This is a genomic window from Phenylobacterium sp., assembly GCF_035539035.1.
Classification (GTDB): Bacteria; Pseudomonadota; Alphaproteobacteria; order Caulobacterales; family Caulobacteraceae; genus Phenylobacterium.
In genome coordinates this window covers 55,243-167,010 of sequence record NZ_DATLJI010000010.1, presented here as the reverse complement: position 1 = coordinate 167,010, position 111,768 = coordinate 55,243, and the positions used below count along the sequence as shown (strand labels likewise).

The window sequence follows — 111,768 nt, the reverse complement described above, 5'->3', positions numbered from 1 at the left end:
TGCGGCAGGTCCACCTTCACCGAGACGGTGGCGGCTGGGATCGCCACCATGAAGATGATCAGCAGGACCAGCATCACGTCGACGAAGGGCGTGACGTTGATCTCGGCGTTCTGGGGAATGGCGAAGGCGCCTCCCGGGGCGCTCAGGCGTGCGGCCATGGCGTGGTCCTCCTGAGCGGAAGGAGACCGCCGAACTGCGAACTACGCAAGTAAAATATTACAGGCGTACATTGTAAGTCGACGCCCACGAAAAAGCCCCGCCCGGTGTCCCGGACGGGGCTCTCGAAACCTTTGGCCGAAGAGCTAGATCTCTTCGTTGATCAGGGCGACCTGGTAGAAGCCGTTGCCCTGCAGGGTGTTCATCACCGCCATGAAGTCGCCGTAGCGGACCGTCCGGTCGGCGCGGATGTAGACCCGCTGCTCGGTCGGGGCCGTGGTCGGGTCCTCCACGCGGAGCACCGCGGCCAGGTCCGACGGCAGGCCGTCGAGGCTGGTCGGGCGGTCGGCGATGTAGAGGGCGCCGCCCTGCTGGATGTTCACCAGCACCGGCTCCTTCACGACCGTGCCCGGGGGCGGCGGGATCGCCGGCGGCAGGTCGAGCTTGATCGACACTGTCGCGGCCGGGATCGACACCATGAAGATGATGAGGAGCACCAGCATCACGTCCACGAAGGGCGTGACGTTGATGTCGCTGTTCTGGCCGAGGTCGAAACGGCTGCCGCCCCCACCGCCCAGCTTTGCGCCCATGCGTATTATCCTTCCCTGGGGCGCGTCTTGGCGCCCGTCTTAGAGTCCGGTGACCTTTGGCAAGGCGTTATCGGATTGTAAAGCCCGAAGCGGAGAACCGCGTTCACCGCGCGGGATGGGCCTTCCGCGCGGGCTCCGGGCGCTCTAGGTGAGGGCGCCATGAGCATCTACGCCTTCGACGCCTACGTCACCGCCGCCCTGTTCGACAAGGCCGGCCGCGCCGTCTTCGCCCTGGGCGACGGCGCGGTGCGGTTCGGGGACGGGGCGACCGTCCAGGCCCACGACGGCGCGGCCCTGTGCGCGGCGGTCCACCCGTCGGGGGTGGGCCTGGTCACCGGCGGCGACGACGGCCGGCTGGTCTGGTCGACGCCGGAGGGCGCCGAGGAGTTGGCCAAGGTCCCCGGCCGCTGGATCGAGTCCGTCGCCGCCAGCGCCGAGTCGAAGCTCGTCGCCTTCGCCGCCGGCCGCGAGCTGCACGTGCGCGACGTCGCCGACCCGGCCTTCGCCCGCGCCTTCCAGCACGAGAAGTCGGTCTCGGCGCTCGCCTTCGACCCGAAGGGCCGCCGCATCGCCTGCGCCACCTACGGCGGCGCCTGGCTGTGGTACGCCCGCATCGCCGACCAGAAGCCCACGGTGCTGAAGTGGGCCGGCAGCCACGTGGCCTGCGCCTTCTCGCCGGACGGCAAGTTCCTGATCTCGTCCATGCAGGACAACCAGCTCCACGGCTGGCGCGTCGCCGACGAGAAGAACATGCGCATGGGCGGCTACCCGGCCAAGGTGAAGAGCCTGTCCTTCCTGGCCAGGGGCGCGCTGATGGCCACCTCCGGCGCCAACGGCGTGGTGGTCTGGCCGTTCGCCGGCTCCACCGGGCCGATGGGCAAGCAGGCGGCGGAAGTCGGCTACGAGGAGAGCGCGCTCTCCACCGTCGTCGCCGGCCAGCCCTCCGGCCAGTGGGTCGCCTGGGGCCTGGACGACGGCCGGGTGAAGGCCTGCGACCTCGCCGGCCAGAAGGTCGTGAACCTCAAGGCGGAGAAGGGCTCGCCCATCACCGCGCTCGCCATCACGCCCGACGCCAAGCGCGTCGCCTGGGGCGACGAGGACGGAAACGCCGGGGTGGCGGAGGTCGTCTAGCGCCCGCGCGCCGCGCTCCACAGCAGCCACAGGCCGAAGAACACCAGCCCCTGGCCCAGCGCCGAGAGCAGGCCGGTGAGCGCCAGGCCCAGCTGGAACATCAACCGCTCCAGCGCCGGGTCGGTGCTGTTGGTCATGTAGACCAGGGCGGTGAGGAGGAGGGAGCCGGCAAGCGCCAGGACCACGCCCAGCGCCGCCCGGGCCGGATTGGGATGCTCGGACATGCCCTTCTCCTATCACTGCCGCCTGACGCCGCCTTGATCCCGCGCAAGGTGGGGCCGGCGGGCCCGCCCGTGCGTTTGGCGAAGATGCAGCCTTGCCCGCGGTCGCGCCAGACCGGCCTAATCCCCCGCCCGCCGTCCGCCCGGGCGCCGGCCTGACCGTGGGCGAGGCGATCCATCCCCACGGCGTGAGCTTCGCGGAGGCCGCCCGGACCTGGGCGCGGATCGCCGCGCTCAGCTTCGGCGGTCCCGCGGGCCAGATCGCCATGATGCATCGCATCCTGGTCGACGAGAAACGCTGGATCGGCGAGCGCCGGTTCCTGCACGCGCTCAACTACTGCATGCTGCTGCCGGGGCCCGAGGCCCAGCAGCTGGCCATCTACATCGGCTGGCTGATGCACGGCCTGGCCGGCGGCGTGGTCGCCGGGGTGCTGTTCGTCCTGCCGGGCTTCCTGGCGATCATGGGCCTGAGCGTCCTCTACGCCCTGTTCGGCGGCCTGACCGTGGTGGCGGCCCTGTTCTTCGGCCTCAAGGCCGCCGTGCTGGCGATCGTCGTCCAGGCGGTGATCCGGGTCGGCCGGCGGGCGATCCGCAACCCGGCCATGCTGGCCGTGGCCGCCGCCGCCTTCGTCGCCATCTTCGCCTTCGACGCCCCGTTCCCGCTGATCATCCTGGCCGCCGCGGCGATCGGGTTCGCCGGCGCGCGCGCGGGCCTGGCCGCCTTCTCGGCCGGCGGCGGCCATGCGGCGGGCGGCGGCCCGGCCCTGGCCGACGCCGACAGCCTGCTGGGGGAGGAGACGCCGGCCCACGCCCGCCCCGGCTGGCGCTGGTCGGTAAGGGTCTCGGCGGTCCTGCTCGCCCTGTGGCTGGGCCCCGTGGCGGTCCTGCTCCTGTGGCTGGGCCCGGGCCACGTGTTCAGCGACATCGCCGTCTTCTTCTCCAAGATGGCGGTGGTCACCTTCGGCGGCGCCTATGCGGTGCTGGCCTACGTCGCCCAGGAGGCGGTGGGGACCTACGGCTGGCTCGCTCCCGGCGAGATGCTGGACGGCCTGGGCCTGGCCGAGACCACGCCCGGCCCGCTGATCATCGTCACCCAGTTCGTGGGTTTCATGGGCGCCTTCCGCGATCCCGGCCAACTCACGCCGCTCGCCGCCGGCGTGCTCGGCGGGGCGCTGACCACCTGGGTCACCTTCACCCCCTGCTTCCTGTGGATCTTCCTGGGCGCGCCGTTCGTGGAGCGCCTGCGCGACGCCCGCGCCCTCAACGGCGCGCTCGCCGCCATCACCGCCGCCGTCGTGGGGGTGATCCTCAACCTCGCCATCTGGTTCGGCCTGCACGTCTGGTTCGGCCGGGTGGCGGAGACCCGGCTGGGCCCCGTCCGGCTGGACGTCCCGGAGCTGGCCACCCTCGACCCCGCCGCCGTGCTGATCAGCGTGGCCGCCGCCTTCGCCCTGTTCCGCACGAAGCTCGGCGTGATCCCCGTGCTGGCGATCAGCGCGGCCCTGGGCGTCGCCTGGCGCCTGCTGGCGGGCTAGTCGAATCCCTGCAGCTCGCCCCAGGTCTCGAACGGGTCGCGGGCGGCCTTGAGCGTGTTGATCGGGTGGTCCGCGTCCCGGTAGCCCAGCGCCATGCCGGAGAACACCATGTGGTCGTCCGGCAGGCCCACCTGCTCGGCCACGGTCTTCGGATAGCGCGCCCAGTATTCCTGGGCGCAGGTGTCCAGCCCGCGCTCGGTCGCCAGCAGCATCACCGTCTGCATGTACATGCCGAGGTCCGCCCACTGCGGGGGCCCCAGCTTGCGGTCCAGGCAGAAGAAGATCCCGACCGGCGCCCCGAAGAGCTCGCCGTTCCTGGCCAGCTGCCGCAGCCTGGCCGGCTTGTCCTCGCGCGGGATGCCGATGGTCGCGTAGAGGTCCTCGCCGTTCTGGAACCGGCGCGTGCGGAACGGGTCCCACAGGTTCGGCGGATAGACGTCGTACTCCGGCTCCTCGCCGAACGGGTTGGCCGCCACCTTGGCCTTCAGCTCGTCCAGGGCCGCGCCGGCCAGCGCATAGACCCGCCAGGGCTGCAGGTTGCCGCCGCTCGGCGCCTTCGCCGCCCGCTCGAGGATCTCGCGCACCACCGCGCCGGGCACCGGATCGGGCCGGAACGCCCGCACCGACATGCGCTTCTCCACGGCCTGCGAGACGTTCATGGCTTCCTTAACCCGGCTTGACGAGGATCGTCGGGCCCGTCTCCTAGCACAGGCTCCGCAACGTCATGGCAAGGACGAGACCCCGTTGAGACGCCTCCTGAGCGCCGTCCTGATCCTCGTCCTCGTGGTCGGCTGGATCGGCCCCGTGCTGACCGTCGCCCTCTACCGGGTCGTGCCCCCGCCGATCACCTTCCTGATGGTCCAGCGGGTGGTCGAGGGCCGCGGCTTCTCCCGCACCTGGGTCCCGCTGGAGGACATCTCGCCCACCCTCGTGCGCGCCGTCATCGCCGCCGAGGACGCCCGCTTCTGCCGCCACATGGGCTTCGACCTCGAGGCCATCGAGAAGGCCATCGAGTACAACGCCCGGGGCAAGAAGGTCCGCGGCGGCTCCACCATCAGCCAGCAGACCGCCAAGAACGTCTTCCTCTGGCCGCGCCGCGACTGGGTCCGCAAGGGCCTGGAGACCTACTTCACCGTCCTGATCGAGCTCGGCTGGGGCAAGCGGCGGATCATGGAGGTCTATCTGAACTCCATCGAGTGGGGCCCCGGCGTCTACGGCGCGGAGGCCGCCGCGCGGAAGAACTTCGGCGTCTCGGCCAAGGACCTCACCCCCGCCCAGGCCGCCCGCCTCGCCGCCATCGTGCCCAAGCCGCTCTCCTGGCGCGCGGCCAGGCCCGGCCCCTACGTCCAGCGCCGCTCCGGCGCCATCAACCGCAACGCCCGCGCCGTCCGCCGCGAGGGCCTCACCGACTGCGTGCTCTAGCGCGCCTCAGTCCTGCTCGTAGATGATCAGGCCGAGGCCCCAGCGCCGCGCGCTGGCCATGGCGGTGGCGAAGTCCGCCGGCACCGCGGCCTCGTCGGTGACCTCGCCGGCCCTGAGCGCCTGGACGTCCGTCCACGCCCGCTCGGCCAGCGCCGCCAGGGCCGCGGCCTGCGCCCCCGCCTCGTCCTGCGCCTGCACGAAGGCCAGCACGGTCAGCCGCGTCGGATCCCCCGGCTCGTAGCCCTCCAGCGTCACCACGAAGATCGCCAATCCGTCCGTCTCCGCGCCGGTTTCCACTGAAGGTTGATCCAGGTCAAAGCTCAACCGTGGCCCTTACCCTCCGTTAACGATCGGAGGGACGCCCGATGAGAACATTTTCCTGCTTCACGCACGACAGCCGCCACCAAACGCCGACCCTGGCCTTCGTGTTCGCCGCCGACGACGCAAAGGCCCGCGAACTCGCCCGCCGCGAGCTGCTGGACACCCCCGGCGGCGTCGAGGTGGAGATCGTCGAGGACGGCCGCACCCTGGCGGTCCTGCGCCTCAACGCCTAGAGCCGGCGCCGGTCCTCGCGGCCCAGCACCGACGCCACGCTGACGCACAGCAGCACCTGGCCGGCGAAGTAGAGGCTCCAGACGCCGAAGCCGACCCACGCCTGGCCGGCCAGCGGTCCGATGCGCGCGAAGATCAGCAGGTCGGAGACCACGAACATCAGCGCGCCGGCCGCCGTCAGGCGCCGCGGGAAGCGGCTCAGCCAGGCCGCCCCGGCCATCAGCGCCCCGCCCGCCGCATAGACGCCGATGCCGACGGCCGCCGCCCGGTCGTCCGGCAGGGCCCAGGCCGCCGCCGCCACCGCCGGGACCAGCAGCCCGGCGAACGCCCAGTCGCCGGGCCTCAGCCCCGTCCGCCGGTTCTTCAGGTAGAGCCACACCGCCAGCAGGTGCCCGGCCAGGAAGGCCACGCCCCCGGCGGTCATGTCCTCCCCGTCCAGCAGCACGTCGCCGAGGAACCCCAGCCCCATCACCGCGGTCAGCAGCCAGCCGTCGAAGCTCCGCGCCCGGAGCGCCGCATAGACGGTGAGGAAGCCCACCCCCGTGCCCTTCCAGGCGATCGACCAGGCCCTGGGCAGGTCCATCTCCCACGAGGCCACATAGCTCACCCCGCCCACCAGGGCCGCCCCGAGCGCCCACGCCGCCAGCCTGCGCCGGTCCATCGCCTTCCTCCCCCGAAGATCCGTTTGCGCGCTCTATAGCAGAGCTTCCGCCGCGCGCGCCGCCCGCCGCGCGCCGCCTGCGCGCGCCTCACCCCTCCGTCTCCACCGCCGCGTCGGGGTCGTCCATGGACAGCACCGGCCGCCCGCGCGCCCGCTGGGCGTAGGCCCTGGCCTCCCCCTCGCTCACCGGCTTGCGCCACGGGCCGTACACCGCCCTGACCGGCAGGCCGCTCTCCGGGTCGGGGCAGGTCGCCACCACCCGCTGCGCCCCGTCCTCGCGCACCTGCAGGCTGAACGCGCGCACCGCCATGTCCATCCGCGGCCGGGGCATGTCCGGCTCCACCGTCCGGGTCCGGAACCGCTGCGGCCACAGCGTCCCCACCATCCAGCGCAGGTGCTCCAGCGTCACCTTCGCGGCGAAGGCGGTCTTCGGCGTCACCGCCCGCGCCCGGTCCCAGCCCTCGTCGCACAGCCGCTCGGCCTGCACCTCGCGCGCCGCCCGCAGCATCTCGGCGAACTCGGAATACCCCCGCCGCCAGCGGTGCACCGTCGACAGCGACGGCAGCGCCGGGTCGGCGCAGATGGCGCTCAGCGTCTGGCCCTCGCCCAGCCGCTCGCAGATCTCCACCGCCGCCACGGGATCGTAGCCGGCCAGCTGCCGCGCCCGCCCGCTGGTCTCCCCCGCCCGCCGGGCCGCCGCCAGGCTGGCGGCGAACCGGGCGTTGGCCCGGGTCCAGCGCCACAGGCTCCCCCGGTGCGGCATCCCCGCCTCCTCGCAGATCGCCGACAGGCTCTCCCCCGCCGCCACCCGGGCGCAGATCCTGCGCCCCAGCCGGGCGGAATAGGCTTTCGGCGCACGCCTGCGCCCCGCCGCCGGCGCGCAGGCCGGCGGACGCGTCTCGTCGTCCATGGGGGAAGTCCTCGGGGGAAGTCTTGGGGGGGGAAGTTCTTGCGGATGTCGGGAAAGGCGCTGGCGGCGAGGGCGCCCGCACCTCCGGGCGCGGCCCGGCCGCAAGCCGACACGCTGCCGAAATCCTCCCGCAATCCCCGCGCAAAGTCAAGAACAAACGCAGAACAGTTCCGCGCCGGCCCGCCCCCGCGCGTCCGACGAAAGCCGCACCCCCGCCGCCGATCCGCTTGCGCGGACGGGAACTCCGCCGGCCTCGCCCGGTTGGCGGCTGGATCGGACGAGGAGGAGGTCGGACGTGTCTCCTGCGGATCGTCAACGCCTTCGCGTGTCCGGCGCGGAGCTCGCCTATGTCACCGCGGGCGAGCCGTCCAAGCCGGCGGCGCTGCTCCTGCACGGCTTTCCCGGCTCGGCGGACTATTTCCGCCACCTCGCGCCCGAGCTGTCGAAGGCCGCCTACCTGATCGCGCCGGACCTGCCCGGGTTCGGCGCGTCGGATGTCCTGCCGGCGCCCTCGTTCGCGGCCTTCGCCCGGGCGGTCGCGGAGCTCCTGGACCGGCTCGCGGTCGGGCCGCGCTACATCTACCTCCACGATTTCGGCGCGCCCGTGGGGTTCGACATCGCCATGCAGGCGCCCGACCAGGTGCTGGGCCTGATCGTCCAGAACGCCAACGCCCACCGCGCCGGGCTCGGGCCGCCGTGGGACCCGGTGATCGACTACTGGACGCATCCGAACCCGGACAACGAGGCGGCCGCCACCGCGCACCTGACGTTCGAGGGCGTGCGCAACGGCTACCTGGGCGGGATGCCGCCCGACGTGGCGGCGCGGATCCCCGCCGCCGAGACCTGGGAGGCGGACTGGCGGGTGATGCAGGCGCCCGGCCGGATGGAGACCCAGCGGGCGCTCGTCAGGGACTACGGGAACCACGTGGCCCGCTTCGCGGAGATCGCCGGATACCTCGCCCGCTGGCAGCCGCCCGCCCTGATGGTGTGGGCGCGCCACGACCCCTTCTTCGATCTCGCGGAAGTCCTGTCGTGGATGCAGGCGCTGCCCCGGATGGAAGCCCACGTTCTCGACGCCGGCCACAAGCTGCTCGAGACCCACGCCGCCGAGGCCTCGTCCCTCATGCTCGACTTCATCCGCCGCACCCAGGCCGCCGCGCGCCCCTCAAGGTGAGGCGCCGCCTCGCCCCGCCCACGGGCCCTTCCAGGGCCTGCGCAGAACCTGCGTCTGTGGCGCTACTGGCAGATCGCCGCGCAGTTCGTCCGCGGGGGCATCAGGGGGGCGCCGGTCGCGCACACCTGGGTGTCCGTCCCGCCCTGGGTTCCCCATTCCTGGGGGTTCTGGGGCCGGCAGCCGCCCACGTCGAGCGGCGTCAGCATCAGTTCGTCGGTGCCGTACCGGCAGACGAGCGGCCCGCCCGACGGGATCAGCCCGTTCGTCAGCGTCACCCTCGCCGGCGGGCGCCGGGCGATCACGCCCCACGACGGGGGCGCGGCCCCGCTGACGTCCAGCGTGGTAGGGCAGGCCACGACCTTGCCCGCGCTCGCCCCCGGGCCAGGCGGGCGGCCGGGGCCGGGCTGGCCGCTGGCCACCGGCGCCAGCGCCATCCAGAGCACGGCGCCCAGCCCTGCGCCCGCCATCAGCTTCGACCTCATTCCATCCCTCCCCCGAGAACGTGCATCCGTCCTCTGATCTACAGCACAGCTCCCCGGAGTCACGCCGCGCATCGCATCTCCTCCCCCGCGTCATCCCGGAAGCCGCGCAGCGGCTATCCGGGACCCATCAACGCCGCGCTCGCCGAAGACCCTCCACCGCCGCCCCCCCGCCAAGGCGCGGCGCTCATGGATCCCGGTCTTCGGCCCCGCCGAAACCGGGATGACACCGGAGGAGAGGCGAGGGGGCCGCGCATTCTCCCCCCGGAGAATGCCACCCGCCCTTAACGCCCATGGTCAGATGCGAGCCTGCGGGCTCCGGTCAGTCAAGGACCGGGCCTGCGGCCCGGCCGCCCCGCGGCGGCCCTCCGGGCCGTCCTTGAGAGACCGGATCCCGCAGGCATCCTCGCCGCCATGGACCTTAAGCGCCAGAGCGCGCCGCTGCGCTCCTCTCCCACGCCGCAGGCGGTGGGAGAGGCTGGGTGAGGGCGGCTCCGCGCCGGACGCCCCGCCGACGTTGGACCCGCGCGCACCGAACCCACCGGAGCGCGCCGCCACCCTCCTGCGCCGCCCTCACCAACCTCTCCCTCCCGAGCTCCGCTCGGCGGGAGAGGAGCAGGCTAGCCCACCCCCTCCGCTCATCCCGGCGAAAGCCGGGACCCAAGCTGAGTCTCCGAGTTGACGAGGTCAGAATAGGGACCAACCGACAGGCGCTCGGCCGAACTGGTTCGCCGAAGGATCTCCCCGCTTGGTCCCCACCCACAATGAAAAAGCGGCCAGAGCCAGCAGGGCGAAAATCGCTGCCGGACCGTAGACCGCAGTGGGCGGCCTCAACATGGCGAGGCCGATCAGCAGCATTAGCGTCGCCGTCACCGCTCCGACGGCCCAAAGCCCCCGCCGACCCAGGTCGTGCAGTCGTGCTGCGTGGAGAAGCAGCCACGGAGCGACGAAACCTCCGTTCAATAGCCAAGCATAGCTCGACCCCAGGAGCGCCAGGGCGGCGGCCAAGATGCCGAGACCGATCCAAAACCAGCGTCGGTTGAGGCGCAGCTTTAGGATTCTGCTGACCAAAGCGGAGGCGGGCGAAGTCCCGTGCGGCTCAGGTTCGACCACTGCTCACTTCCTCCCCCTGAGCGCATTCTCCCCCGGAGAATGCCACTCGCCCTTAAGCCCCATGGTCAGATGCGAGCCTGCGGGCTCCGGTCAGTCAAGGACCGGGCCTCCGGCCCGGCCGCGGAGCGGCGGCCCTACGGGCCGTCCTTGAGAGACCGGATCCCGCAGGCATCCTCGCCGCCATGGACCTTAAGCGCGACCCCGCGCCCCAGCTCCTCCCCCGTTCACGCGGGAGGGGGACCGCCCCCGGGTCGGGCGTAGCCCGCCCGAGGATGAACTCCGCGGTCGAGGGGGCGCTGCCGCCACCCCAACCTCCTCTCCCAGCCGCGGAGCGGCGTGGGAGAGGCCGGGTGAGGGCGGCTCGGCGCTCGCCTCAACCCCGACCTTGGACCCGCGCCCACCCGATCCCACCGGAGCGCGCCGCCACCCTCCTGCGCCGCCCTCACCCAACCTCTCCCTCCCGAGCTCCGCTCGGCGGGAGAGGAGCAGGCCAGCCCAACCCCCTCCGCTCATCCCGGCGAAAGCCGGGACCCAAGCCGAGCTTCGGATGAGCGCCTGCCACAGCAGGATATCCCGGACGCCAGCTCTGGGTGGCGCCTCGGCCCCCGCTGTGGGAGGCTCCCGCCATGCGCCTCCGGAGCATATCTCGCAGCTTCATTCCCGCCTTCGCGGCGGCATGTCTGTTGTTCGCGTGTGCGCGAGAACAGCCCGAAAGCCTGCGAACGGTCGCGGCGATCGAGGTGCCTCTCCGCACCAGCGCCGACAGGGCCGATCTCATCGCCATGCTGGGGAGGCATGCCCGCGCCGGGGGGCTGCACGTGGACGACGGGAGCGAACGCTGGGCCGAATTCAGAAAGGGCGCGCGTCCTGACGAGCCGCCCTTCGTGAAAGACGTGCTCACCAAGACGATCTACATCAGCGTCTGGCGCGGCTCCGAAGACGACGACCCGGAGGTGTTCGTAGACGACGGCGGTCACCAGGGGCGACCCTGGCTGAGGTTCCTGGCGGGCAAGCATCCCGAACTGGCGACGCGGGTCCGCACGGGCCTGCTGTCCGACATCAGGCGCCGGTGGCCAGAGGCGAGGGAGGTGCCCGTGATGCCGCGTGGCGGCTTGCCGCTGAGCGACGATCTGCTGTGGACGGGGACCGCCTACATCGCGAAACCCGAGCGGCTCAGCGCCTATGCCGCGCGGGCGGGTGAAGTTCGTCGTTCATCTGCCACGACGGCGCATTCTCCCCCGGAGAATGCCTCCCGCCCTTAAGGCCCATGGTCAGATGCGAGCCCGCAGGCAAACTGCCCGCCATGGACTTAAGCGCCAAGCGCGGTCCTGCGCCGCAAAAGCCGAGGAGGAGGACAGGGCCCGGAGGACCGCTAAGCGCCAGGAGCGGACTTTACCGTACGGCTCAGAAGCAGACGTTCAGAGGCGTCATCCAGCTAACGACGCCCGCCTGCGGACGACGCTTTACTTAGCGCGCGGAGGCCCATGCCCATCTTCCTTGAAGTAGCCATACCGCTCGGGATCCGCCAGCACAGCGTCAGCCGTGGAGAACGCTAGATCGCCCATATCGACACGCTGAAGGATCTTGATCATGCGGTCCCGGTCACACGCCCGCACCGCCTCGTCCCAATCTTCGAACAAGTTTGCTTCAGCCAAGCGCTCATTGACCGTCATAGCTGCAAACTTCGACATGCGCTGCTCCGCGCTCCCGCCCACATCAGCATGAAGCACAATTCGGCGTAGCCAAAGATGCCGCGCAGCCGAGATGCGCCACAATCACCCCTCCCTCCGCCCACGCCACTGCGCGCCGCTCCGCCACCGCCCACCCCTCCCCCATTGACTCCGCACTCCCATCCCCTCAAACCGCCGCAACACAGCAAAAACACGCCCCCAGGGAGGCTTTCATGCGCGTTGGTGTGCCCCGCGAGATCAAGCCGGACGAATACCGTGTCGGCCTGACGCCGACCGCGGTCCGCGAATATGTCTCCCACGGCCACGAGGTGGTGGTGGAGCAGGGCGCCGGCGCCGGGGCCGGCTATGCCGACGAGGCCTACGCCCGGGCGGGCGCGACCATCCTGCCCACCGCCGAGGCGGTGTTCGCCGAGGCCGAGCTGATCGTGAAGGTGAAGGAGCCGCAGGCCGTCGAGTGGGCGAGGCTCACCGACAAGCACATCCTCTTCACCTACCTGCACCTGGCGCCCGACCCGGCCCAGGCCGAGGGCCTGCTGGCCTCGGGCTGCGCGGCCATCGCCTACGAGACGGTGACCGACGCGGCCGGCGGCCTGCCGCTGCTCGCGCCCATGTCCGAGGTGGCCGGCCGCATCGCCGTCTTCTCGGCCGGCGAGACCCTGCTCAAGCACAACGGCGGCATGGGCCTCCTGATCTCCGGCGTGCCCGGCGTGCCGCCGGCCCGCGTGGCCGTGCTGGGCGGCGGCGTGGTCGGCATGAACGCTGCGCGCATGGCCGCCGGCCTCGGCGCCGAGGTGGTGATCCTCGAGCGCTCGATCCCGCGCATGCGCCAGCTCGACGACATGTTCCAGGGCCGCATCCTCACCCGCTACTCCACCCAGGACGCGGTGGAGGAGGAGGTGCTGCGCGCCGACGTGGTGATCGGCGCGGTGCTGACCGCCGGCGCCAGCGCGCCCAAGCTGGTGCGCCGCGAGCACCTGTCGCGGATGAAGCCGGGCTCGGTGCTGGTGGACGTCTCCATCGACCAGGGCGGCTGCTTCGAGACCAGCCGGCCGACCACCCACAACGACCCGACCTACACGGTCGACGGCGTGGTCCACTACTGCGTGGCGAACATGCCGGGGGCGGCGCCGCGCACCTCCTCGGAGGCGCTGGTCCACGCCACCCTGCCGTTCGGCCTGCAGCTCGCCGACCAGGGGCTGGACGCGCTGAAGAAGAACGCCCACCTGGCCAAGGGCCTGAACGTGCTGAAGGGCCAGCTCACCCACCCCGCCGTCGCCGACGCGCTGGGCAAGGGCTTCAAGGACCCCTACGGGGCGTGGAAGTAGCCTACCTCCCCCATCGCGGCAGCGATGGCGGGGGAGGTGCTCGCGCCGCCGGAGTAGACACACGCCCGCAACATTGGTCACCGTTCCTTCCGCCGAACGAAATCAGGGAAGGAGCCGCTCCATGTGCGACGACGACATTCACCCCGGCCTGGTGACCGATCCCACCGTCTCGCGGCGCGGGCTCGGCCTGTGGACCGTGGCCGCCGCGGGGCTCGCCGCCGCCTCCGCCGCCGGGGCCCAGGCCAAGGTCGTGGAGAAGGACGTGCAGGTGAAGACGCCCGACGGCGTCTCGGACTCCGTCCTCTTCCACCCCGAGGGCAAGGGGACCTGGCCGGCCGTGCTCCTGTGGCCAGACATCATGGGGCTGCGTCCCGTGAAGCGGCAGATGGGCCGCCGGCTCGCGTCGCAGGGCTATGTCGTCCTGGTGGTGAACCCGTTCTACCGCTCGCACACCGCGCCGGTGATGCCGGGCGAGATCAACTTCGGCGATCCGGAGACCCGCAAGACCCTGATGGGCTATCGCGCGGCGATGACCAACGAGGGGATCGACAAGGACAGCGTCGCCTACGTGGCCTTCCTCGACGCCCAGAAGCAGACCAACAGGAAGGCCAAGGTGGGCGTGCAGGGCTACTGCATGGGCGGGCCGCTGTCGTTCCGGACCGCCGCGGCCGTTCCCGGGCGGATCGGGGCGGTGGGCAGCTTCCACGGCGGGGGCCTGGTCACCGACCAGCCGTCCAGCCCGCACCTGCTGATCCCGAAGACCAACGCCGAGTATCTCGTGGCCGTGGCGAAGAACGACGACGCCCGCGCGCCGAACGACAAGGAGGTGCTGAAGAAGGCCTTCGCCGACGCCGGCAAGAAGGCCACCGTGGAGGTCTATCCGGCCGACCACGGCTGGTGCGTGCCGGGCTCGCAGGTCTACGACCAGGCCGCCGCCGAGAAGGCCTGGGCCGAGCTCTCGGCCATGTACAAGCGGGCGCTCGTCTAGGCTTGCCCTGTTCCGCGAGCTGAGCCAGTAATCCGCGCGTGAAGGCGGTCCCCCGTCGACAGGGGGCCAAGAGGGAACAGGGGTGCAGGGCCGGTCTCGGCCCGAATCCCCGGCTGTGCCCGCAACTGTGAGCGGCGAGGCCCGCGTCCGTTCCTCAGTATACGGAGGAAGCCACTGGGAAACCGGGAAGGCGAGGACGCGGCGCCCCTGACCCGCAAGCCAGGAGACCTGCCGTCTTCCGTCGCTCGTCCGTGGCCCGGGTCCAGGCCAACGGCGCGGGAAGGCGCGAGCCCTCCGTCGCAGCGACATCGCTGAAACGACGGAGGCGCCTGATGCGCAAGACCCTGCTTTCCACCACCGCCGCGGCCGTGGCCGCCCTTTCCACCCCCGCCCTGGCCGAGGACGCGGCGGTCGACGAGGTCGTCGTCACCGCCACCCGCCTGCCCACCGACGTGGACCTGGTCACGGGGGCCCGCGTCGTCGACCGGGCCGAGCTGGAGGCCCGCCAGACCGCCTTCGCCGCCGAGGTTCTGGCCACCCTGCCGGGCGTCGCCATCGCCCGCACCGGCGCCTTCGGCGGCGTCGGCGCGATCCGCATCCGCGGGGCGGGCCCCGACAAGACCCTCGTGCTGATCGACGGCGTCCCGGCCGGCGACCCCGCCGATCCGAATGGCGCCTACGACCCCGCCTCGCTGCAGACAGCCGACCTGGAGCGCATCGAGGTGCTGTCCGGCCCGCAGAGCTCGCTCTGGGGCTCCGAGGCGATCGGCGGCGTCGTGGCCCTGAGCACGCGGGAACTCTCCGGCTGGCGGCTGGAAGCCGAAGGCGGCAGCCTCGACACCGCCCGCGCCTTCGCCTCCGCCGGGGTCTCGGAGGACGGCTACGCCCTGAACGGCTCCGTCAGCGGGTTCCGCACCGACGGGGTCTCCAAGGCCGCCGGCGGCGCCGAGGACGACGGTTTCGAGACCTTCACCGCCAACCTCGGCGGCCGGGTGAAGCTCTCGGAGACCGCCAGCCTCGATGGCCGGATCCGCTACACCGACAGCGACATCGACATCGACGGCTTCCCGCCGCCGGCCTTCGAGCTGGGCGACACTCCCCATCGCAACACCAGCCGCGCCTGGTCCGGCTTCGTTCGGGGGCGTTTCGCAGCCCTGGGCCTGGACCACACGCTCAGCCTGTCGGCCTACGACCTCACCCGCGAGAACCTGACCGACTTCCCGGCCCGCTTCGAGGCGGATCGCCAGGTGCTGCGCTGGACGGCCGAGCGCGCGGGCCTGGTGGTGGGCGCCGAGCGGCAGGCCACGGAGGCCGACCTCTCCGGCCGGATCACCGAGGACCTGTCGGTCACCTCCGCCTTCGTGGTGGTGCGCCGCGAACTCGCGCCGGTCACCTTCACCGCCAGCCTGCGCCACGACGAGCCGGACCGGTTCAAGGGGAAGACCACCGGCCGGCTCTCCGCGGCCTGGGCGCTCGGCGGCGGCTTCACCCTGACGGGCTCGGCGGGCCAGGGCTTCAAGATCCCGACCATCAGCCAGTTCGCCTGCGACTTCTGCTTCGCCCCGCCCGTGCCGCTCGTCCCCGAGAAGGCGGCCGGCTACGACCTGCGCCTGGGCTGGCGCGGGGCGCGGGCCAGCGCCGCGCTCACCGCCTACCGGCTCGATGTGAAGGACCAGATCGCCTACCAGGGCCTGCGCTATGTCAACATCGCCCGCACGCGCTCCACCGGGCTGGAGGCCGAGGTCGACGCTCAGGTCACCGAGGCGCTGCGGGTGCGGCTGGCCTACGCCCGCACCGACGCGGTGGACCGCACGACGGACACGAGCCTGATCCGCGTGCCCGACCATGCGGGCGCCGCCAGCCTGATCTGGACCGAAGGCCGGCTTTCCGGCGCGCTCACTGTGCGGGCGGAATCCAGCCAGACGGACACCGCGCGCGACGGCTTCAGCCGGGTGACCCGCAAGGGCTTCGCCGTGGCCGACCTCGCCGGCGCCTTAGAGCTGACCGAGCAACTGACGCTCACCGCCCGGGTGGAGAACCTGGCCGACGAGCGCTACGCGGAGAGCTTCGGCTACGGCGAGCCGGGCCGGGCGGTCTACGTCGGGTTCCGGCTCAGGAACTAGGGGCGACCGCGCCCACGGCGGGGCGCTCGGCCCCCTCGGCCTCGCTGAGGGCGCCGAGCTCGCCCCGCGCGCGGGCGCGGCGGCCGTAGACCAGCTCGAACAGCGGCGTGGCCATGAAGGTGGTCACGATCGCCATCAGCACCAGCATGGAGAACAGCCCCGGCCCGATCAGCCCGCGTTGCAGGGCGATGTTGACCAGGATCAGCTCCATCATGCCGCGGGCGTTCATCAGGGCGCCGATGGCCATGGCGGTGGGGTTGTCCTGCCCGGTGAGCCGGGCGGCGGCCCAGCAGGCGACGCCCTTGGCGATGATCGATCCCCCCAGGACCGCGACGGTGACGCCGAGCAGGCCCACGCTGTCGACCATGGTCAGCTGGGTGTTCAGGCCCGAGTAGGTGAAGAACAGCGGCAGCAGCACCACGACCGCGAACGGCTCCAGCATCCGCTTCAGCTCCGCCGCCAGCCGACCGCGCGGCATCACCGCGCCCAGAACGAAGCCGCCGAACACCGCGTGCAGGCCCGCGTAGTCCATGGCGAAGGCGCTGGCCATGAAGGTGATCATCACCACGCTCAGCACGCCGGGCGTCAGCCGCCCCTCGCGCTCGACGATCCGGCCCAGCGGCGCGAGCAGCCGCGGACCCAGGGTGGTCATCATGGCGACAAAGGCCACGCCGCCGACGATGGCCTTCACGGCCACCGTGGCGCCGTCGCCGACCGTGGCCAGCACGACGGCCAGCACGCACCAGGCGGCGGCGTCGCCCATGGCGCCCGCGGCCAGCGACAGGGACCCCAGGGGCGTGCCGGTCACCCCGCGCTCGTTGAGGATCCGGGCCAGCATAGGGAAGGCGGTGATCGAGATCGCCGCGCCGATGAACAGCCAGGCCTGCACGCCATCGACCCCGTCGCCGAACAGGCCGAGGTCCATGAGCCAGGGCGCGATCAGGGCGGCCACCAGGAACGGCGCCACCATGCCGGACACCGACACGGCCGCGGCGCTCGCAGCGTTCGCCCGGAAATGGTCGCGGCGGAAATCCAGCCCGACCAGGAACATGTAGAGGCCGATGCCCAGCTGGGCGCCCACGTAGAGGACGTCCCGCGACTCCTTGGGGAAGACGGCGGCCTGCAGGTCGGGAGCGAGGAGGCCGAACAGCGAGGGGCCGAGGATCACGCCGGCGACCATCTCGCCCATCACCTGCGGCTGGCCGAGGGAGCGGTGGCCGATCCAGCCGACCACGCGGCAGGCGGCGAGGATCACCGCCATCTGCAGGAAGAACGCTACGCTGAGCTGCGCCGTGGTCATGATGTTCCGCCCCTGGCCGCCCGTCTGCGCGCGCGGTCCGTTTCGGCAGCAAAACACGGGCTTTTCAGCCCCGCAACGATTTTGTTAGCGCTATCAGATCGCCATGAGGCGCAGTTCCGAGCGGTTGGGCGCGGAAATTGCGGCGGAAGGCTCTAGGCGGCGGCCCAGGCGCGGGGGTCGAGGGCCACGGGGTCGTTGATCGCCATCTCGTCCCAGTCCAGGTCCGGCGGCGGGCTCATGGCGGCGGCGACGACAGCGCTCATCTCGGCGGCCGAGGCCACGCCCACCAGCACGGTGGCCGCTTCCGGGCGCGACAGCGCGAAGCCCAGCGCCGCCTGCAGCGGGTCGGAGCGGCCTTCGGCGATCAGGCGGCGGGCGCGGGAGATGCGGCCGGCGGCGGCCTTCAGGTGGCTGGGCGCGCGGTCGGGGGGCAGGAACAGCAAGCCGTTCAGGAAGATCGAGCGCAGCTGCACCTCGACGCCCATTTCGGCCAGGGTGGCGAGGGTCCCGTCGATCAGCAGGCGCTGGTCGAGGAGGGAGGTCGGCGCCTGCACCACGTCGGGCTTGAAGCGCTTGGTCAGCCCCACCGGGTCGTCGGAGGCGTAGACCGAGACGCCGATCTTGCGGCACACGCCGGCGTCCTTCAGCGCCCTCAGCCGGTCCCACAGGAGCGGCCCGTTCGGCGAGAAGAGGTCGGTGGCGGACGGCGCCAGGATGGTGTCCACGCGGTCGCAGCCCAGCCGCTGCATCTGGGCGCGCAGCTCGGCCTCGGCCAGATCCGGGCCGCGGTCGGGGCGCACCGTGGTGATGGTCAGCTTGAAGGGATTGGGCTTGGGCGTGATCTGGCCGATGGTCATCTCGGCCGACGGCGGGCAACGGCCCACCTCGAGCACCCCGATCCCGGACCGCGCCGCGATGGCCAGGATGTCGCGCGCTTCGGCGTCCCGCGGCCGGCCGCGGAAGGCCGGCTGGTCGAGGCCGAACTGGCCCGACCCGAGGCCGAGCTTGGTGATCGGAGACATCATGGAGGCGTAAGGCTTGGTAAGGTCCCTTTGAGCCGCCATGTTGCACCCGAGATGCTTACGAAGCCGTCTACACAACCTTGCCCAGGGGTTAAGGCGTGAGCCGCGAGCCCCTGCCGGAATGGCCGGTGTTCGGCCTGGCCGAGGACGTGCGCCCTGCGCTGCGCCGAGCCCGTGACGCGGGCCGCCCGGTGGCGCTCGCCACCCTGATCGCCGTGGAGGGCGGCGGCCCCCGGCCCGTGGGGACCCAGATGGTCTTCGCCGAGGGCTTCGTCGCCGGCTACTTCTCGGGCGGCTGCGTGGAAAGCGACGTCGCCGACCACGCCCAGGCCTGCCTGGCGGACGGGGCGCCGCGCACCCTGGTCTACGGCGAAGGCAGCCCCTGGCCGGACATCCGCCTGCTCTGCGGCGCGCGCATCGAAATCTTCGTGGAGCGGGTCGCGGCGGACGACCCCGCACTGGCCGCCCTGCTGGCCGCTGCGGCCGAGCGGCGGCCGGTCACCTGGGTGAGCGACGGCTACGCGCGCGCCTGCGCGGCCGAGCTGGAGCCCTGGCCGGAGGCCGCCGTGGTCCGCGACCACGACCCCGCGCCGCGCTTGGCGGTGGTGGGGGGCGACCCCACGGCGCTGGCCATCGCCGAGCTGGGCGCCCGCGCCGGTTTCGAGACGACCCTGGTCCGGCCGAAGGGGCCGGAGACGCCGCCGCCGATCGCCGGGGTTTCCTATTCGCGGGACGAGCCGGCCGAGGCGCTCGAGGCGCTGGGCCTGGATCCGTGGACATCAGTGGCGGTGGCCACCCACGATCTGGAGACCGACCAGGCGGCGCTGCGAGCGGCGCTGCCGTCGCCGGCGGCTTACGTGGGGCTGCTGGGCGCCCGCGCCCGCCTGCCGGAGCGGCTGGCCCGGCTGCGCGCGGCGGGGATCGCCGAGGGCGCCATCGCCCGGCTGCATGCCCCCATCGGCCTCGACATCGGCGGCAAGGCGCCCTTCGAGGTCGCCGTCTCGGTGATCGGCGAGATCATGGCGCTGCGCTATGCGCGGGCCAGCGGCAGCACCTCGACGGCCTCGCCCGCGGCTGCGGCCGCGGCGCCCGGCGGACGGCGCAGCAGCGCGTCGGCCACGGCGAACACGCTCACCAGCGAAGAATCCTGATCGCGGAAGGGCCGCACCGTGACGGTCCCGTCGGCATAGGCCAGCTTCGCCCGCATCCAGTGCTCCCTGGGGCCATTGGCGGGAAGGGCCTCCTCGAGCCGCGCGGCGATCATCGCGGGCTCGGCCGGAGCGCCCTGGTAGCGGGCGAGGATCGGCTTCAGGAACAGCTCGGCGCAGACGAAGGCCGACGCCGGGTTGCCCGGGAGCCCGAGCATGCGCCGTCCGTCGCCCAGGACGCCGAAGAAGGTCGGCTTGCCCGGCCGGATCGCCACGCTCTCCACCTTCATCTCCAGGCCGAGCGCCAGCCCTGCGGCCCGCACGAGGTCGTGGTCGCCCACCGAGGCCCCGCCCAGGGTCACGACGAGGTCGGCGTCGGCGCTCCGCAGGGCCTCGATCACCGCGTCCAGTTCGTCGGCCACGGGCTTGCCGCGCGTCGCATCCGCCCCCCAGCCGGCGATCATGGCGGTCAGCGCCGGCGAGCCGGAATCGTAGATCTGGAAACGGCCGGGCTCGGCCGGCGCCTCGACGATCTCCTCGCCGGTGGAGAGCACCGTCACCCGCGGCCGGCCGTGGACCGACAGCTCCGCCCGGCCGGCGGAGGCGGCGAGCGACAGCCGCCAGGGGTCGATCCGCACGCCGGGGGCCAGCAGCGCCTCGCCGGCGCGGAAGTCGCCGCCTGCCGGACGCACGTGGCGGCCCGGCTCGGCGGCGGGGACCCGCACCACATTGCCGTCGCGCTCGGCGTCCTCCTGGATCACCACCGCGTCGCAGCCCTCCGGGACGGCGGCGCCGGTGAAGATCCGCACGGCCTCGCCTTCGCCCACCGGGGCGTCGTAGCCGTGCCCCGCCGCGCTCTCGCCGACGATGCGCAGCGGCGCAGGGCAGTCGCAGGCCCGCACCGCCCAGCCGTCCATGGCGGAGGCGGCGAACGGCGGCTGGTCGCGCACAGCGCGCACCTCCTCGGCCAGCACCCGGCCGACGGCGCGGGCGATGGGGACGACCTCGGGGCGCAGCGGCTCAATCTCGGCGAGCATCCGCGCCCGGGCGTCTTCGACGGCAAGCAGGCGTCGTGTGGTCATGGGCTCCATCAACATGAAGCCTGCGGCCGGTTCAACCGCTCGTCTCAGGCCGGCTGCGGTTCGGACAGCGCCGTCTTCACGTGTGCGGCCAGGAAGTCGGTGAAGGCGCGCACGTGCGGCTGAGTCTTCAGATCCTCCCGGACAATCAGCCACAGCTCGGCGCGCAGTTCCGGCGGCGGCGGGAAGCAGCGCATCAGCTCCGGCTCGGCGTCGCCGATCACCACGGGCAGGGCGCCTAGCCCGAGCCCCGCCTTGAGGTTCCAGACCAGGTTGACGAGGCTGTTGCTGCGGCAGCGGATCGGCGCGTCCGGCGCGGAGGCCTGCAGCCAGCGCCAGCCGGGCAGGACGGACATCCGGCCCTCCATGCCGACGATGTCGTGGCCGGGGATCTGCGCCCGGTTGGCCGGCGCGCCGCGCTCCGAGGCGTAGGCGCGACTGCAGTAGATGGTCCAGTCGGTGTCCGGCAGGCGGCGGGCGACGATGCCCGCGCCCTCCGGCGCGATGCCGGCCCGGAGCGCCACGTCGGCCTCGCCGCGGGCGACGTCCAGCCTCGCGTCGCTCGCCACCACCTCCACCGAGATGCCGGGATGCCGTTCGCGGAAGGCGAGTAGGCACGGCGTCACCAGCCGGTTGGCCAGGGTCTCGCTGGCGGTCACCCGCACGGAGCCGGCCAGCTCCCGGGTCTGGGCGGCCAGGGCGGTGCGCAGCGCCTCGGCCTCGGCCTCCATCCGTTCGGCGGCCTCCACCGCGCGGCGGCCGGCGGCGGTCAGGGTCTGACCGGTGCGCCGGCGCTCGAACAGCGGCGCGCCCAGACGCGCCTCGATGGCGTCCAGCCGGCGCAGCACGGTGGTCTGGTTCACGCCCATGAGCTCGGCGCCGCGCAGGGCCGAGCCCGCGCGCGCGACGGCCAGCACATAGCGCAGGTCGTTCCAGTCCATGCCCCATACTGCATAGCTGCAGCACAGCTGTGCAATACCGGCGATTGGCGAACGTGGGTCGACGCGGCTATTCCCCGCGCCTTCCCGGCGGGGGCCGGGGCTTTCACCCACGTCGCGGCGCGCCGCGGCACGGGCCCAGTCAACAATCGAACGTAGCTGAATGGAGAGCCTGATGAAGCTCGCGTCCAAGGCCGTGCTCGGCCTGTCACTCGCCGCCGCGGCCGTCGCCGCCGTCGCCGTCGCCCAACCCGCGCCGGAAAAGGAGCCCACCCTGGAGGAGGTCCGCGAGGCCACCGCCCGCTATCGCGACGTGAACGTCGCCCTCGCCGAGGGCTATATCCGCGACCCCTTCGACATGTGCGACACCGCCGACATGATGGGCCGTCCCGCCGCCCTCGGCGCCATGGGCGTGCACTACTTCCGCCCGGACCTGGTGGGCGTCACCGCCCCGCCGAACCCGCGGGTGGACGGGAACGGCCTGCACACCGACTTCCGCAAGCCCTCGATCCTGATCTACGAGCCGCAGGCCGACGGCTCGATGGCGCTGGTGGCGGTCGAGAACCTGGTGTTCCAGAAGGCCTGGCACGCCGCCGGCCACAAGGGTCCGCCGACGTTCCGGGGCGTGAAGTGGGACGCCATGGCCGACGATCCGAGGACCCCGATCGACGAGGCCCACATGTTCCAGCCGCACTACGACCGCCACGTCTGGGTGCACCGCGAGAACCCGAACGGCGTCTTCGCCCAGTTCAACCCCAACGTCAGCTGCAAGCACCACAAGGGCGCGGCCGGCCACACCACCCACGCCGCGCGGTGATCGGGGGGGCCTAGGCCCGCCAGTCGCCGGACTTGCCGCCGGTCTTCTCGACCAGGCGGACGGTCTCGATGACCATGCCCTTCTCGGCGGCCTTGAGCATGTCGTAGAGGGTCAGCAGGGCCACCGAGGCGGCGGTCAGCGCCTCCATCTCCACGCCGGTCTGGCCGGTGGTCTTCACCCGTGCGGTGACGGAGAGCCCGCCCTCGGCGGGCTCCACCCGCACCTCGGCCTTGGTGATGGCCAGCGGGTGGCACATGGGGATCAGGTCCGAGGTCCGCTTGGCGGCCATGACGCCGGCGACCTCGGCCACGGCGCGGACGTCGCCCTTCTTCCCCTCGCCGGACAGGGCCAGCCCCAGGGTCTCCGCGGTCATCCGCAGGAAGCCCTCGGCGACGGCTTCGCGGGTCGTGGACGCCTTCTCCGAGACGTCCACCATCCGCGCCCGGCCGGTGTCGTCGATGTGGGTGAGCTTGCTCACTGCTCCAGCAGCCGGGGCATCAGCTCGACCATGTTGCAGGGCCCGTGGCGGCTGTCGAGCTGGGCGGCGATGACCTTGTCCCAGCCGTCGCGCACCGCGCCGTTGGAGCCCGGCAGGCAGAAGACGAAGCAGCCGCGCACGATGCCGGCCAGCGCCCGCGACTGCAGGGTGGACAGGCCCACCGACTGGTAGCTGATCAGGTGAAAGACGACGGAGAAGCCGTCGAGCTCCTTGTCGAACAGCGGCCGCACCGCCTCGGGCGTCACGTCCCGGCCGGTGATGCCGGTGCCGCCGGTGGTGACGATGGCCTCGACGCCGGCGTCCACCCAGGCGTTCACCTGGCGGCGGATCTCGTCCACGTCGTCGCGCACGATCGCCTTGCCGACCAGCTCGTGGCCGGCGCCGGTCACCCGCTCGGCCAGCAGATGGCCGGAGGTGTCGCTCTCCTCGTCGCGGGTGTCGGAGATGGTCAGGACCGCGATCCGCACGGCCTTGAAGGGACGGTTGGCGTCGATGCGTCCGCCGGGGGACAGCACGGGGGCGTTCATGGTCAGGTCTCCTGCTCCCAGCGCGCGACGTCGGCGTGATCTTCCGCGCGCGGCTCGATCCAGCGGGCGCCGCCGGGGCCGTGCTCCTTCTTCCAGAAGGGGGCGCGGCTCTTCAAGTAGTCCATGAGGAAGTCGCACGCCTCGAAGGCCTGGCGGCGGTGGCGCGAGGCGGTGGCCACGAAGACGATCGGCTCGCCCGGCGCGATCTTCCCCACCCGGTGCAGGATACGCAGGTCCTGCAGGCCGAAGCGGGTCCGCGCCTCGTCGGCGATCTTGCCGATCTCGTGTTCGGTGAAGCCCGGATAGGCCTCCAGCTCCAGGATGTCGGTGGCGCCTTCCTCGGCGCGGGCCAGGCCGGTGAAGGTGGCCACGGCGCCGACCTCGGCCCGGCCCCTGGCGAATTCGGAGAGCAGCTCGCCCGGCTCGAAGGGCTGGTCGGAGAGGGTGATCATCCGCCGCTCATCGGCGGCAGGAAGGCGACCTCGGCGCCGGGGCCGAGCGGCCGGTCGCCACGCACGATGGCCTGGTCCAGCGCCACCTGCACGCCGGGCCCGCCGAGCGCCTCCCCGAGCCGGGCGTCTTCTTCCGAGAGCCGCGCCCTCAGCGCCGCGATGGAGGCCGCATCGATCTCCCGCTCGCGCCAGCCCGCGAGGTCGCTCAGGCGCCCGAACAGCAGCACCTTCGCCACGCTCAGCCCCCCGTGGTGGACATGTGGCGGGCCACCGCCGGGGCCGCGGCGCGGGCGATCTTGAAGTCGTGGCCCTTCGGCTTGCCGTCCACCGCCAGGCGGATGGCGTCCACGAGGTCGGCGTCGGAGCCGCCGGCGCGGAGCACCGCCCGCAGGTCGGTGGCGTCGTCCTGCCCCAGGCAGGTGTGCAGGGTGCCGGTGCAGGTCAGCCGCACGCGGTTGCAGGATTCGCAGAAGTTGTGGCTCAGCGGGGTGATGAAGCCGAGCCGGCCGCCGGTCTCCGCGACTTCGGCGTAGCGCGCAGGACCGCCGGTGGAGAGCGGGATGTCGGTCAGCGTCCAGAAGCTCTCCAGCTCGGCGCGGACCTGCCTCAGCGAGAGATACTGGTCGGTGCGGTCGGCCTCGACCTCGCCCAGCGGCATGGTCTCGATCAGGGTCATGTCGCAGCCCCGACCGTGCGCCCAGCGGATCAGCTCCGGGAGCTCGGCGGCGTTGTCGTCCTTCAGCGCCACGGCGTTGATCTTCACCTTGAGCCCCGCCGCCTGGGCGGCCTCGATCCCCGCCATGACCTTGGCGAGGTCGCCGCCGCGGGTCAGCCGCCGGAACAGGTCGGGCTTCAGGGTGTCGAGCGAGACGTTGATCCGCCGCACGCCCGCCTCGGCCAGCCGGCCGGCGAACTGGGTGAGCTGGGTGCCGTTGGTGGTGAGCGTCAGCTCCTCCAGCGCCCCGGTCTTCAGGTGCCGGCCCAGGCCGGCGATCAGGTCCATCACGCCCTTGCGCACCAGGGGCTCGCCGCCGGTGATCCTGAGCTTCCGTGTCCCCAGGCCCACGAAGGCCGAGGCGATGCGGTCCAGCTCCTCCAGGGTCAGCACCTCGGCCTTCGGCAGGAAGGTCATGTGCTCGGCCATGCAGTAGACGCAGCGCAGGTCGCATCGATCCGTCACGGAGACGCGCAAATAGGTGACGGTGCGGCCGAAACCGTCCGTCAGGCCTTCGGGGCCTTGCCGGGATGTGGCGTCGTAGGGCGTCATGCGGCTCCAAAGATAGAGGGGAACGACGGTTGGCGACAGGGGCAGGACCGACGCAGGCGTTCGAGGCGGTGGTGCTGGCGGCCGGCGTGGGCTCGCGCTTCGGCGGCGGCAAGCTGCTCGCGCCCTATATGGCCGGCGTCCTGCTGGACGGGGCGCTGGCCGCCGCCTTCGCCGCGCCGGCGCGGAGCGTGACGGTGGTGACGGGGGCGGAGGAGGAGGCCGTGGCCCGCGCCGCGATCCGGCTCGCCGACCGCTTCGGCCAGCACGACCGCCTGCGCATGGTCCACGCCGCCGACTATGCGCTGGGCATGGCGCATTCCCTGCGCATGGGGATCGCCGGCCTGCCGGGCGAGACGCTCGGCGCCTTCGTCTTCCTGGGCGACATGCCCCGGGTGCCGCGCGACATCCTGCAGCCGATGGCCGAGGCGGTGCAGGCGGGCGCCCTGGCCGCCGCCCCGGTGTTCCAGGGCCGCCGCGGCAATCCGGTGCTGCTGGCCGCCGAGCTCTTCCCGCAGGTCCTGGCTCTGACCGGCGACGCCGGCGCCCGCCAGGTGCTCGCCGACCTCGGGGATCGTCTGGCCCTGGTGGAGGCCCCCGACGACGGCGTCCTGTTCGACGTCGACCGGGCGGAGGACCTGCCGGGCTAGACCGTCTTCACGAACGGCAGGGCCGTGGTCGGCTGGCCGTTCATCGCCAGGAGCGCGTTGGCCACGGCGGCGGCGATCACCGGGGTGCCGGGCTCGCCCACGCCGCTCGGCGGATTGGGCGAGGGCACGATGTGGGTCTCGACCGTCGGCGCCTCGGAATTGCGCAGCACCCGGTAGCCGTCGAAGTTGCCCTGCTCGACGCGGCCGTCCTTCAGGGTGATCGCCCCGTAGAGCGCCGCCGACAGGCCATAGCAGGTGCCGCCCTCCATCTGCGCCGCCACCTGATTGGGCGAGATGGCGATGCCGCAGTCGATGGCGGTGACCACCCGGCCGACCCGAGGCTCGCCGTCCACCATCTGCACCTCGGCCACCTGGGCGACCACCGAGCCGAAGCTCTCGTGCACGGCGACGCCGCGGGTCCAGCCGGCCGGGGGAGGCGTGGTCCAGCCGGCCTTCTCGGCGGCCAGGTTCAGGGCGGCCAGGTGCCGGTTGGCGCCGGCCTTCACATAGAGCGCCCGGCGGTATTCCACCGGGTCCTTGCCGGCCTTGCGGGCCAGCTGGTCGATGGTGTGCTCCATGACGAAGGCGGTGTGGGTCGCGCCCACCGAACGCCACCACAGCACCGGGACGCCGACGTCCGGGGTGATCAGCTGGGCGTCCACCACGGGCGTGGCCCTCAGATAGGGCGAGCCCTTGGTCCCTTCGACCGCCGTCTCGTCCAGCTTGGGCTCGCCCATGGGGGAGCCCTTCATGATCGACTGGGTGACGACCCGGTGTCGCCAGGTGGCCGGATAGCCGTCGGCATCCGTGGTGATCCGCACGGCGTGGTGAACGATCGGCCGGTAGTAGCCGGCCTGCATGTCGTCCTCGCGGGTCCAGACCAGCTTCACCGGCCGGCCCTTGCCGACCTTCTTGGCGATGTGCACCGCCTCGACCACATAGTCGGACTGGAAGGTGGTGCGCCGCCCGAAGGAGCCGCCGGCGAACAGGGTCTCCACCTCGATCGCACCCGGGACATTGAGCACGATCTTCGCCGCGTTCATCTGGTCCAGCGTCGGCGACTGCGAGCCGTGGATCAGCTTGCAGCGGTTGCCGTTGACGATGGCCACGCAGTCCATCGGCTCCATGGCCGCGTGCGCCAGGTAGGGGAAGTCGTAGGTGGTCTCGAGCGCCGCGGTCCCGCCCGCCGCCCGGGCCGCGTCGCCCTTGGTGTCGAAGGCCGCCCAGGTGGTCTTCTCCGGCGTCGTCCTGCCCGCGGCGATGTCGCGGAACAGGGCGGTGATCTCCTCCGAGCCGCGCTTCTCGGCCTTGGCCTCGTCCCAGGTGACCTTCAGGGCGTCGCGGCCCTGGCGGGCGGCCCAGGTGTTGTTCGCCACCACCGCCACGCCGGACGGGATCTGGAAGACGTCGACCACGCCCGGGACCTTGCGCGCCGCCGCGCCGTCGAAGGACGACACCTTGGCCCCGAACCGGGGCGGGTGCGCCACCATGGCCACCAGCATGTTCTCCAGGCGCACGTCGGAGGTGAACCTCGCCGTCCCGTCGCTCTTGGCCTGGGAGTCCTTGCGCCGCACCCGGTCGGTGCCGATCAGGGTGAAGGTCTTGGGGGCCTTCAGGGCCGGGCTCTGCGGCGGCGCCACCTTGGCGGCGTCCTCCAGAAGCTCGCCGAAGCCCGCCTGGCGGTTCGAGGCGGCGTGGCGGACGACGCCGTCCTGCACCGTCACCTCGGCCACCGGCGCGTTCCAGCGGTTGGCGGCGGCCTGGACGAGCATCGCCCGCGCCGAGGCGCCGGCGGTGCGCAGCTGGGTCCAGGAGTTCGGGATCGCCGAGGACCCGCCGGTCCCCTGCACGCCCATCATGGAGTTGGCGTAGACCTTGGCGTTGGCCGGCGCCTGCTCGACCCGCACCTTCGCCCAGTCCGCGCCCAGCTCCTCGGCGACGATGGCCGCGAGCCCGGCATGGTTGCCCTGGCCGAACTCGATGTGCTTGGAGACCACCGTCACCCAGCCGTCCGGGGCGATCTTCACGAAGGGGCCGAAGGCGCCGAAGTCCTTCTTGGCGCCGATGCTCATGAGGTCGGCGGGCGAGCAACCGACGACCAGGGCGCCGCCGGTGAGCGCCGCGCCGACCGTCAGCGCGTCGCGCCGGGTGATGTCCTTCAGGGGCTTGTTCATGGCGTCCTCAGGCCTTGGGCGGCGGCACGGCGAGCGGGGCGGGGGTGACGGCCACCGGCGGCGGCGCGGGCCGGCCCATGCCGGCGGCGTCCTTGATGGCGGCGCGGATGCGCTGATAGGTCCCGCAGCGGCAGATGTTCCCGTCCATGGCCGCGTCGATATCGTCGTCCGACGGCTGCGGCGTCGCGGTCAGCAGGGCGACCGCGCTCATGATCTGGCCCGACTGGCAGTAGCCGCACTGCGGTACGTCGTGGCGCACCCAGGCCTGCTGCAGCGGGTGCTGGCCGCCCAGGCTCTCGATGGTGGTGATCTTGGCGCCCGTGAAGGCGGAGATCGGCGCCGAGCACGAGCGCACCGGCTGGCCGTCGGCCAGGACCGTGCAGGCGCCGCACTGGGCCACGCCGCAGCCGTACTTGGTCCCGGTCAGCCCCAGTTCATCGCGCAGCACCCACAGAAGGGGCGTATCCGGCGCGGCCTGCACCTGCACGGCCCGTCCGTTCACATCGAGCGTGGTCGCCATGGAGTCCCCTCTGACGCATCTGGATCAGGCATCCTATCGCCGTTCAGACACCACGGTAAGCCGCCCGCCTTGCGTGTCCGGGCCGATCCGCTAGCTATGCCCCGGACACGCGCCGCACATCCTTTCAGGAGAGACCGTTTGCTTCGTCCCGTCCTCGCCGTCGCCGCCCTTTCGCTCGCCGCCGGTCCCGCCCTCGCCGCCGATGGCGAGCAGCTGTTCAACATGCAGTGCAAGATGTGCCATGGCGGAACCCCGATGGGCCCGCCGCTGACCGGCGTCGCCGGCGGGAAGATCGCCGCCAAGGAGGGCTTCGCCTATTCCGAGGCCCTGAAGGCCAAGGGCGGGACCTGGACCGATGCGAACCTCGACGCCTTCCTCAAGGCGCCCACCCAGTTCGCGCCCGGCACCAAGATGATGATCTCCGTCCCCGCCGACGACAGCCGCCAGGCCCTGATCGCCTACCTCAAGACCCTGAAGTAGCGGCATGGACGCCTTCCCCGCGTTCTTCCCGCTCGCCGGCCGCACGGTGGTCATCGCCGGGGAGGGCGAAGGTGCGGAAGCCAAGGCCCGGCTGTTCGAGGGCTCGCCCGCCGTCGTACGGCGGCTGATCGCCCAGGACGCGCTGACCCCGCTCTCCTACCAGGGGGCGGCGCTGGCCTTCATCGCCAGCCCGGACGATGCGTTCGCGGAGGCCGCCGCCGCCGCCGCACGCAAGGCCCATGTGCCGGTGAACGTGGTCGACCGGCCGGCGCTCTGCGACTTCACCACCCCCGCCGTCATCGACCGGGGCGAGGTGGTGGCCGCGGTGGGCACCGGCGGCGCCTCGCCGATGCTCGCCACCCTGCTGCGCCACGACATCGAGGCCCGGGTGCCGGAAGGCGCCGGACGGGTGGCGGCCCTGTTCCGCAACCTGCAGGACGAGGTGCGCCGGGCGCTGCCCGAGCCGCACCGGCGCCGCGCCTTCCTGCGCGCGGCCCTGACGGGCCCGGCCGCCCAGGCGGCGTTGTCCGGCGACATGGAGGCCGCCGCGCGGCGCCTGCGCGAGGCGCTGGAGGAGGACGCCCCGAGCTTCGGCGTGGTCCAGGTGCTGGATGCCCGCGGACCTGCCGAGCACCTCAGCCTGAAGGCCAGCCGCGCCCTGGCCGCCGCCGACGTCTTGGTCTGCGATCCGGGCGTGGACCCCAACGTCGTCTCGCTGGCCCGCCGGGACGCCGAGCGCATGGCGCCCGAGACGCTCACGCCGGAGCGGCTGCGCGCCTTCGTGGAGGACGGGATGCGGGTCGTGCGCCTGCACGCCGGCCACGTCCCGACCGACGATCTCGCCGCTGCCGGCGTCACCATCGAGTTGCTGCCGATTGTTCAGGAATAATACCCGGGCGATATTGACGAGGAATAATATCCGGGTAAAAGGCGCGCTTCGCCCGGAGCTGCGCCATGCGTCATCTGATCCCGTCCGAGAAGCTCGCCGCCGTGGAGGAGGCGCTCCTGCAGGCGTTCGGAACCGCGGCCCCCGACGCCCCGCCGCGGCCGATGATCGGAGGCATGTCGGGCGCCCGGCTGTTCCGGATCCGGGTCGGCGGTATCCCATATATCCTGCGGCTTGAGCCGGAGCGCGCGCCGCCGTTCGGGGATCCGGTCCGGGCGCACGCCTGCATGCGGATCGCCGCGGAGGCCTGCCTGGCGCCGCCGGTCCGATACGCCGACGCGGCCACCGGCGTCGTGATCATGGACCTGATCGCCGAGCAGCCGCTGACCGAGTACCGCGGTGACCTGATGGTCGAGCTCGGGCAGTCGGCGCGCCTGCTGCACGAGACGAAGGCCTTCCCGCCCCTCGTGGACTACCTGGCGGGCATGGACGTCCTGCTGGGCTGGTTCCGCGTCGCGGGCCTCGTCACGCCCGAGGCCGACGAGTTGTTCGAGCGCTTCGCGGCCTTCCGGGACCGATACGCCACGCCCGAGGCCGATCTCGTCTCCAGCCACAACGACCTCAACGCCAGGAACGTGCTCTACGACGGCCGCCGGCTGTGGCTGATCGACTGGGACGCGGCCTTCCTGGCCGACCGCTATGTGGACCTGGCCGGCCTCGCCAACTGGTTCGGCGCTGGGGCCGAGGACACCGAGCGCCTGCTCGCCACCTATTTCCGCGCCTCGCCGACGGAGGCGCAGAGAGCCCGGCTGTGGCTGATGCGGCAGGTGAACCACCTGTTCTACGGGGTGATGTTCGCCCTCAGCGGCGCGGAACTCCGCCGGCCCGCCGACATCGCCGGCGCGCGGGGACTCGCCGAACTGCGCGCCGACCTCGCCGGGGGCCGGCTCGACCTGCACCGCGCGGGGGTGCGCCTCGAGTTCGGCGCGGCCCTGCTGGCGGAGGCCCTCGCCGGCTTCCGGAGCGCCGGCTTCGGGGCGCAGCTCGCCCGCGCGGCCTAGGCCGCTGCGCGACCCCTACTGGTCGAGGGGACGGCCGCGCGTCTCCGGCAGCAGGAACAGGCAGGTCACCACGCTGATCGCCGTGAAGGCGAACGGGTACCAGAGCCCGGAGTAGATGTTCCCCACGGCCGCTACGATGGCGAAGGCGGTGAAGGGCACGAAGCCGCCCACCCAGCCGGTGCCGATATGGTAGGGCAGCGACAGGGCCGTGTAGCGGATCCGCGTCGGGAAGAGCTCCACGAGGCAGGCCGCGATCGGGCCGTAGAGGGCGGTGGCCGCGACCACGAAGATCATCAGCACCCCAAAGGCGGCCACCAGGTTCATCCGCTCTGGGTCGGCCTTGTCGGGGTATCCGGCCTGCGCCAGGCCCTGCTTGATGCGCCGTTCCACCGAGGCCTTCAGCGCCTTCGCGACCTCCGGCGGCTGGCCGGTGGCGTCGGCCGAGGGGATGACGTTGTTCCCGACCCGCACCTGCGCCGGCGCCCCGGCCACGCCCGCCTGGTTCGAGTAGGAGACGCCGGCGTTGGCGAGCGTGCTCTTGGCGATGTCGCAGGAGGTGACGAACTGCGCCTTGCCCACCGGGTCGAACTGCAGGCTGCAATCGGCGGGGTCGGCCACCACCACGACCGGCGTGCGCGCCTCGGCCTCGGCGAGCGCCGGGTTCAGGGTCTGGGACAGCATGTGGAAACCGGGGAAGTAGGCCACCAGCATCAGGGTCATGCCGAACAGCATCACCGCCTTGCGGCCGAGCTTGTCCGACAGCCAGCCGAAGAAGACGTAGAGCAGGGCGCTGGCCGCCGTGGCGCTGAGCATCAGGATGTTGATGGTCTCGGGCGCCACCTTCAGGAACCGCTCCATGAAGGTCTGGGCGTAGAAGAAGGCGGTGTACCAGACGGCCCCTTGCGCGAACATGATCGCCACCAGCGCCAGGAGCACGATCTTCAGGTTCCGCCACTCGCCGAAGGACTCCTTGAAGGGCGCCTTCGAGTGCTCGCCCTCCGCCTTCATCTTGGCGAAGGCCGGGCTCTCCGACAGCTTCAGCCGCATCCAGATGGAGATCGCCAGCAGGCCGGCGGAGAACAGGAAGGGGATGCGCCAGCCCCAGGCGTCGAAGGCGTCGGGCCCGAACAGCTCGCCGACCGCCAGCCGGGTGACGAGGATCACCACCAGGGCCCCGAACAGGCCCAGCGCCGCGGAGGTCTGCACCCAGCTCGTGGAGCGCCCCCGCGCGTTGGTCGGCGCGTGCTCGGCGACGTAGATCGCGGCGCCGCCGTACTCCCCGCCCAGCGCGAAGCCCTGGATGATCCGCATCAGCACGAGCAGGCCCGGACCCAGCAGGCCCACCTGGGCGTAGGTCGGCAGGAGGCCGATGGCGAAGGTCGCCCCGCCCATCAGGGCCACGGTCACCAGGAAGGCGCCCTTGCGGCCCACGCGGTCGCCGATCCGCCCGAACACCAGCGCGCCCAGCGGCCGGAACAGGAAACCCGCGCCGAACAGGGCCAGCGCCGCCACATAGCCGGCCGTCTCGTTGAGACCTGAGAAGAAGGTCCTGGAGATCACCTGGATGAGGCTGCCGAAGACGAAGAAGTCGTACCACTCGAAGGCGGTGCCGGCCGCGGAGGCGGCCACCACCGTCGTCAGCGAGGTCTCCTTCTTCTGGCCCTCGGTCTCTCCTGCGGCGAGCTCCGCCATGCTGTTCTCCCCCCGGTTTGGCGCAAGCTGTAGCACCGCTCGCCGAACGCTTGGAAGGCGGGGCGAGAGAATGGCGCGCGGCGGCGAACCAGCGCAGGCTGGCGCCGTTTGGGGAGGGGCATCCCGGAGACCGCATTGCAGGACATGACCGACGTGGCCGGGGGCGAGCTGAAGTACGTCCCGGCTCCCCCCGCGCCGCCGCCTCCGCCTCCGGAGGAGCCGAACTCGCTCTGGCGGCGCCGGCCGATCCAGGTTGCGCTCGCGGCGGTCGGGCTCCTGCTGCTGGTGTTCCTCTGGCTGAGCTGGGCGCTGCCGGTCGGGCGCGCGCTGGAGCCGCTGGAGAACCCGACGCTGGTGCTGGTCACCGCCGACGGCAAGCCGTTCGCCCGCCGGGGCTCCTACAAGGAGGCGCCCGTCGAGGTTGAGAGGCTGCCCGAGCACGTGCCCCAGGCCTTCGTCGCCATCGAGGACCGGCGCTTCTATTCCCACCTGGGCCTCGACCTGCGCTCCATCGCCCGCGCCGCGGTGACCAATGCGGAGGAGGGCGAGATCCGCCAGGGCGGCTCCACCATCACCCAGCAGCTCGCCAAGAACGCCTTCCTCAACAACCGCCAGACCTTCCGCCGCAAGGCGCAGGAGGCGCTGATCGCCCTCTACCTGGAGGCCAGGCTGTCGAAGGAGGAGATCCTCTCCCGCTACCTCTCCTCGGTCTATTTCGGCGACGGGGTGTTCGGCCTGCGCGCCGCGGCCCGGCACTTCTTCAACAAGACGCCAGAGCAGCTCACCGTCGGGGAGGCCGCCATGCTGGCCGGCGTCGTGAAGGCCCCCTCGCGCCTCGCCCCCACCGAGGACTTCCGCGCCTCCCAGCAGCGCCAGCGGGTGGTGCTCGCCGCCATGGTCGACCAGGGCATGATCACGCCCGCCCAGGCCCGGCAGGCCCGTCGCGTGCGCCTGCGCGAGGGCCGCAGCAGCCTGCCGGTGGGCTCCTACTTCGCCGACTGGATCTCGGCCGAGACCAAGCGGGTCTTCGACCGCGCCTACGGCGAGGTCCAGGTCCAGACCACCCTCGACTCTGTCCTGCAGGCCCAAGCCCAGCGCGCCGTGCGCCGGGCGCTCGCCGGCGCCCGCGGCCAGCGCGCCACCCAGGCGGCCCTCGTGGCGATGCGCACCGACGGGCGGGTCGTGGCCATGGTCGGCGGCCGCGACTACCAGGAGAGCCAGTTCAACCGCGCCACCCAGGCGATGCGCCAGCCGGGTTCGGCCTTCAAGCTGTTCGTCTACCTCGCCGCGCTCCGCCGCGGCATGACGCCGGACAGCGCCATCCTCGACGCGCCGCTGAAGCTCGGCGACTGGACTCCGGAGAACCACGAGGGCGAGTACGCCGGCCGGATGGTGCCGCTGCGCGACGCCTTCGCCCGCTCCTCCAACGTGGCCGCCGTCCGGCTGTCCGAGCAGGTGGGCCGCCAGAACGTGATCCGCGCCGCCCGCGACCTGGGGGTCCGCGCCGACATCCCCAACGACCCGACCATCGCGCTCGGCACCCCGCAGATGTCGCTGCTGGAGCTGACCTCCGCCTACGCCGCCGTGGCGGCCGGGCGCACGCCGGTGATCCCTCGCGGCCTGGCGGCGGAGCCAGTCTACGGCCCCTTCGGCCGACCGCCGCGGCCGCGCGCGCTCGACGCCCGCGAGCGCGACGCCCTGCTCCTGATGCTGCGCGAGGTGGTCACCCGCGGCACCGGGACGGCGGCCAGCCTGCGCGTGCCCGTCTACGGCAAGACCGGCACCAGCCAGGACTATCGCGACGCCTGGTTCGTGGGCTTCACCGGCGACCTGGTGGTGGGGGTGTGGGTCGGCAACGACGACAACTCGCCGATGCGGGGCGTCACCGGCGGCACGATCCCGGCGCGGATCTTCCGCGACTTCACGGGCTTCGCGGCCTCACGGCAGGACTTCCGCGAGCCGCTGCGGGCCGAGCCCAGCCAGGAGACGGTGGACCTGGAGGCGATCGACCCCGAGCCGCTGGAGCTGCCGCCGATCGAGGGCGAGACCCTGGACCCCATCGGCGAGCTCCCGCCCGCGCCCGAGGGGGCGTCGCCGCCCGTGCTCGCGCCGCCCGAGGAGCTGGACGTCCCGCCGCCGGACGAACCCGCGCCGGAGGAGCCTCCGCCGGAAACGCCCTAGGGGTGTCAGGCCACGGCCGAGGCGGCGGGGTCGCCCGCCTCCGGCTCGGCGCTGAGCCGGGCGATCTCGGCGATCAGGGCGGCCGGCGAGATGGGCTTGCCCACCACGCCGTCCATGCCGGCGTCGAGGTAGGTCTGCCGCTGGTGCGACAGCACATTGGCGGTCAGCGCGACCACCGGCGTCTGGGCCGCCGGACCGCCCAGGGCGCGGATGCGGCGCACCGCCTCCAGCCCGTCGATGCCGGGCATCTGCACGTCCATCAGGATCAGGTCGAAGCCGCCGCGCTCGGCCGCCTCGACGCCGAGGTAGCCGTCGGGCGCGGTCTCCACCGAAGCGCCCAGGTGCTCCAGCATCTTGGTGGCGATCATCCGGTTGGTGGCGTTGTCCTCGACCACCAGGATGCGCAGGCCCTCCAGCACCGGCTGCACGGCCTCGGCCTCGGGGGCGCGGACCTCGGCGGCCTCGGCGGCCACCTCCAGCCAGAAGGTGGAGCCCTCGCCCTCGACCGAGGTGAAGCCCACGTCGCCGCCCATCATCTCGGCCAGCCGCTTGGTGATGGCGAGGCCCAGGCCCGTGCCGCCGAACTTGCGGGTGGTGGAGGCGTCGCCCTGGTCGAAGCGCTGGAATATGCGCGGCTGGGCTTCGGCGGGGATGCCCACGCCGGTGTCGCACACCTCCAGCCGCAGCCGGCCGGGCGCGGGCGCGGCGCAGCGCACGGTGACGCCCCCGCGCTCGGTGAACTTCACGGCGTTGCCCACGAGGTTGAACAGCGCCTGGCGCAGGCGGACCGGGTCGGAGACCACCCAGCCCATGGCGGGATCGCTCTCCACGCTCAGCGTCAGCCCCTTGGCCTGGGCCTGCGGCCTCAAGAGCCGGGCCACCCCGTCCACAAGGGCCGCGGGGTCCATGGGCTCGCAGGCCAGCTCCAGCCGGCCGGCCTCGATCTTCGAGAAGTCCAGCACGTCGTTGAGGAGCTCGGCCAGCATGTGGCCGCAGTTCAGCGCCTCCGCGAGCATGGTGCGGCCGTCCTCGCTGAGGTTCTCGTGCCGCAGGAGCTGAAGGACGCCCATCACGCCGTTCATCGGGGTGCGGATCTCGTGGCTCATGTTGGCCAGGAAGGCGGCCTTGGCCTCGCCGGCCGCTTCCGCCGCCCGCTGCGCCTCGATCAGGGCCAGCTCCTGGCGCTTGCGGGCGTCGAAGTCATGGACCAGGCCGACCGCCTTCAGCCAGCGGCCGCCGCGACCGACCTTCAGGTGATGCACCACGCGGACCCAGCGCTCCTCGCCGTCCTCGCGGACGATGCGCGCCTCGAAGGCCTCGCCGGAGCCTTTCTTGCCGGAGTGCAGGGCGCGGAAGGATTCCCGCACATGGTCCAGGTCCTCGGGGTGGAACCCCGGATAGCGGAGCTGGGTCGCCTCCTCGTAGGTGGAGCGGCGGCCCTTGCCCGTGAGCTTCTTGAATTCCGGCGAGCACCAGAAGGTCTTGTTGACGTGGTCGATCTCGTAGACGCCGGCCTCGGCGGCTTCGAGGGCGAGCTTCAGGCGCTTGGCGTTCTCCAGCGCGTCGCGGCGGGCGTGGCGCATGCGCTGCTCGCCCAGGCGGGCGGCGTCGCGGGCCTCGGCCAGTTCGGTGATGTCCTGCGACAGGCCCTTGAGCGCGTGCATCCCGCCGTGCCGCGGCTCGGTGTGGAAGGTGACGCGGACGGTGATCCAGCGGTCCTTCAGCCTCAGGCGGTGCTCGAACTGGGCCGGCACGCCGTCGCGGACGCCGCGGTTCATGATCGCCTGGATCTCCTCCCGCTCGTCCGGGTGCAGGCGCGCGGCGAACGCTTCGGGCGTCTCGTACTCGTCGGCCGTGAAGCCGGTCAGCGCCACCAGCTCGTCCGACCAGTGGCTGCGGCCCTCGTGCGGCTCGTAGGTCCAGACCCCGATCCCGGCCGAGGCGCCCAGCAGCTTGCGGGTGCGGCGAGCCTCCTCCAGCTCCGCCTGCCGCGCGCGGTCGGCGGTGGCGTCGCGCATGGTCACGATCAGCGACCCGTCCGGCATCTTCTGGCTGCGCGACCCCATCCAGACCCAGGCGCCGTCCTTTCGCCGCAGCCGTACCTGGCTCTCGCGGACGTCGCCGGGGGCCATGGCGCGCACGCGGTTGCGCACGTCGGGCAGGTCGTCGGGATGCATGAACTCGCCGACGAAGCGGCCGAGCACCTCGTGCTCCGGCCAGCCGAGCACGCGCTCCCACGCCGGGTTCACCAGCTTCAGCACGCCGCCCGGCGCGGCCACATGCATGAGATCGCCGCTGTTCTCGAACAGCCAGCGGATCATCTCATCCTTGTCGGCGGCGCCTGTCGCGCTCTGTCCGGCCATGCGTTTCCCTCAATCGGGGAAGTCTACGCTTAGCCTGGTAAACGTATCGTTTGGGCGGGGTGCGGCTTTTTAGAAGGCGTTTTCCCCGGTGATCGCCCGGCCCAGGATCAGGGCGTGGACGTCGTGGGCGCCCTCGTAGGTGTTCACCGTCTCCAGGTTCGCCGCGTGCCGCATCACGTGGTACTCGCCCGAGATCCCGTTGCCGCCGTGCATGTCGCGCGCGACCCGGGCGATATCCAGCGCCTTGCCGCAGTTGTTGCGCTTCAGCATGGAGATCGCCTCCGGGACCCAGGCTCCCTCGTCGATCAGCCGGCCGAGCGCCAGGGCGCCCTCGAAGCCCAGCGCGATCTCGGTGGACATGTCGGCCAGCTTCTTCTGGACCAGCTGACGCGAGGCCAGGGTGCGGCCGAACAGGCTGCGGCTGGAGACGTAGTCGCGCGCGGCGTGGAAGCAGAACTCCGCCGCGCCCATGGCGCCCCAGGCGATGCCGTAGCGGGCCTTGTTCAGGCACGAGAACGGCCCGCGCAGGCCGGACACGCCGGGCAGCATCATGTCCTCGGGCACGAAGACGTCGTTCAGCGCGATCTCGCCGGTGACGGAGGCCCGCAGCGACAGCTTGTTGAGGATCTTCGGCGTCTCGAAGCCGTCGGCGCCCCGCTCCACCAGGAAGCCGCGGATCACCCCGTCCAGCTTCGCCCACACCAGGGCCACGTCGCTGATCGGCGAGTTGGTGATCCACATCTTCGCGCCGTTGAGCACGTAGCCGCCGTCCACCTTCTTCGCCACGGTGCGCATGGAGGCGGGGTCGGAGCCGCCGTCGGGCTCGGTCAGGCCGAAACAGCCGATGATCTCGCCCTTCGCCATGCCGGGCAGGAGCTTGCGCTTCTGCTCCTCCGAGCCGAAGGCGTAGATCGGGTACATGACCAGCGAGCTCTGCACGCTCATCGCCGAGCGGTAGCCGCTGTCGATCGCCTCGATCTCGCGGGCGATCAGGCCGTAGGCCACGTGGTTCACCCCGGCGCAGCCGTAGTCCTCGGGCAGCGTCGGCCCGAGGAAGCCCAGCTCGCCCATCTCGGTCATGATCTCGCGGTCGAACCGCTCGTCGGCGAAGGCCGAGACGACGCGGGGCAGCAGCTTCTCGCGGGCGTAGGCGCGGGCCGCCTCCCACACCATCCGCTCCTCTTCCGAGAGGCGCGAGGCCATGTCCAGGGGATCGTCCCAGCGGTAGGTCTTCTGCGGCGCGGCGTCGAGCGGCATGGCGGGGTCCTCCTGGCTGTCGGCGGGCCTTATGACGCCATTTCGGCCGCGGGGGTAGGCCCGGACGTACCTAGAGTTCGGACCACATCCTGAGCAGGTTGTGATAGGCACCGGTGAGCGAGACGATCGCCGGGTCGGCCTGGCCGGCGCCCTGCGCCAGCTTCTGGATCGCCAGGTCCATGTCGAACAGCAGGGTGCGCCGGGCGTCCTCGCGCACCAGGCTCTGGATCCAGAAGAAGCTGCCCACCCGCTCTCCGCGGGTCACGGGCTCGACGCGGTGCAGGCTGGAGGCCGGATAGAGGATCAGGTCGCCGGCCGGCAGCTTCACCTCGTGCAGGCCGAAGGTGTCCTCGATCACCAGCTCGCCGCCGTCGTAGTCCTCGGGTTCGGCGAGGAACAGGGTGGCCGACAGGTCGGTGCGGATGCGGACGCCCGTGTCCCGGTGGAAGCGGAGCGCGTTGTCGATGTGGTCGCCGAAAGCCTGGCCGCCGCCATAGCGGTTGAACAGCGGCGGATAGACGGTGTGCGGCAGGGCCGCCGACATGAACAGCGGGTTGCGGGTCAGCGCCTCGCGGATGAAGGCGCCGGCTTCCCGGGCCGCGGACGAGTCCTCGGGCAGCTGCAGGTTCACCTTGGCCAGCGCGGACTGCGATCCCGACGTGGCGTTGCCGTCCGCCCATTCGGCGGAGTCGATCCGCGCCCGCACCTGGGCCACCTCGGCCTTGGTCAGCACGCCTGGGACTTGCAGCAGCATGACGGGGTCATCCTAGACGAAAGGGCGCCCTGCCCGCGAGCACGGGCAGGGCGCGAGCGCCGCCGGTTCCTCGGGGGAGGATCAGAACCGGTAGCTGGCGGTAAGGGTGGCGTTGCGGCGGTCGCCCGGGGTCGCCCAGCCGTTGTTGCGCCCCCGGATGTAGTAGACCTCGTCGAACAGGTTGTTGACGTTGAGCCGCAGCTCCGTGCGCTCCGTCGGGCTCCAGGCCACCGTCAGCCGATGGACCCAGTAGGGCTCAGTGCGCACCAGCGGGATGGTGGTCCGGGCCGGCGGGTTCGACCCGGTGATCTGGCCGTGCTGGGTCAGGTAGTACCGGCCCTGGTAGGTCACGCCATAGCCCACCTGTACGTCGCGCGGCAGGTCGTAGGTGGTGAACAGGCTGAAGGCGTGGTCCGGCACGTTGGCCAGCGGATCGCCCTTCGTGAAGTCCAGGCCCTGGCCGGCGCTGAACCGGGAGGCGCCCTGGAGCACCTCGCTCTCCAGCCAGGTGTAGTTGGCGAACAGCGCCCAGGCCTCGGTGATCTGGCCCGACGCGCCGAGCGTCACGCCCTGGACGCGCGCGCTGCCGTCCAGCTGCTGGTCCGGTATCGCCGGGTCGCCGGAGGGCACGCGATAGTTGGTGCGGTCGTTCCGGAACAGGGCGGCGGTGAGCGACAGACGGCCCCACAGGTCCCACTTGCCGCCCACCTCGAGGTTCTCGGCCTCCTCCGGGTCCACGTCGCAGGTGGCGGCGTTGCAGGCGCCCGAGCCGTTCACCGTCGCCTGGCTGGGCGTCTGGGAGTTGCCGTAGGCGACGTAGAGGCTGGCGTTCGGGATCGGCTTGAACACCAGGCCCACGCGGTAGGTGAGGAGGTTCTCCTCGTTGCGGAAGGTCGGGCCCGGCGTCACCTGGCCGAGCGTGGCGGCGGCGGTGGACCAGGTGTCCGTGCGGTTCTCGCCCTCGTTGTGCTCGTAGCGGACGCCGAGGTTGAGGGCCCAGCGGTCCCCGAACTCGATGTTGTCGAAGACGTAGACCGCCTGGTTCTGGCGCTGGCCGTCCTGCGCGCTGGCCTGGATGAAGTTGTAGGGGCCGGTCCAGGTGTTCGCCGGCTCGGCGATGTTCATCGGCGGCAGCACGACGGTCGAGCCGTTCGGGTTGCGCAGCACGTTGCCGGTGTCGAGGTGGAAGTCCTCGGCGAAGAAGGCCGCCCCCGCGACCAGGGTGTGGCGCGTGGCGCCCAGGTCGAAGGCCCAGGTGAAGTCGGTCTGGTTGTGCAGCAGGGTGTTCTCGGTGTCGCGCAGGTTCCCGCGCGGGCCGCTCGGCTGGTAGAAGCCGGGCGCCGGGTCGGTTCCCGCGCAGGGGGCGAAGCCGGTCAGGTTCACGCCCGTGGTCGACTGGCTCCAGGCCACCGGCTTCAGGCCGTCGGCCAGGCACCAGACGCCCTGCGGCGGGTCGACGATGGTGAGCTGGGTGACCTTCTGCCAGCGGGTCAGGTTGCGGACCTGCAGGCCGTTGCCGAAGTCGTGATCGAGGATGCCGGTGAGCATGTCGACGACCTGCTCCTGGGTGTCGACGTTGGCGTAGCCGTAGTAGTTGGCCGGATCGACGCCGCGTAGCGGCCGGCCGTTGAAGAACGGCACGCCATACTGCGGGACGTTGGTGTCCTCCTGGTGGACGTAGAGCGCGGTGAACTGGGTGGGCCCGCCCAGGCCGATGGTCGCCGAAGGCGCGATCCCCCAGCGTTCGAACTCCTCCACGTCGCGGCCCGGCGCCTCGTTCCGGTGCGCCATGGCGTTGAGCCGCACCGAGACGCCGTCGGAGACGCGGCGGTTGGCGTCCACCGTGCCGCGCAGGTAGCCGTCCGTCCCCACGCCGCCGGTGACGATGGCGAAGTCGCGGCCGTTCGGGCGCTTGGAGACGATGTTGATCGTGCCCCCCACCGAACCCGCGCCGGAGTAGACGGAATTCGCCCCGTTGGTGACCTCGATCTGCTCGATGTTGAACGGATCGGAGCGGCTGTACTGGGCGCTGTCGCGCACGCCGTCGACGGTGATGTCGTTGTTGGCCGAGTAGCCGCGCAGGTTGATGGAATCCCCGAACCCGCCGCCGCCCTCGCCGGCCCCGAAGGTGATGCCGGGCACGGTCGAGAGGATGTCGCGCAGCGAAAGCAGGTTCTGCGCCTCGATCACCCCGCGGGGCACGACCGTCACGGTCTGCGGGTTGTTGAGCGGCTCGGCCGTGGCCTTGACGTTCTCCGGAGCGTCACGCCGGCCACGGACCTCGACGCCCGAGACCGTGGGGGCGAACTGGTCGTCGGCCGTGGCGATCGCCGCCTCGTCCGCGTGCGCCGCGCCGCCCAAGGACAGCCCCGCCACGCCCGCCACGGCGGCGCAGGTCAACGCCCGCTTCCTGCGTGCGGTCACGCCGCTCCGAACTCGTTCCATGTTCCCCCGGTCCCACGTCTGAACGCTGCAAATGCGAGTCGTTCTTAGTTGGGGCGCATGAACTTGGCAATGCGAGTCATTCGCAATTTTGCGGGGATCAGGCTTCGGCCAGCCGGCGGGTCTGGGCGACACGGCGGCCGCGGCGGCGCAGCCACATGATCACGCCCGTGACACCCAGCAGGGCCGGGGCGATGCCGCCCAGGAAGATGATGGTCTGCCAGACGATCCCGGTGTCCGCGCCGTCGTGGATCTTCCGCATCCAGCGCGACAGCGGATCGGGCCCGCCCTCGCCGCCGGGACCGCGCGCGGCCTTCACCTGGCCGGTGGCGTCGACCACCTGCACGGTGGCCGGCTGCTTGGCGCCTGGGGTCTTCAGCTGCACGCGCCAGGCCGGCTCCTGGCCGCGGGTCGGCACGCTGACGCTGACCACCTGCGCGCCCGGCTTGCTGGCCGCCGCGACCGCCACCGCCTGCTCGAGGCTGGTCTGCGTCTGCGGCACGGGCGGGGCGAAGCGGCCGGGCCCGCCGCCGCCAGGGCCGCCCGGCCGCTGCGGCTGGGCGACGCCGAACAGCGCCCGACTGGTCTGCGGGAAGGAGATGTAGACGCCCGTGAGCGACAGCACGGCCAGCGGGATGCAGACCCAGAAGCCCACCATGTGGTGCAGGTTGAACAGGGTGGAGGGGCCCCGCCGCCAGCGCAGGCCCTTGGTGAAGCCGCCGTGCCTCGGCCACCACAGCCAAAGCCCCGTCACGCAGCTCACGAACATCGCCCAGCCCAGCCAGCCCACCACCTTGCGGCCGATCTGCGGGATCATCAGGCTGCCGTGCAGGCGGTGCAGCACCTGGGTGACGCTCTTGGCCGTCTCTCCCGTCGCCAGCACCTTGCCGGTGGGCGGGTCGATCCAGGCGTTCAGGGTGCGCGGCCGGCCGCCGGGGCCCGCCGGGCCATCCAGCCGGCCCACCGCCACCACCGGATCGCCGGGCTCCTGCGGCAGGCGCACCTGGGTCAGCCGGGCCTTGCCGGCGAAGGCGGCCTCCGCCGCGCGGGCGTAATCGGCCGGCGAAAGCCGCGCCTCGGGCCCGCTCACCGCATACCGGTCGGCGTAGAGCATCCGGTCGAGCGCGTCGTGCCAGACCAGCGCCGAGCCGGTCACGCTGAGCGGGATCAGGGCCGCCAGCAGGCCCACCCCGATCCACAGGTGCACGTCCAGCCACAGGCGGCGGAGGCGTGCGTTCAGCGTGCGCGTCATCGGTGGATCCCCAAGCTCGGCTTCGGCCGTTCGTCGAGTGCTAATGCGAGCTATTCTCAAAAACAAGACGCGTCGCGAATCGGCGCAGCCTGCTGGCGAGGGCGGCAACCAAGGTCCGCCTTCGGTGTTCCTCAGAACGAGGCCGGTTTAGAGCCTGGGGAAATCGCCATGCCGACGAGCGGCGCCTTGGACGTCCTGAAGCCCTTCGCCTGGCTGGCGGCGATCGCCTTCCTCGTGGGCTTCCTCAGCTATCTCGTGCTCGGCCAGCCCGCCCAGGCGGTGGCCCAGGACCACGAGCCATGGTCGGCGGCGGTCTCCGGCCCGTCGTCGGACGAGTGGAACATCATCAAGCACATCTAGGGGCCTAGCCCCCGCGGGCGACGAACCAGCCGTTCCGGAAGCCCTCGCTGGCCTTGCCATAGAGGAAGGGCTCGCCCTCGGGCGTGGTCAGCCGCCCGCCGGCCGCCGCCAGCACCGCATGGCCCGCGGCGATGTCCCATTCCATGGTCGGCCCGTGGCGCGGATAGATGTCGGCCGCGCCCTCGGCGATCCGGCAGAGCTTGACCGAGGAATCCATCGCCTCGCGCTTGTCGAAGCCGTAGCGGTCGGCCAGCGCCTGGATGGTCTCTTCCTTCATGGTGTGGCTGATCAGGCAGACCGCCTCGCCGGGAGGCCAGGGCCGCACGCGCACCGGCTGGGCGGTCCCGCCCTGGATCCGCTTCATCGCCCGCCCGCCGGCGGTGTACCAGGCCTCGCCCGTCGGCGGCGCGACCACCGCGCCGGCCACCGGCCGCCCGTCCTCGATCAGCCCGATGTTGACGGTGAAGTGGGTGTCGCCGCGCACGAAGGCCTTGGTGCCGTCCAGCGGGTCCACCAGGAAGAAGCGCGGGCCGATCGCGTCCGGCGTGCCGAACTCGCTGGCGTCCTCCTCGGAGATCACCGGCACCCCGGGGAAGCGCCGGGCCAGCTGCTCCAGGATCAGCGCCTCGCCGCGCCGGTCGGCCTCGGTCACCGGGCTCTCGTCCGCCTTGTGGACCACCGTCAGGCCCGACCGCCACAGGGGCAGGATCAGGGCGGCGGCGGCCTCGCAGATCTCGGCGAGCGCCTCGCCCACCTCGTTTGACGTCTCGCTCACCGGCCATCCCTCGGATCGTCGCCCACGAATTCCAGCCTCACCACCGCGGCGTCGATCACCTGCTTGCCGGCGTGCTCGAAGTTCACCGTCACCTTCCGTCCCGCCACCGACTGCACCTGGCCCAGGCCCCAGTCGTCGTGGACCGGATGCCGCACCAGGACGCCCGGTTCCAGGAAAGGATCGGAAAACGGCCCCATGGCGGGCTCTCTTATGGGGGGCGGACCGTTTTCCAAAGGCTCAAATCACCGCAAGGTCCCCCGCCATGAGCGAGACCCCGGATTCCCCCGCCGCCGCCCCGGCGCCCGTGCGCACGGCCGAGCTGACCGCCTACATCGCCGCGCGGATGTGCCACGACTTCATCAGCCCGGCGTCGGCCATCGTCTCGGGGCTCGATCTCCTGGAGGACCCCTCGGCGCAGGACATGCGCGAGGAGGCGATGAACCTGATCGCCAGCTCGGCCCGCAAGCTCGCCGACCTGCTCTCCTTCACGCGCGTGGCCTTCGGGGCCTCGGCCTCGGCCGAGACCTTCGACGTGCGCGAGCTGGAGAAGCTGGCCCGCGGCGTGTTCGGCCACATGCGCGCCGAGCTCGACTGGGCCGTGGAGGCGCCGGCGGTGAACAAGCCCGCGGCCCGGGCCCTGCTGAACCTCGCCCAGATGGCCGGCGCGGCCCTGCCGACCGGCGGCGTGGCCCGTGTCCGCGCCGTGCAGGAAGGCGCGTCCATCGCCATCGCCGTCGAGGCGGTGGGTCCCCGCGCCCGCCTGCGGCCGGAGGTGCTGGCCGGCCTGCAGGGCGCGTCGCTCGGCGAGGGCCTGCACGGCCACTGGGCCCAGGCCTACTACGTCCACCTCTTCCTCGCCGACGCCGGCGGCCGCGTGTTCGTGGACGTCACCGAGGAGCAGGTGACCTTCGCCGCCACCGTCCCGAGCTGAGCCTCACGCTCCCTTAACCCTGTCGCGCGAAAAGGGGAGCGGAAGGGAAGGGCCGACGGACCTTGAAGACCTGCCTCGTCGTCGACGACAGCCGCGTGATCCGCAAGGTCGCGCGCCGCATCCTTGAGGAGCTCGGGTTCGAGGTCGCGGAGGCGGCCGACGGCGCCGAGGCGCTCGCGTGGTGCCGCGTGGTCATGCCCGACGCCATCCTCGTGGACTGGCAGATGCCGGTCATGGGCGGCATGGACTTCCTGCGCCGCCTGCGCCTCGAGCCCGGCGGCCAGGCCCCCCGCGTCGTCTTCTGCTCGGTGGAGAACGACATCGACCGCATCCGCGAGGCGATCGACAGCGGCGCCGACGAATACATCATGAAGCCCTTCGACGGGGAGATCATGGCCTTCAAGCTGGCCGCCGCGGGCGTGGTCGCATGACCCCCGGCGAGCGCGCCCTTGTGGCCCGGCTGTGCGCCGATCGCGCCGGCCTCGCCGTCGATCCCGAGAAGGACTACCTGATCGAGAGCCGCCTCGGCCCGGTCGCCCGCCGCGAGGGCTTCGGCTCGGTGGCGGAGCTGCTGCAGGCCGTGCGTGACCGCGAGGAGGAGCGCCTGGTCTGGGCGGTGGTCGAGGCCATGACCCTGCCGGAGACGGCCTTCTTCCGGGATCCCGCGGTCTTCGCCCTCCTGCGCGACCAGGTGCTGCCGAAGCTGGCGCGGCGCCGCGACGGCGAGCCGATCCGCGTCTGGAGCGCCGCCTGCGGGTCCGGCCAGGAGATCTACTCCCTGGCCATGATGCTGGCGGACGCGCCGATCGCCGGCGCCCGCGTGGAGCTCTTCGCCTCCGACGTCTCCGAGCGGCTGCTGGAGAAGGCCCAGAGCGGCCTCTACACCCAGTTCGAGGTGCAGCGCGGCCTGTCGGCCCGGCTTCTGGTGCGGCACTTCGAGAAGCACGAGGAGGCCTTCGTCCTCTCCCCGCGCATCCGGCAGATGGTGCGCTGGCGGCGCGTGAACCTGATGGAGGACCTGGCCCGGCTGGGCCAGTTCGACGTGGTGCTCTGCCGCCACGTTCTGGGCTCGCTCACCGGGCCGGCCCGCGGCCGGGTGCTGGCCGGACTCGCCGCGGCGGTGCGCGAGGGCGGCTGCCTGGTGCTGGGCGCCGACGACGCCGTCGACCCGGCCGGCTTCAGCCCCGTGGCGGGCCTGCCCGGCGTCTACGCCGCCTCGGCCGACGCCCGCGCCGCGGCCTAGACAGCAGAAAGCCCCGCCGCCCGCGGGCGACGGGGCTCTCCGTCTTCAGGTCGGAACGACCTCTAGTTCTTGGCGTCTTCCGCCGCGCCGGTGACGGCCTCGCCGGCCGCCTCCACGTCCCGGCCGGCGCCGGAGACGGTGTTACAGGCCGCGACGAACATGCTGGCGGCGATGGCCGCCATCACAACGATCTTGCGCATTTGGATTATCTCCCGGGGAGTCACTAACTCTGCGTCGGCCAAACGACCTAGGCCGCAGCCTGGTTCCCCGTGGTGGCCGGCGAAGGGGTCTCGGCTCCGAGAGTCGGGAAGATCAGCCGGGCGGTGATCCCGCCCTGCGGGTTGCGCACCAGCTCGGCGCGGCCGCGTAGCTGGCGGGCGAAGGCGGTCATCAGGGTGCGGCCCACGCCCGAGGCCACCAGGGCGTCGTCGGGAGCCTCGCCGTCGTCGGAGATCTCCAGCTCGGCCTCGGGCCCGCGGACCGTGAAGTGCAGCGAGAGCGTGCCGCCGCGCGCGGCGAAGGCGTGCTTCTGGGCGTTGGTGATCGCCTCCACCGCGAAGAGCGCGAGCGGCGCCAGCCGGTCCGGGTCGATGACCAGGGCGTCGACCTTCAGCTCGGTGCGCACCGGCGGGCCGTGCAGCATCTCGCCGGCCACCAGCTGGGCGGTCAGCTCCTCCAGGAAGGGCCGCAGGTCGACCCGCTTCAGGTCCGGCCCCTGGTAGAGGGCGCGGTAGATGAGGGCGAGCGCGGTGATCCGCTGGCGCGTGTCGCTCATCGCCGCGCGCGCGGCCGGGTCGGTCAGGGCACGCTGCTGCATGTTCAGCAGGGACGAGATGACCTGCAGGTTGTTCTTCACCCGGTGGTGGATCTCGCGCATCAGCGCGTCCTTCTGGGCGAGCGAGTCCCGGAGCGAGGCATCGCGGCCGACGATGGCGTCAGCCATGTCCTCCAGCGTCTCGGCCAGCTCGCGGATCTCCGGCGGCATCTGCTCGGCCTGCACGGGCCGGACGCTCAGCCGGCCGCGTGCATAGAGGGCCGCGATCCGCTGCAGATAGGCGATCCAGCGCACCACCACCCGCTCCGTCACCGCGGTCACCGCGGTCAGGGCCAGCACGAAGGTCAGCAGCGGGAAGAGGATTCCGGTCAGCGGGTTGAGCCGGGCCCAGGAGAGCAGGCCGGGCGAGCGGGCCGAGAGGACGACGAACACCTCCTGCCCGACGACCGGCGCGGCCGAGTAGATCCGCCGCTCGCCCTGGGTGTCGTCACCGTACCAGACCACGGAGCCGGCGGCCCTGGCGCGGCTGCGCCAGTCGCGGGGCAGGCCGGACAGGGCCCGGGGATTGGTGGCGCTGATCGTGCGCCCGGTCTGGTCGATCAGAGCCACCTCCGCGCCCTGCGGCAGGGTCGGGTCCTGGACGGAGGGCTGCAGGCTCCGCAGCGAGATGAGGGCGGCGAAGGCGCCGTCGAATCCGCCGTCCGGCCGGGTCGCGCGGATCGCCGCGATCACCGCCGGCTCGGCCGCTGCGCCGGGCGCGGGCGTGATCACCAGGGCGTCGCCGGCGGCGAGCCGCTGGAACCAGGCGCGTCCGGCGCGCTGCGGGTCGTTGGGCACCCCGCGAGCCGCGCAGGCCACCCGACCGTTCGGCCCGAAGCGGATCAGGTTCAGGTAGCCCGGGATGCGTCGGGCGGCCTGCTCCAGCCGCTGGGCGCACTGGAACCCGACGGAGCCGGGGGCCAGCGTCTGCAGCAGGATCTCGCCCGCCTCCATCCGCGCGCGGGCGGAGGCGGCGCTGCGCTGGGCGGCGAACCCGAGGTTCTCCCGGAGCGCGTCGCCCTCGCGGCTGTAGGCGATCGCCGCCTGCACGATGCCCAGCAGCAGGACGGGCAGCAGGGCGGCCGCGAGGGCCGCCGTCAAGCGGACCCGGATCGTACTCAGCGATCCCCAAGGCAGGCCCGTCATGGCCCGAAATCCCGTCCTCACCGGACGGTGCTTAGCCGCTCCGCATCGGCCAGGATAGACCGCATGGCGTCGCCCGCGGCCGCCCCGTCACGCTCGTAGGCGCCATCCTCGAGGATGGCGTGGAGCGCGCGCCGGGCGCGGCTGACGCGGCTCTTCACCGTGCCGACCGCGCAGTTGCAGATCTCGGCGGCTTCCTCGTAGGCGAAGCCGCCGGCGCCCACCAGGATCAGCGCTTCGCGCTGCTCGGGCGGGAGCATGGCCAGACCCTGGCGCAGCTCGTCGAGCGCCACCGGGGCTTCGGGATCGTCCACCGCCACCAGGGTCCGCTCGGCGGCCTCCTGGTCGAGCTGGCTCTGGCGCCAGGAGCGGCGCTTCTCGGAATAGAACTGGTTGCGCAGGATCATGAAGGTCCAGGCCTTCATGTTCGTGCCCATCTGGAAGCTCGCCCGGGCGTCCCACGCCTTCATCATGGCGTCCTGCGCCAGGTCGTCGGCCGCGGCCGGGTCGCCGCAGAGGGTGCGGGCGAAGGCGCGCAGGTGCGGGATCAGCTGCACGAGCTCGCGCTTGAACGCCTCGTCCTCGGCGCCCGTGCGGGCGGGCTTCGCCGGCTTCTGGATGTCGCCGCCGTCCATCAGCCGTTCTCCGAACGACTGTCGGCGCGTCGCAGGATCTCCAGGAATTCGTCGGGCACGTCTTCGTTGACGATCTCGTCAAACATCTGACGCAGGCGGACGCCGATCGCCTGCTGACGCAGGCGGGCTTCATCCAGTGCTGCGGACGACTTTCGCCGTTCTTCTGATGGGCGTTGTTCGATCATGGCATCGGCGCTCCGCTCGCGCGGCGGCCGCCCCCTCTTTGCATCCTCGTCGCCGCTCAACGTCCGACTCCGCCGCAGGTTCCACGATCCCACGGAACAAGATGCGGAAAACAGCGCGGCTTGGGAACCGGTTCCCATCAGTGGCGTTTTTGCACCATGATGGGGCTGCGGTCGGGGGAGAGCCCTCCGATCGCGGCTGCCACGCTCCGATGTCTACCACGGGAGGGGTCCCCCTTGAGTCTTCTTGCCCGCCTGGCGCCGCACCTGCCGTACGTGCGCCGATACGCCCGCGCCCTCACCGGAGATCAGACGACGGGCGACCACTACGTGCGCGTGGCGCTGGAGGCCCTGGCCGCTGGCGAGCGCGTGCTCGAAGCCAATCTGACGCCGCGCGTCGCGCTCTATCACGTGTTCCACGCCATCTGGTGCACCTCCGGCGCCCAGCTTGAGGGCCCGGCCGAGGACGACGCCGGCGCCGACGACACCACGCGCCGCCTGATGCGCATCGCCCCGCGCTCGCGGCAGGCCTTCCTGCTCACCGCCCTGGAAGGCTTCACGCCTTCGGAAGCGGCCCAGATCCTGGGCACCGACTTCGCCGAGGTGGAGAAGCTGATCGCCGAGGCTCAGGCCGAGATCGACGCCGAGCTGGCCACCGATGTCCTGATCATCGAGGACGAGCCGGTCATCGCCGCCGACATCGAGGCGCTGGTCAAGGAACTCGGCCATACGGTGGTCGACATCGCCGCGACGCGCACCGAGGCCGTCGACGCGGTCACCCGCAAGACCCCGGGCCTCGTGCTGGCCGACATCCAGCTGGCCGACGGCTCGTCGGGCATCGATGCGGTGAAGGACATCCTGGCCCGCTACGACGTGCCGGTGATCTTCATCACCGCCTTCCCGGAACGCCTGCTGACCGGCGAGCGTCCGGAGCCCACCTTCCTGATCACCAAGCCCTTCCAGCCGGAGACGGTGAAGGCGGCGATCGGGCAGGCGCTGTTCTTCCATCCGCGCAAGGCCTCCAAGCAGGCCGCCTGAGCGGTTCCAGAGATAAAAGACGGTGGGGTTCAGGGGCGTCGCTTGCGGCGCCCCTTTCCTTTTGCGCCCGGCGTCCGGCGCAAGAAAAACGGCCGCCGGTGAGGGCGGCCGTTCTGTACCCAGAAGGACTGGAAGCCTACTGGCCGACCGGCGCCGGCGGCGGCTCGCCCTGAGCGCTGCCCGGCTGGGTGGCCTGCGGCGGCGGGGTGTTGATGGCCGCGGGCTCGGGGGCGTTGAAGGCGCGAGCGTCGGCCGCCTCGCGGGCGTTGTTCGGTTCGGTGGACGCCAGGTCCCCGGACTTCCAGGTCCAGGCGGCGAAGAGGCCGAGCGCCGCGAGGATGGTGCCGAACAGCAGCACCCAGACCACATGGCGGCCGAAACGCCCTTGGCGGGCCCGGGTGGCGCCGAGCGTGGTTCGGTTTGAATAGCGCGTGGAAAGCGCCATGGCGGAGCTCCTTACTCAGACGGGAAATAGCTGGACGGACCGATGTAGGCCCTGGCGGGCTCCAGGTCGGTCCGGGCGGTGAGGGATCCGATCACGCCGCTGGCCAGGGCCAGCCCCAGTACGGCGCAGACGACCATCAGCCGGCGGCGAGTCACCTGTTGCCGGTGGCTGGGCGTCTTCATCAGGGTGAAGCCGCCCCGCGTCGCGAACGAATTGCGCATGGTCGAGCGTTCCCTCGCGGACCCGGCGGGCCCGTTTCCGCCCGCCAAGGGCCTAACGCACCGGCCAAGCCGCCGTTCCCCCTCCCGGTGCGGAACGGTGAAGCTGCGAGGAAAGCCTTGCAATTTCAAAGCCTGTGGATGAAATTGCCCGGGGAGAGCCGCCGCGCCCCGCGCGGCCCGGCCGCGTGCGCAGATTTTTCCAAATTTTTTTCGAAACCGCCGGAACGGGTTTCCGGGATGTGTGTTTCTAGGTGTGCGGAGGCGGCGACGCCCCCCCCGACTTGAGACTGGCGATCATGCCAGTCTGCCGTCTCCGCACCCCTTTTCTCGATGATGCACACTTCAGGCGGGTCCCAAGGGACCCGCCCTTTCTTTGTGCCGTCGGCCGGCGTGCGGACGAGCGCCGCGACCCCTGCGGGGACCGCGGACCTCCCGGCTAGTCCCGGCTCATGTGCAGCACGACATCGGCGCGCCGGCGCAGCGGGGTGGTGCTGCCGTCGGCGGTGGCCGAGCCGGTCTCGCCGGCCGCCGCCACGCGGAATTCCGCGGCGGGCAGGCCGGCCGCGGCCAGGGCCGCCGTCACCGACTGGGCGCGCCGCTTGGAGAGCTCGAGGTTGGCCTCGCTCGCGCCGGCCGCGTCCGACAGGCCGGTGACCTCGACGCTGCTCACGGTGCAGCCGCGGGCCTCCTCGGACGCCTGCCGGATCACCGCGCGGCCCTCGGCGGTCAGCTCGGCCGCGCCCGGCTCGAAATAGATCTGCACCGCCTGGTCGGCGCAGCGGTTGGGAATGCGCACGAAGCGCTCGCGCGCCCGGTCGATCGTGGCGCAGGCCGCCAGGCCCGCCGTCAGGGCCGCCACCGCAGCCATCCTCGCCATCGTCATGTCGTCAGCCCTCCCGTTGGCATTTCTGCCGCCGCTCATCATGCACGACAAAGGGCGGCCGGATAACCGACCGCCCTTGCCGTCTCGAAGGTCCGCGACGCCCTAGTAGCGGGGCGTGCCGTCGGACCAGTAGTAACGGCCGGTCGCGGGGTCGTAGTAGTAATAACGCCCCGCCCGTTCGTCGTAATATTGCTGGCGGTTGGCCGGAGCCGCGCCGCAGCCGCCGTCATCGCGGCAACCCTTCACCGCGCCCGCGACCGCGCCGACGCCGGCGCCAACAGCGGCGCCCGTGCCGACGCCCACGTCGCCGGAGACCGCACCGATGGCCGCGCCCGCGAGCGCGCCCAGCGCGGCGCCGCCGGCCGCATTACCTTCCACATTGCCGGTGCTCGTGCAGGCAGCGGCCAGTACGCCGGCCCCGGCGAGGGCGATCAATGGCTTGAGCATGTCTTGGGCTCTCCTTGCTTGTCCCCTACGGCCCCTAACGCACCTTCAAGCGTAGCAGTTCCGCCGGAACCCGTCCCCTGTGGAGGTCGTTAGGCGCGGCAGGACACCCTTTAGGAGCCTCACCCATGGTTGGCGAACGCCGAGACGCGCAGGCCGACGACCTCAGGGCCGACCTGCGGGAAGCCTACGAACGGGGTCGTCGCGACGAGCGGGCGACGCGCAAGCGCCACCCCGTGCTGATGACCTTCACCTTCATCGCCGCGGCCGTGGGCCTGGCGCTGATGGCGCTCGCCGCCTTCAACGGCTCCTTCACGCGGGCCGGGGACGTGGTCGACCAGAACCTGTCCGTCGCCGCCAACCGGGCCGAGCCCGCGGTGCGCGACGCCGCCTCGGACGCCGGCCAGGCCTTGCGCGACGCGGGCCAGTCGGCGAAGACCGAAGCCGCCGAACCGGCCGACACGGCCAGCTGACGAACTGAAGCCAGGGAGGAGGGGGGCGTGACGCGCATCCGCCGCGTCGAGGCCATCGCCAACGTCGCCTCCGGCAGCGTCAGCGAGGATGCTCCGCAGGAGATCGAGAAGATCTTCGCCGACTTCGGCGTGGATGCGCACGTGTGCGCCCCGCCGCCCGACGAACTCACCGACTGCCTCCGCGCCGCCGTCGACGCCGCGCCGGACCTGATCGTCGTCCTCGCGGGCGATGGCACCGCGCGCGCCGCCGCCGAGATGTGCGGCCCCAAGGGCCCGATGATCGCGCCCCTGCCGGGCGGCACCATGAACATGCTGCCCCACGCCATCTATGGCGCGCGGCCCTGGCAGGACGCGCTGTCCATCGCGCTCGCCCAGGGCGAAGAGCGGATGCTGGGCGGCGGGGAGGTCGAGGGGCGGTTCTTCCTGGTGGCCGCCATCCTCGGTTCGCCGGCCCTGTGGGCGCCGGCCCGCGAGGCCGCCCGCTTCGGCCAGAAGAAGCTCGCCCTCCTGCGCGCCCGCCGCGCCATGCGCCGCGCCTTCTCGGGACGGCTGCGCTACATCATCGACGGCGGCGCGCGGGAGAAGGCCGAGGCCCTGACCTTCATGTGCCCCCTGGCCTCCCGCGCCCTGGCCGAGGACGAGCAGGTGCTCGAGGCGGCCGCTCTGGACGTGAAGGGGGCGCTGGACGCCTTCCGGCTGGGCTTCCATGCGCTGACCGGCGACTGGCGCGATGATCCGAACGTGGTCACCGAGCGCTGCCATCTCGCCCGCGTCTGGGCCGCCCACGGCATCCCCGCCATCCTCGACGGCGAGTCCGTGCGCCTGAAGTCCCTGGCCGAGGTGCGCTACCAGCCGGAGCTCGTCCGCGTGCTGGCGATCCCCAAGGACGTCTGAGCCGTGACGATCCGCTTCGCCCATCTCTCGGACATCCACTTCGGCGGCGAGAACCAGGCCGCCGTGGCCGCTGCGGCCGACCACGTGAACAATGGCCAGTTCGACCTGGTGATCGTCTCGGGCGACCTCACCCGCTACGGCGAGAAGCCGGAGTTCGAGGCCGCGGCCGAGTGGCTGGCGTCGCTCAAGGGGCCGAAGCTGGTCACCCCCGGCAACCACGACGCGCCCTACATCGCCGTGGCCGAGCGGATCTTCACGCCGTTCCACCGCTTCGAGCAGGCGATCGGCCCGGCCCGGGCCCAGAGCCACCTCGGCGGCGGCTTCGCCGTGCGCGGCGTCAACACCGCCCGCGGCGCCCAGCCCCGGCTCAACTGGTCGAAGGGGCAGATCGCCGCCGGCCAGGTGCGCGAGGCCACGGCCTGGTTCCGGCGGGCGCCGGCGGAGTGCTTCCGCATCCTCGTCTGCCACCATCCGCTGATGGAGATGATCGGCGGCCCGATGACCGCCCGCGTCTGGGGCGGGCCGGCGGCGGCGCGCGCCTTCGCCGAGGCGCGGGTGGACCTGGTGCTCTCCGGGCACATCCATGCGCCCTTCACCTGGCCCTATCCGTTCGGCGACGGGAAGACCTATGCGGTGGGCGCCGGCACCCTCTCGATCCGCGAGCGCGGCGTCCCGCCGGGTTTCAATGTGGTGGAAATAGAAGGGGCGGCGATCCGTGTCGCCGCCCTGGGTTGGGGGGGCTCGCACTACGAGCCCTATCGGACCTGGTCGCTCGACCGGCGACCGGTCTGAAGGTGGTTAGGGTACGCCTCGTCCGCGTACGAAGTGCATGACGATCGACACCAGGAAGAGCACCAGGAAGACGTAGAACAGGATCTTCGCGATCCCCATCGCGGCGCCTGCGACAGAAGTGAAGCCAAGCACCGCGGCGATCAGCGCGACCACCAGGAAAGTCAGAGCCCATCCGAGCATTGCCGTTCTCCTTCCGCGCCTTGCCGCGCGACTTAGGGGCCTGAGCGAAACAGCTCGCTCAGTTGAACGGCCGCGCAGCGCAGCTGTTCCACGGTGTCGCTTGGAAGCGCCTAGCGGCGGCGGTCGGTGGGCTTGGCGGAGGCGGCGCGGCCGGCGATGGCGGCGCTCAGGATCGTGGTGACGATCTTCGGGTTGCGGGCCAGCAGGATCGCCGCGCCGACGGTCGCGCCCGCAGCCACGATCGGCCGTTCGCGCGCCAGCTCGATCAGCCGGCCGGCCATGCCCGCCTGCTCGGGCGGCTGCGGCTTCGGCTTGGCCTTGCGGGTGATCGCGAAGGCGACGATCAGGGCGAAGATGGCGAACACCCCCGCAACGATGGCCGCCGCCCCGGCGGCGCCCACGTACAGCTTGGCGAAGGCGTAGAGCGCGAACGAGGCCGCGACCACGCACACGACCGCCGCCGCCGCGATGGCGGCGACGGCGGCCAGCAGTGTCAGCGCACGCTTGAAGTTCAACGGCGGCCGGAGGAGAGCAGCAGGCCGATCAGCACGCCGACGCCGAGCGCGGCGCCGGTGGCGGCGAGCGGACGTTCCTTGACGCGCTCGCTCACATACTGCTGGGCCACGTCGAGCTGCTGGCCGGCGGTGTCGGCGTAGGTGCGGCTCTGGGCGCGCAGTTGCTCCAGGCCTTCCTGCACGACCTGTTCGATCTTGGCGCGGGCCTCGGCGAAGGTGCGTTGCGCTTCGGCGGCCAGGCGCTTGCTGCTGTCGCCGCCTGCGCCGTTCGTGGCGCTGGTGTCATCGGCGTAGTCAACGGCGTTCGCGGGCATGTCGATGTCTCCGAAGAAGGACCCCGGGCGAGCGCGGGGAAGCGCTAACGTGAACGCCGGACATGCTAGCCGGTTCCGCCTTGCGGGGCAAAGGCGGAGCTTTTGTCGTGTCACCCGCGCAGCAAACGCTTGTGGGAAACGCACGGTTCCTGTCGCGCGGCGCCGCGGGCGGCCCTATGCTCGCCAGACGCGCATAGCCCAAGGGATCGACGTCAGAGTGAACCGCGACCGTCTGGAACTCGCGTTGGAGGCCGCAGGCCTGGGCGAATTCGAGTGGGACCTCGCCCGCGACGTCTTCCTGGTCTCGGAGCGCATGGCCGCCATCGTCGGCCAGCCGGCCGGCGAGATGGCCGCCGAGGGCGGCGAGGCCCTGGACCGCTACGTCCACCCGGACGACCTGGAGGCCTTCCGCGCCGATCGCGCCCGCAACATCGAAGCCGGCGGTCCCTACGAGGCGGAGTTCCGGCAGATTCGCGGCGACGACGGCCGCGTCGTCTGGATCCGGCTGGCGGGGGTGGTCACCAAGACGGACGCCGGCGAGCCGAGCCGGGTCACGGGCATCGTGCAGGACGTCAGCGAACGCAAGCTGGAGGAAGAGCAGCGCCAGACCTTGATGGCCGAGCTCGACCACCGGGTGAAGAACGTTCTGGCCGCCGTCCAGGCGCTGGCCCAGCAGACGGCCAAGCGCACCACCTCGCTGGAAAGCTTCCTCTCCAACTTCGGCGGCCGGCTGAAGGCCATGGGCTCCGCCAACGAGTTGCTGACCGCCGCCCGCTGGCGCGGCGCCGCCATCGACCACCTGGTGGCCGCGGAGCTGGGCGCGCTCGCGCCCGGCCAGACGAGCTGGGACGGGCCGGAGCTGTTCCTCACGCCGCGCGCCGCCAACGCCCTGTCGCTCGCCGTGCACGAGCTGGCGACCAATGCGGTGAAGTTCGGCGCGCTTTCGGTGGATACCGGCCACGTGGACGTCCGCTGGTCGCGCCTGGCGAGCGGCGGCTTCGAGCTGCACTGGACCGAAAGCGGCGGCCCGCGGGTCTTCGCCCCGGCCCGCCAGGGCTTCGGCACCACGCTGCTCGAACAGGTCACCGGGCGCGAGCTGAACGGGGACACGGTGGTGGAATACCGCCCCGCCGGCGTCCACGCGCGCCTGCGGGCCGGCGCTCAGGCGGTGGCTCCGCGCCCCGAAACCGTGCCGGAGGCGCCCGTCGCCCGCAGCGTCGAGACCGTGATGGCCTCGAACGGCCCGACCAACCTCCGGGGCTCGCGGGTGCTGATCGTCGAGGACGCCGTCCTGCTGGCGCTGGAGCTGGAGACCGGCCTGTCGGAGGCCGGCGCCGAGGTGATCGGCCCCGCCTATGAGCTGGAGGAGGCGATGGCCCTTCTCGACCGGCCGATCGACGCGGCCGTGCTCGACGCCAACCTCAACGGCCGCTCGGTGACCCCGGTGGCCGAGGCCCTGGCCCGTCGGAAGGTCCCCTTCGTGTTCGCCACCGGCTACGGTGAGAACGGCGGCGCGCCGGGGGGCTTCGACGCCCCGGTCATCCGCAAGCCGTACGACGTGACCCAGGTGGCCGCCGCGGTGGCCGAACTCCTGCGGTCAAGCTGACGCACCCCCTGAGACAAGGCGCCGCCTCGTCAATTGATAAGCTAAGCTTTAAGTCAAGGGCTTGGGGGACCTGCGGAAGCCGCAGGGGCCGGACCGGCGGCCTAGGGACATCGCCCGGAAACAAGCGACCCGACCTCCAGCTCCAAGCGAAGCGCGTCAGATGACGCCCTTCGCCCTGAGCGACGCCAGGCGTTCGTCCGAACAGCCGGCCCGCTCGCGCAGCACCGCCTCCGTATGCTCGCCCAGCGCCGGCCCCGGCCAGCGCACCCGCCCCGGCGTCGCAGAGAGCTTGGGGAAGGCGTTCTGCATCTTGATCCTGCCGAACACGGGATGCTCCGTCTCCACGATGGCCTCGCGGGCGGCGAACTGCGGGTCCTCCAGCATGTCCGGCGCGCGGAACACGCGGCTCGCCGGGATGCCCTTTTCCTCCAGGAGCTTCAGGAGGTCGGAGAGCGCCCAGCCGCTGGTCCAGCCGGCGATGATCGCGTCCAGCTCCGCCTGGTTCTTTCCCCGGCTGGCGTGGTCCACGAACTTCGGGTCGGTCTTCAGCTCGGGCCGCCCCATGGCCTCGGTCAGCCGGGCGTAGACGTTGTCGCCGTTGCCGCCGATCAGGATCATCTCGCCGTTGGCGCACGGATAGGCGTTCGACGGCGCGATCCCGGGCAGGATCGAGCCCGAGCGCTCGCGGACGTATCCGGTCAGGTCGTATTCGGTGACCAGGTTCTCCATCACCGCCAGCACGCTCTCGTAGAGCGCCGCATCGATCACCTGGCCCTGGCCGGTGCGCTCGCGGTGGTGCAGGGCCATCATGATCCCCATCACCGCATGCATGGCCGCCAGGCTGTCGCCGATGGAGATGCCCGCCCGCGCCGGCGGCCGGTCGGGCTCGCCGGTGACATAGCGCAGGCCCCCCATGGCCTCGCCGATCAGCCCGTAGCCCGCTCGTTGCGAATAGGGGCCCGTCTGGCCGAAGCCGGACACCCGCGCCATCACCAGCTTCGGGTTCTCGGCCGCGAGGCTCTCGTAGGACAGGCCCCACTTCTCCATGGCGCCCGGGCGGAAGTTCTCGATCACCACGTCAGCGCCGCGGATCAGCTCGCGGGCCAGCGCCTGGCCCTCCGGCGTGCGCAGGTCGAGGCCGACGGACTTCTTGTTGCGCCCGATCACCGGCCACCAGGGCGACAGGCCCTTGGGCAGGCTGCGGCCCCACTGGCGCATCGGGTCGCCGGTCTTCGGGTCCTCGATCTTGATCACCTCCGCGCCGAAGTCGCCGAGGATCTGGCCGCAGAAGGGGCCGGCGATCAGTGTGCCCATCTCGATGACGACGAGATCGGCCAGCGGGCCTGGGGCGGCGGGGGATGCGGACATGGGCTCTCGGAACGGCTGCGGTCGGCGGGGGTTGAGGTGACGCGACCAAGGTGGAGCCGCGCGCGCATGGCCTTGTCAATCTTGACCCTACGATACCTAAGTATTTCCGCCCTGGCGCTCGCCGCCTGCTCGGGCGAGACGAACGCGCGCGCCCGCGCCATGGCCGAGGCGGAGGCCGCCAAGGCCGAGGTCCGCGACGTGGTGACCGTCGCCCCGCCGGCCCCGATCCCCTCCGCCCAGGACTTCGTCGCCCGCGCCGCGGCGAGCGACGCCTTCGAGGTCGCCAGCGGCCGGCTGGCGCAGGCCAGCGCCCGCAACAGCGACGTCCGCGCCTTCGCCGCCATGCTGGTCGCCGACCACACCACCTCTTCGCAGAAACTCGCCAAGGCGGTGGCCGAGTCCGGCCATGCCCTCGCCGCGCCCGCGCCCGCCGCCGACCTCGGCCAGCTTCCGTCTGCGCCGCAGGAGCAGTTCGACCGCCGCTTCATGGAGGCCCAGGTGCGCGCCCACGAGGAGGCGCTGGCGCGGCTGCAGGCCTATGCCGAGGACGGCGACGTTCCCTCGCTCAAGGCCTTCGCGGCGGAGGCGGCCGGGGTGGTGCGCCAGCACCTGCAGCACGCGCGCGGCCTGCTGGAGCAGCTCCGCTAGGCGCCTTCCCAACCGCATGCCCGAGGGTTAAGCGCTAAGGTCATGAGCGCCTACGTCCTCGATCCGCCCGCCGTCCCGACCGTGCCCGTGGAGGGCGAGGCCGCGGCCTTCCCGGTCCGCCGCATCCTCTGCGTCGGGCGCAACTACGCCGCCCACCGGCGCGAGATGGGCGGCGACGACCGCGACCCGCCGTTCTTCTTCGCCAAGCCCGCCGACGCCGTCGTCCCGCCCGGGACCGACCCGGCCTATCCGCAGCGCACCGGCAACCTGCACCACGAGATCGAGCTGGTGGTGGCGATCGGCAGGGGCGGGTCGGACGCGCCGCCCGACCAGGCGCTGGACCTGATCTACGGCTATGCGGTGGGCGTCGACCTCACCCGCCGCGACCTGCAGGCCGCCGCCCGCGACAAGGGCCAGCCGTGGGACAGCGCCAAGGGGTTCGACGCGTCGGCCCCGATCTCCGCCATCCGCAGGTGGCAGGGCCCGCCGCCGCAGGGCCGCATCGCGCTCTCCGTCAACGGCCAGGTGCGCCAGGACGCCACCGTCGCCGACATGATCTGGAACGTCCCGGAGATCGTCTCCGAGGCCTCCAAGCTCTGGAAGCTCGCGCCGGGCGACCTGATCTACACCGGCACGCCGGAAGGCGTCGGCCCGCTGGTCCGCGGCGACCGCGTCCAGGGCGAGGTGGAGGGCGTCGGCCAGCTCGCCTTCCAGGTGGTCTGATGCCGCTTGTCCTGCACAGCTACTGGAGGGCCACCGCCCCCTACCGGGTCCGCATCGGGCTGAACCTCAAGGGGCTGGCCTACGACTACGCCCCCGTGCACCTGGTGAAGGGCGTGCAGCACTCCGACGAGTACCGGGCGCTCAACGCCCAGGAACTGGTCCCGAGCCTCGTCACCGAGGACGGCCATACGCTCACCCAGAGCCTCGCCATCCTGGAGTGGCTGGAGGAGGTCCATCCGGTCCCGCCGCTGCTGCCCGCCGACGCCCATGACCGCGCGGTGGTGCGCGCCATGGCCGGCATCGTCGCCTGCGACATCCACCCGCTGAACAACCTGCGCATCCAGCAGCAGCTCACCGCCCTCGGCGTCGACGACGCCGGCCGCGAGGCCTGGTCGCAGCGCTGGATCAACGACGGCTTCCGGGCGCTCGAGCCCATGGTCGCCCGCCACGGCCAGGGCTTCGCCTTCGGGGCTGCGCCCACGCTCGCCGACTGCTGCCTGATCCCGCAGGTCTATTCCGCCCACCGCTACGGCGTGGCGCTGGATCCCTACCCGGCCATCGCCGCCGCCGCCGCCCGGGCCGCCGAACACCCGGCCTTCGCCGCCGCCCATCCCGACCGCCAGCCCGACGCCACGCCGGCGTGATCGCCCGCGGGGTTGCCGCCGAACGCCGCTCGGCTTAAGGCGCGCCCATGCTCTCGGATCTCAAGGCCAACAATCGTCGCTGGGCGGAACGCAAGGTCTCCGCCGACCCCGGCTTCTTCAAGCGCCTGGAAGGCCAGCAGGCGCCGGAATACCTCTGGATCGGCTGCTCCGACAGCCGCGTGCCGGCCAACGAGATCGTCGATCTCGATCCGGGCGAGCTGTTCGTCCACCGCAACGTGGCCAATCTCGCCCCGCCGCAGGACGCCAACTACCTCTCGGTGCTGCAGTTCGCCGTCGACGTCATCAAGGTGAAGCACATCCTGGTGGTCGGCCACTACGGCTGCGGGGGCGTCGCCGCGGCCGTCGACGGCCAGCGCCGGGGTCTCGTGGACCACTGGCTGCACCCGATCCGCGAGGTGCACCACGACCACAAGCACGAGCTGGAGCAGCTCGGCGACGAGCGCGCCCGCTGGGACCGGCTGGTGGAGCTCAACGTGATCCGCCAGGTGCGAAACGTCGCCTCCGACGTCTTCATCCAGGACGCCTGGGCCCGCGGCCAGCCGCTGTCGGTGCACGGATGGGTCTATTCCATCTCAAACGGACTTGTGACCGACCTCGACGTCACCACCGCCAGCATCGAAGACCTGCAACGGCTCGGCTGACCCTTGACGCGGGCGCGGGGGGAGGCTTCCCATCCGCGCCACCTGCGGCGCCCGCCAGACGGCGCCGGTGAAACGCTCAAGGATAAGCGATGAGATCCAAGCTGTTGGCGGCCTCCGCGGTCGCCCTCCTTCTCGGCTCCGGCCCCGCCGTGGCCCAGCGGCCGGCCGCTGCGCCCACCGCGGCGGAGGCCAAGGCCTTCGTCGAGAACGCCGAAGCCCAGCTCGAGAAGGCCAACGCCTTCGCCGCGCGCGCCGCCTGGGTGCGCGCCAACTTCATCACCGCCGACACCCAATGGCTGGAGGCCAAGGCCGGCGCCGAGCAGAACGAGCTCGCCACCCGGCTCGCCATGGAGGCCGCCCGCTTCAACGGCGTGCAGGCCGACCCGGTCACCGCCCGCAAGCTGAAGCTGCTCAAGCTCTACCTCGTCTCGCCGGCTCCGAACCGTCCGGGCGCGGCCGAGGAGCTGTCGAACCTGCTGACCAAGCTGGATTCCACCTATTCCACCGGCAAGTTCGAGTTCCAGGGCAAGCAGATCACCCTGAACGACGCCGAAGACGTGCTCGCCACCTCCCGCAACCCGGCGGAGCTGCGCCAGGTGTGGGAAGGCTGGCACTCCATCTCCCCGGTCATGAAGCCGGACTACGCCCGCTTCGTCGCCCTCTCCAACGAGGGCGCGGTGGGCCTGGGCTACAAGGACACCGGCGCGCTCTGGCGGTCCAACTACGACATGGAGCCCGACGCCTTCGCCGGCGAGACCGACCGCCTGTGGAAGCAGGTCGAGCCCTTCTACAAGAACCTGCACTGCTACGTCCGCGCCCGGCTCAACGAGCAGTACGGCGACGCCGTGCAGGCGCGCTCGGGCCCGATCCGCGCCGACCTCCTGGGCAACATGTGGGCCCAGCAGTGGGGCAAGATCTACGACGTGGTCCAGCCGAAGGGCATCACCTCCAGCTACAGCCTCGACAAGCTGCTGGTGGAGAAGGGCTACACGCCCGTGAAGATGGTCAAGACCGGCGAGGCCTTCTACTCGTCGCTCGGCTTCGAGCCCCTGCCGCAGACCTTCTGGGAACGCTCGCTGATCACCCGGCCGCAGGACCGGGAAGTCGTCTGCCACGCCTCGGCCTGGGACATCGACGACAAGGACGACATCCGCATCAAGATGTGCACCAAGGTGAATGCGGAGGACTTCTCCACCATCCACCACGAGCTCGGGCACAACTACTACCAGCGCGCCTACAAGGACCAGCCGGTGCTGTTCCGCGGCTCGGCCAACGACGGCTTCCACGAGGCGATCGGCGACTTCGCCGCCCTGTCGGCCTCGACGCCCACCTACCTCAACCAGATCGGCCTGCTGGAGAAGGTGCCGGGCACGGAGGAGGACATCCCGTTCCTCCTGAAGATGGCGCTCGACAAGATCGCCTTCCTGCCGTTCGGCCTGATGGTCGACCGCTGGCGCTGGCAGGTGTTCTCCGGCGAGGTGACGCCGGAGGAGTACAACGACGCCTGGTGGAAGCTGCGCCTGCAGTACCAGGGCCTGGTCCCGCCGGGCCAGCGTCCGGCCGACGCCTTCGATCCGGGGGCGAAGTACCACGTGCCGGGGAACACGCCGTACACCCGCTACTTCCTGGCCCACATCTACCAGTTCCAGTTCCACCGGGCGGCCTGCAAGCAGTCCGGCTGGAAGGGGCCGCTGCACCGCTGCTCGGTCTACGGGCAGGAGGCGATGGGCAAGCGCTTCAACGCCATGATGGAGCTCGGGCAGTCGCAGCCCTGGCCCGAGACGCTGAAGACCTTCACCGGCGAGACCCGCACCGACGCCAGCGCCGTGGCGGACTATTTCCAGCCGCTCAACGTGTGGCTGACCAAGCAGAACCGCGGCGAGAAGTGCGGCTGGTGATCTAGCCTGCGGGAAGGGCGGCGGATGCGTCGTCCTTCCCGTTTCTTCATGCTGAACAGGGATTTACCGTCCCTCTAGCCCCATTCCTTTACGCTGTTCGCGCCATCCTTCCGGCGTATGTGGCCAAAGGATCGGGGCTCCCGATGAACATCAAGGCTCGTGACCGCCTGACGGGCGTGCTCGCCCGGCTGAAGGCGGGCGCGCATGACGAACGCGGCGTGGCGGCGGTGATCTTCGCGCTCGCCATCGCCGTGCTCATCCCCATGGGGCTCGGCGTGTTCGACGTCTACATGGCCACCGAGCAGCGCGGGAAGCTGCAGGACGCGCTCGACGCCGCGGCCCTCTACGCCGCCCGCTCCAACGCCCAGACCAGCGCCGACATCGACGCGGTCGGGGACAAGGCGCTGGCCGCCAACCTGCAGCTGATCAACGGCGCGGTCCTGGAATCCTCCAGCTTCAGCCTGTCCGGCACCAAGGTCGTGGCCCAGGCCTCCGTGCGCCTGCAGGCGCTCGCCCCGGCGCTCTGGGAGCACGATCCGGTCAGCGTCGACACCGAGGTGCAGCGAGCGATCGATCGGCTCGAGATCGCGCTGGTGCTCGACAACACCGGCTCCATGGTCATGAACAACTCGCCGAAGCTGGCGACGCTGAAGACCGAGGCCAAGAAGCTGGTCGACAAGCTCGCCCAGGCCGCCGCCATGAGCGCCGAGCCGGAGCCGATCAAGATCGCCCTGGTGCCGTTCTCCAACACGGTGCGCGTGCAGGGGACCACCAGTCTCGCCAACTGGAACGCGGCCAGCCACACGGGCCCCGGCGTGCCCGCCTGGATCGACCCGCGCGCCGCCCAGCACTGGGCGAACGCCACCAACAACGACATCTTCGACGTGCAGACCGACCGGCTGACGATGATGCAGAACATCGGCCAGTCCTGGGCCGGCTGCGTGGAATCCCGCCGCCAGCCGTTCGACATCAGCGAGCAGGCGCCCGACGCCTCGACCCCGGCGTCGATGTTCGTGCCCTACTTCTGGGCGGACGAGCGGGACGTCTCGGGCACGGCCAAGGTCAACGACTACCTGACCGACGGCGGCTCCAGCACCTACTGGAAGGACCGCGAGCGGCGCTCGGCCAAGTACGCCGTGGGCGCCACCTGGCGGCGGACCGGCAATTTCACCACCGACCTCGGGATGACCTACACCCACGGCCCGAACGCCGGCTGCACCCTGCAGCCGATGATCCGGCTGACCACCAACACCGCGACCATCAAGACCGCCATCGACAACATGACGGCCATCGGCGAGACCAACATCCCGCTGGGGATGATGTGGGGCTGGCATGCGCTGACGCCGAACGCCCCGCTGGCCGACGGCTCGCCCTACGGCACGCCGCACCTGCGCAAGATCGTCATCCTGATGACCGACGGCGAGAACACCCTGTTCGACTCCAATACGGAGAACGACTCCTACTACGGCGGTCTGGGCTTCATCTGGCAGGGCATGCTGAACGGCGTCACCGGCGCGTCCAGCACGTCCACGCGCACCACCGCCATGAACAACCGGCTGTCGGCGCTCTGCACGGCCATGAAGGCCCGCAAGATCGAGGTCTATACGGTGCGGGTGGAGGTCTCGAGCGGCTCGTCCAGCCTGCTGCAGAACTGCGCCTCGGCGCCCGACAAGTTCTTCGATGTGGCCAACGTCAACCAGCTCGGCGCGGCCTTCGACGCCATCGCCGCGGCGATCACCAACCTGCGGATCACCAAATAGGGGATCTCCCCGTTCGCGGGGAGGTGGCCTGCGCGGGCCGGGGGTTGCGGCGTCTTCCCCAGACGTCGCGACCCCCACTCGCGCCCGCGGGTCCTAGGCCAGCTTGATCTCGCGCAGCCGCTCCTGGAGGTACGCGTCGGCGGTGATCGGCGTCGGGTAGCGGTCCGGGTGGGCGGCGTCCACGCAGTTGGGCAGGGTGCGGATCAGGTAGTCCGAATTGAAGTGCAGGAAGAACGGCGTGGAGTAGCGCGGGAAGCCGCGCCGCTCCGGCGCCGGGTTCACCACCCGATGGGTCGTGGACGGCAGGCGGTGGTTGGTCAGCCGCTGCAGCATGTCGCCGATGTTGCAGACCAGCGCGCCCGGCGGCGGGTTGATGGCGATCCAGCGCCCGTCGTGGTCCTTCACCTCCAGCCCGGCCTCTTCGGCGCCCAGCAGCAGGGTGATGACGTTGATGTCCTCGTGCGCGCCGGCGCGGATGTGCGGCCCGTCCTGCGGCACCGGCGGATAGTGCAGCAGGCGCAGGATCGAATTGCCCAGGTCCACCTTGTCGTCGAAGAAGTGGCGGTCGAGGCCCAGGTAGACGCTGATCGCCTCCAGCACCTTCAGGCCCATGGCGTCCAGCGCCTGGTAGAGCCAGGTCACCTTCTCGCGGAACTCCGGCAGTTCGGCGTCCGGCCAGACGTTGTCCGGCATGTGGTCGCGGAACGGATGGCCCGGCGGCAGGTCGCGGCCGACGTGCCAGAATTCCTTCAGGTCGTAGTGGGTGTGGCCCTTGGCGGTCTCGATGCCGAAGGGCGTGTAGCCGCGCTGGCCGGCGACCGGCAGCTTGTACTTCAGCTTCACCTCTTCGGGCAGGGCGAAGAAGGCCTTCATCTGCTCCAGCGCCGCGTCGATCCGCGCCTGGTCCAGGCCATGGTCGGAGATCACCGCGAAGCCCCAGCGGGCGTAGCTGTCGCCCAGCGTCTGGGTGAAGCGGTCGAAGTCCTGGGAGAAGAGCGCGTAGGAAACGGGCTCGATACGGTCCTGGAGGGCAGGGGCTTGGCTCATGGGCCGCCTTCTACACCCGCCCGCCGCCGGCCTCCACCCGGCGCGGCGTTTAGCCGGGCCCCCGCGGCCTCCTCCGCCTCGTCCTCGTCGTCGTCCGGGATGCGCGCCATCTCGGCGCGGATCAGCTTCTCGAAGGTCTCGCGGGAGGCGCGCGTGGCCATGATGTAGCGCTCCTCCTCGCCGTAGGCCGGCTGCAGCTTCTTGAAGAGCGCCTGGTCGTGCTCGCGGAAGACCACGGCGGCCTTCAGCGCGCGGCGCTCGCCGATGCCCAGGTGCACCAGCGCCCGGCGGCCGAAGTTCAGCGCGCTCTCGTACATCTCCCGCTCGACGCCGTCGGCGCCGGCGGCGAGCAGCTCGTAGGCGTGCGGCCGGTCGTACGCGCGGGCCAGCACCGACAGGTGGGGGAAGTTCTCCTTAGCCAGCTCCACCAGCTCCTTGGCCTTGTCCCGGTCGTCGATGGCGATGACCAGCAGCCGGGCCTTGTCGGCGCCGGCGGTGCGCAGCAGGTCCAGCCGGCTCGCGTCGCCGTAGTGCACCCGCCAGCCGAAGCGGCGGACCAGGTCGATGGACTCGATGGAGTTGTCCAGCAGCACCACGTTGAAGCCGTTGGCCATCAGGAGGCGGGTGGCGATCTGGCCGAACCGGCCGAAGCCGGCGACGATCGCGTCGGGGTCGCCCTCGTCGAACGGCAGGTGCTCGGGCTCGGGCCGGGCCGTCGGGCGGTTCAGCAGCAGCCGCTCGTAGGCGGCGAAGACCAGCGGCGTCGCCGCCATGGACACCGCCACCACCGCCGTCAGCAGGCGCGACAGCTCCTGGCCCAGCACGCCCGCGCCGACCGCGAAGCCCAGCAGGACGAAGGCGAATTCCCCGGTCTGGGCGAGGATGACACCGGTGGTGAGCGCCGTGCGATGCGGCACGCGGAACACCCGCGCCACGCCGTACATGGCCAGCGTGTTGATCGCCATCAGGCCCACCACCAGCGCCAGGATCAGCAGCGGCTGGGACGCCACCAGCGCCAGGTCCAGCCCCGCGCCGACGGTGATGAAGAACAGGCCGAGCAGCAGGCCGCGGAACGGCTCGATGTCGGTCTCGAGCTCGCGGCGGAACTCGCTCTCCGCCAGCACCACGCCGGCCAGGAAGGCGCCGAGCGCCGGCGACAGGCCGACCAGCTCCATCAGCGCCGCCACCGCCACCACCAGCAGCAGGGCCGAGGCGGTGAAGATCTCCCGCAGCCTGGCGGCGGCGATGAACCGGAAGAGCGGCAGGGTCAGGTAGCGGCCGACGATCACCACGACGGCCACCGCCGCGATTACCGCCAGCGGCCGGACCCAGGTGGGCAGACCCTCCAGCAGCATTCCCCCGTGCCCGCCGCCCTCCGCCGCCCCGCCATGGGCCGCGCCCGTGGCCAGCAGCGGCAGCAGGGCGAACATCGGGATCACCGCCAGGTCCTGGAACAGCAGGACGCCGAAGCTAGCCTCGCCCACCGGCCCCTGCCGCAGGCCGCGCTCCTCCAGGCTCTGCAGCACGATGGCGGTCGACGACATGGCCAGGATGGCGCCGGCGGCGAGCGCCACCCGCCAGTCCAGGCCCAGGGCGTAGGCGCCGGCTCCGAGCAGCAGGGCGGTGGCGACCATCTGGCCCGCGCCCAGGCCGAAGATGTTGGTCCGCATCCGCCACAGGAGCGCCGGGCGCACCTCCAGGCCGATCAGGAACAGCAGGATGACGACGCCGAACTCGGCGAAGCGCATGACGTCCTCGGACTCGCCCACCAGGTCGAGCGCGAACGGTCCCACCACCACGCCGGCCAGCAGGTAGCCCAGCACCGAGCCCAGCCCCAGTCGCTTGGCGATCGGCACCGAGATCACGCCCGCCGTCAGATAGACGAGCGCCTGGATCAGCAGCGGCTGGCCGTTCATCGGCGGGGGGCCCGGGCAGGGGTGCGCATGGCGCGCAATGGAGCCTGCAACGGCGCCGTGTGCACGCGGTTTTTTCAGGCCGGCGGGGGGCGCCTGTGGCCGCGTTTCATCATGCGGTGAATTTCTGCGCGCGAGCGGTTCTCAATCCGGCCTCCGCAGCGTAAAGGGCAGGCATGGCGAACAAGGTGCAGACAACCGCGAAGGACGCCCTGTCGGGCCTTCTCTTCGACGGCATGACCATCATGGCGGGCGGCTTCGGCCTCTGCGGGATCCCGGAGAACCTGATCGCGGCGATCCGCGAGACGGGGGTGAAGGACCTGACCGTCGTCTCCAACAACTGCGGCGTGGACGACTTCGGCCTCGGCGTGCTGCTGGCCGGCGGGCAGATCCGCAAGATGATCTCGTCCTACGTGGGCGAGAACAAGCGGTTCGCCGAGCTCTACCTCTCCGGCAAGCTGGAGCTGGAGTTCAATCCGCAGGGCACGCTGGCCGAGCGCATCCGGGCCGGCGGGGCGGGGATCCCGGCCTTCTTCACCCGGACCGGCGTCGGCACGCTGGTGGCCGAGGGCAAGGAAGTCCGCGTCTTCGGCAGTGAGGAATATGTGATGGAGCGCGGCCTCACGGCCGACCTCTCCATCGTCAAGGCCTGGAAGGGCGACGCCGAGGGCAACCTCGTTTACCGGAAGACCGCGCGGAACTTCAATCCGATGATGGCCACCGCCGGCAAGGTGACCGTCGCCGAGGTCGAGGAACTGGTGGAGGTGGGGTCCATCGATCCCGACCACATCCACACGCCGGGCATCTATGTGGACCGCATCCTGAAGGGCCCGCGCTTCGAGAAGCGCATCGAGCAGCTGACCGTGCGCACCCGCGAGACCGAGGGCGCCGGCGCCGGAGAGGAAGTCTAGGATGGCCTGGAACCGCGACCAGATGGCGGCCCGCGCGGCGAGCGAGCTGCGCGACGGCTTCTACGTGAACCTCGGCATCGGCATCCCGACCCTGGTGGCCAACTATATTCCGGCCGGCATGAGCGTGACCCTGCAGTCCGAGAACGGCATGCTTGGCATGGGCCCGTTCCCCTACGAGGGCGAGGCCGACCCCGACCTGATCAACGCCGGCAAGCAGACGATCACGGCTTTGCCGTCCTCGTCCTACTTCAGCTCCGCCGACAGCTTCGCCATGATCCGGGGCGGCCACATCGACCTCTCGATCCTGGGCGCCATGCAGGTGGCCGCCAACGGCGACCTCGCCAACTGGATGGTGCCGGGCAAGATGGTGAAGGGCATGGGCGGGGCCATGGACCTGGTCGCCGGCGTCAAGCGCGTCGTCGTGGTCATGGAGCACGTGGAGAAGTCGGGGGCGCCCAAGCTGGTCAACGCCTGCTCCCTGCCGCTCACCGGCAAGGGCGTGGTGGACCTGGTGGTCACAGACCTGGGCGTGTTCGACGTCGCCCGCGGCAAGGCCCCGCTCACCCTCCTCGAACTTGCCCCGGGGGTGACGGTGGAGGAGGTGAAGGCCAAGACCGAAGCCGCCTTCGAGGTGGCGGCGAAGGCGGCCGCCTAGCTCGCATCCGCGGCTCCGGCGCCTACGTATCCTCGTGACCTGACCCCTCGCGAGTGACAGACTTTCCGTCCATGAAGACGCCCCTCTTCGCGGCCATCGCCGCCTCGACCCTCGCCCTGGCTTCGGCCGCGCCGGCCCAGTCCAACCTGAAGACCGCGGTGTTCGCCGGCGGCTGCTTCTGGTCGGTGGAGAAGTTCTTCGAGGCCGCGCCCGGCGTGGTCGGAGCCGTCTCGGGCTATTCCGGCGGCGCCTCCAAGAACCCGACCTACGAGGCCCACCAGGGCCACATGGAGGCGGTGAAGGTCACCTACGACCCGGCCAAGACCAGCTACGCCAAGCTGGTGGACCACTTCTTCCACAACATCGACCCGACCGATCCCAACGGCCAGATCTGCGACAAGGGCCCGTCCTACCGGACCGCCGTCTTCGTCTCGAGCCCGCAGGAGCGGCAGGCGGCCGAGGCCATCAAGGCCCAGGTCCAGAAGCAGCTCGGCGCGACCGTCGCCACCCGCGTCGTGCCCGCGGCCACCTTCTGGCCGGCCGAGGCCTACCACCAGGACTTCGCCAAGAAGAACCCGCGCCGCTACGACGCCTACCGCATCGGCTGCGGCCGGGACCGTCACCTCAAGGTGGTGTGGGGCGGCCGGTAGCCGGATCCCGCGGCCGGGGCGCGAAGCCCTCGCCGACGAACATCTCCAACCGGCGCTTGCGCTCGCGGTCCAGCCGCACGTTCGCGATCTCCCCGCCGGAGACCCGGGCGAAGTCGCCCGCCATTTCGGCCCGCCAGTTCCCCTCCAGCGCCACCGCCAGCACGCGCCGGCCCTCCGCGGGGGTGAGCGGGGCGCTGGTCTCGGCCTGGTTCTGCGGGGTGTCGGCCAGCAGCCAGGCGCGCAGCGGCGGGGCGGCCGGATCGGCGAACCACTCGCGGCCGTAGTAGCGCATGGCGTAGTAGAGGAAGCGGCTGTTGACGGCGATGGCGGTGAGCCCCGCCGGCTCCTCCACCGCCGCCCGCTCCAGCACCAGCCGGGTGGCCTCGTCCCAGCCCTTGGCGCGCTTGAAGCTGTTGGCCGCGCCCATCCGTTCGGCCAGCGCCGGCGAGACGGTGAAGGCCAGGAACAGGGCCGCGAGGCCCGCCTGCAGCACCAGCGCCGCCGTCAGCCAGCCCTTCGCCCGCCACCGCATCAGCCAGGCGGCCACCACGATCGCCCCGGGCAGGTAGGCCGCCCCCGACCAGTTGGCGTTGGCCCGGCTGACGAAGGCCTGCCCAGTGACGATCAGCAGCGGCGGCAGGGTGAAGCAGAGCAGCAGCAGGTCGGCCGGCTGCAGCCGCCGGCGCCGCACCGCCAGGACCACGCCCACGATCAGGGCCGCGAACGGGATCGGCCCGAACACCCCGAACTGGGTGAGGATGAACTCCCCGAGCTCGGCGAAGTTGAACAGCTTGCGCCCGCCCCAGGCGGCGTTGGCGGCGGTGTGCTGCACGGTGGCGAAGCCGTGCTGGGCGTTCCAGACGAGGTTCGGCGCCATGACGACGGCGAAGGCCAGGACCGCGAGCCCCGCCGCGGCCGGCGACCACGCTCGCCGCGCCTCCCGCGACAGGACGAGGTGAAGCGCGATCCCGATCGCTCCGTATACGGCCGCATACTTGGACAGGAACGCCAGCCCCAGGGTCGCGCCGACGCCCGCGGCGAGCGCCAGCCGCCGTCGCCCCTGCGCGTCCTGCAGCGCAACGTAGGCCAGGATCGTCAGTCCAAGGAAGAATAACAGGGGCGCGTCGGTGGCGATCACCGCCGCCGACAGCTGGATGGCCGGCGCGAGGGCGTAGAGCGCCGTCGCCGCCAGAGCGACTCGACTGTCATAAAGCCGCCGGGCGATGGCGTAGACCACCAGCGCCGCCGCGCCCTGGAACAGCGGCGCCCCCAGCCGGACCCAGGCCTCCGCGTCGCCGCCCAGGGCCGTGGTGGCCCAGATGGTCCAGGCGATCATCGGCGGCTTGGAGTAGTAGCCGAAGTCGAGCGTGCGCGACCAAAGCCAGTACTGGGCCTCGTCGGGATAGAGCTCGAGCGGCGTGGCGAAGAGAGCCACGAGCCGCGCGGCGGTCAGGCCGGCGACCAGCATGACCGCGGCCCGCCAGTCCCCGCCGGGCGCTCCCGTCCGTGCGTCTTCGGCCATCGGCTCCTCGTTCGCGCGCCCGCTGCGCAAGGGGCGTGTGTATAGCGTCGGCGCCACGGTTTCGAGCGACTTGCGCGACGCGTTGTCACCGTAACAAAAGCGTCACCCACGGCCGCCGATTCCGCGCTATAGGGCCGAATTAAGACTCAAAGGGGCCGTCGTGGGGCGACGGACCTGATGGTTGGGAAAAGGGGATACTTCATGAACATCGCTCAACGCCTCGCGTGCGGCGCGGCTGTAGTGGCGCTTGCCTCGGCCGCCTCCACCGCCGTCTACGCCCAGGCGACCACCGGCGCCGTCCGCGGTCAGATCACCGACGACCAGGGCGCGCCCGTCGCCAACGCCACCGTCACCGTCACCCACGTGCCGACCGGCTCCAGCTCGACGTCGGTGACCGACGCCAGCGGCTTCTACTCGGTCCGCGGCCTGCGTCCGGGCGGTCCCTACCGCGTGCGCGCCACGGCCCCCAACTACGACGCCGGCACGTCCAACGTCGCCGCCATCGGCGTGGGCGAGCCCGCCAACGTCGACGTGCTGCTCTATTCCACCGGTGCGGAAGTCTCCGAGGTGGTCGTCACCGCCGCCGCCGCGGTCTCCAACCAGGGCGGCCCCAGCTCCAACTTCACCGCCAACGACATCGACAACCTGCCGTCGATCAGCCGCGACCTGAAGGACGTCGCGCGGATCGACCCGTTCGCCTCGATCGACCCGACCAACCAGGACGCCCTGTCCTTCGCCGGCGCCAACACCCGCTTCAACCAGCTGACCGTCGACGGCGTGCGCCAGAACGACGACTTCGGGTTGAACAACAACGGCTACCCGACCCAGCGCTCGCCGATCTCGCTGGACGCCATCGCGGCGGTGAACGTCTCGGTCGCGCCCTACAGCGTGATCAACAACGGCTTCACCGGCGGCCAGATCAACGCCGTCACCAAGTCGGGCGGCAACACCTTCTCGGGCACGGCCTTCTACGAGTACACCGACCAGGACCTGCGCGGTGACTCCATCGAGGGCGTGAAGTTCGGCGCGCCTTTCGAGAACAAGGTCTACGGCGCCACGCTCGGCGGCCCGATCATCCGCGACAAGCTGTTCTTCTTCGGCTCCTACGAGAAGTTCGAGGGCGTCCTCGGCTTCGACGAGGGTCCGGCCGGCTCCGGCGCGGCGATCGAGATCCCGCGCATCACCCAGCAGGCGCTCGACACCTTCCGCGCCGACACCCAGCGCATCTACGGCTACGACCCCGGCGGCCCGGTGACCGGCGCCTTCCCGGTGGAAGACGAGAAGTGGCTCGGCAAGCTCGACTGGAACATCACCGACAACCACCGCGCCTCGTTCACCTACCAGAACACCAAGGGCAACTCGCTCAACGGCTCGGTGTCCGACACCTTCGCCCAGGGCAACAGCACGACCCAGCCGGCCATCGGCCTGGAGTCGCGCCAGTACAACAAGACCGAGGAACTGATCGCCTACCAGGTGCAGGTGAACTCGGACTGGACCGACGACTTCTCCACCGAGCTGCGCTGGTCGTCCAAGGAGACCGACACCACCCAGATCCCGCTGGGCGGCCTGAGCGTCGGTGAGACCACGGTCCGCATCGCGGCGACCGACACCCTGGCCGGCATCCTGCCGGGCGGCGGCACGCCGGAAATCCGCTTCGGCGCGGACATCAACCGTCACGACAACTATCTGAACGTGAAGGTCGACACGCTCGAGGCGATCGCCCGCTACCGCTACGGCGCGCACGACTTCCTGTTCGGCGCCCGCACCGAGAAGAACGACATCTTCAACGTGTTCGTGGCCCGCTCGCTCGGCAGCTACACCTTCAACAGCTACGCCGACTATCTGGCCCGCCGCGCCTCGGCCTTCTCGCTGACGGGCGGCATCGACCCGTCCTCGGGTCAGATCCCGGCCACCCTGGGCACCGCCCGCGCCGGCGCCGCCGACTTCGGCTTCCGTCTGTCGTCGCTGTACGCCGAGGACCGCCTGCAGATCCTCGACAACCTCGATGTGACCGCGGGCTTCCGCTACGACTGGTACTCGACGAACGACGCGCCGATCCTGAACACGGCCTTTGTGTCGCGTCAGGGCTTCGCCAACACCAAGAGCCTCGACGGCGAGTCGGTGTTCCTGCCCCGCGTGTCGTTCAACTACGACCCGACCGACCGCCTGAACATCTCGGGCGGCTTCGGCCGGTTCTCGGCCACCGGCCTGAACGTCTGGATCTCGAACTCCTTCTCGAACACCGGCGTCAGCCAGACCAACGCGGTCTGCCCGGCGGCGCCCTTCACCAACGTCAGCCTCACGGCGGCGCCGGCGGGCTGCACCTTCACGCCCCGCGGCGGCGACGTGAACGCGCTCTCGCCCGCGTTCCAGATCCCGACCACCTGGAAGGCCAACCTCTCCGTCGGCTACGAGTTCGACTTCGGCCGCTTCGGCCTGGGCGACGGCTGGCTGGCGCAGGTCGACCTGCTGAAGTCGTTCAACGAGAACGCCCTCTACTGGTACGACGCCCGCGCCATCCAGACCGGCGTGGCCCCGGACGGCCGTCCGGTCTACGGCCGCACCACGGTCGGCGACCTGACGGGCAACCAGGGCGACTTCCTGCTGCGCAACATCGACAAGGGCGGCTCGGACTCGGTGGCCTTCACCGCGGCCAAGGACTGGCGTGAAGGCTGGTTCGACGGCCTCAGCTTCCGCTACACCTACACCTACACGGAAGCCGAAGACGCCAACCCGATGACCAGCTCGATCGCCTCGTCGAGCTTCACCCGCTTCGGCAGCTCGGACCCGCAGCGTCCGCCGGCGGCGACCTCCGACTACGAGGTCCGTCATCGCCACGCGCTGAACCTGTCCTATGCCAAGAAGTTCTTCGGCGACAACGAGACCTCGTTCACGATGTTCGCCCAGCACCGCTCGGGCCTGCCGTTCAGCTACACCTTCGCCAACAGCCGGACCGGCAACTTCGACAACGACTTCGGCTACTACGCCTCGAGCTACTCGGGCCGCCAGGCGACCTCGAACGCGCTGCTCTACGTGCCGACCGCCAACGACCCGCGGGTCGTCTACGGCGCCGGCTTCGATGTGGCGCGCTTCCAGACCTTCCTGGAGAACTCGGGCCTCTCGAAGTACGCCGGCGAGATCGCGCCGCGGAACGCCTTCCGTCAGGCGGACGTGACCACCATCGACTTCCGGATCAGCCAGGAGCTGCCGGCCTTCTTCCCGAACGGGGCGAAGCTCGAGGTGTTCATGGACGTCGAGAACCTCGGCAACCTGCTGAACGACGACTGGGGCGTGCTCGAGCAGTACGACTTCTCGCGGATGGTCCCGGTGGTGAACGTCAGCTGCATCGCGGCCGGCTCCACGGCGGCCGTCGGCTGCGGCGTGCCGGGCGCCCGCTACCTCTACACCGGCACCGCCGCGGGCAACGCGTTCCAGGAGCCGGTCCGCGCCTTCCGCCGCGACCAGTCGCTGTGGCAGGTGAAGTTCGGCGCCAAGTACAAGTTCTGAGCCTTACGGCCCGGACTGCACTGAGATGAGGGCGGCTGCAGCGATGCAGCCGCCCTTCTTCTTTGGCCCGCGGAATGTCGCGGATGCTTGACGCGGGGGGCGCCGGGGGCCATCTGCGCCCGGCTTCGTTTCGAGAGGGCTGGATGAGCTTCACCGTACCTGCCGAGTGGGCGCCCCACCGGGCCATGTGGCTGGGCTTCCCGAGCCATGCGGACCTCTGGGAGACCGACCTCGACGCCGCGCAAGCTGAGGTGGCCGACCTGGCCCGAGCGCTCGCGGGCCCGGGGGGCGAGACCGTGCGCCTGATGACCGGCCACCCGGACGGCGAGGCCGCCGCGCGGCGGATGCTGGGCGGCGTGGCCAATATCGAGATCGTGCCCGGCCGCTTCGGCGACATCTGGCTGCGCGACACGGGCCCGATCTTCGCCTCCGACGGCCGTGCGCTCGGCTTCCGCTTCAACGGCTGGGGCGGCAAGTACGACCTCGAGCACGACGACACGGTCGCCGCCCAGATCGCCCAGGCGTCGGGCGCCGAGCTCGTGGCGCACGACTTCATCCTGGAGGGCGGCGCCGTCGACCACGACGGCGAGGGCACGGTGCTGACCACCGGCCAGTGCGTGCTGAACGTCAACCGCAACGCCGGCTGGGACGACGCCAAGGCCGAGGCGGCCTTCGCCAAGGCCCTCGGCGCGAAGAAGGTGATCTGGCTGGGCGAGGGCCTGCAGAACGACCACACCGACGGCCACGTGGACAATCTGGCCCGCTTCGTCGCGCCGGGCGTCGTCGCCGTCCCTGTCGCCTGGGGCAAGGGCGACCCGAACGCGGACGCCTACGACGACGCCGCGCGGCGTCTCGCCGACGCCACCGACGCGGCGGGCCGCAAGATCAAGGTCGTTCGCATCCCCTCGCCGGGCTTCGTCGAGGGCGACGACGGCCGCGCCATCCCGGCCAGCCACATGAACTTCCTGATCGCCAACAAGGCGGTGATCGTGCCCATCTACGAGCAGCGTCCCGGCGAACTCGCCGTCCAGGCGCTGGAGACCCTGTTCCCCGACCGCCAGGTGATCGGCCTGCCGTCCATGGCCATCCTCACCGGCGGCGGCTCCTTCCACTGCATCACCCAGCAGGAGCCCGCCCGATGACGCGCAAGATGACCGTGGCCGCCATCCAGACGTCCTACGGCGACGACCTGCAGGCCAACATCAGGAAGACCGCCGACTTCATCCGTGAGGCGGCGGGCAAGGGCGCGCAGGTGATCCTGCCGTCCGAGCTGTTCCAGGGCCCCTACTTCTGCGTCGCCCAGGAGGAGCGCTGGTTCGCCACCGCCAAGCCCTGGCGCGAGCACCCCTGCGTCACCGAGCTCGCGCCGCTGGCCAAGGAGCTGGGCGTCGTGCTGCCGATCTCGATCTACGAGCGCGAGGGGCCGCACTACTTCAACAGCCTCGTCATGGTGGACGCGGACGGCTCGCCCATGGGCGTCTACCGCAAGAGCCACATCCCCGACGGCCCGGGCTACATGGAGAAGTACTACTTCCGCCCCGGCGACACCGGCTTCAAGGTCTGGGACACGAGGTTCGGCCGCGTCGGCGTCGGCATCTGCTGGGACCAGTGGTACCCGGAGTGCGCGCGGGCCATGACGCTGATGGGCGCGGAGGTCCTGCTCTATCCCACCGCCATTGGCTCGGAGCCGCACGACCCGACCCTGGACACCGCCGCCCCCTGGCGTCGCGCCATGCAGGGCCACGCGGTCTCCAACGTCATCCCCGTGGTGGGGGCCAACCGCACGGGCTTCGAGCCCTGGGCGAACTATCCCAATGGCGGCCAGCAGTTCTACGGCTCGTCCTTCATCGCCGACCACCGGGGCGACCTGGTGGCCGCCTTCGGCCGCGAGGACGAGGGGGCGCTGGTCGCCGAGTTCGACCTCGACTTCCTGGCCACCCACCGCGCCGCCTGGGGCTTCTTCCGCGACCGGCGCACCGATCTCTACGGCGCGCTGGCCAACGCGCGGCCCGCCTGAGGGCTGAGGGGGTGATCGAGACCGAACGGCTCATCCTGCGGCCCTTCCGCATCGAGGAGGACCGCGAGCCGTTCGGGGCGCTCAACGCCGACCGCCGCGTCGCCGACTGGCTGGGCGGGCCGCTCACCCGCCAGCAGAGCGACGGCCTGATCGACCGCATCAACGGCCACATCGTCGAGCACGGCTTCGGCTTCTGGGCCGCCGAGCTGAAGGCGGAACGGCGGCTGGTGGGCGCCATCGGGCTGCAGGTGGTGCGGGCCGAGGCCCTGCCGCTGGGCCCGGCCATCGAGGCCGGCTGGCGGCTGGCCTACGACGCCTGGGGACAGGGGCTGGTGACCGAAGGCGCGTCCGCCGCGGTGGCCTGGGCCTTCGCTCGCCTGCCGATCCCGGAGGTCGTCGCCTTCACCGGCGCCACCAACCTGCGCTCCCAGGCCGTGATGCGCCGCATCGGCATGACCCCCGACCCTGCGCGCGACTTCGACCATCCCCGGCTCGCGCAGGACCACCCGCTCCGCCGCCACGTCGTCTACGCGATCGCGCGGCCCTAGCCGTCAGGCCTCGCACCCCGCGGCCACCGGCGCGGCGGCGATCTCCCCCCGGGCCCTGGCCATGTCGGCGTTGAACGCCGGCTCGGCGTGCAGGCGCGCCACCATGCCCGAGGCGAGCGTGCGGCCCGCCTCGATGTCGCTCATGTAGTGGACGCCGCAGATCGCCCGGCTCTCGCCCATCTCGCGGCCGGCCACCAGCAGGCGGTCGGCGCGCTCGGGGGCGAGCTCGGTGAGCAGCAGCCCCCAGGTCCAGCCGACCATGGCGTGGCCGGACGGATAGGAGGCGTTGGTCTTCATCCACTCGGCGCGGGCGATGCAGATCGGCTTGTCGTTCCCGACCGCCGGCCGCGGCCGGCCGTAGTGGTTCTTCGGCACGTTGCCCACGTCGCGGACGTCCAGCTCGATGCGGTGCAGGATGCGCCAGGCGGTGGGCGTGCGGGCCTCGCTGAGCTCCTTGCCGAGCGCGCAGGAGAAGCGCTTCAGGGCGCCGCCCTGCCAGATCTCGTTGTCCTCGATCGCCGCCTTCCAGCGCGGCGTGCCCTCCAGCGCGCGGGTCTCGTCGTACATCGCCCGCTCCGCCCGGCCCTGGGCGGAGTCCGGCGCGGCCGGCGCCGGCAGGATCGCCTTCCCGTCCAGGGCGTCCTTCGGCAGGTAGCCGGTGAGCTTGGTCGGGACCGGCCCCGCCCGCGCCGCATCCACGGCGACGGGCGGAGACGGCGCGCCGGTGGCGCAGGCGACGAGCGCGACGAGCGCCGCGCAGAGGGTCAGGTTGCGGATCAACGAAGCTTCCTAGGCGCGAAGGACGGTCTTGCCGTTCTTGATGACCGTGGCGTTCCGCTCCTTAACCCGCGCCTCGAAGGAAATCACGGTCCCGTCGCGCCAGAGATCCACGGTGATGGTGTCCCCGGGGAAGACGGGCGCGGAGAACCTCGCCTGGTGGCTGAGGATCTGGTTGGGGTCGTAGCCGGTGATCGCCTGCAGCACGGCCCGGCAGGTGATCCCGTAGGTGCACAGGCCGTGCAGGATCGGCACGGGGAAGCCCGCGCGCTTGGCCACGTCGGGGTCGGAGTGCAGCGGGTTGCGGTCGCCGTTCAGGCGGTAGAGCAGGGCCTGGTCGGGCCTAGTGTCGATGTCCACCGAGAGGTCGGGCTTGCGGGACGGGACCTGGTGCGGCTCGGGCGCGCCCTCGGCCGGGCCGCCGAAGCCGCCGTCGCCGCGGGCGAAGGTGGAGCCGGTGAGGGTGGCCACCTTTTCGCCGTTCTCGTCCTTCCAGACGGTCTCGTTGACGATCACCGCGCCCTTGTCCTTGCCCTTGTCGTAGGCGCCGACCGTGCGGCTCTCGGCGGTGAAGGTGCCGGAGACGGGGAGGGGCTGGTGCAGTTCGACCTTCTGCTCGCCGTGCACCACCATCAGGAAGTTGATCTCGCTGACCCGGCGGCCCTCCGGCACCTGCGGCGGGGAGCGGCCCTGCCGGCCGCCGGCGGCGGCCAGGACGGTGGCGGCGGTGGGCACCACCTTCAGGTTCTTCTCGTAGGTGAAATCGAGCTCGCGGGCGTCCAGGGGGTCGCGGCCCATGCCGATGCCGAGGGCATACAGCATCACGTCCTTGTCGCCGTAGCTGAAGGTCCTGGGCTCGGTCTTCTGCTCCAGGATGTCCGGGTAATAGATCGGCATGAAATATCCCTCCCTTATCAATGGGCGGATTGAAGACCCGCGGACGCGCCTCCGCAAGCGCCGCGCAGCCCAGGCATTTGCCGCTCGGTTATCGATGGGCTAGAAGCGGCGACCTCGTGCGCGCGGGGCTCCGCTGCGTCCAAAGAATTCGAAGGCTTCCATGACCACCACGACCCAGCCCGGCCTCGGCCAGATCACCGGCAACGTCCTCTTCTATTCCCAGCCCGAGCCGCTGACGCCCGAGCTGCACGGCAAGCTCGGCGTGAAGCGCATGGACGGTCCGTTCAGCTTCGCCCGCGTGGGCCACGCCATCCCGCTGACCGTGGGCGAGTTCCCGCTGGCCGCCGTGACGGGCCCGATCATCTTCGTCGGCGACGAGAAGCTGCCGATCGCGGTCATGGGCCTGAACGCCGGCGAGAACATGTTCGTCCGCGACAACGGCATGTTCGAACCGGGCGTCTATATCCCGGCCTACGTCCGCCGCTATCCGTTCGTGTTCGCCAACGACCAGGCGAACAACCAGATGGTGCTCTGCGTCGACCGCAAGGCCGAGTTCATCGTCGAAGGCGGCGACATGCCCTTCTTCGAGAACGGCCAGCCCAGCGAGTACACCAAGAACTGCATCGAGTTCTGCAACAACTTCGAGATCGAGCGGCAGCGCACCCTGTCCTTCGTGCAGATCCTGAAGGACCTCGACCTGTTCGAGCAGAAGACCGCCAACTTCACGCCGATGAACCCGGACGGCACGCCCGGCGAGCCGCAGAAGATCGCCGACTACTTCGGCGTCTCCGAGGACAAGCTCAACAAGCTGCCCACCGACAAGCTGGTCGAGCTGCGCGACAACGGCGCCCTGTCCCAGATCTACGCCCACATGCTGTCGCTGGTCGGCTGGGACCGCCTGATCGCGCTCGCCATGGCGCGCGCCCCGCAGGAGCCGGTCGCGGCCAACGCCTAACCAGGAAGAGCCCTTCTCCCCTTGCGGGAGAAGGTGGCCTGCGGAGCAGGCCGGACGAGGGGGTCTCGCGGCGTCGCCGCGGGCCCCTTCTTCGTATCCGCCCTAGCGCGCGAACACGCTGCGGGTCAGGCAGGAGAAGACCAGCCGTCCGGCCTCGTCGAGCAGGTCGTGCTGGCAGATGACGATGCCCTTGCCCTCGCCCACCGGGTCCTTGGCCATCACGGTCATGCGGCCGCGCAGCAGCTCGCCGGGCGGCGGGTTGCGCATCCAGCGCAGGGCGTCGACCCCCAGCCGCTTGATCTGCGGCCAGTCGGTGCTGGCCACTGCATCCAGACGGGCCCAGATCGCGTAGACCATGGAGTCCGGCGCGCCGCGGTCCAGCGTCCAGCCGGGCGTGAACGCGCCCACGAACGCCTCCAGCGCCTCGGGGTCCACGGCCGCTGCGCCGAGCGGGACCACCTGGCCGATCTGGATGTCGTCGAAGGCTGCGGGCACTGGGCGAAGCTCCGGGGTGGGGATCGGGATTCGGCGATGATGAGGCTGCGGCGTCGGCGAAGTCGAGCCCGCTTTGCGCTCGCGGCCCGGCCACGCCATATAGCGGGCAAGTCGTATGGGGCGGATAGGCGGATGATGCGATTCCTGGCGGGCCTGCTCATGGCGCTGGCCTTCGTCGCGCCGGCTGCGGCCCAGCCCGTCGACACCGGCCACCTCGAGGCCGAGCTGGTCGCCCAGGCCAAGGGCGTGGCCCCCGGCCAGACGATCCATGTGGCGCTGCGCCAGAAGATCGACGACGGCTGGCACACCTACTGGCGCAACGCCGGCGATTCCGGCGAGGCCACCCGCATCGAATGGGCCCTGCCGCCCGGCTGGACCGCCGGCGAGTTCGTCTGGCCCACGCCGCACCGCCTGCCGGTCGGCCCGCTCGTCAACTACGGCTACGAGGGCGAGGTCCTGCTGCCCATGGCGCTCACCGCGCCGGCCAACGCACAGCCGGGCTCCACGGCGACGCTGAAGGGCAAGGCCTACTTCCTGGTCTGCGAGGAGATCTGCATCCCCGAGGAGGCCGAGCTCCAGCTCGCCCTGCCGGTGGTCGCCGCGCCGGCGGCCGCGGATCCGAAGTGGGGCCCGGCGATCGGCCAGGCGCTGGCCGCCGCGCCGAAGCCCGCCGGCCTCACCGCCGCCTTCGAGAAGCGCGGCCCCCTGCTCGCGCTCGCCGTCACCGGCGCGCCGCTGAAGGGCGCCGACGTCGCCCAGGCCTACTTCTTCCCGTTCGCCTCCACGGTGATCGACCACGCCAAGCCCCAGCCCATCGAGCGCGGGCCGGAGGGCCTCACCCTGACCGTCACCCCCGGCTACGACTTCCAGTCGGGCGCCGGGCCGCAGACCCTGGCGGGCGTGCTCTCCCTGGGCGACCGCGCCTACGAGGTCTCCGCCGCGGCCGGGCCCCTGCCGGCGGGCGCCGCGGGCCTCGGGCCGCCGCCCGTCAAGGCGAGCGGCGGGGCGGGCGGCGGCCTGGGCCTGCCGATGGCGGCGCTGTTCGCCCTGCTGGGCGGCCTCGTGCTCAACCTGATGCCCTGCGTCTTCCCGATCCTGGCCATGAAGGCCGCCTCGCTCGCCGGCCACGCCCACGAGCAGGCCGCCGCGCGGCGCCAGGGCCTGGCGTTCGGGGCGGGCGTGCTGGTCACCTTCCTGGCGCTCGCCAGCGTGCTGATCGGCCTGCAGGCGGCCGGCTCGGCCGTCGGCTGGGGGTTCCAGCTGCAGTCGCCGCCGGTGGTGGCGGGCCTGGCGCTGCTCATGCTCGCCGTGGCGCTCAATCTGTCCGGCGTCTTCGAGGTCGGCGGCTCGCTGCAGGGCGCGGGCGCGGGCCTCGCGTCGCGGCGCGGGCTCACCGGCGCCTTCTTCACCGGCGTGCTGGCCGTGGTCGTGGCCGCCCCCTGCACGGCGCCCTTCATGGCCCCGGCGCTCGGCTGGGGCCTGACCCAGCCGCCGGCCGCGGCCCTCACGGTGTTCCTGGCCCTGGGGATCGGTTTCGCCCTGCCGTTCGTGGCGGTCTCCTTCGCCCCGGCCCTGCTGGCCCGCCTGCCGAAGCCCGGGCCATGGATGGACGTCTTCAAGAAGGCCCTGGCGTTTCCGATGTACGGCGCGGCGGCCTGGCTGGTGTGGGTGCTGGCGCAACAGGTGGACGCGGCGGGCCTCGCGCGCATCCTGGCGGCCGCCGTGGTCTTCGCCGCCGCGCTCTGGCTGGCCGGCCGGGCGCAGCGGGGTCGCCTCACCGGGCGCGGCTCGGCCGTTCAGGGCGGGCTGGCCGCGGCGCTCCTCATCGTCGCCGTCGCCATGGCGCTCTGGGAGGACTACGCGCCCCCGCCGGCGGCCGGCGTCGCGAGCGCCTCGGCCGCCGTCCCCTACGAGGCCTACAGCCCGGAGCGCCTCGCCGCCCTGCGCGCCGAGGGCCGGCCGGTGTTCGTCAACTTCACGGCCGCCTGGTGCGTCAGCTGCCAGGTGAACGAGCGCGTCGCCCTCTCCAGTCCGAAGGTCGCCAAGGCCATGGCCGACACCGGCGTCGCCTACCTGAAGGCCGACTGGACCCGCAAGGACGCCGCCATCGCCGCCGAACTCGCCCGCCACGGCCGGGCCGGCGTGCCGCTCTACCTCGTCTATGGCGCGGGCGGCGGCGAGGGCGTTATCCTGCCCAACATCCTGACCGAAGGGGTGGTGGTCCGCGCGCTGGAGGCCGCCGCCCGCGGTCGCTGACCGCCGCCTCGAAGGAGCCCGCCGATGCCGCTTCGCCGCCGCGCCGCCATAGGCTTCGCCCTCGCCGCGATGATCGCCGCGCCCGCCGCCGCCCAGCCGCAGCTCGGCCAGCCTGCGCCGGCCTTCTCCGCCGTGGACGCCGACGGCCGCACCCGCACGCTCGCGGAGTTCAAGGGCAGGACCGTCGTCCTGGAGTGGACCAACAACGGCTGTCCCTACGTCGGCAAGCACTACAATTCCGGGAACATGCAGCGCCTGCAGCGCCAGGCGGCGAAGGACGGCGTGGTCTGGCTGACCGTGGTCTCCTCCGCGCCCGAGATGCAGGGCCACCTTACCCCCGCCCAGGCCAAGCTCTGGAAGGCGAAGGTGAAGGCCGCCCCGGCCGCCGTCCTGCTGGACGCCGACGGCCGTGTGGGCCGCGCCTACGACGCCAAGGCCACGCCGCATATGTTCATCGTCGATCGCGCCGGCCGCCTCGCCTACATGGGCGGCATCGACGACCGCCCCTCGTCCGAACCGGAGAGCCTGAAGGGGGCGAAGAACTACGTCGCCGCCGCGCTCGCCGACCTGAAGGCCGGCCGTCCGGTCGCCCAGGCCGTGACCCGTCCGTACGGCTGCGGCGTTAAGTACGCGTCGGCCGACTGACGGGCCGGGGATGATCCAGGGGCTGTAAGCTTTGTCCGAGACCGACGCCGCGTGGGCGGCCCTCCATGCCGCCGCCGAGCGCGCCCGCGTGCGCCGGATCGCAAGCCTGTTCCAGGAGGAGCCGCAGCGGCTCGAGCGCCTGACGCTCGCCGCCTCGGGCCTGACCCTCGACCTCTCCAAGCAGCCCTGGTCGCTGGCCGACCTGGAAGGGGTCATGGACCTCGCCCGCCTCGCCGGCGTCGAGCCCGCCCGCGAGCGCCTGTTCGCCGGCGAGACGGTGAACCGCTCCGAGGGCCGCGCGGCCCTGCACATGGCGCTCCGCGCCCCCGCCGGCGCGGGCTTCAAGGCCCAGGGCGAGCCGGTCTCCGCCGAGGTGGAAGAGGTCCGCGGCCGCATGCGCGCCTTCGCCGAGCGGATCCGGTCCGGCGCGCTGAAGGGCGCCACGGGCCGCCCGTTCCGCGCCGTCCTGCACATCGGCATCGGCGGCTCGGACTTCGGCCCGCGGCTGGTCTGGGAGGCGCTGCGGCCCGTGGAGCCGGCCATCGAGCTGCGCTTCGCCGCCAACGTCGATCCGGCCGAGATCGCCCAGGCCATGGCGGGCCTCGACCCCGCCGAGACCCTGGTGGTGGTGGTCTCCAAGACCTTCACCACCCAGGAGACCATGACCAATGCGCAGACCGCGCGGGCCTGGCTGCGCGCCGCGCTCGGCGAGGCCGGCGACGCCCACCTGGTCGCCGTCTCCACGGCGCTCGACAAGACCCGGGCCTTCGGGATCGCCGACGACCAGGTGTTCGGCTTCTGGGACTGGGTCGGCGGCCGCTATTCGGTGTGGTCGGCCGTGGGCCTCTCCTGCGCCGTCGCGCTGGGGCCCGAGGTGTTCGACGCCTTCCTGGCCGGCGGCGCGGCCCTGGACGAGCACTTCCGCACGGCCCCGCTGGAGGCGAACGCCCCGGTTCTGCTGGCGCTCGCCCACGTCTTCAACCGCAACGGACTCGGCCGCCCGGTCCGCGCCGTGGTCCCCTACGCCCAGCGCCTGCGGCTGCTGCCCAACTTCCTCCAGCAGCTGGAGATGGAGTCCAACGGCAAGCGGGTGACCGCCGACGGCCGCCGCGTCGCCCACGGCACGGCCGCCGCCGTGTTCGGCGACGCCGGCTCCAACGTGCAGCACGCCTTCTTCCAGCTCCTGCACCAGGGGACCGACGTCATCCCGGTGGACATCGTCGCCGTCCGCGAGGCGAGCGAGGGCGACCCCGCCGCCCAGAAGAAGCTGCTCGCCAACGCCGTCGCCCAGGCCGAGGCCCTGATGGTCGGCCGGAGCGAGGCCGATGTCCGCGCCGAGCTGGCCGCCAAGGGGCTCCCTGACGACGAGATCGCCGCGCTGGCGCCCCAGCGCACCTTCCCCGGCGACCGGCCGTCCAGCTTCATCCTCCTGGAGCGGCTGACCCCGCAGGCGCTCGGCGCGCTCATCGCCCTCTACGAGCACAAGACCTTCGTGGAAGGCGTGCTCTGGGGGATCAACAGCTTCGACCAGTGGGGCGTCGAGCTGGGCAAGACGCTGGCGACCCGGGTGCTCGCCGAGCTGGACGGCGGCCCGGCGGGCGCCCACGACCCCTCCACCGCCGCCCTGATCGCCAGGTTGCGCGGCTGACTCGCCTTGGCCGCACATCTCGGCTATAGGCCCCGCCCGATGAGCCAGGTCGCGCACCATCACGGCCACCACCACCATCCGACCCTCGCGGGATCGGCCCGGGTGCGCTTGGCCTAGAGCGACCCGACCGAGCCCCGCCACACGCGGACGGGGCTTGGCTCTTTCAGACCAGCGCCGTCCGTCGCCCCTCACCAGGACCCGACCGATGGACGACCTCCCTTCCAAGCCTTCCTTGAGCCCGGACGCCGCAGCCGCTAAGCGCGCAGGCATGACCGAGAGCACCCGCCCCGAGGCGCGCGTCCCGCGCGGCTTCGTCGACCGCCGCGCCCGCGACCTCGCCGCCGAGCGCGCCATCCTGGACGCCGTCTCGGAGATCTACGAACGCTACGGCTTCGAGCGCCTGGAGACCGGGGCGTTCGAGTACGCCGACGCCCTGGGCAAGTTCCTGCCCGACGCCGACCGTCCCAACGAGGGCGTCTTCGCCCTGCAGGACGACGACGAGCAGTGGATGGCGCTGCGCTACGACCTGACCGCCCCGCTCGCCCGCTTCGCCGCCCAGACCTGGGAAACCCTGCCCAAGCCGTTCCGCCGCTACGCCTACGGCCCGGTCTGGCGCAACGAGAAGCCCGGCCCCGGCCGGTTCCGCGAGTTCACCCAGTGCGACGCCGACACGGTGGGTTCGGCCCGGCCCGAGGCCGACGCCGAGATCATCGCCATGGCCGTGGAGGGGCTGCAGGCCGCGGGCCTGCCAGCCGGCTCGGCGGTGCTGAAGATCAACAACCGCAAGCTCCTCGACGGCCTGTTCGACGCCCATGGGGTGGCCGATCCGAAGCAGCGGCTCACGGCGCTGCGGGCCATGGACAAGTACGACCGCCTGGGGCTCGACGGCGTCCGCGAGCTGCTCGGCAAGGGCCGCCTGGACGAGTCCGGCGACTACACCAAGGGCGCTGAGCTGGCGTCCCCGGCGATCGTCGCCGTGGAGAGCTTCCTCGCCGCCGCCGGCTCGCCGGACCTCTCCCGCGCCGACGTCGTCGCCGCCCTTGCCAACCTCGGCCTGGGCGAGAAGGGCGCCGAGGCGCTGACCGAGCTCTCGCAGATCGACGCGGCGCTCACCGCCATGGGCGTGGCCCAGGACGCCGCCCGGATCGATCCCACCGTCGTGCGCGGCCTGGAGTACTACACGGGGGCGGTGTTCGAGGCCGAGCTCCTGCTCGCTACGACCGACGAGAAGGGCCAGCCGATGCGCTTCGGCTCGGTCGGCGGCGGCGGCCGCTACGACGACCTCGTGGCCCGCTTCACCGGCGAGCGGACGCCCGCCACCGGCTTCTCCTTCGGCGTCTCGCGCCTTGCCGCCGCCCTACGCGCCGCCGGCCGCGACCTCTCCGCCCAGGTGCGTGGACCCGTGGTGGTCATCGCCTTCGATCAGGCGCGCATGGCCGACTACTTCAAGGTCGCCGAGGAGCTGCGCTCGGCGGGCGTGGCCGCCGAGGTCTACCTCGGCCAGTCCGGCATGAAGGCCCAGATGAAGTATGCCGACCGCAGGCTCTCGCCCGCCGCCGTCATCGTCGGCGAGGACGAGCTGGCCGCCGGCACGGTGACCATCAAGGATCTCGACCTCGGCCGCGCCCTGTCGGCCAAGGTCACCGACAACGCCGAGTGGCGCGAGCAGCGCCCGGGCCAGCAGACGGTGCTCCGCGCCGAGCTGGTGGCTACGGTGCGCAAGATCCTGGACCAGGCGTCGTGAGGACGGAGCCGCCCGTTCCGCCTGAGGCGCTCGCCGCCATCCGCGCCCCGCTGGCCGGCGCGGGCGCGCAAGCCGTGGACGCGCCCCTGCTGCAGCCGCTGGGCCTGCTCCTCGACCTCGCGGGCGAGGCCATGCGCGCGCGCCTGTTCGTCGTGCAGTCCGAGGGCGGGACGGAGTCCTGCCTCCGGCCCGACTTCACCGTCGCCATCGCGCGGCGGCACCTGGAGCGCGGGGTCGGCGAGGGCCGCTACTTCTACGAGGGCGCCGCCTTCCGCGCCTCGCCGGAGGCCGACCGCCCCGAGGAATTCCTGCAGGTTGGGCTGGAGCTGTTCGCGCCGGCCGGCTCCCCCGCCGTCGCCGCCGACGTCGAGGCCGCGACCCTGGCCTGGCGCGGGGCGGAGGCCGGCGGCCGTGGCGACCTCACGCTCTGGCTGGGCGACGTGGGCCTTCTGGGGCCGTTCATCGAATCCCTGGCCCTGCCGGCCGGGGTCGCCGCGCGGCTGAAGCGCGTGGCGGGCCGCCCGCGCCTGCTGCAGGCGGAGCTGGCGCGCACCGGCGGGGCGTCCGCCGCCTCGGGCGAGGGCTCGCAGCTCGCCGGCATGCTGGCCGGGCTCTCCGAGGCCCAGGCCGCGACCCTGCTGGAGGAGGTCTGGGCGCTGGCCGGCGTGGAGCCCGTGGGCGGACGCGGCCCGGCCGAGATAGCCGCGCGCCTGGTCCGCAAGGCCGAGGCTGCGTCTGCGCCGGCGCTTACCGACGCCCAGGCGGCCGCCATCCGCGGCTTCATGGCCATCTCCGACGCCCCGGCCGCGGGCCTGGCGCAGGTGCGCGAGCTCGCCGGCCGCAAGCCCGGCGCGCTGGACGCCGCGCTCGAGACCTGGCGCGAGCGGCTGGCCGCGATCGAGGCCCAGGTCCCGGCGGGACGCCTGCGGTTCGCCCCGGCGCTCGGCCATGCCTTCGAATACTATGACGGCCTCACCTTCGAGGTGCGCAGCGAGGCCTTGGGCGCCGACCGGCCGGTGGCCGTCGGCGGCCGGTACGACGGGCTGCTGGCCCGCCTCGGCGCCGCCGCCGAGGCCCGCGCCGTCGGCTGCATGGTCCGGCCCTGGCGGGCCTTCTCCGGGGGCGAGCAATGAGCGGGCCGCTGATCGTCGCTGTTCCTTCCAAGGGGCGGCTCAAGGAGCAGGTGGAGGCCTGGCTCGCCGACTCCGGCGTGCCGCTGCAGGCCGTCGGCGGCGCCCGCGGCTACATCGGCGAGCTGAAGGGCGTGTCCGGCGCCCAGGTGCGCCTGCTGTCCGCCGGCGACATCGCCGACGCTCTCGACGCCGGCGAGGTTCACCTGGGCGTCACCGGCGAGGACCTGCTGCGGGAGAAGGGCGAGCTGGACGGCCGTGTCCTGCTGCTGCGCGCGCTCGGCTTCGGCCGGGCGGACCTCGTGGTCGCCGCGCCGAAGAGCTGGCTCGACGTGGAGACCATGGCCGACCTGGAGGAGGTGGCCCACGACTACCTCGCCCGCACCGGCCGGCGCATGCGGGTCGCCACCAAGTACCTCGCCCAGACCCGCGCCTTCTTCGCCCGCCACGGGGTGGCCGACTACCGGATCGTCGAATCCGGCGGCGCCACCGAGGGGGCGCCGGCCTCCGGCGCCGCCGAGCTGGTGGTGGACATCACCACCACGGGGGCGACCCTGCAGGCCAATGGCCTCAAGACCCTGGCCGACGGCGTGATCCTGAAGAGCCAGGCCCAGCTCGCCGCCAGCCTGCGTGCAAGCTGGACGGCCGGTCAGCTCGCCGCCGCCGAACGCCTGCTCAGGGTCGTCGAGGCCCGCGCCAGCGCCCTGCGCTCGGCCGCCCTGATCTGGCCGTCCACGGGCGACGCCGCCGAGGCCGCGGTGGTCGACCGGCTGGTGGCCGCCGGCGCCTCGCGCAGGCCCAATGGGCTGCTGGTCGACGTGGCGGGAATCGCCGACGCCGCTACCGCGCTCACCGCCGCGGGCCTCGGACCGGTCACTGCGGCGCGGCCCGATTTCGTGTTCGATGTGGCCTGCGCGTCCTACGAGGCGCTCGCGAAACACGTTCTTTGACGTTTGCGTCAAAAGACGGTGTAAATTTTGGTTTAATCGCGAATTTCTGATGAACCTTTGCTGGCAAACCGTCAGCAGACCGTTGACTCAGGCAGGAATTTGCCGTTCTTTCATTACGCGAGAGACATGAAGGCGCTCAGTCCTGAGGTCTCCGGCGTTTCGGGGAGGAAACGCCCGCTCTTTCGAGCGACTGCTCAAAAAATGGCCCGCTGCGATTATCCCCCGCAGCGGGCCAAATTTTTTGGCCAAAGCCTATTTTTGACGAAGACGTCAAATCCCTCCCTGGAAGGGGAGGGATCGGACCCGCTGCTACCAGATCCGCACGCGCATCTCCGGCGGGACGTACATCGGGTCGCCCGGCTTCACGCCGAACGCCTCGTAGAAGGCGTCGATGTTGCGCACCGGCAGGTCCACGCGGGCCTGCGGCGGAGCGTGCGGGTCGGAGACCAGCAGCTGCTTCATCCTGTCGTCCCGGTACTTGCCGCGCCACACCTGGGCCCAGCCCAGGAACACCCGCTGCTCGCCGGTCAGGCCGTCCAGCACCGGCGCGGGCTTGCCGTCCAGCGAGATGCGATAGGCGTCCAGCGCCAGCAGCAGACCGCCCAGGTCGGCGATGTTCTCGCCCATGGTCAGGTCGCCGTTGATGTGGGCGCCGGGCAGGATCTCCACGGCCGCGTACTGCTTGCCGAGCTTCACCGCCTCGGCGTTGAACTTGGCCGCGTCCTCGGCGGTCCACCAGTCGGTCAGTCGGCCGTCGCCGTCAGACTTGCGGCCCTGGTCGTCGAAGCCGTGGGTGATCTCGTGGCCGATCACCCCGCCGATGCCGCCGTAGTTGATCGCCGGGTCGCCCTCGGGGGCGAAGAACGGCGGCTGCAGGATGGCGGCCGGGAACACGATCTCGTTCTTGGTCGAGGAGTAGTAGGCGTTGATGGTCGGCGGCGTCATGCCCCACTCGGCGCGGTCCACCGGCTGGCCGATCCGCCGGGCGCGGAAGTCCCAGTCGAAGGCCACGGCGCGCTTGACGTTGCCGTAGAGGTCGTCGTCGCGGACCTGCAGGGCGGAGTAGTCCCGCCACTTCTCCGGGTAGCCGATCTTCACGGTGAACTTGGCGAGCTTGTCGAGCGCCTTGGCCTTGGTCTCCGGACCCATCCAGGCGAGCTTCTCGATCCGGCCCTTCATGGCGGTTTTGATGTCGCCCACCAGGGCGTCCATCTTCGCCTTGCTCTCCGGCGGGAAGTAGGCGTCGACGTAGAGCTTGCCCAGCGCCTCGCCGACCTGGTTGTCCACCAGGTTCACGCCGCGCTTCCAGCGGGGCTGCTGCTGCGGCTGCCCCGAGAGCGTCTTGGAGCGGAAGTCGAACTGCGCCTCGTCGAACGCCTTCGACAGGTAGGGCGCGGCGTTGTCGGCCAGGTGGAAGGCCATCCAGGCCTTGAGCGTGTCGACCGGCGCCTGGGCGTAGATCGCCGCGATCTTCGGGAAGGCGGTGTTCTCGCTGACCACCACCCGCTTCTGGGCCGGCAGGTGCATGCCCTGCATGAAGGCGGCCCAGTCGAAGCCCGGCGCATAGGCGGCCAGCTTGTCGATCTCGAAGGGATTGTAGGTCTTGTCGTCGTCCCGGCGCTCGGCGCGGGTCCAGGAGACCTTCGCGATCTCCGTCTCCAGCGCCACGATCGCCTTGGCGTTGGCCGCCGCGTTCGGCCAGCCGGCCAGGGTCAGCATCTTGGCCACATAGGCCTCGTAGGCCTGCTTCTGCGGGGCGAACCGGTCGACCAGGTAGTAGTCGCGGTCTGGGAGCCCCAGGCCCGCCTGGCCGAGGTAGACCGTGTAGTTCATCGGGTCCTTGGCGTCGTCGTAGATCGCCCCGGAGAAGAACGAGCCGCCGAAGTCGTGCATGGACTCGCCCATCAGCCGGGCGAGGTCGGCCCGGGTCTTGGCCGCGCGGATCTGGGCCAGGTCGCCGGCCAGCGGCTTGGCGCCCAGGGCGTCGACCCGGGCCTCGTCCATGAAGCTGCGGTAGAGCGAGCCAACCTGGGCGGAGGGGCCGCTCGCCGCGCGGTCGGCCGCGGCCTTCTCGGCCACGGCGCGCATGCGGTCGCGGGAGAGCTCGTCGAGCGCGTTGAACGCCCCGTAGGTCGAGCGGTCGGCCGGGATCTCGAGCCGGTCCAGGTAGGTCCCGTTGGCCCAGCGGAAGAAGGAGTGGCCGGGGGTCACCGCCATGTCGCGGCCGGAGAGGTCGAAGCCCCAGGTCCCCATGCGCGGGGCCTTGGAGAGGTCCCGGGCCGCGGCGTTGGCCTGCGCCGTCTGGGTCGCGGGCTGCTGCTGGGCCGCCGCGGGCTGCGCGGCGAGGAGGGCGGCCGCCGCGGCGGCGCCGAGCCAGAGGGTCTTCATGCGGATGAGCTCACTCGCTGGAGGGTCGTGGCCGGACCATGCCCCGGCCGCGGCCTGTCACACTCGTTACATTTTCGTCAGGTTTTCCCGCCCCTTGGGACGGGGGATGCGTCACAGTCAGTGGTGACTGTGGTCCATGGCCGGCGCGCCTGCGCCCGTTCCCACGACGAGTTCGACCTTCACCTTGGTCCCGCTCGCGAAGCTGAGCGTGGCCGGGACCCGGTCGCCGGCGTTCAGCGCCTTGGTCAGGCCGAACAGCATCAGGTGGTGGCCGCCCGGCGCGAGGATGACCTTGCCGCCCGGGGGCACGGGCACGCGCTCCACCTTGCCCATCTTCATCACGCCGCCCGCCATGGTGGTGCGGTGGATCTCCACCTTGCGCGCCACGGGGCTCTCCGCCCCGGTGAGCGCGTCGGGGGCCTTGCCGCGGTTGGTGAGCGTCAGGAAGCCCGCGCCCGTGCCGCCGGCCACCGCCGGCCGGCTCCAGGCCTGGCTGACCTCGATCGACGTGGCCGCGGCGGCGGCGGCGGCGGCGGGGGCGGCCGCGAGGGCCAGGGCGGTCAGCAGGGCTCGCATGGATGCGCCTTTCCGGGGGCTTTCGTTCCGGGCAGGCGTCATACGCCGCCTGGGAGATTCCTCAATGGCCGGGCGTGCGCCATAGTCGCCACGCGGTGAATCGGAGTGCGGATGGAAGGCCAGGTCGAGGCGGCCGCCTATAAGGATGTGGTGCTGTTCCTGGCCACCGCCGGGATCGTCGTGCCGCTGTTCCGCCGCTGGCGGATCAGCCCCATCCTGGGCTTCCTCGGGGCCGGCGTGCTTCTGGGGCCCTACGGGCTGGGCTCGCTCGCCGACGAGTTCGGCTGGCTCTCGGCCCTGACCATCGACAACCCCGACCAGGTCGCCCAGCTCGCCGAGTTCGGGGTGGTCTTCCTCCTGTTCATGATCGGGCTGGAGCTCTCCTGGGAGCGCCTGCGCCGGATGCGCAGGTACGTCTTCGGCCTCGGCGCCCTGCAGGTGGGCGTCTGCGTCGCCGCGCTGGCCGGCGCCGCCCACCTGTTCGGCGCCCCGCTGGAGGCCGCGATCGCCATCGGCGCGGCGCTCGCCCTGTCGTCCACCGCCATCGTCATGCCGGTCCTCACCGAGCAGAAGCGCCAGCACGCCGTGGCCGGCCGGGTGACCTTCTCGGTGCTGCTGTTCCAGGACCTGGCGGTGGCCCCGATCCTCGTGGCGCTGGCCCTGTTCGGCCGCCGGGCCGGCGAGGCCTCGGCCTCGGACCTCTTCGTCTCCTTCGCCACCGGGGCGCTCGGCCTCCTGATCCTGCTGGTGTTCGGCCGCCTGCTGCTGCGGCCCATGCTGCGCTCGGTGGCCAAGGCCAAGAGCGAGGAGCTGTTCGTCGCCGCCTGCCTGCTGGTGGTGATCGGGGCGGGGCTGGTCAGCGAGCTCACGGGCCTGTCCATGGCGCTCGGCGCCTTCATCGCCGGCCTGCTGCTCGCCGAGACCGAGTACCGCCACGAGGTCGAGGTCACCATCGAGCCGTTCAAGGGCCTCCTGCTCGGCCTGTTCTTCGTCTCCGTCGGCATCCGCCTGAACGTGCCGCTGCTGGTGGAGCAGCCGCTGCCGATCATCGGCGCGGCGCTGGGCCTGATCCTGGTGAACGGGGCGGTGGTGTTCGGCCTCGCCCGCCTGTTCGGCCTGGAGACCCGCCGCGCCGTCGAGTCGGCCCTGCTGTTGGCGGCCGGCGGCGAGTTCGCCTTCGTCATCCTCTCCGAGGCCATGGGCCAGGGCCTGGTGGACCGCACCCTCGGCGAGAGCGTGCTGGTCACCGTGACGATCTCGATGTTCGCCATCCCGCTGCTCGCCGCCTGGGGGCTGAAGCTGGGCGGCCGGCAGGTCAATCCGGCCGAGCCGCCGCCCGAGCCGGACCCGGCGCCCGACGCCGAGCCCCGCGTGCTGATCGCCGGCTACGGCCGCGTCGGTCGCCTGGTGGGCGAGATGCTGCGCAGCCACGACATCCCCTGGGTCGCCGCCGAGAGCGACCCGCGGATCGTCGAGCAGGCCCGCCGGGCCGGCGAGACCATCTTCTTCGGCGACGCCTCGCGGGCGGAGTTCCTGCAGCGCTGCGGCCTGTCCGACGCCCCGGCGCTGGTGGTCACCATGGACAATCCGGACGGCGCCGAGGCCATCGTCGCCACCGCCCGCGGCCTGCGCCCGGACCTGACCATCGTCGCCCGCGCCCGGGACGCGCGCCACGCCAAGCGGCTCTACGACCTTGGCGCCACCGACGCGGTCCCCGAGACGGTCGAGGCCAGCCTGCAGCTCTCCGAAGCCCTGCTGGTGGAGATCGGCGTGCCCATGGGCCTGGTCATCGCCTCGATCCACGAGCGCCGCGACGCCTTCCGCGCCGAGCTCAACCGGCCCGAGGCGCTCGGCGGCCGCACCCGCGCGAGGCGCCAGACCGACGGCGCCTGATCGGCGCCGGAAAAAGGGCGAAATAAAATCGTCCGCCTGCAGCCCCCGAAAAGGAACCAAGCGCGGCCATGGACGTTGAGGGGGCGACGCCGCAGGGGTGCGCGCGGGCTGCTTGGGTTGGGGATGACGCCGAGATCGTTGAAGACCTGCGAGGACCGGGCCTGCGCCGCCGCTGGCGGCCGCACAGCCTCGACCTGCGGCAACGACTGGACTTTACAAGTCATTCCAAGGACTTCGAAGGCTTTTGACCTGGCGCAAATCGCGCGCCGGCAAGGCGCGGTTAAGTCCAAGGCGAAGGTTTCGGCAGTTTGGGGGTCGCCAGGCCTCTCGCTCTGCCGTCAGATGGAGGCCCCGGGCCTCCACCCGAAGTTGATCACTGAGGGGAACGTCGTATACGTCCTGGCTTAGGTTCGTCTGGCAGGGGAAATTGCGGTCTGAGTGTGGCTCTGGCGACACTTACGCAACCAACCGGCCTTGATATAACGATGCTGAGGCGTTTCGCCGCAGCACTGAGGGCAACGAGAGGGCTCTGATTATGAAGTTGAAACTCCTGGCAGGGGCCGCTCTGGCTGCGGTCTTCACCGCGACCGGGGCTGCTGCGCAAGTCGGCTGGTACGGCGCTGTCGACCTCGGCTACCACTGGCCCGAGGGGATCGAAGGCACGTCGTCGGCCAATGCCCCGAACGGCTCCCCCTACGTGTGGGACTTCAATCAGGAAGATGACTGGGCCGGCTTCGCCCGTCTCGGCTACCAACTGAACGACAACTGGCGCGTCGAGCTCGAGCTCGGCTACCGCGGCGGCGACATCGAGTCGGTCCGCGGCGGCACGACCAACGCGGTTGTCGGCCTCTGCACCCCCGGCGTGACGCGCACCACCGCGTCGCCGGTCTGCGGCTCCCCGGACGGCGACATGACGTCCTGGACCGTGATGGGCAACATCATCTACGACTTCGCCCCGGGCTCGATGATCAATCCGTTCGTCGGCGCGGGCCTGGGCGTGAACCACACGTCCATGGAAGTCCTGGGCCAGTTCTCGAACATCCCGGGTACGCCGCCGTTCACGGCCGCCACCGGCCCGGCGTTCCAGAACCTCGCCATCGATGACGACGACACCGCCTTCGCCTGGCAGGTGCTCGCCGGCCTCGCCTGGCGCGCCACGGACCGCCTGAACGTCGACCTGACCTACCGCTACCTCGGCGGTTCGGAGCTCGACTTCGCCTCCACCGGCACCAACACCCTGCAACCCGGCGTGTTCAGCGGCGAATACCGCGACCAATCGGTGACGCTCGGCCTGCGGTACTCCTTCGCCGCTCCGCCGCCGCCGCCGCCTCCGCCCCCGCCGCCCCCGCCGCCCCCGCCGCCGCCTCCCCCGCCGCCGCCTCCGGCCCCGGCGTTCGAAGCCCGGCAGTTCATCGTCTACTTCCCGTTCGATCAGTACATCCTGACGCCGGAAGCCCAGACGGTGGTCACGGAAGCTGCGAACTACGCCCGCGGCGGCAACGCCACCCGCGTCGTGGTCGTCGGTCACGCCGACACCTCCGGCTCGCAGGCCTACAACGTCCGCCTGTCGGAACGCCGCGCCAAGGCGGTGGCCGACGCGCTGGTCTCGGCCGGCGTGACGCAGACCTCGCTCTCCGTCGACTGGAAGGGCGAAACCATGCCTGCGGTCGCCACCGGCGACGGCGTCAAGGAACCGCTGAACCGTCGTTCCACGATCGACATCAATCCCTGATCTCGATCGCCGACGGTAAAGTCGGAACGCTAGCGGGAGCCCGGCCGAAAGGCCGGGCTCCTTGCGTTTGGGGGCCTCACACCGGCAGCTGGGTCGTGGACTTCACCTCTTCCAGCACCGCGTAGGTCCGCGTCTCCCGCACGCCGGGGATCCGCACCAGCACCTCCTCGAGGAAGGTCCGCCAGGCCGGCAGGTCGGCGACCCGGGCCTTGATCAGATAGTCGAAGCCGCCCGCCACCATGTGGCACTCCAGGACGTCGGGAGAGCGGCGCGCGGCGGCGGCGAAGGTGTCGAACACCTCGGGCGTCGTGCGGTCCAGCACCACCTCCACGAAGATCAGCACGCCGCGGCCCACCTTCTCGGGGTCCACCAGGGCCGTGAAGCCCTTGATGTAGCCCGTCTCGCGCAGCCGCCTGACCCGGTCCGAGCAGGCCGACGGCGACAGGTTGCACCGCTCGGCCAGTTCCGCGTTGCTGATGCGTCCGTCCGCCTGCAGGGTCCTGAGCAGCCGCCGGTCGGTGTCGTCCAGCCGTAGGTTGTTCGCCATCCGCCCTGTTTCTCCGCGTTTCTCCGGCCAACTGGCCAAAGTCACGTAGCACATTCGGGCGATACATCGTTATCCCGGATGATCTAGCGCAGGAGCCTGCCCGTGCCGTTCGATCACCTGGACGACCTGAAGTTCACCGATGAGCGTGCGGCCGTCGCTGCGGCCCTGGAGGCCAGGCCCCTGAGTTTCGAGGAGCGCGGCGCCGTCCGCGACGAGGCCGAGGCCCTGGTCCGCGCCGCCCGCCGCGCCGCCAACCGCCAGGGCGTGGTGGAGAGCTTCCTGCAGGAGTTCAGCCTCTCCACCCGCGAGGGTCTGGCCCTGATGTGCCTGGCCGAGGCCCTGCTGCGCACGCCCGACGAGGAGACCCGCGACCGGCTGATCGCCGAGAAGATCGCCTCCGCCGACTGGGCCAGCCACGCCGGCCGCTCCGACTCCCTGCTGGTGAACGCCTCCACCTGGAGCCTGATGCTCACCGGCAAGCTGATCGAGCCGGACGACGAGGCCCGCAACGACCTCTCCGGCTTCATCAGGCGGCTGGCCGGCCGGCTGGGCGAGCCGGTGATCCGCCGCGCCGTGGGCGCCGCCGTGCGCATCATGGGCGAGCAGTTCGTCCTAGGCGCCACCATCGACAGGGCGATCCGGCGCTCGGCCCAGGAGGGCTTCGTCTGCTCCTTCGACATGCTGGGGGAGGGCGCCCGCACCGACGCCGACGCCGACCGCTACGAGGCCGCCTACGCCGCGGCCATCGCCGTCGTCGCCAGATCCGCCAAGGGCCAGGGCCCGGAGGCCGGGCACGGCATCTCCGTGAAGCTCTCGGCGCTGTCGCCGCGCTATGACGCCCGCCAGCGCGAGCGGGTGTTCGCCGACCTCTATCCCCGCGTGGTCCGCCTGGCCGCCCAGGCGGCGGACGCGGACATCAACCTCACCCTCGACGCCGAGGAGGCCGACCGTCTGGTCATCTCGCTCGAGCTGCTGGAGCGGCTCGCCAACGAGCCATCACTGGGGTCGTGGAAGGGGCTCGGCCTCGCCGTCCAGGCCTACCAGAAGCGGGCGCCCCAGGTGATCGAGGCGGTCGCCGCCATCGCCCGATCCAGCGGCCGGCGCCTCATGGTCCGGCTGGTGAAGGGCGCCTACTGGGACAGCGAGATCAAGCGCGCCCAGGTCGCCGGCCTGCCGGGCTATCCGGTCTACACCACCAAGGCCGCCACCGACCTGTCCTACCTGGCCTGCGCCCGGGCCCTGCTGGGCGCCGCGCCGCACCTCTACGGCCAGTTCGCCACCCACAACGCCCACTCCCTCGCCGCCGTGCGCCAGATGGCCCGCCAGGCCGGGCTCACCTGCGAGTTCCAGCGCCTGCACGGCATGGGGGAGGCGCTCTATGCCGCCGCCCACAAGCGCTACGGCGACTTCCCGCTCAGGGTCTACGCCCCGGTGGGCAGCCACGAGGACCTGCTGCCCTACCTGGTCCGCCGCCTGCTGGAGAACGGCGCCAACACCTCCTTCGTCCACGCCCTGCTCGACGAGCGCACCCCGGTCGCCAAGGTGGTCTCCGATCCGATCACCGCGGTGGAGGCCACCGGCGGCGCGCCGCACCCGCGCATCCCGCTGCCGGTGGACCTCTACGGTCCGTCGCGCCGCAATTCGACCGGCCTCGATCTCTCCATCGCCGCCGACCGCGAGCGGCTCACCGCCGCTGTGGCCGCCCTGCCGGCGCTGGAGGGCGGACCCATCGTCGGCGGCCGGATGACCGCCGGGGCGACGCCTCGGCTGTCGCCCTCCGACGTTTCCCGCACCGTGGGCCGGGCGGGCGACGCCACCCCGGCCGAAGTCGACGCCGCCTACGCCGCCGCGCGCAAGGCCCAGCCGGCCTGGGACGCCCTGGGCGGCGAGCGGCGCGCCAAGGTGCTCCGGGCCATGGGCGACGCGCTGGAGGCCGACCGCGACCGGCTGATCGCCATCTGCGCCCGCGAGGCCGGCAAGACGCTGCAGGACGGCATCGCCGAGGTCCGCGAGGCCGCCGACTTCTGCCGCTACTACGCGAGCCTCGCCGAGAAGCAGTTCGCCCACGCCGAAACCCTGAAGGGGCCGGTGGGGGAGACGAACCGCCTGCAGCTGCGCGGCCGTGGCGTCTTCGCCTGCATCAGCCCGTGGAACTTCCCACTGGCGATCTTCACCGGCCAGATCGCCGCGGCGCTCGCCGCCGGCAACGCCGTGCTGGCCAAGCCCGCCGAGCAGACCCCGATCATCGCGTCCGAGGCCGTGAAGCTGTTCCACGGGGCGGGGCTGGACCCCAACCTGCTGCACCTCCTGCCGGGCGACGGCGCCACGATCGGCCAGGCCCTGGTCGCCCACGAGGGCTGCGACGGCGTGGCCTTCACCGGCGGCACCGACACCGCCTGGGCGATCAACCGCACGCTCGCCGCCCGCCAGGGCCCTATCGTCCCGTTCATCGCCGAGACCGGCGGGCTGAACGCGATGTTCGTCGACACCACGGCGCTGCGGGAACAGGTGCTCGATGACGTGCTGCTGTCGGGCTACGGCTCCGCCGGCCAGCGCTGCTCGGCGCTGCGCCTGCTGTTCCTGCCCAACGACACCGCCGACCAGCTCATCGAGGGCCTGATCGGGGCCATGGACACCCTGGTGGTGGGCGATCCCGCCGATCCGCGCACCGACGTGGGTCCAGTGATCGACGCCGAGGCGCGCGCCATGCTGGAAGCCCACGTGGAGCGCCTGCAGCGCGAGGCCAAGGTCCTGCACCGGATCGGCGTGCCGGAAGGCGGCCACTTCTTCGCCCCGACGCTCGCCGAAATCCCGGACCCGGGCTTCCTCGGCAATGAGGTGTTCGGCCCGATCCTGCACGTGGTCCGCTACGACCCGACCGATCTCGCCCGCGCCGCCGGTCCGGTGGCGGCCGCGCGCTACGGTCTGACGCTCGGCGTCCACAGCCGGCTGGAATCCTTCGCCGAGGCCGTGCAGCAGGCGGTCCCCGCCGGCAACGTCTACGTCAACCGCTCGATGATCGGGGCGGTGGTCGGCGTCCAGCCGTTCGGCGGCGAGGGCCTGTCCGGCACCGGTCCCAAGGCGGGCGGCCCCCACGCCCTCCTGCGCTACGCCGTCGAGCGCGCCATCAGCGTCAACATCGCCGCCCAGGGCGGCGACCCGGCCCTGCTGAACCTCGACGCCTGACCGGCCGCGTGGCCCTCCCGCGCCGGGTGCGCGGCAGGGCGCGTGCAACCGCGGATCAAGGGATTGGCGCCCGCCGCCATGGCCTGGGCCAGGCCGTGGCGGCAGGCTCGACGGCATGTCCCGTGCTCTCCTCGCCGGCCTCGCCCTCGGCCTCTCGCTCGCCGCCGCCGCCGCCCAGGCCGCGCCCTACAGGGCGCCGCGCACCCCCCACGGCCAGCCGGATCTGCAGGGGATCTGGACCAACACCGCGGTGACCTTCCTGCAGCGGCCGCAGGGCTTCAAGAACCTGGTCCTCACCGAGGAAGAGGCGGCCATGCTGGAGGCCGGCTTCCTGAAGTACGTGGGCCCGCTGGTCAGCGGCGAGCCGATCGACCCGACCCTGCCCGCGCCGCCGGAGGTGAAGGAGGTCGACAACTCCGACTTCATCGAGATGCAGCTCAAGGCGGGCCGCATCGACGGAAAGCCGCGCTCCTCCTGGATCGTCGAGCCGGCCGACGGCCGCCTGCCGTTCACCGAGGCCGGCCGCAAGGCGAGCCGCGAGATCGGCCGCGACCGAGGCTACGCGAGCTACGAGTATCGCCCCACCGACGAGCGCTGCATCACCGCCATCGGCTCCACCGAAGGGCCGCCGATGATGAACTCCGGCTTCAACGGCCACTACCAGATCGTCCAGACCCGCGACCACGTCGCCATCCACATCGAGATGAACCACGACGTGCGCATCGTCCGCCTGGCCGACCGCCGGCATCCGCACGCGGCGGTCGATTCGTGGCTGGGCGATTCCGTCGGCTGGTGGGAGGGCGAGACCCTGGTCGTGGAGACGGCGAACCTGCGCGCCCAGCACTTCATCGGCAGCCTCGGCGGCGGCTTCGCCTACGGGCCCAGGGCCAGGCTCACCGAGCGCTTCACCCGCACGGCGAAGGACGGGATGCTCTACCAGTTCGCGGTGGACGACCCCGACACCTTCACCCAGGTCTGGCGCGCCGAGATGCCCTGGCGCGCCGCGCCGGGACCCATCTACGAGTACGCCTGCCACGAGGGGAACTACTCCCTTCCCAACATCCTCGCCGGGGCCCGGGTCCAGGAGCGGGAGGCGGCGGCCAGGGCGAAATAGCGGCGAGGCGGCTCGCGCACCCTCACAGCTTCTTGAGCGTTGTAGCTTCCGGATCGCCGTCCGACGCCGGCGAGAGGGACGCCTATGACCTTCCAGCAGGGCCTCGCCTTCGGGCTGATCGGGCTTACGATCGCGTGCTTCATCTGGGGCCGCTGGCGCTACGACGTGGTCGCCCTGACTGCGCTGCTGCTCGGCGTCGCCATCGGCGTGGTCCCGGCCGAGGACGCGTTCTCCGGCTTCGCCAACGACGTGACGGTGATCATCGCCTGCGCGCTGGTGGTGAGCGCCGCCTTCGCGCGCTCCGGCATCGTCGAATCGATCCTGCGGCCGGTGCTGCCCTATCTGACCAGCGCCCGCACCCAGGTGCCGCTGTTCGTGGGCGCCGTGACCCTGCTCTCCATGGTCACCAAGAACGTCGGCGCGCTCGCCATCATGATGCCCATCGCCCTGCAGGTGGCGAAGCGGACCGGCACGGCGCCTTCGTGCCTGCTCATGCCCATGGCCTTCGGCTCGCTGATCGGCGGCACCGTCACCCTCGTGGGCACCTCCCCCAACATCCTGGTCTCGGAGGTGCGCGAGCAGATCCTCGGCAAGCCGTTCCAGATGTACGACTACGCGCCGGTCGGCCTGGGCGTGACGGCCCTGGGCCTGGTCTTCCTGTCGTTCGCCTATCGGCTGCTGCCGATGTCGCGCCCGCCGGCCGAGACCCTCGACGCCGCCCTGGACGCCGCCCCCTATTTCACCGAGGTGGAGATCCCCGAGGACTGGAGCCTCGAGAAGCGCACGGTGCGCCACCTGCACGCGCTCGGGCAGGGGGACGTCACGGTCATGGCGCTGCGCCGCGGCGGCAAGCGCCGCTCGGCCCCGCACCCCAACAGCCGCCTCCAGCCGGGCGACGTCCTCCTGCTGGAGGGCGAGCAGCAGGCGCTGGACGGGCTCATCCAGCGGGCGAAGCTGAAGCTCACCCGCTCCGACCGTCCGGTGGCCATGGAGGAGCCCACCGAGGAGGTGCGGGTCGTCGAGGCGGTGATCAGCCCCGATTCCCTGCTGGTCGGCCGCTCGGCCAAGCAGGAGGATCTCTACGGCCAGCACGGGGTGAACCTGCTGGCGGTGAGCCGCGCCGGCTACCGCACCACGCGCGAGTTGCGCACCGTGCGGCTGCGCTCCGGCGACATCATCGTCCTGCAGGGCGGGGAGCGGACCCTGCCGGGCGCGCTCAAGACCCTGGGCCTCCTGCCGCTTGCCGAGCGCGAGGTGCGGCTGGGCGGCATCCGCCACCGCGTGGCCCCGGCGCTGATCCTGCTGGCCGCCATGGTCGCCGTCGCCGTGGGCTGGGTCCCGGTGGCCATGGCCTTCTTCGCCGCCGCCGTGGCCATGGTGCTGGTGGGCGCGATCCGAATGCGCGAGGCCTATTCGGCCCTCGATGGCCCGGTGCTGGTGCTGATCGCGGCGCTGATTCCGATCTCCGACGCGATCCGCGCCACCGGCGGTGCGGATCTCGTGGCCGGTGGGCTCGCCGTGGCCTTCCAGGGACAGGCGCCGCTCTTCGCCCTGGGGGCGGTGATGCTGGTCGCCATGGCCGCCACCCCCTTCCTCAACAACGCCGCGACGGTGCTGATCGTGGCCCCGATCGGGGCGGCCCTGGCCAAGCTGCTCGGCCTCAACCCCGACCCGTTCCTGATGGCGGTGGCGCTCGGCGCGGCGTGCGACTTCCTCACCCCCATCGGGCACCAGTGCAACACCCTGGTGATGGCGCCCGGCGGCTACCGCTTCTCAGACTATCCCCGGCTGGGGGCGCCGCTCAGCTTGCTCGTGCTGGTTGCAGGCACCCTGCTCATCTCGCTGGTGTGGCCGCTGCAGGGTTGAGTTGGCCGGTCACACTCTCGTGAGCGGGACCTGCGACCTCATGACCAAGACCTTGATCTGCCGAGGGAGCGCTTAGCTTGTTAACCACTGGTTTACGAAAAAAGCCTGGGGGCGGACGGGTCGCCTCATTGACGACTCCTTAGCCACTGTGGCCCCATATCTGGGCTGGTTGAGGTGCTTGGCACACAACATATAGCGCGGGGCAGCGGGAACGACGGACGGAGAGCCGGGGTTCCTACAGGACGGGTACGGGAAAATGAGTGAAGCGGCCAAGGTTGGGATTGCCGAAGGTGCGGAGCGCGCGGGGGCGCGTTCGGAGCGTCCGCAACTGCAGCTGGTCCGCAAGGTCGAGGTCGACCGGTCGCGCGACGCCCTGCTGACCGATTTCGGCAAGACGACGCTGGAGGACCGCTACCTGCTGCAGGGCGAGTCCTACCAGGACATGTTCGCGCGCGTCGCCACGGCCTTCGCCGACGACGCCGACCACGCCCAGCGCATCTACGACTACATCTCGAACCTGTGGTTCATGCCGGCCACGCCGGTGCTGTCGAACGGCGGCGCCGACCGCGGCCTGCCGATCTCCTGCTTCCTCAACGCCGTGCCGGACAACCTCGAAGGCATCGTCAGCGTCTGGAACGAGAACGTGGCGCTCGCCTCCAACGGCGGCGGCATCGGCACCTACTGGGGCGGCGTCCGCTCCATCGGCGAGAAGGTGAAGGGCGCGGGCCAGACCAGCGGCATCATCCCCTTCATCCGGGTGATGGACTCGCTGACGCTCGCCATCTCCCAGGGCTCGCTGCGCCGCGGCTCGGCCGCCGTCTACCTCGACATCCACCACCCGGAGATCGAGGAGTTCCTGGAGATCCGGAAGCCCTCCGGCGACTTCAACCGCAAGAGCCTCAACCTCCACCACGGCCTGTCGATCACCGACGAGTTCATGGAGGCGGTCCGCGACGGCGCCATGTTCGGCCTGCGCTCGCCCAAGACCGGCGAGGTGATCCGCGAGGTCGACGCCCGCTCGCTGTGGCAGAAGATCCTCGAGATCCGCCTGCAGACCGGCGAGCCCTACCTGATCTTCTCCGACACCGTGAACCGCGCCATGCCGCAGCACCAGCGCGAGCTGGGGCTGAGCGTCCGCCAGTCCAACCTGTGCTCGGAGATCATGCTCCACACCGGCAAGGACCACCTGGGCGCCGAGCGCACCGCGGTCTGCTGCCTGTCCTCGGTCAACGCCGAGAAGTTCCTGGAGTGGCGCGACCACCCGACCTTCGTCGAGGACGTCATGCGCTTCCTCGACAACGTGCTGGAGGACTTCATCCAGCGCGCCCCGCCGGAGATGGCCAACGCCGTTTACGCGGCGAAGCGCGAGCGCTCGGTGGGCCTGGGCCTGATGGGCTTCCACTCCTTCCTGCAGGCGCAGAACGTCCCCTTCGAGAGCGCGCTCGCCAAGTCCTGGAACATGCGCCTCTTCAAGACCCTGCGCCGCCAGTGCGACGCGGCCTCCCGCACGCTGGCCGCCGAGCGCGGGCCCTGCCCGGACGCCGCCGAGCGCGGGGTCATGGAGCGGTTCTCCCACAAGCTGGCCATCGCGCCGACCGCCTCGATCTCGATCATCTGCGGCGGCACCAGCGCCGGCATCGAGCCGATCCCGGCCAACATCTACACCCACAAGACCCTGTCGGGGTCCTTCGCGGTGAAGAACCCCTACCTGGAGCGCGTCCTCGACGAGAAGGGCCAGAACACCGCCCAGGTGTGGGACTCGATCCTCGAGAACGAGGGCTCGGTGCAGCACCTCGACTTCCTGACCCAGGACGAGAAGGACGTCTTCAAGACCGCCTTCGAGATCGACCAGCGCTGGGTCGTCGAGCTCGCCGCCGACCGCACGCCCGACATCTGCCAGTCCCAGTCGGTCAACATCTTCCTGCCCGGCGACGTGGATAAGTGGGACCTGCACATGCTGCACTGGCAGGCGTGGGAGCGGGGCTGCAAGAGCCTCTACTACCTGCGCTCCAAGTCCGTGCAGCGCGCCGCCCACGCCGGCGGTGAGGGCCTGGCCGTCGTCGAGATGATGGACACCGGCAAGACCGACTACGAGGAATGCCTCGCCTGCCAATAGTTGCGCTCTAAAGGTTAAGCCGCCAGCATTCGTCTTAACCTTGAGTGTACCGAAGAGGCCGCGGGCCACCGCGGCCTCTTTAACGTCAACTATTCCCTTGCCAGCCGGATTTCGCCGTGTCTCCGTTAGCCATGGGGAACTACTTTTCGGTTTGCGGCTTAGCCTGGACGTGAAACAGTAGAGCTCGAAACCACGCGCTCTACGACGTGGGCTGGGAGATGACGAGGATGCGGCGGCTGGCCTGTGCAGCCATCGGTCTTGCATGCGGCGCCGCCGGCCAGGCGGCCGCCCAGGGGCTGGTCTCTGGCTCCTTCGCGCCGGGATCCCCCGCCGAGGCCCTCAACCAGGCCGCCTTCGCCGAGCGCGACGCCTTCCTCGACGGCTCGCCCGCCCGCTTCAACTCCAGCGCCGTGAAGCTCCCCGGCCGCACCGGCGGCCCGGTGGACTCGCTGCGCGTCAGCGTCGGCGGCGTGCTCGACACGCCCGGCGGCCTTCCGCTCAACCTCGACCGCGCCCAGTTCGACGCCCGCGACTACGACGTCTCCCTGATCCGCAGCTGGCCGCGGGCCATGAGCTTCGAGACCCGCAAGTTCGAGCTCGACGTCTCGCCCCACGCCGGCGTCGGCGTCGGCAACCGCGGCGGCTCCGCGGAGGCCGGGGCCGAGGTCCGCCTTTCCGCGCCCAAGACCCGCGAGGAGCGCGCCGTCGAGCAGCTCAAGGACATGGGCGTCGGCGACGGCGCCGCCTTCGGCGACCGCGGCCGCTGGTACCTGTTCGCCGCGGCGTCCGGCCGCGCCGTCGGCCTCAACATGCTGCGCAACGAGGGCGACTGGGACCGCGCCGGCTGGACCACCGATCCCACGTCGTCCCTGGTCGGCGACGCCCAGGTCGGCGTCGGCTGGCGCAAGGGCTCGGTGCAGACCTCGTTCGGCGTCGTCCACCGCGAGGTGCGCGGCGAGAACATGATCTTCGGCCAGAAGACCACCGACGACACCGTCGCGGCCTTCACCTTCGCCATCCGGCCCGGCCGGTAGGGGCGAGGCGCGCTCCTAGCCCTCCCAGCCTTCTTCGAACGGCATCCGCTCGGCCCAGAAGGCCGCGAGCCTCGGTTCGGCGTCCACCCGCTTCACCACCTGCGCCATCTTCGGGGCGACCGCGTAGAAGCGCCGGCGCCTCGGCGTCCAGCGCGACACCACCGTCACATAGAGGTCGAGCACGCTCAGCGCGTCGCCCAGGATGTAGCGGCCGGGCGAGACCTGCTCGTCCATCATCTTCCAGCAGTCGGCGATCCGCTCGGCCGTGCGCGACAGGATCACCTGCTCCGCCTCGGCCCCGTCCGCCAGCCGCGAGGGGATGTCGCGCACCCAGTACATCGAATAGATCTGCGCCGGGACATAGACCATCCAGCGCAGGAACTGGCCCCGCGCGGGGTCCCCCGGCGGCGGCGCGAGCCCGGCCTGCGGATGCTGCTCGGCGAGCCACAGCAGGATCGCCGCGCTCTCGGTCATCAACTCGCCCGACGGCAGCACCAGCGCCGGCACCTGCTTCAGCGGATTGATCCGCGTCACCCGCTCGTCGTCGTGGACATAGGCGCCGTCGGCCACGTCCACCCGCTCGAACGGCTCGCCCATCAGCGTCAGCGCGGCCTCGACCACCACCGAGCCGAAGCCCCGGGCGCCATAGAGCACATAGCGGCCAGCCATCATTCCATCCCCAGGTTCTTCACAACATGTTGGGCAGCTGCGCCAACTTGGCGCTAGATGTTGTCCTAAATCGGCGCCACCTTAGGTCCATCAAGCTCACGATCCCGTGCGTTGGGGAAGCCGCCAGTGACCACGTCCAAGAACCGCGCCCTGCCGGGCCTGCTCACGCCGTCCTACGCCTACAAGCCCTTCCGCTATCCGTGGGCCTACGAGTTCTGGAAGAAGCAGCAGCAGGTCCACTGGATTCCGGAGGAGATCCCGCTCGGCGAGGACCTCAAGGACTGGGCCTCCAAGCTCAACGACCGCGAACGCAACCTGCTCACCCAGATCTTCCGATTCTTCACGCAGTCGGACGTCGAGGTGAACGACAACTACATGGAACGCTACAGCCGCGTCTTCAAACCCACCGAGGTGAAGATGATGCTGGCCGCCTTCTCCAACATGGAGACGATCCACATCGCCGCCTACGCCCTGCTGCTCGAGACGATCGGCATGCCCGACGCCGAGTTCACGGCCTTCCTCGACTACCAGGCGATGCGCGACAAGCACGACTACATGCAGCAGTTCGGGGTCGACACCGACGCCGACATCGCCCGGACGCTCGCCATGTTCGGCGGCTTCACCGAGGGCCTGCAGCTGTTCGCCAGCTTCGCCATGCTGATGAACTTCCCGCGCCACAACAAGATGAAGGGCATGGGCCAGATCGTCTCCTGGTCGGTGCGCGACGAGAGCCTGCACTGCGAGGGGATCATCAAGCTCTACCACGCCTTCAACAAGGAGACCGGCGTGGTCACCAAGTCCGTGGCCGACGACATCGTCGACTGCTGCAAGACGGTGGTGGGCCTGGAGGACAAGTTCATCGACCTGGCCTTCGAGGCCGGCGAGGTCCAGGGCATGACGCCCGAGGACATCAAGAGCTACATCCGCTTCATCGCCGACTGGCGCCTGCGCCAGCTCCACCTGCCGGAGGTCTACGGCGTGAAGGAGAACCCGCTGCCCTGGCTGCAGTCGATGCTGTCGGGCGTGGAGCACGCCAACTTCTTCGAGGCCCGCGCCACCGAGTACTCCAAGGCCGCGACCAAGGGGCAGTGGCACGGCAACGAGGGCGTCTGGGCGAGCTTCGACGCCATGATGGCCAAGCGCAGCGAGAACACCCTCCCGGCGGAATAGCCGCCGGTGGCGCTCGCCGCGGCCTGGATCGAGGACGACTGGATCTACAGCCGGGAGGCGGCCCAGAGCGGCCGCTTCTGGATCCACGACGGCTGGGTCTGGGACGTGGCCGAGGTCGGCAAGCCGGTCAGCACCGGCTTCTGGATCAGCCAGGGCTGGATCTTCGGCCCCGAGGGCGCCGAGGCGGTCGACACCGGCTTCTTCATCCGCGACGCCTGGATCTACGGGCCCTCGCCCTTCCTGCCGTTCGCCCCGCAGCCGGGTGGCGGCGGGCAGCGCGTGGCGGGCGGGTAGGGGCAGCGGCCATGGCCTGCCGTCCCTTTGGGGCGGACCCCGGCATTGATCTCACGGCGGCCATTCTGCCTGCGGGCCTCGGCAACTCAAGGATGGCGCGCAGCGCCACCGCGCCGCGGCGCGCCCGCCGGGCGCGTCCTTGACTTGCCGAGACCCGCAGGCTCCCGTCTGACCGGGAGATCAATGGCTGGAAAGCATCTCGCGATGCCGTCCCGACTTTCCGCGTGCGCCTCCTCTCCCCCCGCGCAGCGGAGAGGGAGAGGGTAGGGAGAGGGCCTCACGCCACCCCCACTCCCCGACAGCCCCCTGCAACCTGCGGCCAAGCATCTGGCGCCCCGCGTCATGGCCGCCGGCTGTCCCGCCGCTACCCTCAAGCTCCGTACCGCCCTAAGGAGCTTCCCATGCTGCCCGCCATCGCGTTGCACATCGCCGGCGGGGCCCTCGGCATCCTGTCCGGCTTCTGGGCGCTCGCCGTGCGCAAGGGCGGGGATGCGCACCGGCTGGCCGGCCGGGTGTTCTTCGCCGCCATGCTGGCCATGGCCGGCTTCGCCCTGGTGGTGGCGGCGCTCCGGGTCCAGAAGCTCAACGCCATCGCCGCGGCCTTCACCCTCTACCTGGTGGTCACCGCCTGGACCGCGGTCCGCCGCCCGGCCGCCACGCCCTCGCGCCTGGAGCCCTGGGCCGCGCTCTGGGCCGTCGCCGTCTCCGCCGCGGGCTTCGGGATCGGCGGCCTCATCGCCTCCACGCCGGGCGGTCTGGCCGACGGCGACCCGACCTCCGGCCTGGATCCCGCGATCTACTACGCCTTCGGGGTCCTCGCCGCGTTCGCCGCCCTGATGGACGTCCGTGTCATCCGCCGCGGCGGCCTCGCCGGGCCCGCGCGCACCTCGCGCCACCTGTGGCGCATGTGCCTGGCCCTGTTCATCGCCGCCGGTTCGTTCTTCTTCGGCCAGGCCGATGAGGTCCCCGCCGCCCTGCGCGGACCGCACCTGGCCGTCCCGCCCTTCGCGGCGCTCGGCGCCCTGGCGTTCTGGATGCTGAAGGTCCGCCTCCCGCGCCGCCGCCGCCCGGTGGCCGCGGCCGCCGCCTAGGCCGTCCGGCCCGGCGACTGGGCCTCGATCACCGGCAGGGAGTCCCACACCTCCAGCACGCCGAGCCTGGCGAGGGAGGCGAACATCCGCTGCAGGTTGCCCGCGTTGGCGACCAGCTTGCGGCGCAGCAGCGGCCGCGTCAGGAACCGCGTCGGCACGATCAGCCCGTCCTTCACGCGCACGATGACGCCGAACCCCTCCAGCCGCCGCACGTGCCGCCGCACGGTTTCCGGCGGCATGCCCACGCGCCTCGCCAGCGCGCCGACGGAGATCGGCGTCCGTTCCTCGTCGGCGACCATCTCGTCATAGCCCGGCCCGCCGCGCACCGCGTGCGGCAGGCGCTCGGTGTTCGAGCGGAACACCTCCATCGTGATGATGCTGTCGGCCACGCTGCCGAAGCTCGCCAGCAGCTCCACCACGCGCAGCACGTAGGCGCCGGCGATCCGCGACACCGCCCGGATGGGGAACGCGCCCTGCGAGAGGTCCGCCTCCGCCGGCGGGGGAGGCGGCAGCAGCCCCTGGTCGCGCAGCTCGTAGTAGAAGGCCCTGAGCCGCTCGTATCCGCGGAAGGCGTCGGCATAGTAGCGCGGCGCCGAGAGCACCGACCCGGGCACGATCACCCCGCCCTCCACGATCACGCAATGGCCCTCCCGCGCCAGGCCCGCGATCCGCCGGCGCACCGTCTCGAACGGCAGGCTCAGGGAGCCGGCCAGGGCGTTGATGCTCACCGGCCGGCGCAACTCGTCCGGCGGCACCGCGTCGGCGAACGCCGCCTGCAGCTCCGGCTGGCGGATGATGTCGGCGATGTTGGCCTGGGTGGCGGCGCTGATCAGCAGGGTGTCGATCAGGTGGCCGTCGTCGCCGCGGACGATGGCCACGGTGTCCAGCAGGAAGGCCGCCGTCAGCCGGCTGAGAAGCCGCAGCTGGCCCACCGGATCGTCGGACCCGACGGCTTCGGGCGCGGCCAGAGCCGTGTTCATCTTGCAGGCTCCCCAGCCGCATACCCCGCGCGAGCATGTTCCTGAGGCCAAGCTCCGGCAACCTGTGGGAAACCCGTAGGCCCCCGGGGGGAATGGCGCTTTTGTTCTGCAAATGTTCGCAGTCTTCGGCCCTTGGGCGGTAGGCTCGGGGAATGCCCTTCGCCTATCCGAACCGCCATGGCCTGCAGACCGAGCTCCTCCAGCGCGTCGCCTCGGGCGAGACGATGGCGTCCGTCTGCGCAGCGCCCCACATGCCCAGCTACGTCGCCTTCCGGCTGTGGGCGCTCGCCGACCCGGCCTTCGCCGAGGCGCTCCGGACAGCCCGCCTGCAGGGCGCCTGGCGGCGCCGTTACCTGTTCTACGAGGCCCGCGCCCAGGCGGTGCTCGTCCGTGTCCGCGCCGGCGGAAAGCTGCACGAGGTGCTCTCCGCGCCCGACATGCCCAGCCGGCGGGTGTTCGCCTACTGGCGCGCCACCCAGCCCCACATCGCCGAGGAGCTGCACCGGCTGCACCAGGACCGCCGGGCGGAGCATAGCCACCGCAACCACCCCCGCTTCCGCCGTTTCGACCCGGCCCTCGCCGACCGCATCCTGGTCCGGGTCGGCCGCGGCGCAGGGCTGGAACGCACGCTCGCCGCCGACCCGGAGCTCCCCTGCCGCGCGGTGGTCAGGCGTTGGCGCACGGAGAACCCGGACTTCGAACAGGAGCTGAAGGTCGCCCTGGCGGTCGGCCACCGCCATGCCCGCCTTCGCGCGCGCTGCACGCCGGAGCTGATCGAGACCGTCGCCCATCGCATCCGCCAGGGCGCCTCGCTGGCCAACCTGGGCCTGCGCCGCGACATGCCCTGCCGCGCGACCCTCTACGCGTGGATGCGGACCTGCCCGGAGTTCGGCGACGCGGTGGAGCAGGCCTGCCACGCCCGCGAGCAGGAGCTTTCGGAGCGGATGGTGGAGATCGCCATGGCCTGCACGCCCCAGACCGCCGGCCGCGCCGGACGCCGGGTCGCCGCCATCAGGCGCCGCCTCGGCCGTCTCAGCCGCATCCCCGGCCAGCCGAAGCGCGACCGGGGCGTCCGGGAGTGACCGCCGCCCACGCCGCGGGGAGGCCCGGCGTCGGTAAGGTCAGGACCCCCAGGGGCCCTTGCGGGTCTCGGTCACCGGCACGGCGGTCGCCGCGCGGGGGCGCGTCCCGCCCGAGACGATCGGCCGGGCCCCGCCCTGGCCCACCAGGGCCATCAGCGCGCTCACCCGGTTGTGCGTCGCCGGGTGGGTGGAGAACAGGTTGTCGCCGCGCCCGCCGGCCAGCGGGTTGATGATGAACATGTGCGCGGTGGCCGGATTGCGCTCGGCGTCGGGGTTGAAGTAGCCGCCCTTGGCGTAGGCCTCGATCTTCTGCAGGGCGGAAGCCAGCGCATGCGGGTCGCCGGAGATGGCCGCGCCCTCGGCGTCCGCCTCGTACTCGCGGTGGCGGCTGATCGCCATCTGCACCAGCGCCGCGGCGATGGGGCCCAGGATCATCAGGGCCAGGGCGCCGACCATGCCGGTGGGCCGGCCGTTCTCGTCCCGGCCGCCGAACAGGAAGGCGAAGTTGGCCAGCATGCCGATGGCGCCGGCGATGGTGGCGGTGATCGTCATGGTGAGCGTGTCGCGGTTCTTCACGTGCGCCAGCTCGTGGGCCATGACCCCGCGGATCTCGCGCCGGTCCAGCATGCCCAGCAGGCCGCGGGTGGCGGCGACGGCGGCGTGCGCTGGGTCGCGCCCGGTGGCGAAGGCGTTCGGCTGGTCCTGGTCGATGACGTAGATCTTCGGCCGCGGCAGGCCCGCCCGGGCCGCCAGCTCCAGGGTGTCGGCGACGTAGTTGCGCACCAGCGGCTCGGGGTGGCTCTCGTCCACCTCCTTGGCGCGGTACATCGAGAGCACGATCTTGTCGGCGTTCCAGTAGCTGACCAGGTTCATGCCGGCCGCCAGCAGGAAGGCGATCGCCATCCCGGTGGTCCCGCCCACCATGTACCCCGCGCCCACGAACAGGGCGGTGAGGGCGGCCAGCAGCACGAAGGTGCGAAGATGGTTGCGCATCGGTCCTTTAGGTCTCGCGGGGCCTCATGCCCCTGGCGGAAATATGGGGATCGGGAGCGGCCGGTTTAAGCGCCGCTCAGTCCTCCAATCGAGGTGTCACCCGCGCGCCCGCCGGGCCAGGGCCGGCGGCCGCAGCTCGGCGCCGCCGACGTTCTCCGCCCGCAGCTGGGCGTCCATCTCGTCCGCCGGCATGGGCCGGGCGAACAGGTAGCCCTGCATCCGGTCGCAGCCGGCGGCGCGCAGGAATATCGCCTGGGCCGGGTCCTCGACGCCCTCGGCGACGATGGAGACGCCGAGCGCGCGGGCCGCGTGCAGCATCGAGCCCACCAGCCGCGAGACGCGGGCGTCGC

Annotated in this window: 108 protein-coding genes, 1 pseudogene and 1 riboswitch (2 of these 110 cut by a window edge); of the genes and pseudogenes, 56 read left to right on the top strand and 53 right to left on the bottom strand. The window is 71.6% G+C overall.

Annotated elements, in window-relative coordinates:
* Positions 1-158: the 5' portion of a biopolymer transporter ExbD gene (locus VM685_RS03965; RefSeq protein WP_325458816.1), read on the bottom strand. Its footprint begins 265 nt before the window's first position; 158 of the gene's 423 nt are visible here — the first part of the coding sequence; the start codon lies at positions 156-158; the stop codon falls past the left edge of the window.
* A gap of 144 nt (positions 159-302) precedes the next feature.
* Complete coding sequence (locus tag VM685_RS03960) at positions 303-746, bottom strand: biopolymer transporter ExbD (RefSeq protein ID WP_325458815.1); 444 nt, start codon at positions 744-746, stop codon at positions 303-305.
* A gap of 159 nt (positions 747-905) precedes the next feature.
* On the opposite strand from VM685_RS03960, the gene VM685_RS03955 reads away from it, so the two are divergent.
* Positions 906-1,877: a WD40 repeat domain-containing protein gene (locus tag VM685_RS03955; RefSeq protein ID WP_325458814.1), complete on the top strand. Its 972-nt coding sequence runs from the start codon at positions 906-908 to the stop codon at positions 1,875-1,877.
* Here VM685_RS03955 and VM685_RS03950 read toward each other — a convergent pair.
* A complete protein-coding gene (locus VM685_RS03950) occupies positions 1,874-2,101 on the bottom strand; it encodes a hypothetical protein (RefSeq protein ID WP_325458813.1) in 228 nt (75 codons plus the stop codon). The genes VM685_RS03955 and VM685_RS03950 overlap by 4 nt on opposite strands.
* Before the next feature lie 152 nt (positions 2,102-2,253).
* Here VM685_RS03950 and chrA point away from each other — a divergent pair, with 152 nt between their 5' ends.
* Positions 2,254-3,633, top strand: coding sequence for a chromate efflux transporter (chrA, locus tag VM685_RS03945; protein WP_349255570.1), 1,380 nt, complete (start codon positions 2,254-2,256; stop codon positions 3,631-3,633).
* On the opposite strand, the gene VM685_RS03940 is transcribed toward chrA, so the two are convergent.
* The gene (locus tag VM685_RS03940; RefSeq protein ID WP_325458811.1) at positions 3,630-4,292 is read right to left on the bottom strand and encodes a nitroreductase; all 663 of its coding nucleotides are present in this window, start codon (positions 4,290-4,292) and stop codon (positions 3,630-3,632) included. The genes chrA and VM685_RS03940 overlap by 4 nt on opposite strands.
* An 85-nt stretch (positions 4,293-4,377) precedes the next feature.
* Between VM685_RS03940 and mtgA the strand changes: the two genes are divergently transcribed.
* Positions 4,378-5,055, top strand: a complete 678-nt coding sequence (mtgA, locus tag VM685_RS03935) for a monofunctional biosynthetic peptidoglycan transglycosylase (RefSeq protein WP_325458810.1) — start codon at positions 4,378-4,380, stop codon at positions 5,053-5,055.
* 6 nt (positions 5,056-5,061) lie between these two features.
* Here the strand turns inward: mtgA and VM685_RS03930 are convergent, their stop codons facing one another.
* Positions 5,062-5,325: a hypothetical protein gene (locus tag VM685_RS03930; RefSeq protein ID WP_325458809.1), complete on the bottom strand. Its 264-nt coding sequence runs from the start codon at positions 5,323-5,325 to the stop codon at positions 5,062-5,064.
* A 95-nt stretch (positions 5,326-5,420) separates the two neighbouring features.
* Here VM685_RS03930 and VM685_RS03925 point away from each other — a divergent pair, with 95 nt between their 5' ends.
* Positions 5,421-5,609, top strand: coding sequence for a hypothetical protein (locus VM685_RS03925; protein ID WP_325458808.1), 189 nt, complete (start codon positions 5,421-5,423; stop codon positions 5,607-5,609).
* On the opposite strand, the gene VM685_RS03920 is transcribed toward VM685_RS03925, so the two are convergent.
* Both VM685_RS03920 and VM685_RS03915 read right to left on the bottom strand, forming a co-directional pair.
* Positions 5,606-6,268, bottom strand: coding sequence for a lysoplasmalogenase family protein (locus VM685_RS03920; RefSeq protein WP_325458807.1), 663 nt, complete (start codon positions 6,266-6,268; stop codon positions 5,606-5,608). The two genes, VM685_RS03925 and VM685_RS03920, sit on opposite strands and share 4 nt — an antisense overlap.
* A gap of 88 nt (positions 6,269-6,356) precedes the next feature.
* Complete coding sequence (locus tag VM685_RS03915) at positions 6,357-7,178, bottom strand: hypothetical protein (protein WP_325458806.1); 822 nt, start codon at positions 7,176-7,178, stop codon at positions 6,357-6,359.
* 325 nt (positions 7,179-7,503) lie between these two features.
* On the opposite strand from VM685_RS03915, the gene VM685_RS03910 reads away from it, so the two are divergent.
* On the top strand, positions 7,504-8,352 hold the full coding sequence (locus VM685_RS03910; RefSeq protein WP_325458805.1) for an alpha/beta hydrolase: 849 nt from the start codon (positions 7,504-7,506) through the stop codon (positions 8,350-8,352).
* Between the two features lie 62 nt (positions 8,353-8,414).
* Here the strand turns inward: VM685_RS03910 and VM685_RS03905 are convergent, their stop codons facing one another.
* A complete protein-coding gene (locus VM685_RS03905) occupies positions 8,415-8,834 on the bottom strand; it encodes a hypothetical protein (RefSeq protein ID WP_325458804.1) in 420 nt (139 codons plus the stop codon).
* Between the two features lie 1,736 nt (positions 8,835-10,570).
* On the opposite strand from VM685_RS03905, the gene VM685_RS03900 reads away from it, so the two are divergent.
* Complete coding sequence (locus tag VM685_RS03900) at positions 10,571-11,206, top strand: hypothetical protein (RefSeq protein WP_325458803.1); 636 nt, start codon at positions 10,571-10,573, stop codon at positions 11,204-11,206.
* A gap of 201 nt (positions 11,207-11,407) precedes the next feature.
* On the opposite strand, the gene VM685_RS03895 is transcribed toward VM685_RS03900, so the two are convergent.
* A complete protein-coding gene (locus VM685_RS03895) occupies positions 11,408-11,635 on the bottom strand; it encodes a hypothetical protein (protein WP_325458802.1) in 228 nt (75 codons plus the stop codon).
* 212 nt (positions 11,636-11,847) lie between these two features.
* Here VM685_RS03895 and ald point away from each other — a divergent pair, with 212 nt between their 5' ends.
* The 3 genes from ald (at position 11,848) to VM685_RS03880 (ending at position 16,071) form a co-directional block, all read left to right on the top strand.
* The gene (ald, locus tag VM685_RS03890) at positions 11,848-12,960 is read left to right on the top strand and encodes an alanine dehydrogenase (RefSeq protein ID WP_325458801.1); all 1,113 of its coding nucleotides are present in this window, start codon (positions 11,848-11,850) and stop codon (positions 12,958-12,960) included.
* 121 nt (positions 12,961-13,081) lie between these two features.
* Positions 13,082-13,948, top strand: coding sequence for a dienelactone hydrolase family protein (locus VM685_RS03885; RefSeq protein WP_325458800.1), 867 nt, complete (start codon positions 13,082-13,084; stop codon positions 13,946-13,948).
* A gap of 28 nt (positions 13,949-13,976) precedes the next feature.
* A riboswitch (cobalamin riboswitch) is annotated at positions 13,977-14,198 on the top strand.
* A gap of 82 nt (positions 14,199-14,280) precedes the next feature.
* The gene (locus tag VM685_RS03880; protein WP_325458799.1) at positions 14,281-16,071 is read left to right on the top strand and encodes a TonB-dependent receptor plug domain-containing protein; all 1,791 of its coding nucleotides are present in this window, start codon (positions 14,281-14,283) and stop codon (positions 16,069-16,071) included.
* On the opposite strand, the gene VM685_RS03875 is transcribed toward VM685_RS03880, so the two are convergent.
* Entirely contained in the window at positions 16,061-17,371 is a 1,311-nt protein-coding gene (locus tag VM685_RS03875) for a cation:proton antiporter (RefSeq protein WP_325458798.1), read from the bottom strand. The two genes, VM685_RS03880 and VM685_RS03875, sit on opposite strands and share 11 nt — an antisense overlap.
* Before the next feature lie 152 nt (positions 17,372-17,523).
* Positions 17,524-18,396: a bifunctional regulator KidO gene (locus tag VM685_RS03870; protein WP_325458797.1), complete on the bottom strand. Its 873-nt coding sequence runs from the start codon at positions 18,394-18,396 to the stop codon at positions 17,524-17,526.
* Positions 18,397-18,491: 95 nt separating this feature from the next.
* Here VM685_RS03870 and VM685_RS03865 point away from each other — a divergent pair.
* A pseudogene (locus VM685_RS03865) lies at positions 18,492-19,400 on the top strand (XdhC family protein); the annotation flags it as partial.
* Between the two features lie 23 nt (positions 19,401-19,423).
* Here VM685_RS03865 and glp read toward each other — a convergent pair.
* Positions 19,424-20,632 (bottom strand): gephyrin-like molybdotransferase Glp, encoded by a 1,209-nt coding sequence (gene glp / locus VM685_RS03860; protein ID WP_325458862.1) that lies wholly within the window; start codon positions 20,630-20,632, stop codon positions 19,424-19,426.
* 35 nt (positions 20,633-20,667) lie between these two features.
* The gene (locus VM685_RS03855; protein ID WP_325458796.1) at positions 20,668-21,561 is read right to left on the bottom strand and encodes a LysR family transcriptional regulator; all 894 of its coding nucleotides are present in this window, start codon (positions 21,559-21,561) and stop codon (positions 20,668-20,670) included.
* 172 nt (positions 21,562-21,733) lie between these two features.
* Between VM685_RS03855 and VM685_RS03850 the strand changes: the two genes are divergently transcribed.
* Positions 21,734-22,375: a hypothetical protein gene (locus tag VM685_RS03850; protein WP_325458795.1), complete on the top strand. Its 642-nt coding sequence runs from the start codon at positions 21,734-21,736 to the stop codon at positions 22,373-22,375.
* Between the two features lie 10 nt (positions 22,376-22,385).
* Here VM685_RS03850 and moaC read toward each other — a convergent pair whose 3' ends face one another.
* The 5 genes from moaC to moaA are packed head-to-tail and all read right to left on the bottom strand — an operon-like array spanning position 22,386 to position 25,120.
* Positions 22,386-22,853, bottom strand: a complete 468-nt coding sequence (gene moaC / locus VM685_RS03845; RefSeq protein WP_325458794.1) for a cyclic pyranopterin monophosphate synthase MoaC — start codon at positions 22,851-22,853, stop codon at positions 22,386-22,388.
* Complete coding sequence (gene moaB / locus VM685_RS03840; RefSeq protein WP_325458793.1) at positions 22,850-23,401, bottom strand: molybdenum cofactor biosynthesis protein B; 552 nt, start codon at positions 23,399-23,401, stop codon at positions 22,850-22,852. Before moaB ends, moaC begins: the two co-directional genes overlap by 4 nt.
* 2 nt (positions 23,402-23,403) lie before the next feature.
* On the bottom strand, positions 23,404-23,853 hold the full coding sequence (locus VM685_RS03835) for a molybdenum cofactor biosynthesis protein MoaE (protein WP_325458792.1): 450 nt from the start codon (positions 23,851-23,853) through the stop codon (positions 23,404-23,406).
* Positions 23,850-24,089: a MoaD/ThiS family protein gene (locus VM685_RS03830; protein ID WP_325458791.1), complete on the bottom strand. Its 240-nt coding sequence runs from the start codon at positions 24,087-24,089 to the stop codon at positions 23,850-23,852. The genes VM685_RS03835 and VM685_RS03830 overlap by 4 nt, the downstream gene beginning before the upstream one ends.
* Before the next feature lie 2 nt (positions 24,090-24,091).
* The gene (gene moaA, locus VM685_RS03825; RefSeq protein WP_325458790.1) at positions 24,092-25,120 is read right to left on the bottom strand and encodes a GTP 3',8-cyclase MoaA; all 1,029 of its coding nucleotides are present in this window, start codon (positions 25,118-25,120) and stop codon (positions 24,092-24,094) included.
* 29 nt (positions 25,121-25,149) lie between these two features.
* On the opposite strand from moaA, the gene VM685_RS03820 reads away from it, so the two are divergent.
* Complete coding sequence (locus VM685_RS03820) at positions 25,150-25,767, top strand: nucleotidyltransferase family protein (protein WP_325458789.1); 618 nt, start codon at positions 25,150-25,152, stop codon at positions 25,765-25,767.
* Here the strand turns inward: VM685_RS03820 and VM685_RS03815 are convergent.
* Together VM685_RS03815 and VM685_RS03810 are read right to left on the bottom strand one after the other, a co-directional pair.
* The gene (locus tag VM685_RS03815; protein ID WP_325458788.1) at positions 25,764-27,941 is read right to left on the bottom strand and encodes a xanthine dehydrogenase family protein molybdopterin-binding subunit; all 2,178 of its coding nucleotides are present in this window, start codon (positions 27,939-27,941) and stop codon (positions 25,764-25,766) included. The genes VM685_RS03820 and VM685_RS03815 overlap by 4 nt on opposite strands.
* Before the next feature lie 7 nt (positions 27,942-27,948).
* Positions 27,949-28,461, bottom strand: coding sequence for a (2Fe-2S)-binding protein (locus tag VM685_RS03810; RefSeq protein WP_325458787.1), 513 nt, complete (start codon positions 28,459-28,461; stop codon positions 27,949-27,951).
* 138 nt (positions 28,462-28,599) lie between these two features.
* On the opposite strand from VM685_RS03810, the gene VM685_RS03805 reads away from it, so the two are divergent.
* From VM685_RS03805 to VM685_RS03795, 3 genes are all read left to right on the top strand, one after another.
* The gene (locus tag VM685_RS03805; RefSeq protein ID WP_325458786.1) at positions 28,600-28,941 is read left to right on the top strand and encodes a c-type cytochrome; all 342 of its coding nucleotides are present in this window, start codon (positions 28,600-28,602) and stop codon (positions 28,939-28,941) included.
* Between the two features lie 4 nt (positions 28,942-28,945).
* Positions 28,946-29,830, top strand: coding sequence for an NAD(P)-dependent oxidoreductase (locus tag VM685_RS03800; protein WP_325458785.1), 885 nt, complete (start codon positions 28,946-28,948; stop codon positions 29,828-29,830).
* Positions 29,831-29,895: 65 nt separating this feature from the next.
* A complete protein-coding gene (locus tag VM685_RS03795) occupies positions 29,896-30,888 on the top strand; it encodes a phosphotransferase (protein ID WP_325458784.1) in 993 nt (330 codons plus the stop codon).
* Positions 30,889-30,903: 15 nt separating this feature from the next.
* On the opposite strand, the gene VM685_RS03790 is transcribed toward VM685_RS03795, so the two are convergent.
* Positions 30,904-32,580, bottom strand: a complete 1,677-nt coding sequence (locus tag VM685_RS03790) for an MFS transporter (RefSeq protein WP_325458783.1) — start codon at positions 32,578-32,580, stop codon at positions 30,904-30,906.
* A gap of 144 nt (positions 32,581-32,724) precedes the next feature.
* Here VM685_RS03790 and VM685_RS03785 point away from each other — a divergent pair, with 144 nt between their 5' ends.
* Positions 32,725-34,761: a PBP1A family penicillin-binding protein gene (locus VM685_RS03785; RefSeq protein ID WP_325458782.1), complete on the top strand. Its 2,037-nt coding sequence runs from the start codon at positions 32,725-32,727 to the stop codon at positions 34,759-34,761.
* A gap of 5 nt (positions 34,762-34,766) precedes the next feature.
* Here the strand turns inward: VM685_RS03785 and VM685_RS03780 are convergent, their stop codons facing one another.
* From VM685_RS03780 to VM685_RS03760, 5 genes are all read right to left on the bottom strand, one after another.
* Complete coding sequence (locus VM685_RS03780; RefSeq protein WP_325458781.1) at positions 34,767-37,124, bottom strand: ATP-binding protein; 2,358 nt, start codon at positions 37,122-37,124, stop codon at positions 34,767-34,769.
* Between the two features lie 69 nt (positions 37,125-37,193).
* The gene (locus VM685_RS03775) at positions 37,194-38,381 is read right to left on the bottom strand and encodes an acyl-CoA dehydrogenase (protein WP_414693338.1); all 1,188 of its coding nucleotides are present in this window, start codon (positions 38,379-38,381) and stop codon (positions 37,194-37,196) included.
* Positions 38,382-38,451: 70 nt separating this feature from the next.
* Positions 38,452-39,135, bottom strand: coding sequence for a Fe2+-dependent dioxygenase (locus tag VM685_RS03770; RefSeq protein ID WP_325458780.1), 684 nt, complete (start codon positions 39,133-39,135; stop codon positions 38,452-38,454).
* 81 nt (positions 39,136-39,216) lie between these two features.
* A complete protein-coding gene (locus VM685_RS03765; protein WP_325458779.1) occupies positions 39,217-41,559 on the bottom strand; it encodes a TonB-dependent siderophore receptor in 2,343 nt (780 codons plus the stop codon).
* A gap of 118 nt (positions 41,560-41,677) precedes the next feature.
* On the bottom strand, positions 41,678-42,829 hold the full coding sequence (locus tag VM685_RS03760) for a PepSY-associated TM helix domain-containing protein (protein ID WP_325458778.1): 1,152 nt from the start codon (positions 42,827-42,829) through the stop codon (positions 41,678-41,680).
* A 168-nt stretch (positions 42,830-42,997) separates the two neighbouring features.
* On the opposite strand from VM685_RS03760, the gene VM685_RS03755 reads away from it, so the two are divergent.
* A complete protein-coding gene (locus VM685_RS03755) occupies positions 42,998-43,189 on the top strand; it encodes a hypothetical protein (RefSeq protein ID WP_325458777.1) in 192 nt (63 codons plus the stop codon).
* Positions 43,190-43,193: 4 nt separating this feature from the next.
* On the opposite strand, the gene cysQ is transcribed toward VM685_RS03755, so the two are convergent.
* Both cysQ and VM685_RS03745 read right to left on the bottom strand, forming a co-directional pair.
* Positions 43,194-43,964, bottom strand: a complete 771-nt coding sequence (gene cysQ, locus VM685_RS03750) for a 3'(2'),5'-bisphosphate nucleotidase CysQ (RefSeq protein WP_325458776.1) — start codon at positions 43,962-43,964, stop codon at positions 43,194-43,196.
* Positions 43,961-44,161, bottom strand: coding sequence for a DUF3553 domain-containing protein (locus tag VM685_RS03745; protein WP_325458775.1), 201 nt, complete (start codon positions 44,159-44,161; stop codon positions 43,961-43,963). Before VM685_RS03745 ends, cysQ begins: the two co-directional genes overlap by 4 nt.
* A gap of 65 nt (positions 44,162-44,226) precedes the next feature.
* Here VM685_RS03745 and chpT point away from each other — a divergent pair, with 65 nt between their 5' ends.
* The 3 genes from chpT to VM685_RS03730 all read left to right on the top strand — a co-directional run bounded on the left by chpT (position 44,227) and on the right by VM685_RS03730 (position 46,138).
* Entirely contained in the window at positions 44,227-44,895 is a 669-nt protein-coding gene (chpT, locus tag VM685_RS03740; RefSeq protein WP_325458774.1) for a histidine phosphotransferase ChpT, read from the top strand.
* A 62-nt stretch (positions 44,896-44,957) separates the two neighbouring features.
* Positions 44,958-45,326, top strand: a complete 369-nt coding sequence (locus VM685_RS03735; protein ID WP_325458773.1) for a response regulator — start codon at positions 44,958-44,960, stop codon at positions 45,324-45,326.
* Positions 45,323-46,138, top strand: a complete 816-nt coding sequence (locus VM685_RS03730) for a protein-glutamate O-methyltransferase CheR (RefSeq protein WP_325458772.1) — start codon at positions 45,323-45,325, stop codon at positions 46,136-46,138. The genes VM685_RS03735 and VM685_RS03730 overlap by 4 nt, the downstream gene beginning before the upstream one ends.
* A 62-nt stretch (positions 46,139-46,200) precedes the next feature.
* On the opposite strand, the gene VM685_RS03725 is transcribed toward VM685_RS03730, so the two are convergent.
* From VM685_RS03725 to VM685_RS03710, 4 genes are read right to left on the bottom strand one after another with little or no spacing between them, the layout of a single operon-like run.
* Positions 46,201-46,338, bottom strand: coding sequence for an entericidin A/B family lipoprotein (locus VM685_RS03725; protein WP_325458771.1), 138 nt, complete (start codon positions 46,336-46,338; stop codon positions 46,201-46,203).
* Between the two features lie 47 nt (positions 46,339-46,385).
* A complete protein-coding gene (locus VM685_RS03720) occupies positions 46,386-48,098 on the bottom strand; it encodes a sensor histidine kinase (RefSeq protein ID WP_325458770.1) in 1,713 nt (570 codons plus the stop codon).
* A 17-nt stretch (positions 48,099-48,115) separates the two neighbouring features.
* Positions 48,116-48,730 carry a sigma-70 family RNA polymerase sigma factor gene (locus VM685_RS03715; RefSeq protein ID WP_325458769.1) on the bottom strand — a complete coding sequence of 205 codons (615 nt, stop codon included), beginning with the start codon at positions 48,728-48,730 and terminating at the stop codon, positions 48,116-48,118.
* A complete protein-coding gene (locus VM685_RS03710) occupies positions 48,730-48,915 on the bottom strand; it encodes a NepR family anti-sigma factor (protein WP_325458860.1) in 186 nt (61 codons plus the stop codon). Before VM685_RS03710 ends, VM685_RS03715 begins: the two co-directional genes overlap by 1 nt.
* A 234-nt stretch (positions 48,916-49,149) precedes the next feature.
* Here VM685_RS03710 and VM685_RS03705 point away from each other — a divergent pair, with 234 nt between their 5' ends.
* The gene (locus VM685_RS03705; protein WP_325458768.1) at positions 49,150-49,950 is read left to right on the top strand and encodes a response regulator; all 801 of its coding nucleotides are present in this window, start codon (positions 49,150-49,152) and stop codon (positions 49,948-49,950) included.
* 136 nt (positions 49,951-50,086) lie between these two features.
* Here VM685_RS03705 and VM685_RS03700 read toward each other — a convergent pair whose 3' ends face one another.
* The 4 genes from VM685_RS03700 to VM685_RS03685 form a co-directional block, all read right to left on the bottom strand.
* Positions 50,087-50,395, bottom strand: coding sequence for a hypothetical protein (locus VM685_RS03700; protein WP_325458767.1), 309 nt, complete (start codon positions 50,393-50,395; stop codon positions 50,087-50,089).
* Between the two features lie 11 nt (positions 50,396-50,406).
* Complete coding sequence (locus tag VM685_RS03695) at positions 50,407-50,616, bottom strand: hypothetical protein (protein WP_325458766.1); 210 nt, start codon at positions 50,614-50,616, stop codon at positions 50,407-50,409.
* 436 nt (positions 50,617-51,052) lie between these two features.
* Positions 51,053-51,499, bottom strand: a complete 447-nt coding sequence (locus VM685_RS03690) for an OmpA family protein (RefSeq protein ID WP_325458765.1) — start codon at positions 51,497-51,499, stop codon at positions 51,053-51,055.
* 102 nt (positions 51,500-51,601) lie between these two features.
* Entirely contained in the window at positions 51,602-51,946 is a 345-nt protein-coding gene (locus tag VM685_RS03685; RefSeq protein ID WP_325458764.1) for a YMGG-like glycine zipper-containing protein, read from the bottom strand.
* Positions 51,947-52,071: 125 nt separating this feature from the next.
* Here VM685_RS03685 and VM685_RS03680 point away from each other — a divergent pair, with 125 nt between their 5' ends.
* The 3 genes from VM685_RS03680 to VM685_RS03670 are packed head-to-tail and all read left to right on the top strand — an operon-like array spanning position 52,072 to position 54,102.
* The gene (locus VM685_RS03680; RefSeq protein ID WP_325458763.1) at positions 52,072-52,416 is read left to right on the top strand and encodes a hypothetical protein; all 345 of its coding nucleotides are present in this window, start codon (positions 52,072-52,074) and stop codon (positions 52,414-52,416) included.
* A 27-nt stretch (positions 52,417-52,443) separates the two neighbouring features.
* Positions 52,444-53,310, top strand: coding sequence for a diacylglycerol/lipid kinase family protein (locus VM685_RS03675; protein ID WP_325458762.1), 867 nt, complete (start codon positions 52,444-52,446; stop codon positions 53,308-53,310).
* Positions 53,311-53,313: 3 nt separating this feature from the next.
* On the top strand, positions 53,314-54,102 hold the full coding sequence (locus VM685_RS03670; protein WP_325458761.1) for a metallophosphoesterase: 789 nt from the start codon (positions 53,314-53,316) through the stop codon (positions 54,100-54,102).
* Between the two features lie 6 nt (positions 54,103-54,108).
* On the opposite strand, the gene VM685_RS03665 is transcribed toward VM685_RS03670, so the two are convergent.
* The 3 genes from VM685_RS03665 to VM685_RS03655 form a co-directional block, all read right to left on the bottom strand.
* Positions 54,109-54,282, bottom strand: a complete 174-nt coding sequence (locus VM685_RS03665) for a DUF1328 domain-containing protein (protein WP_325458760.1) — start codon at positions 54,280-54,282, stop codon at positions 54,109-54,111.
* Positions 54,283-54,392: 110 nt separating this feature from the next.
* On the bottom strand, positions 54,393-54,797 hold the full coding sequence (locus tag VM685_RS03660) for a hypothetical protein (RefSeq protein WP_325458759.1): 405 nt from the start codon (positions 54,795-54,797) through the stop codon (positions 54,393-54,395).
* Positions 54,794-55,111 (bottom strand): glycine zipper domain-containing protein, encoded by a 318-nt coding sequence (locus VM685_RS03655; protein WP_325458758.1) that lies wholly within the window; start codon positions 55,109-55,111, stop codon positions 54,794-54,796. Before VM685_RS03655 ends, VM685_RS03660 begins: the two co-directional genes overlap by 4 nt.
* Positions 55,112-55,328: 217 nt before the next feature.
* Between VM685_RS03655 and VM685_RS03650 the strand changes: the two genes are divergently transcribed.
* A complete protein-coding gene (locus VM685_RS03650) occupies positions 55,329-56,717 on the top strand; it encodes an HWE histidine kinase domain-containing protein (protein WP_325458757.1) in 1,389 nt (462 codons plus the stop codon).
* Positions 56,718-56,873: 156 nt separating this feature from the next.
* Here VM685_RS03650 and VM685_RS03645 read toward each other — a convergent pair whose 3' ends face one another.
* Positions 56,874-58,085: a CaiB/BaiF CoA transferase family protein gene (locus tag VM685_RS03645; protein ID WP_414693337.1), complete on the bottom strand. Its 1,212-nt coding sequence runs from the start codon at positions 58,083-58,085 to the stop codon at positions 56,874-56,876.
* Between the two features lie 81 nt (positions 58,086-58,166).
* Here VM685_RS03645 and VM685_RS03640 point away from each other — a divergent pair, with 81 nt between their 5' ends.
* The 6 genes from VM685_RS03640 to VM685_RS03615 all read left to right on the top strand — a co-directional run bounded on the left by VM685_RS03640 (position 58,167) and on the right by VM685_RS03615 (position 64,420).
* A complete protein-coding gene (locus VM685_RS03640) occupies positions 58,167-58,733 on the top strand; it encodes a DUF4142 domain-containing protein (RefSeq protein WP_325458756.1) in 567 nt (188 codons plus the stop codon).
* Between the two features lie 42 nt (positions 58,734-58,775).
* Positions 58,776-59,456, top strand: coding sequence for a fumarylacetoacetate hydrolase family protein (locus VM685_RS03635; RefSeq protein WP_325458755.1), 681 nt, complete (start codon positions 58,776-58,778; stop codon positions 59,454-59,456).
* A complete protein-coding gene (gene maiA / locus VM685_RS03630; RefSeq protein ID WP_325458754.1) occupies positions 59,456-60,100 on the top strand; it encodes a maleylacetoacetate isomerase in 645 nt (214 codons plus the stop codon). Before VM685_RS03635 ends, maiA begins: the two co-directional genes overlap by 1 nt.
* A 47-nt stretch (positions 60,101-60,147) precedes the next feature.
* Positions 60,148-60,762: a carbonic anhydrase gene (locus VM685_RS03625; RefSeq protein ID WP_325458753.1), complete on the top strand. Its 615-nt coding sequence runs from the start codon at positions 60,148-60,150 to the stop codon at positions 60,760-60,762.
* Positions 60,763-60,851: 89 nt separating this feature from the next.
* On the top strand, positions 60,852-62,660 hold the full coding sequence (locus tag VM685_RS03620) for a M2 family metallopeptidase (RefSeq protein ID WP_325458752.1): 1,809 nt from the start codon (positions 60,852-60,854) through the stop codon (positions 62,658-62,660).
* A 143-nt stretch (positions 62,661-62,803) separates the two neighbouring features.
* Positions 62,804-64,420 carry a TadE/TadG family type IV pilus assembly protein gene (locus VM685_RS03615; protein ID WP_325458751.1) on the top strand — a complete coding sequence of 539 codons (1,617 nt, stop codon included), beginning with the start codon at positions 62,804-62,806 and terminating at the stop codon, positions 64,418-64,420.
* 93 nt (positions 64,421-64,513) lie between these two features.
* On the opposite strand, the gene VM685_RS03610 is transcribed toward VM685_RS03615, so the two are convergent.
* Both VM685_RS03610 and VM685_RS03605 read right to left on the bottom strand, forming a co-directional pair.
* Positions 64,514-65,467, bottom strand: coding sequence for an isopenicillin N synthase family dioxygenase (locus VM685_RS03610; protein WP_325458750.1), 954 nt, complete (start codon positions 65,465-65,467; stop codon positions 64,514-64,516).
* Positions 65,464-67,383 (bottom strand): monovalent cation:proton antiporter-2 (CPA2) family protein, encoded by a 1,920-nt coding sequence (locus VM685_RS03605; protein ID WP_325458749.1) that lies wholly within the window; start codon positions 67,381-67,383, stop codon positions 65,464-65,466. The genes VM685_RS03610 and VM685_RS03605 overlap by 4 nt, the downstream gene beginning before the upstream one ends.
* 173 nt (positions 67,384-67,556) lie before the next feature.
* On the opposite strand from VM685_RS03605, the gene VM685_RS03600 reads away from it, so the two are divergent.
* The 3 genes from VM685_RS03600 to msrA all read left to right on the top strand — a co-directional run bounded on the left by VM685_RS03600 (position 67,557) and on the right by msrA (position 69,596).
* Positions 67,557-68,291: a CoA transferase subunit A gene (locus VM685_RS03600; RefSeq protein WP_325458748.1), complete on the top strand. Its 735-nt coding sequence runs from the start codon at positions 67,557-67,559 to the stop codon at positions 68,289-68,291.
* A 1-nt stretch (position 68,292) separates the two neighbouring features.
* Positions 68,293-68,946, top strand: coding sequence for a 3-oxoacid CoA-transferase subunit B (locus VM685_RS03595; RefSeq protein ID WP_325458747.1), 654 nt, complete (start codon positions 68,293-68,295; stop codon positions 68,944-68,946).
* A 71-nt stretch (positions 68,947-69,017) separates the two neighbouring features.
* Positions 69,018-69,596, top strand: coding sequence for a peptide-methionine (S)-S-oxide reductase MsrA (msrA, locus tag VM685_RS03590; RefSeq protein ID WP_325458746.1), 579 nt, complete (start codon positions 69,018-69,020; stop codon positions 69,594-69,596).
* Here the strand turns inward: msrA and VM685_RS03585 are convergent.
* Positions 69,571-71,118 (bottom strand): ArnT family glycosyltransferase, encoded by a 1,548-nt coding sequence (locus tag VM685_RS03585; RefSeq protein ID WP_325458745.1) that lies wholly within the window; start codon positions 71,116-71,118, stop codon positions 69,571-69,573. The genes msrA and VM685_RS03585 overlap by 26 nt on opposite strands.
* A 201-nt stretch (positions 71,119-71,319) precedes the next feature.
* On the opposite strand from VM685_RS03585, the gene VM685_RS03580 reads away from it, so the two are divergent.
* From VM685_RS03580 to VM685_RS03565, 4 genes are all read left to right on the top strand, one after another.
* Positions 71,320-74,625: a TonB-dependent receptor gene (locus VM685_RS03580; RefSeq protein WP_325458744.1), complete on the top strand. Its 3,306-nt coding sequence runs from the start codon at positions 71,320-71,322 to the stop codon at positions 74,623-74,625.
* 143 nt (positions 74,626-74,768) lie between these two features.
* Positions 74,769-75,767 carry an agmatine deiminase family protein gene (locus tag VM685_RS03575; RefSeq protein WP_325458743.1) on the top strand — a complete coding sequence of 333 codons (999 nt, stop codon included), beginning with the start codon at positions 74,769-74,771 and terminating at the stop codon, positions 75,765-75,767.
* Positions 75,764-76,642, top strand: coding sequence for an N-carbamoylputrescine amidase (gene aguB, locus VM685_RS03570; protein WP_325458742.1), 879 nt, complete (start codon positions 75,764-75,766; stop codon positions 76,640-76,642). Before VM685_RS03575 ends, aguB begins: the two co-directional genes overlap by 4 nt.
* Positions 76,643-76,653: 11 nt before the next feature.
* Entirely contained in the window at positions 76,654-77,190 is a 537-nt protein-coding gene (locus VM685_RS03565; RefSeq protein ID WP_325458741.1) for a GNAT family N-acetyltransferase, read from the top strand.
* Positions 77,191-77,193: 3 nt separating this feature from the next.
* Here the strand turns inward: VM685_RS03565 and VM685_RS03560 are convergent, their stop codons facing one another.
* Both VM685_RS03560 and VM685_RS03555 read right to left on the bottom strand, forming a co-directional pair.
* A complete protein-coding gene (locus tag VM685_RS03560; protein ID WP_325458740.1) occupies positions 77,194-77,970 on the bottom strand; it encodes a phosphatase PAP2 family protein in 777 nt (258 codons plus the stop codon).
* 9 nt (positions 77,971-77,979) lie between these two features.
* A complete protein-coding gene (locus VM685_RS03555) occupies positions 77,980-78,864 on the bottom strand; it encodes a MaoC/PaaZ C-terminal domain-containing protein (RefSeq protein WP_325458739.1) in 885 nt (294 codons plus the stop codon).
* Between the two features lie 160 nt (positions 78,865-79,024).
* Between VM685_RS03555 and VM685_RS03550 the strand changes: the two genes are divergently transcribed.
* Positions 79,025-79,819 carry a SapC family protein gene (locus VM685_RS03550; protein ID WP_325458738.1) on the top strand — a complete coding sequence of 265 codons (795 nt, stop codon included), beginning with the start codon at positions 79,025-79,027 and terminating at the stop codon, positions 79,817-79,819.
* A gap of 102 nt (positions 79,820-79,921) precedes the next feature.
* Here VM685_RS03550 and VM685_RS03545 read toward each other — a convergent pair whose 3' ends face one another.
* On the bottom strand, positions 79,922-80,314 hold the full coding sequence (locus VM685_RS03545) for an acyl dehydratase (protein WP_325458737.1): 393 nt from the start codon (positions 80,312-80,314) through the stop codon (positions 79,922-79,924).
* Positions 80,315-80,446: 132 nt separating this feature from the next.
* Here VM685_RS03545 and VM685_RS03540 point away from each other — a divergent pair, with 132 nt between their 5' ends.
* From VM685_RS03540 to hisG, 6 genes are all read left to right on the top strand, one after another.
* The gene (locus VM685_RS03540; RefSeq protein WP_414693336.1) at positions 80,447-82,570 is read left to right on the top strand and encodes a protein-disulfide reductase DsbD family protein; all 2,124 of its coding nucleotides are present in this window, start codon (positions 80,447-80,449) and stop codon (positions 82,568-82,570) included.
* A 24-nt stretch (positions 82,571-82,594) separates the two neighbouring features.
* A complete protein-coding gene (locus VM685_RS03535; protein ID WP_325458736.1) occupies positions 82,595-83,215 on the top strand; it encodes a redoxin family protein in 621 nt (206 codons plus the stop codon).
* A gap of 31 nt (positions 83,216-83,246) precedes the next feature.
* On the top strand, positions 83,247-84,863 hold the full coding sequence (pgi, locus tag VM685_RS03530) for a glucose-6-phosphate isomerase (protein ID WP_325458735.1): 1,617 nt from the start codon (positions 83,247-83,249) through the stop codon (positions 84,861-84,863).
* 268 nt (positions 84,864-85,131) lie between these two features.
* Positions 85,132-86,607: a histidine--tRNA ligase gene (gene hisS / locus VM685_RS03525; RefSeq protein WP_325458734.1), complete on the top strand. Its 1,476-nt coding sequence runs from the start codon at positions 85,132-85,134 to the stop codon at positions 86,605-86,607.
* A complete protein-coding gene (locus tag VM685_RS03520) occupies positions 86,604-87,740 on the top strand; it encodes an ATP phosphoribosyltransferase regulatory subunit (protein WP_325458733.1) in 1,137 nt (378 codons plus the stop codon). Before hisS ends, VM685_RS03520 begins: the two co-directional genes overlap by 4 nt.
* A complete protein-coding gene (hisG, locus tag VM685_RS03515; RefSeq protein WP_325458732.1) occupies positions 87,737-88,687 on the top strand; it encodes an ATP phosphoribosyltransferase in 951 nt (316 codons plus the stop codon). The genes VM685_RS03520 and hisG overlap by 4 nt, the downstream gene beginning before the upstream one ends.
* A 309-nt stretch (positions 88,688-88,996) precedes the next feature.
* Here hisG and VM685_RS03510 read toward each other — a convergent pair whose 3' ends face one another.
* Together VM685_RS03510 and VM685_RS03505 are read right to left on the bottom strand one after the other, a co-directional pair.
* A complete protein-coding gene (locus VM685_RS03510; protein WP_325458731.1) occupies positions 88,997-91,075 on the bottom strand; it encodes a M13 family metallopeptidase in 2,079 nt (692 codons plus the stop codon).
* A gap of 117 nt (positions 91,076-91,192) precedes the next feature.
* Entirely contained in the window at positions 91,193-91,651 is a 459-nt protein-coding gene (locus VM685_RS03505; protein WP_325458730.1) for a copper chaperone PCu(A)C, read from the bottom strand.
* Positions 91,652-91,762: 111 nt separating this feature from the next.
* Between VM685_RS03505 and VM685_RS03500 the strand changes: the two genes are divergently transcribed.
* Both VM685_RS03500 and VM685_RS03495 read left to right on the top strand, forming a co-directional pair.
* Complete coding sequence (locus tag VM685_RS03500; protein ID WP_325458729.1) at positions 91,763-93,544, top strand: monovalent cation:proton antiporter-2 (CPA2) family protein; 1,782 nt, start codon at positions 91,763-91,765, stop codon at positions 93,542-93,544.
* Positions 93,545-94,079: 535 nt separating this feature from the next.
* Positions 94,080-95,276, top strand: a complete 1,197-nt coding sequence (locus tag VM685_RS03495; RefSeq protein WP_325458728.1) for an OmpA family protein — start codon at positions 94,080-94,082, stop codon at positions 95,274-95,276.
* 76 nt (positions 95,277-95,352) lie between these two features.
* Here VM685_RS03495 and VM685_RS03490 read toward each other — a convergent pair whose 3' ends face one another.
* A complete protein-coding gene (locus tag VM685_RS03490; RefSeq protein WP_325458727.1) occupies positions 95,353-95,823 on the bottom strand; it encodes a winged helix-turn-helix transcriptional regulator in 471 nt (156 codons plus the stop codon).
* 102 nt (positions 95,824-95,925) lie between these two features.
* Here VM685_RS03490 and putA point away from each other — a divergent pair, with 102 nt between their 5' ends.
* The 5 genes from putA (at position 95,926) to VM685_RS03465 (ending at position 105,139) form a co-directional block, all read left to right on the top strand.
* Positions 95,926-99,009 carry a bifunctional proline dehydrogenase/L-glutamate gamma-semialdehyde dehydrogenase PutA gene (gene putA, locus VM685_RS03485; protein ID WP_325458726.1) on the top strand — a complete coding sequence of 1,028 codons (3,084 nt, stop codon included), beginning with the start codon at positions 95,926-95,928 and terminating at the stop codon, positions 99,007-99,009.
* Positions 99,010-99,124: 115 nt separating this feature from the next.
* Positions 99,125-100,123: a hypothetical protein gene (locus VM685_RS03480; RefSeq protein ID WP_325458725.1), complete on the top strand. Its 999-nt coding sequence runs from the start codon at positions 99,125-99,127 to the stop codon at positions 100,121-100,123.
* An 84-nt stretch (positions 100,124-100,207) separates the two neighbouring features.
* Positions 100,208-101,989, top strand: coding sequence for an SLC13 family permease (locus VM685_RS03475; RefSeq protein ID WP_325458724.1), 1,782 nt, complete (start codon positions 100,208-100,210; stop codon positions 101,987-101,989).
* A gap of 256 nt (positions 101,990-102,245) precedes the next feature.
* Positions 102,246-104,105, top strand: a complete 1,860-nt coding sequence (locus VM685_RS03470) for a ribonucleoside-diphosphate reductase subunit alpha (protein ID WP_325458723.1) — start codon at positions 102,246-102,248, stop codon at positions 104,103-104,105.
* Between the two features lie 227 nt (positions 104,106-104,332).
* Positions 104,333-105,139, top strand: coding sequence for a lipid A-modifier LpxR family protein (locus VM685_RS03465; protein ID WP_325458722.1), 807 nt, complete (start codon positions 104,333-104,335; stop codon positions 105,137-105,139).
* A gap of 15 nt (positions 105,140-105,154) precedes the next feature.
* Here VM685_RS03465 and VM685_RS03460 read toward each other — a convergent pair whose 3' ends face one another.
* Positions 105,155-105,808, bottom strand: coding sequence for a glutathione S-transferase family protein (locus VM685_RS03460; protein ID WP_325458858.1), 654 nt, complete (start codon positions 105,806-105,808; stop codon positions 105,155-105,157).
* A 126-nt stretch (positions 105,809-105,934) separates the two neighbouring features.
* Here VM685_RS03460 and VM685_RS03455 point away from each other — a divergent pair, with 126 nt between their 5' ends.
* The 3 genes from VM685_RS03455 to VM685_RS03445 all read left to right on the top strand — a co-directional run bounded on the left by VM685_RS03455 (position 105,935) and on the right by VM685_RS03445 (position 108,363).
* The gene (locus tag VM685_RS03455; RefSeq protein ID WP_325458721.1) at positions 105,935-106,978 is read left to right on the top strand and encodes a ribonucleotide-diphosphate reductase subunit beta; all 1,044 of its coding nucleotides are present in this window, start codon (positions 105,935-105,937) and stop codon (positions 106,976-106,978) included.
* Positions 106,979-106,984: 6 nt separating this feature from the next.
* Positions 106,985-107,272 carry a hypothetical protein gene (locus VM685_RS03450; protein ID WP_325458720.1) on the top strand — a complete coding sequence of 96 codons (288 nt, stop codon included), beginning with the start codon at positions 106,985-106,987 and terminating at the stop codon, positions 107,270-107,272.
* A 401-nt stretch (positions 107,273-107,673) separates the two neighbouring features.
* Positions 107,674-108,363, top strand: coding sequence for a hypothetical protein (locus VM685_RS03445; protein ID WP_325458719.1), 690 nt, complete (start codon positions 107,674-107,676; stop codon positions 108,361-108,363).
* Here the strand turns inward: VM685_RS03445 and VM685_RS03440 are convergent.
* Positions 108,360-109,343 (bottom strand): winged helix-turn-helix domain-containing protein, encoded by a 984-nt coding sequence (locus VM685_RS03440; RefSeq protein ID WP_325458718.1) that lies wholly within the window; start codon positions 109,341-109,343, stop codon positions 108,360-108,362. The genes VM685_RS03445 and VM685_RS03440 overlap by 4 nt on opposite strands.
* Before the next feature lie 152 nt (positions 109,344-109,495).
* On the opposite strand from VM685_RS03440, the gene VM685_RS03435 reads away from it, so the two are divergent.
* Positions 109,496-110,425 (top strand): hypothetical protein, encoded by a 930-nt coding sequence (locus VM685_RS03435; RefSeq protein WP_325458717.1) that lies wholly within the window; start codon positions 109,496-109,498, stop codon positions 110,423-110,425.
* 39 nt (positions 110,426-110,464) lie between these two features.
* Here the strand turns inward: VM685_RS03435 and htpX are convergent, their stop codons facing one another.
* Both htpX and VM685_RS03425 read right to left on the bottom strand, forming a co-directional pair.
* Positions 110,465-111,418, bottom strand: coding sequence for a zinc metalloprotease HtpX (gene htpX / locus VM685_RS03430; protein WP_325458716.1), 954 nt, complete (start codon positions 111,416-111,418; stop codon positions 110,465-110,467).
* 96 nt (positions 111,419-111,514) lie between these two features.
* A protein-coding gene (locus tag VM685_RS03425) for a bifunctional diguanylate cyclase/phosphodiesterase (protein ID WP_325458715.1) crosses the window boundary here: on the bottom strand, positions 111,515-111,768 show its final stretch. 1,219 nt of this gene lie beyond the right edge of the window; 254 of the gene's 1,473 nt are visible here — the last part of the coding sequence; its start codon lies beyond the right edge, outside the window — the gene reads right to left on this strand; its stop codon occupies positions 111,515-111,517.

Coding starts and splice junctions, on each gene's coding strand:
- VM685_RS03435 (WP_325458717.1), top strand. CDS start 109,496: ATGCCCTTCGCCTATCCGAACCGCCATGGCCTGCAGACCGAGCTCCTC.
- VM685_RS03875 (WP_325458798.1), bottom strand. CDS start 17,371: ATGACCACGGCGCAGCTCAGCGTAGCGTTCTTCCTGCAGATGGCGGTG.
- VM685_RS03795 (WP_325458784.1), top strand. CDS start 29,896: ATGCGTCATCTGATCCCGTCCGAGAAGCTCGCCGCCGTGGAGGAGGCG.
- VM685_RS03645 (WP_414693337.1), bottom strand. CDS start 58,085: ATGTCCGCATCCCCCGCCGCCCCAGGCCCGCTGGCCGATCTCGTCGTC.
- VM685_RS03960 (WP_325458815.1), bottom strand. CDS start 746: ATGGGCGCAAAGCTGGGCGGTGGGGGCGGCAGCCGTTTCGACCTCGGC.
- VM685_RS03490 (WP_325458727.1), bottom strand. CDS start 95,823: ATGGCGAACAACCTACGGCTGGACGACACCGACCGGCGGCTGCTCAGG.
- VM685_RS03950 (WP_325458813.1), bottom strand. CDS start 2,101: ATGTCCGAGCATCCCAATCCGGCCCGGGCGGCGCTGGGCGTGGTCCTG.
- VM685_RS03915 (WP_325458806.1), bottom strand. CDS start 7,178: ATGGACGACGAGACGCGTCCGCCGGCCTGCGCGCCGGCGGCGGGGCGC.
- VM685_RS03925 (WP_325458808.1), top strand. CDS start 5,421: ATGAGAACATTTTCCTGCTTCACGCACGACAGCCGCCACCAAACGCCG.
- chpT (WP_325458774.1), top strand. CDS start 44,227: ATGAGCGAGACCCCGGATTCCCCCGCCGCCGCCCCGGCGCCCGTGCGC.
- ald (WP_325458801.1), top strand. CDS start 11,848: ATGCGCGTTGGTGTGCCCCGCGAGATCAAGCCGGACGAATACCGTGTC.
- VM685_RS03780 (WP_325458781.1), bottom strand. CDS start 37,124: ATGGCCGGACAGAGCGCGACAGGCGCCGCCGACAAGGATGAGATGATC.
- VM685_RS03715 (WP_325458769.1), bottom strand. CDS start 48,730: ATGGACGGCGGCGACATCCAGAAGCCGGCGAAGCCCGCCCGCACGGGC.
- VM685_RS03580 (WP_325458744.1), top strand. CDS start 71,320: ATGAACATCGCTCAACGCCTCGCGTGCGGCGCGGCTGTAGTGGCGCTT.
- VM685_RS03460 (WP_325458858.1), bottom strand. CDS start 105,808: ATGGCTGGCCGCTATGTGCTCTATGGCGCCCGGGGCTTCGGCTCGGTG.
- hisS (WP_325458734.1), top strand. CDS start 85,132: ATGACCGAGAGCACCCGCCCCGAGGCGCGCGTCCCGCGCGGCTTCGTC.
- VM685_RS03900 (WP_325458803.1), top strand. CDS start 10,571: ATGCGCCTCCGGAGCATATCTCGCAGCTTCATTCCCGCCTTCGCGGCG.
- VM685_RS03710 (WP_325458860.1), bottom strand. CDS start 48,915: ATGATCGAACAACGCCCATCAGAAGAACGGCGAAAGTCGTCCGCAGCA.
- VM685_RS03810 (WP_325458787.1), bottom strand. CDS start 28,461: ATGGCGACCACGCTCGATGTGAACGGACGGGCCGTGCAGGTGCAGGCC.
- VM685_RS03815 (WP_325458788.1), bottom strand. CDS start 27,941: ATGAACAAGCCCCTGAAGGACATCACCCGGCGCGACGCGCTGACGGTC.
- VM685_RS03475 (WP_325458724.1), top strand. CDS start 100,208: ATGACCTTCCAGCAGGGCCTCGCCTTCGGGCTGATCGGGCTTACGATC.
- maiA (WP_325458754.1), top strand. CDS start 59,456: ATGCCGCTTGTCCTGCACAGCTACTGGAGGGCCACCGCCCCCTACCGG.
- VM685_RS03680 (WP_325458763.1), top strand. CDS start 52,072: ATGGTTGGCGAACGCCGAGACGCGCAGGCCGACGACCTCAGGGCCGAC.
- VM685_RS03500 (WP_325458729.1), top strand. CDS start 91,763: ATGGAAGGCCAGGTCGAGGCGGCCGCCTATAAGGATGTGGTGCTGTTC.
- VM685_RS03905 (WP_325458804.1), bottom strand. CDS start 8,834: ATGAGGTCGAAGCTGATGGCGGGCGCAGGGCTGGGCGCCGTGCTCTGG.
- VM685_RS03620 (WP_325458752.1), top strand. CDS start 60,852: ATGAGATCCAAGCTGTTGGCGGCCTCCGCGGTCGCCCTCCTTCTCGGC.
- VM685_RS03755 (WP_325458777.1), top strand. CDS start 42,998: ATGCCGACGAGCGGCGCCTTGGACGTCCTGAAGCCCTTCGCCTGGCTG.
- VM685_RS03920 (WP_325458807.1), bottom strand. CDS start 6,268: ATGGACCGGCGCAGGCTGGCGGCGTGGGCGCTCGGGGCGGCCCTGGTG.
- VM685_RS03770 (WP_325458780.1), bottom strand. CDS start 39,135: ATGCTGCTGCAAGTCCCAGGCGTGCTGACCAAGGCCGAGGTGGCCCAG.
- VM685_RS03880 (WP_325458799.1), top strand. CDS start 14,281: ATGCGCAAGACCCTGCTTTCCACCACCGCCGCGGCCGTGGCCGCCCTT.
- VM685_RS03745 (WP_325458775.1), bottom strand. CDS start 44,161: ATGGGGCCGTTTTCCGATCCTTTCCTGGAACCGGGCGTCCTGGTGCGG.
- VM685_RS03655 (WP_325458758.1), bottom strand. CDS start 55,111: ATGCCCGCGAACGCCGTTGACTACGCCGATGACACCAGCGCCACGAAC.
- VM685_RS03685 (WP_325458764.1), bottom strand. CDS start 51,946: ATGCTCAAGCCATTGATCGCCCTCGCCGGGGCCGGCGTACTGGCCGCT.
- VM685_RS03445 (WP_325458719.1), top strand. CDS start 107,674: ATGCTGCCCGCCATCGCGTTGCACATCGCCGGCGGGGCCCTCGGCATC.
- VM685_RS03720 (WP_325458770.1), bottom strand. CDS start 48,098: ATGACGGGCCTGCCTTGGGGATCGCTGAGTACGATCCGGGTCCGCTTG.
- VM685_RS03835 (WP_325458792.1), bottom strand. CDS start 23,853: ATGATCACCCTCTCCGACCAGCCCTTCGAGCCGGGCGAGCTGCTCTCC.
- VM685_RS03785 (WP_325458782.1), top strand. CDS start 32,725: ATGACCGACGTGGCCGGGGGCGAGCTGAAGTACGTCCCGGCTCCCCCC.
- VM685_RS03605 (WP_325458749.1), bottom strand. CDS start 67,383: ATGAACGGCCAGCCGCTGCTGATCCAGGCGCTCGTCTATCTGACGGCG.
- VM685_RS03895 (WP_325458802.1), bottom strand. CDS start 11,635: ATGTCGAAGTTTGCAGCTATGACGGTCAATGAGCGCTTGGCTGAAGCA.
- VM685_RS03585 (WP_325458745.1), bottom strand. CDS start 71,118: ATGGCCGAAGACGCACGGACGGGAGCGCCCGGCGGGGACTGGCGGGCC.
- VM685_RS03510 (WP_325458731.1), bottom strand. CDS start 91,075: ATGAAGACCCTCTGGCTCGGCGCCGCCGCGGCGGCCGCCCTCCTCGCC.
- VM685_RS03690 (WP_325458765.1), bottom strand. CDS start 51,499: ATGACGATGGCGAGGATGGCTGCGGTGGCGGCCCTGACGGCGGGCCTG.
- VM685_RS03790 (WP_325458783.1), bottom strand. CDS start 32,580: ATGGCGGAGCTCGCCGCAGGAGAGACCGAGGGCCAGAAGAAGGAGACC.
- VM685_RS03600 (WP_325458748.1), top strand. CDS start 67,557: ATGGCGAACAAGGTGCAGACAACCGCGAAGGACGCCCTGTCGGGCCTT.
- hisG (WP_325458732.1), top strand. CDS start 87,737: ATGAGCGGGCCGCTGATCGTCGCTGTTCCTTCCAAGGGGCGGCTCAAG.
- VM685_RS03665 (WP_325458760.1), bottom strand. CDS start 54,282: ATGCTCGGATGGGCTCTGACTTTCCTGGTGGTCGCGCTGATCGCCGCG.
- VM685_RS03885 (WP_325458800.1), top strand. CDS start 13,082: ATGTGCGACGACGACATTCACCCCGGCCTGGTGACCGATCCCACCGTC.
- htpX (WP_325458716.1), bottom strand. CDS start 111,418: ATGCGCAACCATCTTCGCACCTTCGTGCTGCTGGCCGCCCTCACCGCC.
- VM685_RS03870 (WP_325458797.1), bottom strand. CDS start 18,396: ATGATGTCTCCGATCACCAAGCTCGGCCTCGGGTCGGGCCAGTTCGGC.
- VM685_RS03595 (WP_325458747.1), top strand. CDS start 68,293: ATGGCCTGGAACCGCGACCAGATGGCGGCCCGCGCGGCGAGCGAGCTG.
- VM685_RS03470 (WP_325458723.1), top strand. CDS start 102,246: ATGAGTGAAGCGGCCAAGGTTGGGATTGCCGAAGGTGCGGAGCGCGCG.
- VM685_RS03480 (WP_325458725.1), top strand. CDS start 99,125: ATGTCCCGTGCTCTCCTCGCCGGCCTCGCCCTCGGCCTCTCGCTCGCC.
- VM685_RS03505 (WP_325458730.1), bottom strand. CDS start 91,651: ATGCGAGCCCTGCTGACCGCCCTGGCCCTCGCGGCCGCCCCCGCCGCC.
- VM685_RS03615 (WP_325458751.1), top strand. CDS start 62,804: ATGAACATCAAGGCTCGTGACCGCCTGACGGGCGTGCTCGCCCGGCTG.
- moaA (WP_325458790.1), bottom strand. CDS start 25,120: ATGACGCCCTACGACGCCACATCCCGGCAAGGCCCCGAAGGCCTGACG.
- VM685_RS03730 (WP_325458772.1), top strand. CDS start 45,323: ATGACCCCCGGCGAGCGCGCCCTTGTGGCCCGGCTGTGCGCCGATCGC.
- VM685_RS03725 (WP_325458771.1), bottom strand. CDS start 46,338: ATGCGCAAGATCGTTGTGATGGCGGCCATCGCCGCCAGCATGTTCGTC.
- VM685_RS03760 (WP_325458778.1), bottom strand. CDS start 42,829: ATGACGCGCACGCTGAACGCACGCCTCCGCCGCCTGTGGCTGGACGTG.
- aguB (WP_325458742.1), top strand. CDS start 75,764: ATGACGCGCAAGATGACCGTGGCCGCCATCCAGACGTCCTACGGCGAC.
- VM685_RS03635 (WP_325458755.1), top strand. CDS start 58,776: ATGAGCGCCTACGTCCTCGATCCGCCCGCCGTCCCGACCGTGCCCGTG.
- VM685_RS03855 (WP_325458796.1), bottom strand. CDS start 21,561: ATGGACTGGAACGACCTGCGCTATGTGCTGGCCGTCGCGCGCGCGGGC.
- VM685_RS03955 (WP_325458814.1), top strand. CDS start 906: ATGAGCATCTACGCCTTCGACGCCTACGTCACCGCCGCCCTGTTCGAC.
- glp (WP_325458862.1), bottom strand. CDS start 20,632: ATGGAGCCCATGACCACACGACGCCTGCTTGCCGTCGAAGACGCCCGG.
- VM685_RS03440 (WP_325458718.1), bottom strand. CDS start 109,343: ATGAACACGGCTCTGGCCGCGCCCGAAGCCGTCGGGTCCGACGATCCG.
- VM685_RS03850 (WP_325458795.1), top strand. CDS start 21,734: ATGAAGCTCGCGTCCAAGGCCGTGCTCGGCCTGTCACTCGCCGCCGCG.
- VM685_RS03535 (WP_325458736.1), top strand. CDS start 82,595: ATGCCGCTTCGCCGCCGCGCCGCCATAGGCTTCGCCCTCGCCGCGATG.
- VM685_RS03610 (WP_325458750.1), bottom strand. CDS start 65,467: ATGAGCCAAGCCCCTGCCCTCCAGGACCGTATCGAGCCCGTTTCCTAC.
- VM685_RS03800 (WP_325458785.1), top strand. CDS start 28,946: ATGGACGCCTTCCCCGCGTTCTTCCCGCTCGCCGGCCGCACGGTGGTC.
- VM685_RS03695 (WP_325458766.1), bottom strand. CDS start 50,616: ATGCGCAATTCGTTCGCGACGCGGGGCGGCTTCACCCTGATGAAGACG.
- VM685_RS03550 (WP_325458738.1), top strand. CDS start 79,025: ATGACCACCACGACCCAGCCCGGCCTCGGCCAGATCACCGGCAACGTC.
- VM685_RS03775 (WP_414693338.1), bottom strand. CDS start 38,381: ATGCCGCTCGACGCCGCGCCGCAGAAGACCTACCGCTGGGACGATCCC.
- VM685_RS03700 (WP_325458767.1), bottom strand. CDS start 50,395: ATGGCGCTTTCCACGCGCTATTCAAACCGAACCACGCTCGGCGCCACC.
- moaB (WP_325458793.1), bottom strand. CDS start 23,401: ATGAACGCCCCCGTGCTGTCCCCCGGCGGACGCATCGACGCCAACCGT.
- VM685_RS03625 (WP_325458753.1), top strand. CDS start 60,148: ATGCTCTCGGATCTCAAGGCCAACAATCGTCGCTGGGCGGAACGCAAG.
- VM685_RS03555 (WP_325458739.1), bottom strand. CDS start 78,864: ATGCCGATCTATTACCCGGACATCCTGGAGCAGAAGACCGAGCCCAGG.
- VM685_RS03940 (WP_325458811.1), bottom strand. CDS start 4,292: ATGAACGTCTCGCAGGCCGTGGAGAAGCGCATGTCGGTGCGGGCGTTC.
- msrA (WP_325458746.1), top strand. CDS start 69,018: ATGAAGACGCCCCTCTTCGCGGCCATCGCCGCCTCGACCCTCGCCCTG.
- VM685_RS03465 (WP_325458722.1), top strand. CDS start 104,333: ATGCGGCGGCTGGCCTGTGCAGCCATCGGTCTTGCATGCGGCGCCGCC.
- VM685_RS03540 (WP_414693336.1), top strand. CDS start 80,447: ATGATGCGATTCCTGGCGGGCCTGCTCATGGCGCTGGCCTTCGTCGCG.
- VM685_RS03495 (WP_325458728.1), top strand. CDS start 94,080: ATGAAGTTGAAACTCCTGGCAGGGGCCGCTCTGGCTGCGGTCTTCACC.
- VM685_RS03575 (WP_325458743.1), top strand. CDS start 74,769: ATGAGCTTCACCGTACCTGCCGAGTGGGCGCCCCACCGGGCCATGTGG.